At 67.4% G+C, this 115,343-nt stretch carries 90 protein-coding genes, 1 tRNA gene and 3 pseudogenes (2 of these 94 only partly in view); 58 read left to right on the forward strand and 36 right to left on the reverse strand.

Features of this window, described 5'->3' with window-relative positions:
* The 3 genes from HEP74_RS02990 to ribA all read right to left on the reverse strand — a co-directional run.
* On the reverse strand, window positions 1-1,050 hold the 5' portion of the coding sequence (locus HEP74_RS02990) for a PH domain-containing protein (RefSeq protein WP_185815128.1). It extends 465 nt beyond the left edge of the window; only the first 1,050 of its 1,515 coding nucleotides appear in the window; it begins with the start codon at window positions 1,048-1,050; the stop codon falls past the left edge of the window.
* Window positions 1,047-1,595, reverse strand: a complete 549-nt coding sequence (locus tag HEP74_RS02995) for a PH domain-containing protein (RefSeq protein WP_255427864.1) — start codon at window positions 1,593-1,595, stop codon at window positions 1,047-1,049. Before HEP74_RS02995 ends, HEP74_RS02990 begins: the two co-directional genes overlap by 4 nt.
* 179 nt (window positions 1,596-1,774) lie before the next feature.
* Complete coding sequence (gene ribA, locus HEP74_RS03000) at window positions 1,775-2,899, reverse strand: GTP cyclohydrolase II RibA (protein WP_185815130.1); 1,125 nt, start codon at window positions 2,897-2,899, stop codon at window positions 1,775-1,777.
* Window positions 2,900-3,201: 302 nt separating this feature from the next.
* On the opposite strand from ribA, the gene HEP74_RS03005 reads away from it, so the two are divergent.
* Entirely contained in the window at window positions 3,202-3,723 is a 522-nt protein-coding gene (locus tag HEP74_RS03005) for a GNAT family N-acetyltransferase (protein ID WP_185815131.1), read from the forward strand.
* A 19-nt stretch (window positions 3,724-3,742) separates the two neighbouring features.
* Here the strand turns inward: HEP74_RS03005 and HEP74_RS03010 are convergent, their stop codons facing one another.
* Complete coding sequence (locus HEP74_RS03010) at window positions 3,743-4,657, reverse strand: lauroyl acyltransferase (RefSeq protein WP_185815132.1); 915 nt, start codon at window positions 4,655-4,657, stop codon at window positions 3,743-3,745.
* A 194-nt stretch (window positions 4,658-4,851) separates the two neighbouring features.
* On the opposite strand from HEP74_RS03010, the gene dtd reads away from it, so the two are divergent.
* Entirely contained in the window at window positions 4,852-5,292 is a 441-nt protein-coding gene (dtd, locus tag HEP74_RS03015) for a D-aminoacyl-tRNA deacylase (protein WP_185815133.1), read from the forward strand.
* 111 nt (window positions 5,293-5,403) lie between these two features.
* Window positions 5,404-7,263 carry an RNA polymerase sigma factor RpoD gene (rpoD, locus tag HEP74_RS03020; RefSeq protein WP_185815134.1) on the forward strand — a complete coding sequence of 620 codons (1,860 nt, stop codon included), beginning with the start codon at window positions 5,404-5,406 and terminating at the stop codon, window positions 7,261-7,263.
* 255 nt (window positions 7,264-7,518) lie between these two features.
* Here the strand turns inward: rpoD and HEP74_RS03025 are convergent, their stop codons facing one another.
* The 3 genes from HEP74_RS03025 to HEP74_RS03035 form a co-directional block, all read right to left on the reverse strand.
* Window positions 7,519-8,805, reverse strand: coding sequence for an AGE family epimerase/isomerase (locus tag HEP74_RS03025; RefSeq protein WP_185815135.1), 1,287 nt, complete (start codon window positions 8,803-8,805; stop codon window positions 7,519-7,521).
* A gap of 91 nt (window positions 8,806-8,896) precedes the next feature.
* Complete coding sequence (locus HEP74_RS03030) at window positions 8,897-10,201, reverse strand: sugar MFS transporter (protein ID WP_185815136.1); 1,305 nt, start codon at window positions 10,199-10,201, stop codon at window positions 8,897-8,899.
* Window positions 10,198-11,247 carry a LacI family DNA-binding transcriptional regulator gene (locus HEP74_RS03035; protein WP_185815137.1) on the reverse strand — a complete coding sequence of 350 codons (1,050 nt, stop codon included), beginning with the start codon at window positions 11,245-11,247 and terminating at the stop codon, window positions 10,198-10,200. Before HEP74_RS03035 ends, HEP74_RS03030 begins: the two co-directional genes overlap by 4 nt.
* A gap of 134 nt (window positions 11,248-11,381) precedes the next feature.
* Between HEP74_RS03035 and HEP74_RS03040 the strand changes: the two genes are divergently transcribed.
* The gene (locus HEP74_RS03040) at window positions 11,382-13,766 is read left to right on the forward strand and encodes a GH92 family glycosyl hydrolase (protein WP_185815138.1); all 2,385 of its coding nucleotides are present in this window, start codon (window positions 11,382-11,384) and stop codon (window positions 13,764-13,766) included.
* Window positions 13,767-14,103: 337 nt separating this feature from the next.
* Here HEP74_RS03040 and HEP74_RS03045 read toward each other — a convergent pair whose 3' ends face one another.
* Window positions 14,104-14,508 (reverse strand): winged helix-turn-helix transcriptional regulator, encoded by a 405-nt coding sequence (locus HEP74_RS03045; RefSeq protein WP_185815139.1) that lies wholly within the window; start codon window positions 14,506-14,508, stop codon window positions 14,104-14,106.
* Window positions 14,509-14,667: 159 nt separating this feature from the next.
* On the opposite strand from HEP74_RS03045, the gene HEP74_RS03050 reads away from it, so the two are divergent.
* The 12 genes and pseudogenes from HEP74_RS03050 to HEP74_RS03105 form a co-directional block, all read left to right on the forward strand.
* Window positions 14,668-15,546, forward strand: coding sequence for an aromatic alcohol reductase (locus HEP74_RS03050; protein WP_255427865.1), 879 nt, complete (start codon window positions 14,668-14,670; stop codon window positions 15,544-15,546).
* A 705-nt stretch (window positions 15,547-16,251) separates the two neighbouring features.
* The gene (locus HEP74_RS03055; protein ID WP_185815141.1) at window positions 16,252-19,386 is read left to right on the forward strand and encodes an alpha-1,4-glucan--maltose-1-phosphate maltosyltransferase; all 3,135 of its coding nucleotides are present in this window, start codon (window positions 16,252-16,254) and stop codon (window positions 19,384-19,386) included.
* Entirely contained in the window at window positions 19,383-22,742 is a 3,360-nt protein-coding gene (gene treS / locus HEP74_RS03060) for a maltose alpha-D-glucosyltransferase (protein ID WP_185815142.1), read from the forward strand. Before HEP74_RS03055 ends, treS begins: the two co-directional genes overlap by 4 nt.
* A complete protein-coding gene (gene glgB / locus HEP74_RS03065) occupies window positions 22,739-24,925 on the forward strand; it encodes a 1,4-alpha-glucan branching protein GlgB (RefSeq protein ID WP_185815143.1) in 2,187 nt (728 codons plus the stop codon). Before treS ends, glgB begins: the two co-directional genes overlap by 4 nt.
* Window positions 24,926-25,214: 289 nt before the next feature.
* A tRNA-Ile gene (locus tag HEP74_RS03070) sits at window positions 25,215-25,290 on the forward strand.
* A 224-nt stretch (window positions 25,291-25,514) separates the two neighbouring features.
* The gene (locus HEP74_RS03075) at window positions 25,515-28,301 is read left to right on the forward strand and encodes a class I SAM-dependent DNA methyltransferase (RefSeq protein ID WP_185815144.1); all 2,787 of its coding nucleotides are present in this window, start codon (window positions 25,515-25,517) and stop codon (window positions 28,299-28,301) included.
* On the forward strand, window positions 28,298-30,352 hold the full coding sequence (locus HEP74_RS03080; RefSeq protein ID WP_185815145.1) for a DEAD/DEAH box helicase: 2,055 nt from the start codon (window positions 28,298-28,300) through the stop codon (window positions 30,350-30,352). The genes HEP74_RS03075 and HEP74_RS03080 overlap by 4 nt, the downstream gene beginning before the upstream one ends.
* Complete coding sequence (locus HEP74_RS03085; protein WP_185815146.1) at window positions 30,345-31,529, forward strand: GIY-YIG nuclease family protein; 1,185 nt, start codon at window positions 30,345-30,347, stop codon at window positions 31,527-31,529. The genes HEP74_RS03080 and HEP74_RS03085 overlap by 8 nt, the downstream gene beginning before the upstream one ends.
* 237 nt (window positions 31,530-31,766) lie before the next feature.
* Entirely contained in the window at window positions 31,767-32,201 is a 435-nt protein-coding gene (locus HEP74_RS03090; RefSeq protein WP_185815147.1) for a SymE family type I addiction module toxin, read from the forward strand.
* 178 nt (window positions 32,202-32,379) lie between these two features.
* Window positions 32,380-33,651 (forward strand): Fic family protein, encoded by a 1,272-nt coding sequence (locus HEP74_RS03095; protein WP_255427866.1) that lies wholly within the window; start codon window positions 32,380-32,382, stop codon window positions 33,649-33,651.
* Between the two features lie 478 nt (window positions 33,652-34,129).
* The gene (locus HEP74_RS03100) at window positions 34,130-34,423 is read left to right on the forward strand and encodes a transposase (protein WP_185815148.1); all 294 of its coding nucleotides are present in this window, start codon (window positions 34,130-34,132) and stop codon (window positions 34,421-34,423) included.
* Window positions 34,411-35,280 (forward strand): annotated as a pseudogene (locus HEP74_RS03105) (IS3 family transposase); the annotation flags it as partial. The gene HEP74_RS03100 and the pseudogene HEP74_RS03105, both read left to right, overlap by 13 nt.
* Window positions 35,281-35,395: 115 nt before the next feature.
* Here HEP74_RS03105 and HEP74_RS03110 read toward each other — a convergent pair.
* A complete protein-coding gene (locus tag HEP74_RS03110) occupies window positions 35,396-36,052 on the reverse strand; it encodes a serine/threonine protein kinase (RefSeq protein ID WP_185815149.1) in 657 nt (218 codons plus the stop codon).
* Window positions 36,053-36,071: 19 nt separating this feature from the next.
* Window positions 36,072-36,596 (reverse strand): RNA polymerase sigma factor, encoded by a 525-nt coding sequence (locus HEP74_RS03115; RefSeq protein ID WP_255427867.1) that lies wholly within the window; start codon window positions 36,594-36,596, stop codon window positions 36,072-36,074.
* Between the two features lie 120 nt (window positions 36,597-36,716).
* Here HEP74_RS03115 and HEP74_RS03120 point away from each other — a divergent pair.
* Window positions 36,717-37,049, forward strand: a pseudogene (locus tag HEP74_RS03120) (helix-turn-helix transcriptional regulator); the annotation flags it as partial.
* A 14-nt stretch (window positions 37,050-37,063) separates the two neighbouring features.
* Here HEP74_RS03120 and HEP74_RS03125 read toward each other — a convergent pair.
* Entirely contained in the window at window positions 37,064-37,648 is a 585-nt protein-coding gene (locus tag HEP74_RS03125; protein ID WP_185815150.1) for a TetR/AcrR family transcriptional regulator, read from the reverse strand.
* 64 nt (window positions 37,649-37,712) lie between these two features.
* Between HEP74_RS03125 and HEP74_RS03130 the strand changes: the two genes are divergently transcribed.
* From HEP74_RS03130 to map, 4 genes are all read left to right on the forward strand, one after another.
* A complete protein-coding gene (locus HEP74_RS03130) occupies window positions 37,713-38,747 on the forward strand; it encodes an NADP-dependent oxidoreductase (RefSeq protein ID WP_185815151.1) in 1,035 nt (344 codons plus the stop codon).
* Window positions 38,748-39,039: 292 nt separating this feature from the next.
* Window positions 39,040-39,471: a GvpU-like protein gene (locus tag HEP74_RS03135; RefSeq protein WP_185815152.1), complete on the forward strand. Its 432-nt coding sequence runs from the start codon at window positions 39,040-39,042 to the stop codon at window positions 39,469-39,471.
* Between the two features lie 219 nt (window positions 39,472-39,690).
* On the forward strand, window positions 39,691-39,903 hold the full coding sequence (locus tag HEP74_RS03140) for a ParD-like family protein (protein ID WP_179567582.1): 213 nt from the start codon (window positions 39,691-39,693) through the stop codon (window positions 39,901-39,903).
* The gene (gene map / locus HEP74_RS03145; protein WP_185815153.1) at window positions 39,900-40,676 is read left to right on the forward strand and encodes a type I methionyl aminopeptidase; all 777 of its coding nucleotides are present in this window, start codon (window positions 39,900-39,902) and stop codon (window positions 40,674-40,676) included. Before HEP74_RS03140 ends, map begins: the two co-directional genes overlap by 4 nt.
* Window positions 40,677-40,815: 139 nt before the next feature.
* Here map and HEP74_RS03150 read toward each other — a convergent pair whose 3' ends face one another.
* The 5 genes from HEP74_RS03150 to HEP74_RS03170 form a co-directional block, all read right to left on the reverse strand.
* Complete coding sequence (locus HEP74_RS03150; RefSeq protein ID WP_185815154.1) at window positions 40,816-42,384, reverse strand: S41 family peptidase; 1,569 nt, start codon at window positions 42,382-42,384, stop codon at window positions 40,816-40,818.
* A gap of 79 nt (window positions 42,385-42,463) precedes the next feature.
* Window positions 42,464-43,636 (reverse strand): helix-turn-helix domain-containing protein, encoded by a 1,173-nt coding sequence (locus HEP74_RS03155; protein WP_185816470.1) that lies wholly within the window; start codon window positions 43,634-43,636, stop codon window positions 42,464-42,466.
* Between the two features lie 363 nt (window positions 43,637-43,999).
* The gene (locus tag HEP74_RS03160) at window positions 44,000-44,401 is read right to left on the reverse strand and encodes a hypothetical protein (RefSeq protein WP_185815155.1); all 402 of its coding nucleotides are present in this window, start codon (window positions 44,399-44,401) and stop codon (window positions 44,000-44,002) included.
* The gene (locus tag HEP74_RS03165; protein WP_221893157.1) at window positions 44,382-44,801 is read right to left on the reverse strand and encodes a hypothetical protein; all 420 of its coding nucleotides are present in this window, start codon (window positions 44,799-44,801) and stop codon (window positions 44,382-44,384) included. Before HEP74_RS03165 ends, HEP74_RS03160 begins: the two co-directional genes overlap by 20 nt.
* A gap of 115 nt (window positions 44,802-44,916) precedes the next feature.
* The gene (locus tag HEP74_RS03170) at window positions 44,917-47,232 is read right to left on the reverse strand and encodes a TonB-dependent siderophore receptor (protein WP_255427868.1); all 2,316 of its coding nucleotides are present in this window, start codon (window positions 47,230-47,232) and stop codon (window positions 44,917-44,919) included.
* A 398-nt stretch (window positions 47,233-47,630) separates the two neighbouring features.
* Between HEP74_RS03170 and HEP74_RS03180 the strand changes: the two genes are divergently transcribed.
* Window positions 47,631-48,311 (forward strand): Fur family transcriptional regulator, encoded by a 681-nt coding sequence (locus tag HEP74_RS03180; RefSeq protein WP_255427869.1) that lies wholly within the window; start codon window positions 47,631-47,633, stop codon window positions 48,309-48,311.
* A gap of 47 nt (window positions 48,312-48,358) precedes the next feature.
* On the opposite strand, the gene HEP74_RS03185 is transcribed toward HEP74_RS03180, so the two are convergent.
* Entirely contained in the window at window positions 48,359-49,210 is an 852-nt protein-coding gene (locus HEP74_RS03185; RefSeq protein WP_185815157.1) for an AraC family transcriptional regulator, read from the reverse strand.
* Window positions 49,211-49,407: 197 nt separating this feature from the next.
* On the opposite strand from HEP74_RS03185, the pseudogene HEP74_RS03190 reads away from it, so the two are divergent.
* A pseudogene (locus HEP74_RS03190) lies at window positions 49,408-49,564 on the forward strand (type I methionyl aminopeptidase); the annotation flags it as partial.
* Window positions 49,565-49,587: 23 nt separating this feature from the next.
* On the opposite strand, the gene HEP74_RS03195 reads toward HEP74_RS03190, so the two are convergent.
* From HEP74_RS03195 to HEP74_RS03205, 3 genes are read right to left on the reverse strand one after another with little or no spacing between them, the layout of a single operon-like run.
* Window positions 49,588-50,739, reverse strand: coding sequence for an MBL fold metallo-hydrolase (locus HEP74_RS03195; RefSeq protein WP_255427870.1), 1,152 nt, complete (start codon window positions 50,737-50,739; stop codon window positions 49,588-49,590).
* The gene (locus tag HEP74_RS03200) at window positions 50,657-51,349 is read right to left on the reverse strand and encodes a TetR/AcrR family transcriptional regulator (RefSeq protein ID WP_255427871.1); all 693 of its coding nucleotides are present in this window, start codon (window positions 51,347-51,349) and stop codon (window positions 50,657-50,659) included. The genes HEP74_RS03195 and HEP74_RS03200 overlap by 83 nt, the downstream gene beginning before the upstream one ends.
* Window positions 51,312-52,865 (reverse strand): FAD-dependent monooxygenase, encoded by a 1,554-nt coding sequence (locus tag HEP74_RS03205; RefSeq protein ID WP_255427872.1) that lies wholly within the window; start codon window positions 52,863-52,865, stop codon window positions 51,312-51,314. The genes HEP74_RS03200 and HEP74_RS03205 overlap by 38 nt, the downstream gene beginning before the upstream one ends.
* Before the next feature lie 173 nt (window positions 52,866-53,038).
* Between HEP74_RS03205 and HEP74_RS03210 the strand changes: the two genes are divergently transcribed.
* Window positions 53,039-54,160, forward strand: a complete 1,122-nt coding sequence (locus HEP74_RS03210; protein WP_255427873.1) for a Fic family protein — start codon at window positions 53,039-53,041, stop codon at window positions 54,158-54,160.
* Between the two features lie 61 nt (window positions 54,161-54,221).
* Here the strand turns inward: HEP74_RS03210 and HEP74_RS03215 are convergent, their stop codons facing one another.
* Entirely contained in the window at window positions 54,222-54,701 is a 480-nt protein-coding gene (locus HEP74_RS03215) for a VOC family protein (RefSeq protein ID WP_185815158.1), read from the reverse strand.
* Window positions 54,702-54,990: 289 nt separating this feature from the next.
* On the opposite strand from HEP74_RS03215, the gene HEP74_RS03220 reads away from it, so the two are divergent.
* Complete coding sequence (locus HEP74_RS03220; protein WP_185815159.1) at window positions 54,991-55,146, forward strand: hypothetical protein; 156 nt, start codon at window positions 54,991-54,993, stop codon at window positions 55,144-55,146.
* Between the two features lie 334 nt (window positions 55,147-55,480).
* On the opposite strand, the gene HEP74_RS03225 is transcribed toward HEP74_RS03220, so the two are convergent.
* From HEP74_RS03225 to HEP74_RS03250, 6 genes are all read right to left on the reverse strand, one after another.
* Entirely contained in the window at window positions 55,481-58,654 is a 3,174-nt protein-coding gene (locus tag HEP74_RS03225) for a bifunctional cytochrome P450/NADPH--P450 reductase (RefSeq protein WP_185815160.1), read from the reverse strand.
* Window positions 58,651-59,355 (reverse strand): TetR/AcrR family transcriptional regulator, encoded by a 705-nt coding sequence (locus HEP74_RS03230; RefSeq protein WP_185815161.1) that lies wholly within the window; start codon window positions 59,353-59,355, stop codon window positions 58,651-58,653. The genes HEP74_RS03225 and HEP74_RS03230 overlap by 4 nt, the downstream gene beginning before the upstream one ends.
* 304 nt (window positions 59,356-59,659) lie before the next feature.
* Window positions 59,660-60,955, reverse strand: coding sequence for a carbohydrate porin (locus tag HEP74_RS03235; protein WP_185815162.1), 1,296 nt, complete (start codon window positions 60,953-60,955; stop codon window positions 59,660-59,662).
* A 275-nt stretch (window positions 60,956-61,230) separates the two neighbouring features.
* Window positions 61,231-62,160 carry a dihydrodipicolinate synthase family protein gene (locus HEP74_RS03240; protein WP_185815163.1) on the reverse strand — a complete coding sequence of 310 codons (930 nt, stop codon included), beginning with the start codon at window positions 62,158-62,160 and terminating at the stop codon, window positions 61,231-61,233.
* A 114-nt stretch (window positions 62,161-62,274) separates the two neighbouring features.
* On the reverse strand, window positions 62,275-63,672 hold the full coding sequence (locus HEP74_RS03245) for an MFS transporter (RefSeq protein WP_185815164.1): 1,398 nt from the start codon (window positions 63,670-63,672) through the stop codon (window positions 62,275-62,277).
* A gap of 103 nt (window positions 63,673-63,775) precedes the next feature.
* Entirely contained in the window at window positions 63,776-64,630 is an 855-nt protein-coding gene (locus HEP74_RS03250; RefSeq protein ID WP_185815165.1) for an IclR family transcriptional regulator, read from the reverse strand.
* 431 nt (window positions 64,631-65,061) lie between these two features.
* On the opposite strand from HEP74_RS03250, the gene HEP74_RS03255 reads away from it, so the two are divergent.
* Window positions 65,062-65,532 carry a hypothetical protein gene (locus HEP74_RS03255; protein WP_185815166.1) on the forward strand — a complete coding sequence of 157 codons (471 nt, stop codon included), beginning with the start codon at window positions 65,062-65,064 and terminating at the stop codon, window positions 65,530-65,532.
* Between the two features lie 30 nt (window positions 65,533-65,562).
* Here HEP74_RS03255 and HEP74_RS03260 read toward each other — a convergent pair whose 3' ends face one another.
* Window positions 65,563-66,318, reverse strand: coding sequence for a nuclear transport factor 2 family protein (locus HEP74_RS03260; RefSeq protein ID WP_185815167.1), 756 nt, complete (start codon window positions 66,316-66,318; stop codon window positions 65,563-65,565).
* 193 nt (window positions 66,319-66,511) lie between these two features.
* Between HEP74_RS03260 and HEP74_RS03265 the strand changes: the two genes are divergently transcribed.
* The 8 genes from HEP74_RS03265 (at window position 66,512) to HEP74_RS03300 (ending at window position 85,724) form a co-directional block, all read left to right on the forward strand.
* Entirely contained in the window at window positions 66,512-67,909 is a 1,398-nt protein-coding gene (locus HEP74_RS03265; RefSeq protein ID WP_255427942.1) for a sensor histidine kinase, read from the forward strand.
* A 69-nt stretch (window positions 67,910-67,978) separates the two neighbouring features.
* Window positions 67,979-68,695, forward strand: a complete 717-nt coding sequence (locus HEP74_RS03270; RefSeq protein WP_185815169.1) for a response regulator transcription factor — start codon at window positions 67,979-67,981, stop codon at window positions 68,693-68,695.
* 495 nt (window positions 68,696-69,190) lie between these two features.
* The gene (locus HEP74_RS03275; protein WP_185815170.1) at window positions 69,191-76,825 is read left to right on the forward strand and encodes an SdrD B-like domain-containing protein; all 7,635 of its coding nucleotides are present in this window, start codon (window positions 69,191-69,193) and stop codon (window positions 76,823-76,825) included.
* Window positions 76,822-80,196, forward strand: a complete 3,375-nt coding sequence (locus HEP74_RS03280) for an Ig-like domain-containing protein (RefSeq protein WP_185815171.1) — start codon at window positions 76,822-76,824, stop codon at window positions 80,194-80,196. Before HEP74_RS03275 ends, HEP74_RS03280 begins: the two co-directional genes overlap by 4 nt.
* A gap of 10 nt (window positions 80,197-80,206) precedes the next feature.
* Entirely contained in the window at window positions 80,207-81,226 is a 1,020-nt protein-coding gene (locus tag HEP74_RS03285; RefSeq protein WP_185815172.1) for an OmpA family protein, read from the forward strand.
* A gap of 383 nt (window positions 81,227-81,609) precedes the next feature.
* Complete coding sequence (locus tag HEP74_RS03290) at window positions 81,610-82,401, forward strand: C40 family peptidase (RefSeq protein WP_185815173.1); 792 nt, start codon at window positions 81,610-81,612, stop codon at window positions 82,399-82,401.
* Between the two features lie 195 nt (window positions 82,402-82,596).
* Window positions 82,597-84,858 carry a methyl-accepting chemotaxis protein gene (locus HEP74_RS03295; protein WP_185816477.1) on the forward strand — a complete coding sequence of 754 codons (2,262 nt, stop codon included), beginning with the start codon at window positions 82,597-82,599 and terminating at the stop codon, window positions 84,856-84,858.
* Between the two features lie 419 nt (window positions 84,859-85,277).
* Window positions 85,278-85,724 (forward strand): hypothetical protein, encoded by a 447-nt coding sequence (locus HEP74_RS03300; RefSeq protein ID WP_185815174.1) that lies wholly within the window; start codon window positions 85,278-85,280, stop codon window positions 85,722-85,724.
* Window positions 85,725-85,761: 37 nt separating this feature from the next.
* Here HEP74_RS03300 and HEP74_RS03305 read toward each other — a convergent pair whose 3' ends face one another.
* Window positions 85,762-86,487: an SOS response-associated peptidase gene (locus HEP74_RS03305; RefSeq protein ID WP_185815175.1), complete on the reverse strand. Its 726-nt coding sequence runs from the start codon at window positions 86,485-86,487 to the stop codon at window positions 85,762-85,764.
* Between the two features lie 241 nt (window positions 86,488-86,728).
* On the opposite strand from HEP74_RS03305, the gene HEP74_RS03310 reads away from it, so the two are divergent.
* Window positions 86,729-87,370 carry a DUF6766 family protein gene (locus HEP74_RS03310; protein ID WP_185815176.1) on the forward strand — a complete coding sequence of 214 codons (642 nt, stop codon included), beginning with the start codon at window positions 86,729-86,731 and terminating at the stop codon, window positions 87,368-87,370.
* A 291-nt stretch (window positions 87,371-87,661) separates the two neighbouring features.
* On the opposite strand, the gene HEP74_RS03315 is transcribed toward HEP74_RS03310, so the two are convergent.
* The 3 genes from HEP74_RS03315 to HEP74_RS03325 all read right to left on the reverse strand — a co-directional run bounded on the left by HEP74_RS03315 (window position 87,662) and on the right by HEP74_RS03325 (window position 89,758).
* A complete protein-coding gene (locus tag HEP74_RS03315) occupies window positions 87,662-88,564 on the reverse strand; it encodes a manganese catalase family protein (protein WP_185815177.1) in 903 nt (300 codons plus the stop codon).
* 124 nt (window positions 88,565-88,688) lie between these two features.
* A complete protein-coding gene (locus HEP74_RS03320; protein WP_185815178.1) occupies window positions 88,689-89,195 on the reverse strand; it encodes a YciE/YciF ferroxidase family protein in 507 nt (168 codons plus the stop codon).
* Window positions 89,196-89,245: 50 nt separating this feature from the next.
* Window positions 89,246-89,758: a ferritin-like domain-containing protein gene (locus tag HEP74_RS03325; RefSeq protein WP_185815179.1), complete on the reverse strand. Its 513-nt coding sequence runs from the start codon at window positions 89,756-89,758 to the stop codon at window positions 89,246-89,248.
* A 264-nt stretch (window positions 89,759-90,022) separates the two neighbouring features.
* On the opposite strand from HEP74_RS03325, the gene HEP74_RS03330 reads away from it, so the two are divergent.
* Together HEP74_RS03330 and HEP74_RS03335 are read left to right on the forward strand one after the other, a co-directional pair.
* A complete protein-coding gene (locus tag HEP74_RS03330; RefSeq protein ID WP_255427874.1) occupies window positions 90,023-90,778 on the forward strand; it encodes a histidine phosphatase family protein in 756 nt (251 codons plus the stop codon).
* Between the two features lie 29 nt (window positions 90,779-90,807).
* Window positions 90,808-91,656 (forward strand): NAD(P)H-hydrate dehydratase, encoded by an 849-nt coding sequence (locus HEP74_RS03335; protein WP_524540784.1) that lies wholly within the window; start codon window positions 90,808-90,810, stop codon window positions 91,654-91,656.
* A 62-nt stretch (window positions 91,657-91,718) separates the two neighbouring features.
* Here HEP74_RS03335 and HEP74_RS03340 read toward each other — a convergent pair whose 3' ends face one another.
* Window positions 91,719-92,585: an SDR family oxidoreductase gene (locus tag HEP74_RS03340; protein ID WP_185815182.1), complete on the reverse strand. Its 867-nt coding sequence runs from the start codon at window positions 92,583-92,585 to the stop codon at window positions 91,719-91,721.
* 226 nt (window positions 92,586-92,811) lie between these two features.
* Window positions 92,812-93,459 carry an HTH-type transcriptional repressor FabR gene (gene fabR, locus HEP74_RS03345; RefSeq protein ID WP_185815183.1) on the reverse strand — a complete coding sequence of 216 codons (648 nt, stop codon included), beginning with the start codon at window positions 93,457-93,459 and terminating at the stop codon, window positions 92,812-92,814.
* Window positions 93,460-93,553: 94 nt separating this feature from the next.
* Between fabR and HEP74_RS03350 the strand changes: the two genes are divergently transcribed.
* From HEP74_RS03350 to HEP74_RS03370, 5 genes are all read left to right on the forward strand, one after another.
* Complete coding sequence (locus HEP74_RS03350; RefSeq protein WP_185815184.1) at window positions 93,554-94,630, forward strand: ferredoxin reductase; 1,077 nt, start codon at window positions 93,554-93,556, stop codon at window positions 94,628-94,630.
* A 10-nt stretch (window positions 94,631-94,640) separates the two neighbouring features.
* Window positions 94,641-95,771, forward strand: coding sequence for a fatty acid desaturase family protein (locus HEP74_RS03355; RefSeq protein ID WP_185815185.1), 1,131 nt, complete (start codon window positions 94,641-94,643; stop codon window positions 95,769-95,771).
* A 175-nt stretch (window positions 95,772-95,946) separates the two neighbouring features.
* Complete coding sequence (locus HEP74_RS03360) at window positions 95,947-96,276, forward strand: type II toxin-antitoxin system RelE/ParE family toxin (RefSeq protein ID WP_255427876.1); 330 nt, start codon at window positions 95,947-95,949, stop codon at window positions 96,274-96,276.
* Between the two features lie 36 nt (window positions 96,277-96,312).
* Window positions 96,313-96,615, forward strand: coding sequence for a type II toxin-antitoxin system RelB family anti-toxin transcriptional regulator (relB, locus tag HEP74_RS03365; RefSeq protein ID WP_185815186.1), 303 nt, complete (start codon window positions 96,313-96,315; stop codon window positions 96,613-96,615).
* Window positions 96,616-96,840: 225 nt separating this feature from the next.
* A complete protein-coding gene (locus HEP74_RS03370) occupies window positions 96,841-97,296 on the forward strand; it encodes a low affinity iron permease family protein (RefSeq protein ID WP_185815187.1) in 456 nt (151 codons plus the stop codon).
* A 148-nt stretch (window positions 97,297-97,444) separates the two neighbouring features.
* Here HEP74_RS03370 and HEP74_RS03375 read toward each other — a convergent pair whose 3' ends face one another.
* Window positions 97,445-97,681, reverse strand: coding sequence for a hypothetical protein (locus HEP74_RS03375; protein ID WP_185815188.1), 237 nt, complete (start codon window positions 97,679-97,681; stop codon window positions 97,445-97,447).
* 251 nt (window positions 97,682-97,932) lie between these two features.
* Here HEP74_RS03375 and HEP74_RS03380 point away from each other — a divergent pair, with 251 nt between their 5' ends.
* The 7 genes from HEP74_RS03380 (at window position 97,933) to HEP74_RS03410 (ending at window position 106,629) form a co-directional block, all read left to right on the forward strand.
* A complete protein-coding gene (locus tag HEP74_RS03380; RefSeq protein WP_255427877.1) occupies window positions 97,933-98,358 on the forward strand; it encodes a hypothetical protein in 426 nt (141 codons plus the stop codon).
* Between the two features lie 128 nt (window positions 98,359-98,486).
* Window positions 98,487-100,196, forward strand: a complete 1,710-nt coding sequence (gene poxB / locus HEP74_RS03385; protein WP_185816479.1) for a ubiquinone-dependent pyruvate dehydrogenase — start codon at window positions 98,487-98,489, stop codon at window positions 100,194-100,196.
* Between the two features lie 80 nt (window positions 100,197-100,276).
* A complete protein-coding gene (locus HEP74_RS03390; protein WP_185815189.1) occupies window positions 100,277-101,716 on the forward strand; it encodes a sensor histidine kinase in 1,440 nt (479 codons plus the stop codon).
* Window positions 101,701-103,041, forward strand: coding sequence for a sigma-54-dependent transcriptional regulator (locus HEP74_RS03395; protein ID WP_185815190.1), 1,341 nt, complete (start codon window positions 101,701-101,703; stop codon window positions 103,039-103,041). The genes HEP74_RS03390 and HEP74_RS03395 overlap by 16 nt, the downstream gene beginning before the upstream one ends.
* A 597-nt stretch (window positions 103,042-103,638) precedes the next feature.
* Complete coding sequence (locus tag HEP74_RS03400; protein ID WP_185815191.1) at window positions 103,639-104,439, forward strand: hypothetical protein; 801 nt, start codon at window positions 103,639-103,641, stop codon at window positions 104,437-104,439.
* Between the two features lie 95 nt (window positions 104,440-104,534).
* The gene (locus HEP74_RS03405) at window positions 104,535-105,191 is read left to right on the forward strand and encodes a hypothetical protein (RefSeq protein WP_185815192.1); all 657 of its coding nucleotides are present in this window, start codon (window positions 104,535-104,537) and stop codon (window positions 105,189-105,191) included.
* A gap of 169 nt (window positions 105,192-105,360) precedes the next feature.
* The gene (locus tag HEP74_RS03410; RefSeq protein WP_185815193.1) at window positions 105,361-106,629 is read left to right on the forward strand and encodes an MFS transporter; all 1,269 of its coding nucleotides are present in this window, start codon (window positions 105,361-105,363) and stop codon (window positions 106,627-106,629) included.
* A gap of 27 nt (window positions 106,630-106,656) precedes the next feature.
* On the opposite strand, the gene HEP74_RS03415 is transcribed toward HEP74_RS03410, so the two are convergent.
* Window positions 106,657-107,643 carry a siroheme synthase domain-containing protein gene (locus HEP74_RS03415; protein WP_185815194.1) on the reverse strand — a complete coding sequence of 329 codons (987 nt, stop codon included), beginning with the start codon at window positions 107,641-107,643 and terminating at the stop codon, window positions 106,657-106,659.
* 92 nt (window positions 107,644-107,735) lie between these two features.
* Here HEP74_RS03415 and HEP74_RS03420 point away from each other — a divergent pair, with 92 nt between their 5' ends.
* The 9 genes from HEP74_RS03420 to nirB form a co-directional block, all read left to right on the forward strand.
* Complete coding sequence (locus HEP74_RS03420) at window positions 107,736-108,308, forward strand: ANTAR domain-containing response regulator (protein ID WP_185816480.1); 573 nt, start codon at window positions 107,736-107,738, stop codon at window positions 108,306-108,308.
* A gap of 7 nt (window positions 108,309-108,315) precedes the next feature.
* Window positions 108,316-109,431 (forward strand): CmpA/NrtA family ABC transporter substrate-binding protein, encoded by a 1,116-nt coding sequence (locus tag HEP74_RS03425; RefSeq protein WP_185815195.1) that lies wholly within the window; start codon window positions 108,316-108,318, stop codon window positions 109,429-109,431.
* A 215-nt stretch (window positions 109,432-109,646) separates the two neighbouring features.
* Window positions 109,647-109,919 carry a type II toxin-antitoxin system TacA family antitoxin gene (locus HEP74_RS03430; RefSeq protein WP_184412216.1) on the forward strand — a complete coding sequence of 91 codons (273 nt, stop codon included), beginning with the start codon at window positions 109,647-109,649 and terminating at the stop codon, window positions 109,917-109,919.
* Between the two features lie 3 nt (window positions 109,920-109,922).
* Complete coding sequence (locus HEP74_RS03435) at window positions 109,923-110,399, forward strand: GNAT family N-acetyltransferase (protein ID WP_185815196.1); 477 nt, start codon at window positions 109,923-109,925, stop codon at window positions 110,397-110,399.
* Window positions 110,400-110,513: 114 nt separating this feature from the next.
* On the forward strand, window positions 110,514-111,047 hold the full coding sequence (locus HEP74_RS03440) for a hypothetical protein (RefSeq protein ID WP_185815197.1): 534 nt from the start codon (window positions 110,514-110,516) through the stop codon (window positions 111,045-111,047).
* A 261-nt stretch (window positions 111,048-111,308) separates the two neighbouring features.
* Window positions 111,309-112,016, forward strand: a complete 708-nt coding sequence (locus HEP74_RS03445) for a hypothetical protein (RefSeq protein ID WP_185815198.1) — start codon at window positions 111,309-111,311, stop codon at window positions 112,014-112,016.
* Window positions 112,013-112,768 carry a hypothetical protein gene (locus HEP74_RS03450; RefSeq protein WP_185815199.1) on the forward strand — a complete coding sequence of 252 codons (756 nt, stop codon included), beginning with the start codon at window positions 112,013-112,015 and terminating at the stop codon, window positions 112,766-112,768. The genes HEP74_RS03445 and HEP74_RS03450 overlap by 4 nt, the downstream gene beginning before the upstream one ends.
* Before the next feature lie 1,109 nt (window positions 112,769-113,877).
* On the forward strand, window positions 113,878-115,047 hold the full coding sequence (locus HEP74_RS03455) for a nitrate/nitrite transporter (RefSeq protein ID WP_185816481.1): 1,170 nt from the start codon (window positions 113,878-113,880) through the stop codon (window positions 115,045-115,047).
* A gap of 61 nt (window positions 115,048-115,108) precedes the next feature.
* A protein-coding gene (gene nirB / locus HEP74_RS03460) for a nitrite reductase large subunit NirB (protein ID WP_255427943.1) crosses the window boundary here: on the forward strand, window positions 115,109-115,343 show its beginning. Its footprint extends 2,183 nt past the window's final position; 235 of the gene's 2,418 nt are visible here — the first part of the coding sequence; its start codon is at window positions 115,109-115,111; the stop codon falls past the right edge of the window.

Consider the following 115,343-nt stretch of genomic DNA (forward strand, 5'->3'; position numbering starts at 1 on the left):
CAGTAGCCGGTGCAGCAGCGCATCGCAGGCGGCCGGAGTCGCCAGCGGCGCCAGTTCCTTCAGCGCGCGGCCCTCCTCGCCGTGTCCATCCATCACCGCGGTGTCGATGTGCAGGCTGCGCCGCCGCAGCAGGCGTTGCAGCACGCCCTCGTACAGGGTCCAGGCCTGGATCCGGCGCCGCGCCACGCTGCTGCGCAGCCGGGTCAGCAGGCCGCGCTCCACGGTCAGCCGGCGCTCGCTCTCGCTGAGCCGGAAGCCGTGGTACTGCAGCAGCGCCAGCGCCATCGACAGTACGCGCATGACCAACAGCAGCGTCGCCAGCATCAGCGCCACGCTGACCGCGCCGGCCATCCAGCCCAGTTGCAGGTGGCTGGCGTAGCCGAACAACTGCCGCCCGTAATGCTCGATCGCATTGGAGACCATGCGCTCGGGGAACAGGTGATAGGTGGCGCCGAACGCGGTGATCACCACCACCATGCCGCGGTTGGAGATCAGCCCTTGGCGCAGCACTTCCGAGCTGGGCAGCGCCAACAGCACGTCGCTGGCCGGCGCTGCGTCCGCCGCCGCGGACGCGGTTTCGCTGGCGTGCGCGCGATGGCGGATCTGCCGCTCAAGCGCCAGCGCCTGGTCCAGCCGCAGCACCCGCATCTGCGCTTCCGGCTTGGTCCCGCCGGCCGATTCCAGCCGCACTTCGGCCACACCGAACAGCCGATGCAGCAGCGACTGGTGCACGACCACGTTGTGGATGCGCGCGAACGGGATCTCGCGCAGGCTGCGTTCCAGCCAGCCGCTGCGGATGCTCAGGCTGTCGCGGCCGATGCGGTACTGGTAGGTGAGGTAGCGCAGCAGCGACACGGCGATCAGCGCGCTGCCCACCAGCAGCATCATCAGCTGGTCGACATGGTCGTTGCGGCCGTCGCGCCCGCCGAACACCAGCAGCGCCAGCAGCGGCAGCAGGAAATGCCGGAGGTGCTGCAGCAGCACGAACAGCCACGACCACGGATGCAGGCGCCGGACCGCGGTGTCCTCGGCGTCCAGGGCGGCGCTCACAGCGCGTCGTCGTCGTGGTCGAGCTGGTGCGCCAGGCGTTCGCGCAGGCGCTCGGCGTCGGCCTGGTCCAGGCCGGGCACGGCCACCGCGTTGTGCCGGGTGCCGGCGGTGTGCACCACCAGCGTGGCCAGGCGCGCGGCGCGCTCCAGCGGGCCGCGACGCAGGTCCAGATGCTGCACGCGCGACATCGGAACGTGCACCTCGCTCTGCCACAGCCGCCCGCGGCGCAGGTCCAGGCCCTGCGCGTTCAGCCGCCAACGGATCCGGCGATGGCGCACGAAGCCGATGCAGGCGCCGAACAGCGCGCCGAGCGCCGCGGCGCCGGCACCGATGAGCAAGGCCTGGCGGCTGTGCAGCGAGAAACCGAAGATCGCCGCGCCGATCAGCACGCTGAGGCCCAGCATGCAGCCGCCGCCTAGCGCGGCCAGCCAGGCGCCGCGCAGCGGCAGCGGCAGCCAGTCGTCCGCAGGCGCGAACGCCGTGGCGGCCTGAGGGTCGGCGCCAAGCGCGGCAGCAGAGGGGTCCAGGGACGGTGGTGCGGTCACGGCGGGCTCTCGAAACGATGGGCGGGCACTGCGCATGCGCGCCTTGCAGGTCCCGATCGTAACGCGGGCCGCGCCCGGCGTGCTTCGCGCGCGGGCGCGGCGTGGAAACGCTCTCCGCAGCACGCCCTGTCGTTAGGCCTGCGCCGCTGTCGTCGTTGCCGGTGCTGCGCCGTCGCGGCTCAGCGCGCGGCGTGGAGCAGCGCGTCCACATCCAGCGCATGACCGGCACGGGCGGCCTTGGTGCGCAGATAGCCCTCGTTCTCGGCGGTGATCGCGCCGGTGATCGGGATGCGTTCGACCACCTCGATGCCGGCCGCGCGCAGGCGCTCGGCCTTGGAGGGATTGTTGGTCAGCAGGCGCACGCGCTGGATGCCGAGCCCGCGCAGCATCGCCACCGCGCCGCCGTAGCGGCGCTCGTCGGCGCCGAACCCCAGCTGCGCATCGGCGTCGATGGTGTCCAGCCCGTCGTGCTGGTAGCCGTAGGCGCGCATCTTGGTGGCGATGCCGGTGCCGCGGCCTTCCTGGTCCAGGTACAGCAGCACGCCGCCGCCGAGCTCCTTGAGCTTGGCCAGGCCATGCCGCAGCTGGTCGCCGCAGTCGCACTTCAGCGAGCCGAACAGGTCGCCGGTGAGGCAGGAGGAGTGCACCCGCACCGGCACCGGCGCCGACAGGTCGGGCTGGCCGATCACGATCGCGACCTGGTCGCGCTGCGCCACGCCGCCGCGGAACACCACGAATTCGCTGCTGCCGAGATCGCGCAGCGGCACCTGGGTGCGGGTCACCAGTTCGTAGCTGCCGGCGGTGGTGGTCGCGCAACCGTGTTCCAGATCGTCCAGCTGCAGCGACTGGCAGCCCTGGAAGGCGCTGCTGTCCGCGCCCAGGTCCACCGCGATCATCGCCGGCAGCAGCAGGCCCAGGCGCGCGATCTCTACCGCGCCGGCATCCAGCGCATCGCCCGGCAGCCAGTGCGCCGGCAGCGTGCCGTCGCGCAGGTAGGCCAGCGAGGCCAGCGCGTCGTAGGACTGGCCGGCCAGGACGATACGCGCGCCCTGCGGCGCGGCCAGGCCCAGCACCTGGGCGCGGGTCGGGGTCAGGAACAGGTAATGCCGCTGCCCCGCCGCCTGGGCGAAGCTGAGGTAGGACTGCGTGGTGCTGCTGTCCAGCGCCAGCACCGCGCGCGCCTGGCCCTGGCGGCCTTCGATGATCACCGGCCGGCCGGCACGCAGCTCCGAGGCCGCGCGCTCGCTGCGGATCGCGGCGGGATCGCCGAAGGCGTGCACGGAGGTGGGGGCGGGGCTGGTCATGCACGACTCCAAATGGGGATCTCCGGCGCGTCTTCAAGGCTTGCCGGCCGTGGCGCGCCCGGCGCGCGCCGCTTGTGGGCAGGCAGCAGCGGCGGTTCCGGTGCGCCATTGTCGCGTGGTTTGGCCGTGCCGCCAGCATGCGCGGGATGGAACGCACTGTGCGCCGCGCCGGCATGCCTCGCACGCAACCGTCGGCCGGCGCGCGGTCACTCACGAAATCGTGGCCGCGATCGCCGGGCAGGCATGTTCAAGCGCGGTCGATTGATTTCTACTACGCCGGACCCGTTCTCCAGGACCTGCGCATGCACCTCGTCGAATGCACCGAACAGCGCCATGCCGGCGCGATCCTGGAGATATTCAACGAAGCCATCGTCCATTCCACCGCCCTGTACGATTACCGGCCGCGCCCGCCTGAGAGCATGGCCGGCTGGTTCGCGGCCAAGCGCGCCGGCGGCTTCCCGGTGATCGGGGTCGAGGACGCGGACGGCACCTTGCTCGGCTTCGCCAGTTACGGCACGTTCCGCGCCTGGCCGGCGTTCAAGTACAGCGTCGAGCATTCGGTCTACGTGCACCGCGACCATCGCGGCAAGGGCCTGGGGCGGCGCCTGCTGCTGGCGCTGGTCGAGGCGGCGCAGGCGCGCGGCGTGCACGTGCTGGTGGGCGGTATCGACGCCAGCAACAGCGGCAGCATCGCGCTGCACGAGCAAATGGGCTTCGTGCACGCCGGCACCGTGCGCGAGGCCGGTTTCAAGTTCGGGCGCTGGCTGGACCTGGCCTTCTACCAGCGCATCCTCGCCACGCCGGCGGACCCGCACGACGACTAGCCGCGCGGGATGCGCGCCGCTAGTGCGGGTGCCTGGCCGTGGCGTAGGGGTTGGCTTCGGTCGGATCCGGACGCAGCGTGTAGCGCTTGTAGGTCCACTGGTACTGCGCCGGGTCGCGGCGCGCCACGCGCTCCACGCCTTCGTTCAGCGCGGTCGCGGCGCGCAGCGGGTCCGGGTCGGCGATCGCCTCCGGCGCCGGCTGCACCTGCAGCGCGAATTCCAGGTCGTTGCCGACCCGCTCGCACCACGCGAACAGCACGATCGCGCCGGTGCGTTCGGCCAGTCGGTTGACCAGGGTCATGGTCAGCGCCGGCACCCCGAAGAACGGCGCGAACACGCCGTCGCCGGCCTTGGGTTGCTGGTCGGGAAGAATGCCGACCGCGCCGCCGTCCTTGAGCACCTTGAACAGCTGGCGCACCGCCGGACCCTCGGCGCGCACCTGGCGCACGTTGTCGCCGCTGCGCACCAGTTGCAGGAAGGCGTCGCCGACATCGGAGGCCGGCGCGCGGTAGACGATGGCGATGTCGCCGCGCGAAGCCAGCCACTGGTTGAGCAGCTCCCAGTTGCCGAAGTGCGGCGCGGCCACGATCACCCCGCGGCCCGAGGCCAGCGCCGCGTCGTACAGGTCTTGTCCATTGCGTTGGCGCAGCTGGGCCAGGTTCTGCGCCGGCGGCCGGGTCCACAGCACCAGGGTCTCGAACGCCTGCCGCGCGGTGGAACGCAGCACGTCGCGGTGCAGCGCGATGCGCTCGCTCGGCAGCAGTTCCGGGTAGGCCAGTTCCAGGTTGCGGCGGGTGACGCGGCTTTCGCGCGCGTCCTTGCGCAGCCACAGCCAGGCCAGGCCGTCGGCCAGGCGCCGCAGCCACGGCCAGGGCAGGCGCGCCACGGCGGCGGCGCAGCGATACAGAACGGTTGCGAGCGTTGCGGGTTTCATCGCCGCAGTTTATCCGCTGCGCCGGCCGTGCCAGGTCGAATGCATCCCTATGGCCCGATCGGCATCACGAATCGGTCCGCTTGCGGGCCATCGCGACTTTCGCCGAGCGCGGTGACTCGGCCATGATGCCGACGGGATGACAGCGCCCCACCGAAACCGGATGCTTCCGAGTCCCGAGTCCCGAGTCCCCGCCCATGCTCTCCCTGATCCAGCGCGTCAGCCAAGCCGAAGTTCGCGTCGACGATGCGGTGGTCGGTCGCATCGGTCCCGGCCTGCTGGCGCTGGTGGCGGTGGAGCCGGGCGATACCGAAGCCACGTTCCAGCGCATGGCCGAGCGCCTGTTGGGCTACCGCGTGTTCGCCGACGCCAGCGGGCGCATGAACCGCTCGCTGCGCGATACCGAAGGCGGCTTGCTGCTGGTCAGCCAGTTCACCCTGGCCGCCGATACCGGTTCCGGGATGCGGCCCAGCTTCACCACCGCGGCGCCGCCGCTCGAGGCTGAACGCGGCTTCAACCGATTGCTGGAAATTTGCCGGGAGCGGCATCCATCGGGGGTGGAAAGCGGGCGCTTCGGTGCCCATATGATCGTCAGCCTGGTCAACGACGGCCCGGTCACTTTCCTGCTTCGGCCCTAGGCCGGGGCGCTCCTGGCGGAGCGATTCAGCTCCTTGTCCGGCAAGCGGCGGTCCGGGCTGTTATAATGCTAGGTTCACTCATTCATCTACCTGCCGGTGGCGCGAGCACTCATGGCCAACGAACGTCCTGCCCAGCAATCCGACATCAAGCTACTGATCAGCAAGGGCCTGGAACAGGGCTATCTGACCTACGCCGAAGTCAATGACCATCTGCCCGACGACCTGGTCGATCCGGAGCAGATCGAAGACATCATCAGCATGATCAACGGCATGGGCATCGACGTCCATGAAGTCGCCCCCGACGCCGAGACCCTGCTGCTCAACGACGGCAACACCGGTAACCGCGAAGTCGACGACACCGCGGCCGAAGAAGCCGCCGCGGCGCTGACCGCGCTCGACACCGAAGGTGGTCGCACCACCGACCCGGTGCGCATGTACATGCGCGAAATGGGCACGGTCGAACTGCTGACCCGCGAAGGCGAAATCGCCATCGCCAAGCGCATCGAGGAAGGCCTCAGCCAGGTCCAGGCCGCGCTGGGCGCGTTCCCGCTGGCGGTGGAGACCCTGCTCGAAGACTACGAACAGCACAAGGAAGGCAAGAAGCGCCTGGCCGAGATCGTGGTCGGCTTCAACGACCTGATCGAGGAAGAGCCGGCGCCGCCGGCGGTGGTCGCCAGCGACGACGATGCCGCCGATGCCGATGCCGACGACGACGACGAGGAAGTCGAAGCCGCCGAGGAAGAGGCCGGCCCGACCGGTCCGGATCCGGCCGAGGTCGCGCGGCGCATGGAGGTGCTGGCCACCGAATACGCCAAGTTCAAGAAGGCGCACGCCAAGAACGGCGCCGAGCACAAGCTGGTCACCAAGCTGCGCACCGACATCGCCGAGGTGTTCGTCACCTTGAAGCTGCCGCTGCCGCTGACCGACGTGCTGGTGCGCAAGCTGCGCGACACCATGGCCCAGGTCAAGGACCACGAGCGTCGCGTGCTGCACCTGGCCACGCACGTGGCGCGGATGCCGCGCAAGGATTTCATCCGTTCCTGGGAAGGCAACCAGACCAACGTGGCCTGGGTCGACGACGCACTGAAGCGCAAGCAGAAGTGGTCCTCGGCGCTGCGCGACGTCAAGGACCAGATCGTCGCCGAGCAGGAAGCCACCGTGGCGGTGGAGCAGGCGACCTACCTGAGCCTGACCGAGCTGAAGGAAATCAGCCGCGCGATGGCCTATGGCGAAGCCAAGGCGCGCAAGGCCAAGAAGGAAATGGTCGAGGCCAACCTGCGCCTGGTGATCTCGATCGCCAAGAAGTACACCAACCGCGGCCTGCAGTTCCTCGACCTGATCCAGGAAGGCAACATCGGCCTGATGAAGGCGGTGGACAAGTTCGAATACCGTCGCGGCTACAAGTTCTCCACGTATGCGACCTGGTGGATCCGCCAGGCCATCACCCGTTCGATCGCCGATCAGGCGCGCACCATCCGTATCCCGGTGCACATGATCGAGACGATCAACAAGTTGAACCGCATTTCCCGGCAGATGCTCCAGCAGTACGGCCGCGAGGCCACGCCGGAGGAGCTGGCCAAGGAAATGGACATGCCGGAGGACAAGATCCGCAAGGTGATGAAGATCGCCAAGGAGCCGATCTCGATGGAAACCCCGATCGGCGACGACGAGGATTCGCATCTTGGCGACTTCATCGAGGACACCAACGTGGAGTCCCCGATCGAGAACACCACCAACATCAACCTGTCCGAGACCGTGCGCGACGTGCTCGCCGGGCTGACCCCGCGCGAGGCCAAGGTGCTGCGCATGCGCTTCGGCATCGACATGAACACCGACCACACCCTCGAGGAAGTCGGCAAGCAGTTCGATGTCACCCGCGAGCGTATCCGCCAGATAGAGGCCAAGGCGCTGCGCAAGCTGCGTCATCCGAGCCGCTCCGAGCAGCTGCGCAGCTTCCTCGATATCGACTGATCGAGCACGGTTCGCGGTAACGAAAAGGCCCCGCCATGTGCGGGGCTTTTTTGTGGGCGAAGGAGTGGTGCCGCTTGCTTGCGCTATCGAGCCACCCTGCGCGCGCCGACGCCCGCTGTCGCCCCCCTCCGGCGGGCGACCAACCCCTGTAGGAGCGGCTTCAGCCGCGACCAGGTCTCACCGGTAACACTCTGTCGCGGCTGAAGCCGCTCCTACAGGAACACAGGCGCCGGATCGCCGGCGCCCCGCGTATGCCTACGCGAACGCCTTGCTGCTGCGCATCACCGCCAGCACATCGTGGCAGGCGCCCATGGTGTGGTAGTCGGTCTTGCCGGCCGGGCTCTTCTCGTCGCTGTAGCTGCGGTTGTCGCGGCTGAGGATGCGGAACCAGGCGCCGTAGCGGTGGTCGACCAGGTGCTCCCACGAATACGTCCACAGCATGTCGTAGGCGGCGCGGTAGCTGGCATCGCCGCTCGCGGCCAGCAGCCGCGCGGCGGCGGCGATCGCTTCGGCCTGCACCCAGAAATACTTGTCGTCGTCGCAGAAGTAGGTCGGGTGCTGCGCCACGTCGGGCACGCCGACCACCGGCTCGGCCTCGCTGCCGGAGGCGAAGCCGTAGACGATGCCGCCGTGCTGCGCGTCCCAGCCGTGCGCCAGCGCGGTGTCGAACAGGTGGCGGGCGGTCGGCAGCAGCCAGTCCGGCGCGCTGCCTTCGGCGGCGTGCAGATGCCCGTGCAGCAGCACCAGCAGCTTCGACCATTCCACCTGGTGGCCGGGCTGGAAACCCCACGGCCGGAACAGGTGCTTGGGATTGTCGCGGTTGTAGTCCCAGTCCACCTGCCAGTTCGCGTCGTAGTGCTCCCACACCAGGCCGCCGGCCAGCGCGGCTTGCCGGCGGGTGACGTGGTCGGCGAGCAGTAGCGCGCGCTGCAGGTAGCGCGGTTCGGCACTGGCCTCGTAGGCGGCGATCAGCGCCTCGCACAGGTGCATGTTGGCGTTCTGTCCGCGGTAGCTGGAGAACTGCCACTCGGGCGTGGCTTCGTCGCGGTACAGGCCGGCGGCGGCGTCCCAGTAGCGGGTTTCCAGCAGCTGCCAGGTCTCGTCCATCCACGCGTCGGTGTCGAGGCCGGCCTTCTTCGCGGTGGAATAGGCCAGCAGCACGAAGGCGGCGCCGTAGGCGTGCTGGGTGCGGTCCTCGGCGATGCCGTCGCGCAGGGTCCACACGTAGCCGCCGCTGGCGGCGTCGCGATGCACCTCGCGCAGGTAGCGCAGGCCGTGGCGTGCGGCATCCAGGTACTCGGCGGCCAGCGGCGAATCGGCGAACTCGTTCGCCGCCATCGCGTAGTTGAAGACGAAGCGGGTGCTGCTGACCAGGTGGCGGTGGCCGGCGTCGTACACGCTGCCGTCGTCGCGGAAATAGTGGAAGAAGCCGCCGGCCGGATCGATCGCGCGCGGATGGTAGAAGGCCATGGTGTCGGCGATATGCGCGCGCAGCACGGCGGCATCGGCGAAGTCGGGCAGGGGCGTGGCAGGCAGGTTCATGCGGTCGCTAGGAGCCATGTGAGTGGGGGAAGGGGGAGGAACAACCGAGCGCAGGCACGGCGGCAGCACGCCGCCGCGCCCGTCTCGCGCATCAATGCATAGCGCGCGCCACCGGCCTGGCGCCCGGCGCCTCGGCCGGCAGATTGGCCGACAGCCGCGAGCCGCGCAGGCCGTACCAGAGGATGTAGGCGTAGCACAGCAGCGGGATCACGAAGGCATGCTGGATGCCGACCACATCGGCCAGCGCGCCCTGCGCCAGCGGCACCAGCGCGCCGCCGACGATGCCCATGATCAGCAGGCTCGAGGCCTTGCTGGTCAGCGGGCCCAGGCGTTCGATGGCCACGGTGAAGATGGTCGGGAACATGATCGAGTTGAACAGGCCGATCGCGATTACGCTCCACATCGCCACGTGGCCGGTGCTGATCATGGTCACGATCAGCAGCAGCGAGGCGACGCCGGCGAAGGCGGCCAGCAGCTTGCGCGCTGGGATCACCTGCAGCAGCGCGGCGCCGGCGAAGCGGCCGACCATCGCGCCGCCCCAGTAGAACGCCAGGTAGCGGCTGGCGGTGGCTTCGGTCAGACCGCCGGTGGTCGGGCCGGAGATGTAGTTGATCAGGAAGCTGCCGATCGACACTTCCGCGCCGACGTACATGAAGATCGCCACCACGCCCCACAGCAGGTGCGACTGGCGCAGCGCATCGCCGAAGCTGTGATGCGACTCGACGCTGCCGGCGTCGTCCTCTCGCAGCGAGGGGATACGCATCACCAGCACGAACACCGCCAGCAACAACAGGCCGCCGGCCAGCAGCAGGTACGGCACCTGCACCGATTGCGCCTGCGCGCCGCGGTAAGCCGCCTGCTCGAGCGCGCTCATCGCCGCGATCTTGTCGGCCGACAGCACCGCGCCGGCCAGGATCAGCGGGCCGATCAGCAGCGGGAAGATGGTGGTGCCCAACGAATTCAGCGCCTGCGCGAAGTTGAGTCGGCTCGGCGCCTTGCTCGGTTCGCCGATCAGGCTGATGTAGGGATTGGCCGCCACCTGCAGCAGGGTGATGCCGCTGGCCAGCACGAACAGCGCGGTCAGGAACAGCGGATACGACGGCAGCCGCGCGGCCGGATAGAACATCGCCGCGCCGATCGCCGCGATCACCAGGCCGATGACGATGCTGGCCTTGTAGCCCACGCGCGCCACTACCGCGCCGGCCGGCAGCGACATCAGGAAGTACGCGCCGAAGAAGGTGAACTGGATCAGCATCGACTGCGCGTAGTTCATCTGGAACACGGCTTTCAGATGCGGGATCAGCACATCGTTGAGGCTGGTCAGGCCGCCCCAGGTGAAGAAGATCATGCTGACCACCGCGATGGCGGCAGTGTTGGACAGCGGACGACGGCTCATGCAGCGACTCCGGGAACGGACGAGAGGGCGACCCGGCTGCTGGCGCGCAGGCACAGCCGGGACGGGGCGATGGTAAGCGCAGGCAGTGACTGTTGCTGGCGCAGCGCGTCCAGCACCAGCTGCGCGGCCTGCATGCCGCGTTCGCGCGGGGCGACCGCGACGGTGGACAGCGACGGGGTGGCGACGGCGGCTTCGGCGATGTCGTCGAAGCCGATCAAGGCGTAGTCGCGGCCGGCGTGGCGGCCGCGTTCGGCCAGGCCGCTGGCCAGGCCCAGCGCGACCACGTCGTTGTAGCAGACCAGCGCGGTCGGCAGCGGGTCGCGCGCGCACAGCGCGCCGGCCTGGCGCGCGGCTTCCAGCCGGGTCGGCGCGCATTCGATCAGCCACGCCGGGTCGGCGGCGATGCCGGCGGCGGCCAGCGCATCGCGGTAGCCGGCGCGGCGTTCGGCGCAGGAACTGGACTGGCGGTGGCCGCCGAAGAACGCGATCGCGCGGTGGCCCAGCGCCAGCAGGTGTTCGGTGGCCAGGCGCGCGCCGCGGCGGTTGTCCAGCGCCAGCAGCGGCCAGTCGCCGTCCAGCGCGCGGTTGAACAGCAGTACCGGCAGCCGCGTGCCGAGCAATTGGCGCAGCCGCGCCGCGTCGGTGTTCTCGGTCGGCGACAGGATCAGCGCCGCCGGCTGGTGCTCGATCAGCGAGGCCAGCACGCTGTGCTGGCGCTCCGGCGATTCGCCGGTGCTGCCCATCAGCATCACGTAGCCGGCCTCGGCCAGCGCCGCGTCCACGCCGCCGGCAAATTCGGCGAAGAACGGATTGGCCAGGTCGTTGACCACCAGCGCCACCGCGTTGGAGGCGCGCCCGCGCAAGCTGGCCGCGCCGCGGTGGTAGACGTAGCCCTGCCGCGCGATTTCCGCCGCCACCCGCGCGCGCGTGTCCGCATGCACCAGCGGGCTGTTGCGCAGCACCAGCGACACGGTCGCCCGCGACACGCCGCAGGCGGCGGCGATGTCGGACACGGTGACGCGTTTGTCGGCGGGGGACGACGGCACGGCGATTAGACCGGTTCAAAAGGCCGCCCATCCTGCGCCGTCGTGATCGGCTACGCATTTTGCAGTGCAGCAAAATGCACGGCGGCTTTTGTGGTATCCGTTTCTTGGACCGATTCGACCGGGGAAAAGACACCATGCACAGCACCTGGACCAAGCGCGCGGCCGTCGCGCTGCTGCTCGCCGCCGCCTGGCCTGCGGCGCACGCCGCCACCAGTTCCGCCGCCGCCAGCCCTGGCGAGCGCGCCGTCGCCGCGGTGGACCCGTTCATCGGCACCGGCGGCGAAGGCCACACCTACCCCGGCGCCACGGTGCCGTTCGGCATGGTCCAGCTGAGCCCGGACACGCGCATCCAGCCGCGCAAGGACGCCTACGGCTGGGCCGCCGGCTACCGTTACGACGACCGCAGCCTGGTCGGCTTCTCGCACACCCACTTCTCCGGCACCGGCCATTCCGACCTGGGCGACGTGTTGCTGATGCCGATCAGCGGCGCGGTGCGGCTGGAGCGCGGCGATCCGGACAAGCCCGGCAGCGGCTACAGCTCGCGCTTCCGCCACGACGACGAACGTGCCGAACCCGGCTACTACGCGGTGACCCTGGACGACTACAAGGTGCGCGCCGAACTCACCGCCAGCGCGCGCGCCGGCGTGCACCGCTACACCTTCCCCAAGGGCCAGCCGGCGCACGTGCTGCTGGACCTGCGCACCAGCATGTACGACTACCCCGGCAAGATCAGCTGGTCGCGGTTGCGCGTGCGCGCCGACGGCACCGTCACCGGCTTCCGCGAAACCCGCGGCTGGGCGCCGGGGCGGCAGCTGTACTTCGCGCTGCGCTTCTCGCAGCCGCTGCGCGGCCATGCCTTGCACAATACCGAGCAGGACATCCCGTACAAGGGCTTCCCGCCGCCCGGCGACAACGACCCCACCCAACGCGCGCAGATCGAAGGCCGCCAGCTGGTGGCCAGTTTCGATTTCGGTGCGGCCACGCGCGAACCGCTGCTGGTGAAGGTGTCGATCTCGCCGGTCAGCGAGGACAGCGCCATCGCCAACCTCGACGCCGAGGTGCCGGGCTGGGACTTCGACGGCGTGCGCCGCGCGGCGCGCGCGCAGTGGGCGCAGGCGCTGGGTGCGGTCGAAGTGGATGCGCCGGCAACGCAGCGCACCCAGTTCTACACCGCGCTGTACCACAGCCTGCTCGGCCCCACGCTGTTCATGGACAGCGACGGCCGCTATCGCGGGCCGGACAACGCCGTGCACCAGGCGCAGGGCTACACCAACTACTCGACATTCTCGCTGTGGGACACCTACCGCGCGCTGCACCCGCTGCTGACCCTGGTGCAGCCGCCCCAGCGCACCAACGACATCGTCAACTCGCTGCTCGCGCACCGCAAGAACAGTCCGTACGGGGTGCTGCCGGTGTGGTCGTTCCAGGGCCTGGAGACCTGGTGCATGATCGGCTACCACGCCGTGCCGGTGATCGCCGACGCCTACATGAAAGGCATCCGCGGCTACGACACCGACGCCGCGCTCGAGGCGATGGTCGCCAGCGCCGACTACGGCCCCTACGACGGCATCGCGCAATACCGCGAGTTGGGCTACGTGCCGATCGACGAGGAAGGCGAGGCCGCGTCCAAGACCCTGGAATACGCGTTCGACGACTGGACCATCGCACGCATGGCGCAGGCGATGGGCCGCACCGAAGTGGCCAGCGAATTCGGCAAGCGCGCCGGCAACTGGCAGCATGCCTTCGACGCCAAGACCGGGTTCATGCGCGCGCGCAAGCGCGACGGCAGCTTCCGCGAACCGTTCGATCCCAGTGCCAGCGGCTACGGCAGCGACTACACCGAAGGCAACGCCTGGCAGTACTCGTGGTACGTGCCGCAGGACGTGGCCGGCCTGGCCCGCGCGCATGGCGGCGAGGACAAACTGCTGGCGCGGCTGGACCAGGTGTTCGAGGCCAAGGTCGATCCCAAGGTGTTCGAACACATGGAAGACATCACCGGGCTGATCGGCTGGTACGCGCACGGCAACGAGCCCAGCCACCACGTGGCCTACCTCTATGCCTACGCCGGCCAGCCCTGGCGTACCCAGGCACGGCTGCAGCAGATCATGCGCAGCCAGTACGCGGCGCGTCCCGACGGCCTGGCCGGCAACGACGACCTGGGGCAGATGTCGGCGTGGTACGTGTTCACCGCGCTGGGTTTCTACCCGGTAGCGCCGGCCAGCAACCAGTACATCATCGGCCGCCCGTTCCTGCCGCACGCGACCCTGGCGCTGCCCAACGGCAAGCGCTTCAGCATCGTCACCGACGGCCTGGACGATGCGCATCCCTACATCGGCAGCGTCACCCTCAACGGCCGCCCGCTGGACCGCGCCTTCCTGCGCCACGAGGAAATCATGGCCGGCGGCGAATTGCGTTTCACCCTGCAGGCCGAGCCGAACACCGCGTGGGCCGCAGGCGAGGGCGCGGAGCGGGCGTATTCGATGAGCGAAGGCAAGGTGCGTGGGCAGTGGGGCCAGTAGCGCTCCCTGCCAGTGGTCCGTGCCGAGGCAGTCCTGCACCGTGCGGCTGCAGCGCGCCTCCGCGCATCGGTTGGAGCAGAGACCTCATTCGCCTTCGATTGCAGGCCCGAATCCTGCCAGACCCCACCATCAAAACAGGCGCTTGGGCTTTCCGCCCAGGTGCCTTCTGTGCCTTCGGAAAAGCGCCGGAAACATTCAGCGCTTGCGAATTGGCTTCACGGCTGGAATGTCGCGATCATAGACCCCGTGGTGGGCGGCGCCGATGTCCGACCGCGTCCTGCTTGTCGCCAGCGCGCTCGTAGATGGCCGGCGCTGTCAGCGACAGCCGCTGAGACTGTCAAGCACTGCGTTCGGCATCGAAGTTCTGCCGACATTGGCGAAAATCCTCGGCGTGTTCCACCACCCATGTCCACATGGGAATCATCAGGACAAGCAGGTCCTTGCCCAATGGGGTGATGCTGTACTCGACACGGGGAGGCACCTCGTTGAAATCATGCCTGCCGATCAGGCCATCCCTTTCGAGTTGCCGCAGGGTGCGCGTGAGCATGCGCTGCGTGATCCCCTTCATCCTGCGCGCGAGATCCGCATGACGCAGTGTCCCGTAAACGCCGAGCGCATGAATGATCCCGAGGGACCAGCGATTGCCCGCGTGCGCCAGAACCTCGCGGCGTAGACCGTCGTCGTCTGCGCTCATCCCGTCGCAGATCAGTTGGGAATGCTGCAGGAGCTCATCGGAACTCATGAACGGGGCGGTCGGTATCACGGGTGTGCCTTCTTATGTGTGGTCTGTGCGACAGGCAGAATCGCCGCCATCGTACACAGACATGGTGATTCAATGGCTTCTCGCGCCAGCAACACTGCCTCCCGGTCCATCCTGGTTTTGGGAGCGGGAGAACTTGGGATGCCGGTCATCCGCAACCTGGCACGGCTCTCGAAGGAGCATGCCCAGGCGCGCATCAGCGTCATGCTGCGGCCGGCCTCCATCGCATCGGACCTGCCCGAAAAGCGGCGCATGGTGGACGAGATCCGTTCGCTGGGCGTCGAGATAGTCGCCGGTGATCTTGTCGTGGCGAGCGAGGATGCGTTGGCCGCCACCTTCTCCGGATTCGACACCGTCATTGGATGTACCGGTTACGCGGCCGGTCGCGATACCCCGATGAAAGTCGCGCGCGCCGCAGTGAAGTCAGGCATTCCCAGGTACTTCCCGTGGCAGTTCGGTGTCGATTTCGATGCCATCGGCCGTGGAGGTCCCCAGGATCTGTTCGACGCGCAACTGGACGTGCGCGAATATCTGCGGTCGCAGACCGCGATGGAATGGGTCGTCATTTCCACCGGAATGTTCACCAGCTATCTCTTCGAGCCGGAATTCGGGGTGGTCGATCTCTCCGGGCGGAAGGTCAACGCGCTGGGCTCGGCGACCAACGCCGTCACGCTGACCACGCCGGAGGACATTGGCGCAATGACGGCGCGCATCGTCTTCTGCTCGCCCATGATCCGTAACGAGATCGTGTACCTCGCGGGCGATACGATCGGCTATGGCGAACTTCCGGGAATTCTCGAGAAGACGTTCGGCGCACCTTTCGAGCTCGCCGTATGGAGCGTTCCTCAACTCATGCAGGAACTGGCGGAAGACCCGGCGAACATGATCAAGAAGTACCGTGCGGCTTTTGCGCAAGGGAAGGGCGTAGCGTGGGAAATGGAGCGGACCTTCAACTTCAGGATCGGGGCCGAGCTGGAAAATGTCGAGGGCTGGTTGAAAGCCAACGTCCAAGCCCCCTGACCGTGACCCGCGTAGTTCTGTCCAACCTTTCGGGATGGAGCTACGCCGGCATCGTCGACGAGGATCATCTGGTTCTTCTTTAAGCGACATGCCAGGTTCACGCATCGCTGAACCCAGGTTTTCACGGGCGGATGGCGCCTTGCCGATCACGGCGCCCGTTACCGACACGTGCGACCCCAGCACTGCTCAACGCAGCTCACTTCAGCGTGGTCGTCCAGTGCCTGGACGACACGCATCCCTGCATCGGTCGCGTCGTCCTCAACGGACCCGCGTCGGCGGCATGCGCGCCGCTCTGGCGCGACGACAGTAATGTCACGGTGTGCAGCGCGTGGTGAGTGCGTGAACGTGCGATGACGTTAAGACGTTCGCAGCGTTGCGGGTGCGGCTCGCATTCCTGCGCAAACGCCCTGGCAGCGGCGCTATGGCGCCGCTGCCGCGCCGGCCCGGTGCGCGGGCGCAAGGTGCCGATGTATGCGCCTGCTTAATGCCATGAACACATTTCATTGGCATCGGCTGTGGTCTTGTGGCGCCTGTCGCATCGCATCGAGCGGCATTGGCGCCACGGCGCCGAATCCGATTGCGGATGCGGCACATCGTGCAGGCGCATTCCGTCTCCGTCTTGTGCGACGTCTGATTCGTACCGCCGATGGCGATCGCTGCGGTCTGGATCGTGCACTCCTCATTGACGCCGAACGGGATATCCGAATGCATGTCTGCCTGCTCTCCCCCTTGAGCAACCCCGATACGGCCGCGCCGGAGGCGGCCATGGCGGCCGCACAGGCCAACGGTTGCGACCATGTGATCTTGCCCAACCCGTTCGCGCAGGACCCGCAAGGGCGGCTGGCGGACCCGGCCGCCGACGATGCCGACGGCGCCGCGCAGTTGCAGCATTGGCTGGCGCTGGCGCAGAAACACGGCCTGAAGCTGTTGGTCGATCTGCGCATCGACGAGATCGGCGGCAGTAGCCGCCTGCTGCAGGAACATCCGCACTGGTTCCGCGCGCGCACCTCGGCGCTGCCGGATCCGCGCACGCAGCGCGGCGCACCGGAGATCGCCCAGGGCCGCTTCGCCTATGCCGAAGAGGGCGCGGGCCTGGCGCAGTGGTGGAGCGTGCGCCTGCGCGACTGGCTGCGCAGCGGCCTGGCCGGCTTCCGCGTGCTGCAGCCGCAGCGCGTGCCGGCCACGTTGTGGCGCAGCCTGATCGCCGATGTGCAAGCGCAGGTGCCGACGGCGACCTTCCTGGCCTGGACCCCTGGCCTGGGCCTGGAGGCCTTGCGCGGGCTTCATGGCGCCGGCTTCGATGCGGCGTTCTCGTCGCTGGCCTGGTGGGACGGACGCGGCAGCTGGTTCTTCGACGAGGATGTGGCGCTGCGCAGCCTGGCGCGTCGCGTCGTCGCCACCATCGATCCAGATGCGCCGACCGAAGCGCAGCCGCCGTTGCGGCGCGCGCAACGCGCCCGATTGGCGTCCGCGTTCGGCGATGCCTGGGCGATCGCCGAACCCACCGCATTGCCGGCACCGACGGACACCGACGCCGACGAAGCGCCTGCGCTCCCGGCTCAGGCCACGCAGGACCTGCGCCTGCGTCCGCTGCTGCGCGACGGCGCGCTGACCGCCGTCGCCGTGGAACCGCTCGGCGCCGCGCCGTGGCTGGTGCTACTCAACAGCGACCACGATCATCTGCTGCCGGTACCGGGATCGGCCTTGCTGCGCCTGCTCGGCGACAGCGAATCCCTGCTCAGCGACCAGGGCGAACCGATCCAGGGCGACCAGGGCGGCACCCTGGAAGCGGGCGAAGTGCGCGTCTACCGCAGCGTGCCGGCGCGTCCGGTGCTGGCCGCCGCGCGCGCACGCACGCCGGCCGACGTTGCCGCCGCGGCGGCGCGGATCTGCATCGAGACGGTGACGCCCTCGGTGGACGATGGCCGCTTCCCGGTCAAGCGCACCGTCGGCGACCGCATCTGCGTGGAAGCCGATGCGTTCTGCGACGGTCACGACCGCATCGCGGTGGCGCTGCTGTGGCGTGCCGCCGACGCACGCACCTGGTCCACCGCGCCGATGCGCGCGCTGGGCAACGACCGCTGGCGCGGTGAATTTCCGCTGGAGCGGCTGGGCCGCTACGAATTCCGCATCGAAGCCTGGCGCGACATCTTCGCCACCACCCACGCCGACCTGGAAAAGAAGCGCGCCGCCGGGACCTTGCTGCCGGTGGACGTGCAGGAAGCGCTGGCCCAGGTCGAGGCGGCGCGCGCGCGCAGCCGCGGCGCGCTGGCCGCGCGATTGAAGGCGATCGTTGCTCGCATCATGCGCAGCGAGGGCCTCTCGGCAACTGCGGAAATCCTGCTCGAACCCGGCACCGCCGAGGCCATGGCGCGCGCCGACGACAAGCCGTTCCGCACCGAATACCCGATGACCTTCCGCGTCGAGGCCGAGCGCCGCGGTGCGCATTTCTCCAGTTGGTACGAACTGTTCCCGCGTTCGCAGAGCGGCGACCTCGCGCGCCACGGCACCTTCGACGATGTGATCGCGCGCCTGCCGCATATCCGCGCGATGGGCTTCGACGTGCTGTACATGCCGCCGATCCATCCGATCGGCGAGAAGAACCGCAAGGGCCGCAACAACGCGGTCAACGCGCAACCTGGCGAGCCCGGCAGCCCATACGCGATCGGTTCGGCCGACGGTGGGCATACCGAGGTGCATGCAGAACTCGGCGGTCTGGAAGGCTTCCGCCGGCTGCGCGCCGCCGCCGCCGCGCAGGGCCTGGAACTGGCGCTGGATTTCGCGATCCAATGCGCGCCGGACCATCCGTGGCTGCGCGAACATCCGGACTGGTTCACCTGGCGTGCCGACGGCTCGATCCCGTACGCGGAGAATCCGCCGAAGAAATACCAGGACATCGTCAACGTCGATTTCTACGCCAGCGGTGCCGTGCCGGAGCTATGGAACGCGCTGCGCGACGCGGTGCTGTTCTGGGTCAACGAAGGCGTCCACCTGTTCCGCGTCGACAATCCGCACACCAAGCCGTTCCCGTTCTGGGAATGGCTGATCGCGGAAGTGCGCGGCCGCCATCCCCAAGTCGTGTTCCTGTCCGAAGCCTTCACCCGGCCCAAGCCGATGTACCGGCTGGCCAAGGTCGGCTTCTCGCAGTCCTACACCTACTTCACCTGGCGCCAGCACAAGGCCGAACTGCAGGCCTACATCGAAGAACTCAACGCCGGCACGCCGCGTGAGTGCTTCCGTCCGCATTTCTTCGTCAACACGCCGGACATCAACCCGGTGTTCCTGCAACAGAGCGGCCGCGGCGGTCACCTGATCCGCGCCGCGCTGGCAACCACGCTGTCGGGCCTGTGGGGCATGTATCAGGGCTTCGAGCTGTGCGAGGCCACGCCGCTGGCGCCGGGCAAGGAGGAATACCTGGACTCGGAGAAGTACCAGCTGCGCGTGTGGCCCGAGCGCGCGCCCGGCGACATCGTCGACGAGATCACCCGCCTCAACCTGCTGCGCCGCCAGCACCCGGAACTGCAGTCGCACCTGGGCACGCGCTTCTATCTCGCGCACAACGACCAGGTGCTGTACTTCGGCAAGTTCCTCGACGAAGCGCATCTGGCGCGCAGCCGCAGCTTGGTGCTGGTGGCGATCAGCCTCGATCCGTATAGCGCGCAAGAAGCACAGATCGAAGTGCCGCTGTGGGAACTGGGCCTGCCCGACCACGCCAGCGTCGCCGCGCAGGACCTGTGGGACGGTCACACCTTCGCCTGGCACGGCAAGCAGCAAACCATTCGCCTCGATCCGTCGCGGCCGTTTTCCCTATGGCGTATCCGCGCCGGAGCCACTTCATGAATGCTGCAGTTCCCTTGTCCGCCGATAGCGAGCCAAGCCCGCTCGCCCACGATGCACTCTGGTACAAGGACGCGATCATCTACCAGGTGCACGTCAAGTCGTTCTTCGACTCCAACGACGACGGCATCGGCGATTTCCCCGGCCTGATCTCCAAGCTCGACTACATCGCCGATCTCGGCGTGGACACCATCTGGCTGCTGCCGTTCTATCCCAGCCCGCGCCGCGACGACGGCTACGACATCGCCGAATACATGGCGGTGCATCCGGACTACGGCAGCATCGCCGACTTCGAACGGCTGGTGGCGCAGGCGCATGCGCGCGGCATCCGCATCGTCACCGAACTGGTGATCAACCACACCTCCGACCAACATTCCTGGTTCCAGCGTGCGCGCAACGCGCCGGCAGGCTCGCCGGAGCGCGACTTCTACGTGTGGTCCGACAGCGACCAGGACTACGCCGGCACCCGCATCATCTTCTGCGACACCGAGAACTCCAACTGGACCTGGGATCCGGTCGCCGGCCAATACTTCTGGCACCGCTTCTATTCGCACCAGCCGGATCTGAACTTCGACAACCCGGCCGTGCTGGAAGCGGTGCTGGAAGTGATGCGCTTCTGGCTCGACTTGGGCGTGGACGGCTTGCGCCTGGATGCGGTGCCATACCTGATCGAGCGCGACGGCACCTCCAACGAAAACCTGCCCGAGACCCACGCCATCCTGCGCCGCATCCGCGCCACGCTGGACGCCGAATATCCCGACCGCATGCTGCTGGCCGAGGCCAACATGTGGCCGGAAGACACCCAGCAGTATTTCGGCGAGAACGCCGACGAATGCCACATGGCGTTCCACTTCCCGCTGATGCCGCGCATGTACATGGCCATCGCGCGCGAAGACCGTTTCCCGATCACCGACATCATGCGCCAGACCCCGGAAATCCCGGAGAGCTGCCAGTGGGCGATCTTCCTGCGCAATCACGACGAGCTGACCCTGGAAATGGTCACCGACTCGGAGCGCGACTACCTGTGGCAGACCTACGCCGCCGACCGCCGCGCGCGCATCAACTTGGGCATCCGCCGGCGCCTGGCGCCACTGCTCGAACGCGACCGCCGCCGCATCGAACTGATGACCTCGCTACTGCTGACCATGCCCGGCACGCCGGTGCTGTACTACGGCGACGAGATCGGCATGGGCGACAACATCCACCTCGGCGATCGCGACGGCGTGCGCACGCCGATGCAATGGTCGATCGATCGCAACGGCGGCTTCTCGCGCGCCGACCCGGCCGCGCTGGTGCTGCCGCCGATCATGGATCCGCTGTACGGCTTCCAGGCGGTCAACGTCGAGGCGCAGCAGCGCGACCAGCATTCGCTGCTGACCTGGACCCGGCGCATCCTGTCGGTGCGCAAGCGCTACCGCGCGTTCGGCCGCGGCACGCTGCGCTTCCTGTATCCCGGCAACCGCCGCCTGCTCGCCTACCTGCGCTGCCACGAAGACGAGACCGTGCTGTGCGTGGCCAATCTCTCGCACACGCTGCAGGCGGTGGAACTGGACCTGTCCGAATTCGAAGGCCGGGTGCCGGTGGACATCATCGGCGGCGGCAGCTTCCCGCCGATCGGGCGCCTGACCTACCTGCTCACCGTGCCGGCGTTCGGCTTCTACGCGTTCCAACTGGTCGGCAACGCTACCCTGCCGGACTGGCACGTGCCCGCGCCGATGCCGCTGCCCGACTACCAGACCCTGGTGCTGCGCGGCGCAGTCGATGCCGATGCGTTGCTGCCGCACCTGGGCACGCTGGAGCGCGACATCCTGCCGACCTGGCTGTCCACGCGGCGCTGGTTCGCCGCCAAGGACCGCGCCTTGCGCAGCGTGCGCATCGCCCGCCGCACGCCGCTGCCCGGCACCGACGCCTTGACCATGCTGGAGATCGAAGCGGAGCTGGAGCATGGCGAATACGAACGCTACATGCTGCCGCTGGGCATCGTGTGGGACCGCGAGCAACCCAGCGTGCTGGCCGAACAGCTGGCGCTGGCGCGGGTGCGGCACGGCCGCGAAGTGGGCTACCTCACCGATGGCTTCGCGCTGAAATCGCTGACCCGCACCACGCTTGCCGCACTGCGCGAGGGCGCGGTGCTGTCGGTCGATGGCGAGACCCACGCCGGTGCCGATGCCGCGCCCGAACAGATCCGTTTCTGTTCCACGCCGGCGCTGGCCGCGGTCGAGATCGCCGACGATGCCGAGATCCGCTGGCTGTCGGCCGAGCAGAGCAACAGCTCGCTGATCGTCGGCGACAAGGCCGTGTTCAAACTGCTGCGCCGGGTTTCCGCCGGCGCCAATCCCGAGATCGAACTCGGCGAGCGGCTGACCGCGATCGGTTATGCGAATGCCGCGCCACTGTTCGGCCACGTCACCCGCGTCGATGCGCAGGGCGTGGAAACCACCCTGGCGCTGCTGCAGGGCTTCGTGCGTAACCAAGGCGACGCCTGGCGCTGGACCCTGGATCACCTGGCGCGCGGCGCCGAGGAATACGCCGCCGCGCAGGACGATGCCGCGCGCGAGGAGAGCGTGGCCGGCTACGACGCCTTCGCCGCCGTGGTCGGTCGGCGCCTGGCCGAACTGCACGACGTGCTGGCCCAACCCACCGATGCCGCCGCGTTCGCGCCGCAGCCGGTGGATGCCGCGGCCGCACGGCAGGTGGTCGCCGGCGTGGAGCATGAAGTGCAGGCGATGTGGGACACGCTGGTTGCGCATCGCGACAGCAGCGAGGATGGCGCCGAGCGCGCCGCGGTGGAGGCGTTGCTGGCGGAACGTCCGCGTCTGGACGCCTGGTTGCAACAGGCGCCGGCCTTGCTCGATGGTGCGCTGCTGACCCGCGTGCACGGCGATTTCCACCTCGGCCAGATCCTGGTCGCGTTCGACGACGTGGTGCTGATCGACTTCGAAGGCGAGCCGGCCAAGTCGCTGGACGAACGCCGCGCCAAGGCCAGCCCGCTGCACGACGTCGCCGGCTTCCTGCGCTCGCTCGATTACGCCAGCGAAGTCTCCGCACGCGGCGAAGAGGGCACCGCCGCACGCGCCGGGGTCGGCCTGGACACGGCGCTGGACGCCTTCCTGTCCGCATTCCGCAGCCGCGCCAGCGCCACCTTCCTGTCCGCCTACCGCCAGGTGCTCGACGCCAGCCCGCATCCGTGGGTGGCGCCGGCCGCCTTCGAAACCACCACCCTGTTGTTCCTGATCGAGAAGGCCAGCTATGAAATTCGCTACGAGGCCGCCAACCGCCCAGCCTGGATCATGGTGCCGATACAGGGATTGCTGCGCATACTCCACCGCTTTCCCGCGCCAGAGGAGGCGATTCGATGAGTGATGTCGGCCACACCTGGGACGAGGCAACGCTGCGCGCGTTCGCCAACGCCCGCCACGGCGATCCGTTCGCCGTGCTCGGTGCGCACCGCATCGGCGACGCGCGCGTGCTGCGCAGCCACCTGCCCGGGGCCGAAGCGGTCACCGCGGTGCTCGACGACGGCCGCGAAGTGCCGCTGCAGGAAGGCCCCAGCCCCGGCTTCTTCGCCGCCACGCTGCCCGACGACAGCCGCTACCGGCTGCGCATCCGCTGGCCCGGCGGCGAGCAGGAAACCGAGGACGCCTACGCGTTCGGCCCGCAGCTCAGCGATTTCGACCTGCACCTGATCGCCGAAGGCCACCACCTGCAGCTGGCCGACGCGCTCGGCGCCAACGTGGTCGAAGTGGACGGCGTGCGCGGCACCCGTTTCGCGGTATGGGCGCCCAACGCCACCCGCGTGGCGGTGATCGGCGACTTCAACACCTGGGATGCGCGCCGCCACCCGATGCGCCTGCGCCACCAGGCCGGCGTGTGGGAACTGTTCGTGCCCGGCGTGGACGCCGGTGCGCACTACAAATACGCGCTGCGCGGCCCGCGCGGCGAAGACCTGCCGGCCAAGGCCGACCCGGTCGCACGCCGCGCCGAACTGGCGCCCGGCACCGCCTCGATCGTTCCCGATCCCGCCCCGTTCCAGTGGCGCGACGACGCCTGGATGGCCGCGCGTGCGCGCCGCCACAGCCCCAGCGCACCGCTGAGCGTGTACGAGATCCACGCCGGCTCGTGGATGCATGCCGACGACGGCAGCATGCTCGACTGGGACGCCCTGGCCGACCGCCTGATTCCCTACGTCGCCGATATGGGCTTCACCCATATCGAACTGATGCCGGTCACCGAACATCCGTTCGGCGGCTCCTGGGGCTACCAGCCGCTGGGCCTGTTCGCGCCCACCGCGCGCTTCGGCTCGCCCGACGGCTTCGCCCGCTTCGTCGACCGCTGCCACCGCGAGGATATCGGCGTCATCGTCGACTGGGTGCCGGCGCATTTCCCCACCGACGCGCATGGCCTGGCCCATTTCGACGGCACCTCGCTGTACGAACACGCCGACCCGCGCGAAGGCTTCCACCGCGACTGGAACACGCTCATCTACAACCACGGCCGGCGCGAAGTCTCCGGCTTCCTGATCGCCAGCGCCCTGGAATTCCTGCAGCGCTACCACGTCGATGGCCTGCGCGTGGACGCCGTCGCCTCCATGCTCTACCGCGACTACAGCCGCAACGCCGGCGAGTGGGTGCCCAACATCCACGGCGGCCGCGAGAACTACGAAACCATCGCCTTCCTGCGCCGGCTCAACCAGGTTGTGGCCGAACACGCGCCGGGCGCCATCACTATCGCCGAGGAATCCACCGCCTGGCCCGGCGTCACCGCCGACCTGGCGCACGGCGGCCTGGGCTTCAATTACAAATGGAACATGGGCTGGATGCACGACAGCCTGCACTACATCGAACTGGACCCGATCTACCGCCGCTACCACCACGGCGAACTGACCTTCAGCATGGTCTACGCGTATTCCGAGCGCTTCATGCTGCCCATCTCCCACGACGAAGTGGTGCACGGCAAACGCTCTCTGCTCGGGCGCATGCCCGGCGACGACTGGCAGCGCTTCGCCAACCTGCGCGCCTACCTCGGCTACATGTACACCCACCCCGGGCGCAAACTGCTGTTCATGGGCTGCGAAATCGCCCAGCCCACCGAGTGGAACCACGACGCCGCGCTGCCCTGGCACCTGCTCGACGACCCGCGCCACCGCGGCATCCAGCGCCTGGTCCGCGACCTCAACCGCCTGTACGCCGAACACCCCGCGCTGCACGCGCGCGACGACGACCCGGACGGCTTCGCCTGGGTCATCGGCGACGACGCCGGCAACAGCCTGTTCGCCTACCTGCGCACCGCCCAGGGCAGCGACGCCCCGCTGCTGGTGGTGGCCAACCTCACCCCGCTGGTGCACCACGGCTACCGCATCGGCGTGCCCCGCGGCGGCCGCTGGCGCGAACTGCTGAACTCCGATGCCGAGATCTACGGCGGCAGCAACACCGGCAACGGCGGCAGCGTGCGCACCGAGAACATCGGCGCCCATGGGCATCCGGCCTCGCTGGTGCTGACCGTGCCACCGCTGGGGGTGGTGGTGTTGGGGTTGGAGGATTGAGGGGAGGGCGCTTGCGCTTGCCGGCGGGTGGATCGCCAATGACCGCATCGGTTGTCGATGCGGTCGTTGCCACCATGCCAACTGAGCCCTGACGGGCGAGGATCAGGCGCGGCATCGGTCAGGAACGCGCCGCTGCGGCCGATCAGTCGGGGGCGCATCGCCAACCCCGGGAAGACACGGCGCCGCCGCGGACGTTAAACTCACGCCCGCCTCGGCGCCTTCCTCTGCATGCACGCCAGAGGCGCCAAGCCGGCGGCCGACGCATCGCCCGCCCACTCCGGACGCGTCCGGGCCTATAGCTCAACGGTTAGAGCAGAGGACTCATAATCCTTTGGTTCCAGGTTCGAATCCTGGTGGGCCCACCATAAGCATGCGAGGCAATTGCATGCTGTCTGCTCTTGAAATGAGCTGATGTTGGCACAGCAGGGGAAGATGCCAGGATTCAAGCTGGGCGGGACCTGGTGGTTTCGTCGCAGCGAATTGGATCGCTGGATTGCCGTGCAGATAGCGAAAAAACAGGACAAGACATGAGTGCCACGCAGAACAGCAGTAGCAAGGCGGCCTCGCTCAGTAGGCGGGCCGCACGCCCATGAATGCCGTCGAAATCGAACAAGCCATCACTGACCTTGCGGAGCAGCCCTTTGACCCCGCAGAGTTCCCCTACGCCTTCCTTGAAGCTTTTGGCAACAAGGCGACGACCATCAAGCGCCTGCGCGCGGGGGCGTCGAACAAGTCCGACCTCGGTGGTGTTCTCCAAACCAGCAACATCCACATTCTGACCTGCGACGCAGGGCGGGTGACGCAGATGCTGGCCGCTCTCAAGGCCAGCCCGGCGACGACCAAAGCCAAGGCGAAATTCATCCTCGCCACAGACGGCGTGGACTTCGAGGCCGAAGACCTGAACAGCGGTGAGACAGTTGCCTGTGCCTTCAAGGACTTTCCCGACCATTTCGGCTTCTTCCTGCCGCTGGCGGGCATCAGCACTGTCCGCCAGATCAGTGAGAACGCCTTCGACATCCGGGCCACCAGCCGCCTGAACCGTCTGTATGTCGAACTGCTGAAGGACAACCCTGAATGGGGCACGGCGGAGCGTCGCCACGACATGAACAAGCTCATGGCGCGGCTGATCTTCTGCTTCTTCGCCGAGGACACCGACATCTTCGTCGGCGAGGGACGCTTCACCGAAACCGTCGCGCAGATGAGTGCCAGGGACTCGTCGAATACGCACGAGGTTCTCGCCACGCTGTTCCGCGCCATGAACACTAGGCGCGAGGACCGGACTGCCGCCAAGATTCCCCGTTGGGCTGAAGACTTTCCCTACGTCAACGGGCAGTTGTTTTCTGGCGGTGACGAAGTGCCACGATTCAGCAAGATCGTCCGATCCTACCTGTTACACGTCGGCGGGTTGGACTGGACCAAGATCAACCCGGACATCTTCGGCTCGATGATCCAGGCCGTCGCCGAGGACGAGGAGCGCGGCGAGCTGGGGATGCACTACACCAGTGTACCCAATATCCTGAAGGTGCTGAATCCGCTGTTTCTCGACGACCTGCGGGAGAAGCTGAAGGAAGCGGGGGACAACGTCCGCATGTTGCTCAACCTGCGCAAGCGTATCGCTAGGATCAGGGTCTTCGACCCGGCCTGTGGTTCGGGCAATTTCCTGGTCATCGCCTACAAGGAAATGCGCGCCATCGAGGCCGAGATCAACCAGCGGCGCGGTGAGCCGGATCGCGCATCAGAAATCCCAGTCACCAACTTTCGCGGGATCGAGCTACGCGACTTCCCAGCGGAGATCGCCCGCCTCGCATTGGTCATTGCCGAGTACCAGTGCGACGTGCTGTACCGGGGGCAGAAGCTGGCCTTGGCCGAGTTCCTGCCTCTTCGTAACGAGAACTGGATCACCTGCGGTAACGCACTGCGGCTCGACTGGTTGAGCATTTGCCCGCCGACCGGCACCGGCGTGAAGGTGCAGGCCGATGACTTGTTCGGCTCTCCGCTGGATCAGGCGGAGATCGACTTCGAGAATGAGGGTGGCGAGACCTATATCTGTGGCAATCCGCCGTATCTGGGCTCCACCTGGCAGGAAAAAGCGCAAAAGGACGATCTGAATAACATCTTTGACGGACGGGCTAAAAACTGGAAATCGCTGGACTATGTCGCAGGTTGGTTCATTAAGGCGGCCGATTACGGAAAGCACACCCGCTCGTCTGCTGCCTTCGTTGCAACCAATTCGATCTGCCAAGGCCAGCAGGTGGCGATCCTGTGGCCGGAAATCTTTGCCACCGGCAACGAGATCGTCTTTGCCCATACCTCATTCAAATGGGCCAACTTGGCCAGCCACAACGCGGGCGTCACGGTGAACATCGTTGCCATCAGTGCCCGCGCGCCCAAACTACGACGACTTTTTTCCATCCACGATGACGGCTCGACGAGCGAGAGGCAGGTTGAGTTCATCAACGCTTATCTCGTGCCGGGTCAGGATGTCATCGTCGCGCCGATGTCGAGAGCTGCGGACGAGCGCGGTTTGATGGAATGGGGCAACAAGCCAACTGATGGGGGTAACCTGTTTCTTACTGCGGATGATCGCTTGACCTTGCTGCGCCACGCGCCAGAAACGGCCCGCTACATTAAGCGTTTCCTCGGCGCGCAGGAGTTTATTCGCGGTGAACAGCGTTACTGCCTGTGGATTGAGGATAACGAGCGCGCCGATGCCGAAACCATCCCCGAGCTGAAACGCCGCATTGACGCTGTGGCCAAGATGCGCGCCGAGAGCAAGGCAGCGGAGACGAAGCCAGCGGCGGCGTTTCCGCATCGCTTTCGGCAAATTCAGTCCGTGGCCGAACGCTACTCCATCGTCGTGGCTGCGGTAAGTTCCGAGGGGCGCGAGTATCTCCCTGTGGGGCTTTCAGCAGATGACACGATTATTGGCAACAAGTGTTTCTCTCTCTACGACGCCCCGCTGTGGAATATGGCGCTGATCGCCTCTCGACTGCATTGGGTCTGGATTGGCACCGTCTGCGTGCGGTTGGAGATGCGCTTCTCCTACTCCAACGTTCTCGGTTGGAACACCTTCCCGGTGCCCACGCTGACCGAGAAAAACAAAGCCGATCTCACGCGCTGCGCGGAGGACATCCTGCTGGCGCGAGAGCATCACTTTCCCGCGACCATCGCGGACCTGTACGACCCTGAGAGCATGCCCGCTGACCTGCGCGCGGCGCATGATCGCAACGACGAAGTACTGGAGCGCATCTACATCGGTCGGCGCTTCAAGAACGACACCGAGCGGCTGGAAAAGCTGTTTGACCTCTATACCAAGATGACCGCTTCGGCTGCACCGGCCAAGGGCAAGAAGCGCAAAGCGGGAGCCAACGCATGAGCGACAAGATCAAGTCCGTACCGTCCGTTTCCGTCACCTACGCCCGGAATGGCGCATCGACGAAGGCGAACGCTCTTGGGATGCGGCCTATGCAGGAGCGGGCCTACGAGAAGCGGGGCGAGCAGTACCTTCTGATCAAGTCGCCACCCGCATCGGGCAAGAGCCGTGCGCTGATGTTCGTGGCACTCGACAAGCTCAAGAACCAAGGCTTGAAGCAGGCCATCATAGTTGTGCCGGAAAAGTCCATCGGTGCCAGCTTTAACGACGAGCCGCTGTCGAAGTACGGCTTCTGGTCCGACTGGCAGGTCGAACCCAAGTGGAACCTGTGCAACGCGCCAGGCAACGACAACGGCGGCAAGGTCAAGTCGCTGGGCGCATTCCTCGAAGGCGACGACAAGGTGCTGGTCTGCACCCATGCGACATTCCGCTTCGCGGTCGATGCCTACGGCGTGGAGGCGTTCGACGACCGACTGATTGCGGTCGATGAGTTCCACCACGTTTCGGCCAACCCGGATAACAAGCTCGGCTTGCACCTGGGGCAGTTCTTCGCGCGGGGCAAGACGCACATCGTTGCCATGACCGGCTCCTACTTTCGTGGCGACGCCGAGGCCGTGCTCGCACCGCAGGATGAGTCGAAGTTCGATACCGTCACCTACACCTACTACGAGCAGCTCAACGGCTACGAGTACCTCAAGCAACTCGATATCGGCTATTTCTTCTACAGCGGGCCTTACGTCGATGACATCCTTAATGTCCTCGATCCCGCCGAGAAGACCATCATCCACATCCCCAATGTCAATTCGCGTGAAAGCACGAAGGACAAGATGCGCGAGGTGGAGCACATCATCGAGGCGCTGGGTGAATGGCAAGGCATCGATCCTGCGACCGGCTTCCAACGTGTCAAGCGCCCCGATGGCCGCGTGCTGCGGATCGCCGATCTAGTCGATGACGATGCCGCCAAGCGCGACCGCGTGTCCGCCTCACTCAAAGACCCGACGCAGAAGAACAACCGAGACCATGTGGACATCATCATCGCGCTGGGCATGGCGAAGGAAGGCTTCGATTGGATTTGGTGCGAACATGCGCTGACCGTGGGCTATCGCGCCAGCCTGACCGAGATCGTGCAGATCATCGGCCGAGCTACCCGCGACGCGCCCGGCAAGACCCGGGCGAAGTTCACCAACCTGATCGCTGAGCCGGATGCAGCCGAGGAAGCTGTCACCGAGGCTGTCAACGATACGTTGAAGGCCATCGCAGCCAGCCTGCTGATGGAGCAGGTTCTTGCTCCGCGCTTCGAGTTCAAGCCCAAGAACCCCGACAGCGGCCCGACGCCGGAATTTAACTACGGCGAGGGTGGCTACGACGCGGACCGTTGCAATGTCGGTGTCAATGAGCAGACAGGGGCTTACCAGATCGAGATCAAGGGCCTCGCCGAGCCCAAGAGCAAGGAGGCGGCGCGAATCTGCCAGGAAGACTTGAACGAAGTCATCGCGGCCTTCGTGCAGGACAAGCCCACCATTGAGCGCGGCCTGTTCGATGAGGAGCTGGTGCCCGAGGAGCTGACGCAGGTTCGCATGGGCAAGATCATCAAGGACAAGTATCCCGAGCTTGACGCCGAGGATCAGGAGGCCGTGCGTCAGCACGCCATCGCCGCCCTCAACCTCACGCAACAGGCCAAACGGCTTGTCACTGAAGGCGAGAGCGACGGGTCGCCCAACACCGCCCTGATCGACGGCGTGCGCCGCTTCGCGATGGACGTGCGTGAGTTGGACGTCGACCTGATCGATCGCATCAACCCCTTCGGGGAAGCCTACGCCATCCTTGCCAAGACCATGAGCGAGGACAGCTTGAAGCAGGTCGCGGCGGCCATTTCGGCCAAGCGCACCTCAATCACGCCTGACGATGCCAAAGTGATCGCCAAACGCGCGGTTGAGTTCAAACGTGAGCGTGGGCGAGCTCCATCGGTGACGTCGCAGGACGCCTGGGAAAAGCACCTTGCCGACGGCGCGGCCGCTTTCATGCGTTTCAGGGCAGAGGGGCGTTATGAGTAACTCAGATCTTGACGACCTGGCGGCAGAGCTGGCCGAGTTCGCGCTGCCTGAGAAGAAAAGTGGACGCCCAGCCAGCGAGGAACGTGTCATTGCTGGCTTCGAGGAAATCCAACGATTCACCGAGCAGCATGGGCGTGCGCCGAAGCATGGCGAAGACCGCGACATATTCGAGCGCATATATGCCGTGCGCCTCGACCGGCTACGCGCGCTGCCGGATTGCCGCGCCTTGCTTGAGCCACTAGACCATCAGGGTTTGCTTGCTGGGGCACCGACCGTTGTCTCTTCGGCAGATGAAACTATCGATATCGAAGACTTGGCTGCCGAACTGGCGGATGTTGTCGGTGCTGACGACATCGCGGTCTTGCGCCATGTCCGTACCAGCGCCGAAAAACGTGCCGCCGAGGAGGTCGCGGATCGCAAACCCTGCGAGAACTTTGAGACCTTCCGGCCCTTGTTCGAGCGTGTGCAAGCGGAAATCAGAACCGGTATGCGTCAGTCCCAGCCCATCGAAGCGGGCCGGCGTGCAATTGAAGCCGGGGACTTTTTCGTTCTCGATGGCCTTACTCTCTACGTCGCTGAGTTCGGCCAGCCGCTGAAGACAACAGCCAGGGAAGTGGACCGCCGCCTGCGCCTCATCTTCTCCAATGGCACCGAGAGCAATTTGCTGCTGCGCTCGCTCCAGCGTGCGTTTTACAACGATCCGGCTGCGCGGCGGCTGGCCTCGCCCGAGAGCGGGCAACTCTCCTTCGGCGGCGAGCTTGAGGCCGATGATGTTGAAAGCGGCACGATCTACGTCCTGCGCTCCCTCTCCGATCATCCCTATGTCGCGCAGCACCGCGACATTATCCACAAGATGGGTGTAACAGGCGGCAGAGTGGAGACGCGCATCGCCAACGCCGAACGCGATTCTACCTACCTGCTGGCAAAGGTCGAAGTGGTGGCGACCTACAAGCTTGCCGGTATCAACCGCGCCCGAATGGAGAACCTGTTCCACAGGCTGTTCGCGCCCGCACGGTTGAACATCACCATCAACGATCGCTTTGGTCATCCCGTGCAACCCGAGGAATGGTTTCTCGTTCCGCTGTTCGTCATCGATGAGGCTGTCGCGCGCATCAAGGATGGCAGCATCACAGGCTACGTCTACGATCCCAGCGCTGCTAAGCTGGTGAAGGCATAGGACAGTCCAAATGCACAATTTGCCCTGGCCGCTCGTCAGGAGGTAGTCCGCACGATATCGGGGTCAGGTTGACTTAATCCGCACCGGCGCGATTTCCTGCAGATGTCTACAGGCGATCTGTTTTAAGCGTTGACAGCTTCTTTTGGTCGAGCAACTATCTAGTTGTTGCGGAAAATTCCGCAGCCGGGTTTGGTCTCCCGAATTCATTTGGCGACTCCCACTCAAATGGAGGACGTCATGTCCGGTAGTGCTGCCGCTCGTTCAAAGACCAAATCCCCTCGCCGCGCCACCAAGGCGCCACCCTGCTGGCTCAAGCTCGAATCCCTCGACCCCCTAGATGCGATTGCCGCCGAACCGCTGCCTGGTGCGGCGTCTGCACCGCCTGTGTGCCCCGATGCCGACGAGGTCACCGTGCCCAGGCGCTCGATCCCGCGCCGGCCCACGCAATGCACCATCGGCTATCGCTACTACGATGTGGACCGCAATGGCATGCGGGTCGGGCGGCAGGTGCCCAGCCTGCGCTTGCATGGCCTGTGGCTGGAAGGCCTGGGCTTCGCGGTGGGCGGCAAGGTGCGCATCACGATGGCCAATGGCGCCCTGCTGATCACGGCCGTGCCGGTGGAGCCGCCGCCTGTGGCGAACAAGCGACGCAGGTTTAAGGTGGCACCGTAGCCGCTCGGTTTTGGCGGTGGCGTTGCTGGTGTGGCCGGCTGGTGCCGAATCGCTCGAGGGGTGGAGGTGGCGCGGCGCTGGCCGCGTCGTCACTACACGCCGTCCCCTTTGACGGAGTCGCCTCCTCGTACGGCGTACATCGTCGTCCCCTGCGCGCAATGCGGATGCTGTGCGGCGATTGGCCGCCCCAATCACCGCAAAAGGTGCGGTGATTGTGTCTGCGGCGAATCGCTCCAATAATCGCCGCATCATGCGCGGTGAAACGCTCTACCTCTGGCAACGCAAGGACTGGCCGAACTGGCGTTACAGCCTGGCGACGCTGGCCGAGCCTCTTGCGGCCGTCAGCCGGGCCCAGGGCCTGCTGCTGGGACGGCTGGCCGATGTCGGGCTGGCCTTGCGCGACCACGCCAGCCTGGCGGCGCTGACCGAGGACGTGGTCAAGACCAGCGCCATCGAAGGCGAGGTGTTGAGCGTGGCTTCGGTGCGCTCCTCGGTGGCGCGCCGGCTGGGCGTGGAGGTGGCGGCGCTGGCGCCCGTCGATCGGCACGTGGAAGGGGTGGTGGACATGGTGCTGGACGCCAACGCCAATGCCGTGCAGCCCCTCACCGCCGAACGGCTGTTCGGCTGGCACGCCGCGTTGTTTCCCACCGGCTATTCCGGCCTGAGCCGGCGCAAGGTGGCCGCCTGGCGCGACGATGCCAATGGGCCGATGCAGGTGGTGTCCGGTCCGGTGGGGCGCCAGCGCGTCCATTACCAGGCGCCGCCGGCGGCGCGGCTCGATGGCGAGATGGCCGTCTTCCTGCGCTGGCTCAACGACAGCCATGACGCGCCGGCGCTGCTCAAAGCTGGACTCGGCCACCTGTGGTTCGTCACCCTGCACCCGTTCGACGACGGCAATGGCCGCATCGCGCGTGCTGTGGGCGATCTGTTGCTGGTGCGTGCCGATGGCAGCCCGCAACGCTTCTACAGCCTGTCGGCGCAGATCCAGCGCGAACGCAGCGCGTACTACGCGGTGCTGGAGCGCACGCAGAAGGGTGACCTTGATGTCACCGCCTGGCTGCTGTGGTTCCTGCAGACGTTGCAGCGTGCCGTCGAGGACGCGCACCACACGCTGGACCGTGTGCTGGCCAAGACGCGCTTCTGGCAGCGGGCAGCGGCCATCCCGATGAACGCGCGGCAGATCAAGGTGCTCAACCGCCTGCTCGACGGGTTCGAGGGGAAGTTGACCAACAGCAAGTGGGCGGCACTGACAAAGGCGTCGAGCGATACCGCGCTGCGCGACATCAACGACTTGCTGAACCGGGGCGTGCTGCGCAAATCGGAGGCGGGCGGTAGAAGCACAAGCTATGAATTGGCGAATGATCCGACAGATGCGAGGCATGCTGCTGCGGACACCGAATTCGAGCCGCCGCGCGCGACGATCGAAGTACGGCCGGCCGATCTATCGTGATGTAGGTGCTCGACCATTCGGCACACGGGTCAGCGCGGGAGGATCGCGCACGCATCAAGCGAATTACCCGAATATCAGCTATTTGAACTTTATTTGTTTTACAGGTGTTTTGCATTTAGCTGGATAACGGGTACCCCCCAATGCCGACGCGCGGACCTGCCGCACGATTTCTCGCCGCGCGTCGCCGACGCCATCCTGGGCGGACTCGAGCAGCCTGCCGCCGCGCTCGAAGGGATGGCCGCGTAGCTGGCGAGAAACCGCTAGCGGACGGTTGCAGTCGGATGCGGCTTCTGCGCGTAAGTGGGCGGCAAAGTGCGCATCCGGAATCGCCAAATGCGTCATGCGGACGCACCTGGCGCGGGCGCCGGCTTGACTGCCTCCGCCGCCCGCTGCCGTGCAAAAACAGGGGGTCAGATTGAGCCACCCCTGATAACTCGGACACCTGAAAGCGAGGACAATCCTCGCACGGAGGTGTTCGATGCAGAAGCGGCAGCGGTTCACGGCAGAGTTCAAGCGAGAAGCAGTGCGATTGCTCAAGGCGGGGGATCGGCCAGCGGCCGTGATCGCGCGGGAGTTAGGCATCCCGCGCAACCGGCTCTATAAGTGGGCCACGGACCTCGATGCGAAGGGCGCGGGCGCCTTTGGCGGCAGTGGCCGGCCTAAGTCCAACCCGGATGAACTGACCAAGCTGCAGCGCGAGAACGAGCGTCTGCGGCAAGAGAACGAGATCATAAAAAAAGCGGCGGCGTACTTTGCGCGAGAACTATCGTGAAGTACGCCTGGATCCGAGACCAGCAGGGTTACCGTGTGCGTTGGCTCTGCCATGCGCTGGGCGTGTCGCCCAGCGGTTACTACGCGTGGTGCGCTCGCCGTCCGGGGCCGCGCGCACAGGAGAATGCCCGGCTATTGCAGCGGATCGAGCAGTTGCACGCACAAACCCGCGAGGCGTATGGCAGCGAGCGCCTGTGGCGTGCGTTGCGCCAGCAAGGTGAGACCTGCGGCCGGCATCGGGTGCGGCGCCTGCGGCAGGCACATGCGATCCGCACCAAACGGCGGCAACGCTACCTGCGCACGCGCAGCACCTACCAGCGTGTGGCGGTGGCGCCTAACCGGCTGGCATGGCCGTTCGTCAGTCCCGGGCCAGATCGGGTGTGGGTGGCGGACATCACCGTCGTGCCGACCCGGATGGGCTGGTTGTACTTGGCGGCGGTGCTGGACATGCACAGCCGGCAGATCGCGGGCTGGGCGATGGGTGAGCGGGCCGACCAGGCGTTGGCCAGCGCTGCACTGGCCATGGCCCTGCACCGCCGGCGGCCAGCGCAGGGAGCAATCCACCATAGCGACCAGGGCACGCAATACACCAGCGGTGCATATCAGCGGCAGTTGCAGGAAGCCGGGCTGGTCGCGAGCATGAGCCGCAAGGGCATGCCTTACGACAATGCGGTGATGGAGAGCTTCTTCAGTTCGCTCAAGCAGGAACTGACGCACCACGAGCGCTTCGCCAGTCTCGACGAAGCGCGCGGGAAAGTGTTCGAGTACATCGAAGTGTTCTACAACCGGCAGCGGCTGCACAGTGCGCTGGGCTACCGCTCGCCGGCCGAGTTCGAGAAGATGGCGGTTGTTCCCTAATTAACCTGTCCGAGAAATCTGGGGTGGCTCAGATTGCGCTTGCTCGCATCAGTTCCCAATGAGCAAGGTCAAAAACCTATGTAGTGTGAGATGTCCTTTGACCCCCGCTTCTCCCTCATTCGCGCTCGAAGCGTTGTAGTTCGTCCAGTTGCGCCAGCGCCCGGCGCAGGCTGCCGCCGCTTAAGGAGTCGTCGATCTTCCAGCCGAACTCGGCGCGTTGCGGGCGGCGCGCCCAGCGATGGAACCACCAGGTCGCCAGCAGACCGGCGACACCGATGCCGTAACCGCTCCACACCAGCGCGGTGGCCCTGGCCAGCAGATCGACATCGCTCAGGCCAGCCAAGGTCTGCAGGACCGCGATCCACAGGAACCACCACGGCAGACCGGCGACCATGCCGCTGCGGATGTACAGCGTGCGTGCTCGCAGCAATTGTTTCTGGATGCCGAGCACCGGCTGCGAATAGTCGATGTTGCCGATCTGCCCCAGCACCACGCCCGCGGCGACGATCGTCAGTACGCCATACGCCTGCACCAAGACGCCGGCGACGATGGACGAGGCGTGCGCCGGCTGGCTCATCCACAGCAGCGAAGCGAGCAGGATGAAGAGAACGCCGAACAGCATCTGCATGATTTGGCCCCAGAACAGCGGACGCAGGCTGCCGCGCGTCCTGTCCAGTTTGCGCTCGCGCAGTTCGTGAAGTTTCAGCGTGTTGTCCAGTTGCAACCGGCTGTCCAGCGATTGCCAGGCGGATTTAAGGTTATCGAGTTCCATCGTGGTCTCCATGTTGGGTCTATCGAAATTCGTCGCGGATGCGCTGTTTCAGGCGTCCGATCTTGGTAGAAACATTGCTTTCGGTGATGCCGAGGATCTGGGCGATCTCGCGTTGCGGGCGGTCTTCGAGGTAGAGCAGCAACAGCGCGCGATCAAGCGGCGGCTGGCGGGCGATGAAGCCCTGTAGCAGGCGAAGCCGCTGTTCGTTCTCCGGGTCTGCGGCGTTGCCGTCGGCCACGTCGTGCAGGGTTTCGTCCAGCGGCATCGCATCGTGCCGCTGCCGCAGTTCGCGGTTGCGCAGGTGGCTGATCGCCACGTTCAGCGCGATCCGGTACATCCAGGTGCTGACCCTGCGCGCCGGGTCGTACTGCGGCCAGGCATGCCAGAGCTGAGCCGCGATTTCCTGGGCCAGATCGGCACGGTCCTGGGCGCCGCGCGCATAGCTGCCGGCAACCTTGAACACGATGCCGGAGTGGCGCTGCAGCAGCGCGCTGAAGGCATCCTGGGTGTCGTTCGCGGTCATGGTGGTTGCGATGGTATCCATTGGTTCACCGACGCGGTCTTCGCGCCCTCATAACCATGATTCGCGCCAGCGCACGGAATCTCACACCCCGCCAGCAAGAAATTTCAAGGAGGTGCTCGGCCCCGAGTCCCTCGGTGATCGCAGCCCACACGCGCGTGGACGGTGGCAGCCTTGGCCAAGGAAGCCGCGTTGTCGCGCTCGGCGTTCTTCGAGCGCTTCGGTCGCACGGTGGGCGTGGCGCCGATGGAATACCTGCTCGCCTGGCGCATGGCCTTGGCCAAGGACCTGCTGCGCCGCAACGAGTTCGGCATCGCCGCTGTCGCCGAGCTTGTCGGCTACAACTCCGCGAGCACTTTCAGCGTCGCGTTCGCCCGCCACGTCGGGCAGCCGCCGACGCAGTACGCGCGCGCAGGCGGCCGCGGCGCTGCACTCGGCGAGCCGTCGTTCTCTGGGCAAGCCGAGGGCAGGGAGTAGGCATTCGGCGCGGCTTACCGCTTCCGCGCAGGCGTTTTCTTCGCACGCGGTGCGGGCTGCGCAAGGACCGCCCCGGTCACGAGTTCGAAGAGGCGCTCGGAGCGCTTGGCATGCGACGTTTGTTCCCGCAGCCAGGCCAGCGCCGCGATCAGGTCGAACAGTTCGTCGCCGTCCATGTCGGCGCGCGCCTTGCCTTCCGCCTGCGCGCGGGCCAGCAGCGCGGCGCCCGCGGCGCGGAGCCGCACGCAGGACGTGTGCAGCGCTGACGATGCGTCTTCGATGGCGGACATCATCGGGGCGATGACGCCGCGCTGGCGATGGGTGAAGACAATGATCTCCTGCAGCCAGGCCACCAGGGCCTGGTCCGAGTCCTGTGCGCTGCGCAAGGCGTCGGCCTTCGCCGCCAGTTCCTCGAAGCCGCTGCGCAGCAGCGCTTCGAGCAAGGCTTCACGGGTGGGGAAGTGGCGGTACAGGGTGCCCAGGCCAACTTCGGCGCGGCGGGCGATGTCCCGCAGCGAGGCGTCCGCGCCGGTTTCGGCCAGGGCCTCGCGGGCCACGTCCAGCAGGCGTTGGTAGTTCTTTTGAGCGTCGGCGCGCATGCTGTCCTTTACATGTGGAACAGTGCTCCGTATATTCGGAGCACTGTTCCGATCAGGATACGCCATGCACAGCTCCGACGACACACGGCCCATGATGAAAGTGGTCCGCCAGCAGGCGTTCGGCGGCCCTGAGGTGCTCCATTACGAGGACGCGCCTCTGCCCGTGGTGCGGCAGGGTGAGGTACTCATCCGGGTTCACGCCATCGGCTTGAACCCGCCGGACCTGTACCTGCGGGAGGGCTACAGCCGCCTGCCTCCGGAATGGCGCCCGCCGGTGACCTTTCCGCTGATCCTGGGCACGGACGTGTCGGGGGTGATCGAGGCGGTGGCGGAGGATGTGGACGGGCTGTCGCGCGGCGACGCGGTCTACGCGATGGTGCGCTTTCCGGACGGATTGGCCGGCGGCAGCCAGGCGTATGCGCAGTACGTCACCGCGCCCGCCACCGAGGTGGCGCGCAAGCCGGCCGGGATCGACCACGTGCACGCCGCGGGCGTGCCGATGTCGTTGCTGACGGCGTGGCAGTTCCTGATCGCGCAGGGCCACGCCGTGGCCAATCCGCTGCAGCCCATGCCGCATGTGCCGGTGCCGTTGCAGGGCAAGACCGTGGTGGTCAATGGGGCGGCCGGTGGCGTCGGCCATTTCGCGCTGCAGCTGGCCAGGTGGCAGGGTGCGCGCGTGATCGCTGTGGCCTCCGGCAAGCAGGAGGCCTTTGTGCGTGCGCTGGGGGCCGAGAGTTTCGTCGACTACACCAAGGCCGCGCCCGAGGAGGTGCTGCGCGACGTGGACCTGGTGGTGGATGCCGTCGGCGGCCCCGGCGCCGGCAGGTTCCTGCGCACGCTCAAGCGCGGCGGCGCGCTGTTCCCGATCTTCCCGCTCGGCTTCGATGGGCACGCCGAAGCGGCGGCGCGGGGCGTGACGGTGTCCACCACCCAGGTGCGCTCCAGCGGCGCGCAACTCGGCGAACTCGCGGCACTGCTGGACGCGGGCACGGTGCGCGTGGCCATCGACAGCACCTTCGCGCTGTCCCAGGCCCGGCAAGCGCACGCACGCGCCGAGCAAGGGCACATCCAGGGCAAGATCGTGATGACGGTCGACTGAGGCCGCGGGCCGGGGCGTTGCCACCTGGATCGATGCTGGCGATCCCGGCAGGCGGTGCGCGCGCTGGCCGCAGTGGCGACGCCACGCAGGAGCGACGGCGATCGTCTGAATGCGCGGCAAGCGCTGTTGCAGCCTTCCCCGTGCCGGGAGCCGGTGCGCGCGGCACGTTGGCCGGTGCATCGTGGCAGGGATTTCCGCCACGGCACGTGCCGGCGTCTCTGCGCCCGCCGCCGAATCTGTATACCCTCATGCCACCATGGGATCGCCGTGGCGACTCGAAGGGAGAGGACACATGTCACAACACGAAGAACAATCGACCGCGGCGCTGGATACCGATGCGCTGCTCGCCGCGGCGCATCATCCCGACTACCTGCTGCAGGATCTGGTGGCGATCGCGAACCTGGGCGTGCAGATCGGGCTGACGCTGACGGTGGGCGGCAGCACCATCTCCGGCATGCTGATCGGCGGCAAGGAGTTCATGCAGCGGCTGACCGAGTCCATCACCGAGGTGGCGCCCGACGAGTTGGTCGCGCCGCTGCAGGAGCGGTTCCAGCCCTACCGCGACATCTACGAGCAGAGCGAGCTGAAGCCGGCCACCTTCGTCCACCTCGCCGATGCGCGGGTCGTGGGCAGCGGCGGCGAGTTTCCGGTCAACGGCTGTCTGTGGCGTGGACGGATCAGCCAGGTCTCCGGCTTCAGCATCGGCCTGATGTCCAGCGTCTGATGCGCTGCAGCCGCACGGCATGACCCCGCTTCGGCGGGGTTTTTTTTGCCCGGTGTGATGCGCTGCATGGGCCGCGACCTCGCGTGGCGGCGCCGGTTCGGCGGGCTTCCGCGCGATCACGCGTGCCTGGCTGACCTGCACAGGCGCGGCACCGGCGGCGGTTGCGCCACCATATACGAAACGTATACGATCCGTGCATCCTCGCTACCGGGTGTATCCATGGGCATCGTCAACATCGACGACGAGTTGCACGATCAACTGCGCCGCGCCTGCACGGTCACCAGCCGTTCGATCAATGCGCAGGCCACCTTCTGGATCAGGATCGGCATGCTGTGCGAGATGCATCCGGAGCTGTCGTTCCAGGACCTGGTGGCGCGCGAGTTGCGTGCGGCCGGGGTGCAACCGCAGGCGTTGAAATCGGGGCGGGCGTGATCAAGCAGCCGGACGAGCTTGCGCTGATGGCCGAGTCCGGCCGGCTGCTGGCGCAGGTGTTCCATGCGCTGGACCAGTTGCCGCTGCAAGGCCGCAGCACGCTCGAGCTCAACGACTTCGTCGAACGGATGATCGTCGAGGACCTGGGCGCGCGGCCGGCCAGCAAGGGCCAGTACGGGTTCCCGTTCGTGCTCAACGCGTCGATCGACGACGTGGTCTGCCACGGCGTGCCGTCGGCCGACGACGTGCTGCGCAGCGGCCAGATCGTCAACCTGGACATCACGCTGGAGAAGAACGGCTACATCGCCGATTCCAGCACCACCTACCTGGTCGGCGAGGTCGCCTATCCGGCGCGGCGGCTGGTGCAGACGACCTACCAGGCGATGTGGAAGGGCATCGCTGCGGTGCGCCCCGGCGCGCGCCTGGGCGACATCGGCCACGCCATCGCCCGCCATGCGCGCGAGCACGGCTACAGCGTGGTGAAGGAGTATTGCGGGCACGGCATCGGCCGCGAGATGCACGAAGATCCGCAGATCCTGCACTACGGCCATGCCGGCACCGGGCTGGAGTTGCAGGAAGGCATGGTGTTCACCATCGAGCCGATGCTCAATCAGGGCCGCGCGGCGATCCGCGCGCTGCCGGATCAATGGCCGGTGCATACGCGCGACGGCAAGCTGTCGGCGCAGTTCGAGCACACGGTGGCGGTGACGCGCACAGGCGTGCGGGTGCTGACGTTGCGGCCTGGGGAGAAGCCGCTGTGCCGGGTCGAGTGATGCGTCCGCAGCGTGTGCGTGCTGCCAATGTGCGCAAGCAGGCGCCGGCAACACGGGGCTGCGCGTTTGGCGCTGCCGCTGGCGGCGCGAAGCGGCGGCAGCAACGTCGGCCGATGCAACGCGCCGATCCGCAACGCTGCTACAGCGCGTTCGCTGGCGGCAACGAAGGCGGCGCGTCCGGCATGCCAGTCAATGCCTTCAGGACCGCGGCCATTTCCACATCGCGACCCGCGGCGATATCGGCGATGCCGGGTGCGACCGCCACATCCGGCGCGATGCCCGCGTCGGGTTGCGGGTCGGCCGGGTACTGGCCGACCAGCGGCAGGTCCAGTTCGATGCCCGAATGCGGCAGGTGCAGGAAGAAGAACGCGCTGCCATTGATGCCGCGGCGGTTGCCGCCGCTGGTCTGGCCGACCAGCGTCGCCAGGCCGCTGGCCTTGAGTTGGTCGGCGAATTTGAAGGTGGCCGAGCTGTTGTCCGCGCCGATCAGCACGAACACGGTGCCGCGGTAATGCGGTGCCTGCGGTTGCACGACGACGTTCGCGGTCGCAGGCTGCCAGCGGGTCAGTGAATAGTAGTGGTCGTCGTAGGCCTGCGCGGCATCGCCCCAGTCGCGGAACGAGGCGTCCCAGGTGCTCAGGTACGGCGCGAGCGCGTCGGGCACGCGCCGGTAGCGCACCATGTGGCGGATCTGCGGCAACACCAGCGGTTGTTCGGTCAGGTGCGCCAGCAGCGCGTTGCCGACCTCGTCCAGTCCGCCCTCGTTGCCGCGCAGGTCGATCACCAGGGCCGGCACCTGGCGCGCATCCAGATCGGCGAAGGTGGTATCCAGGAAGTCGCGCCAGTTCCAGACGCTGTCGTAGAGCGCCCAGTCGGGCATGCTCAGCACCGCCAACTGCGGGGTCTGCATGTGGACTGTCCATGCCGGCGCATCACTGCTGCGTTCGCGCACGCTGGCCATCGCACTGCGCTGTGCGGGAGCGAAGCCTTGCACGCGCACGTTGCGTGGCGCTCGCTCGCCGGGCAGCTGTACGCGCAGCAGCGGGTTGCGTCCGATCTGCGGGAACAGCAGCGGCAGATAGACGTCGAACGCCTCGGTCCGTTCGCGGCCCTGTATCTGCATCTGCGCGACACGCTTGGCGTCGTTGCCGCCATCGGCGCGTGCCACCTGCATCAGGGCCGACAGGATGCGGCTTGTCGGGATACCGTCGATCGCCAGCACCTGGGTGCCGCGCGGCAGGCGTGCCGGGACGCTGCCGTCGCGGGTGACCACCATGCGCCCGTCCAGCCACACGAACTGGAACGGCAACAGGCCCGCGTGCTCGAACAGGGCGCGCCGGATCGGCTCGGGCTGATTGGCGAAGTTGGGATAGGTATGGCCGCAGCGGATGCCTGCGGTGAACCGGGAAAATGCCAGGTAGGCCTGGCCCAGGGTCGCGCCATTGCGCACTTGCTCGCGCAGCGCATCGAAACGGCGTGCCATCTCCGCTTCGCCGACATAGCGGTAGAGGCCCGGGTGCAGGGCGGTATAGGCCTGGCGCAGCAGCTCGACATCGGCGGCCAGGCCGGCGCCGGGCAGGGGGCTGTCCGCGTGCGGGTCGGCGGGCAGGTCGGCAGGCGCCGTGATGGCGCCATGTGCAAGCGGGGTACACAGCAGCAGCGCCAGGCACAGCGGCCAGGCGCATAGGCGGAGCGGGAGCTGGGGCATGGACGATCCTCGGAAGAGCGCCCAGCCTGCGCGACGCCCGCCGCTGTAGCGACTCAAAAGCGCCTGTGCGCCATGTTTTTCAGGCGATGGGACGTTGCGCCCGGCGGTAGTCGCTGGGCGTGCGGCCGACGTAGGCGCGGAACACGCGGTTGAAGCTGGCCTTGGAGCCGAAGCCCACGCGCAGCGCGATGGCGAGCACATCGTCGTCGCCGGCCAGCAGCGCCTGCGCCTCGGCGATGCGCTGGCGATTGAGGAACTCGCTGAAGCTCTGGCCCAGGCCTTCGTTCAACGCCCGCGACAGGTAGTTGCTGTTGGTGCCCAGGCGTCGCGCCAGTTCGCCCAGGCTCAGTTCCGGCTCGCGCCACCAGCCTTGCGCGGCGACCTGTGCGGCGAAGCGCTGGCCCAGTGCGGCCCAGTCCTTTTCCGTGCCTGCACCGGGTGTTGCGGTTGCGTCCGACTCGACCGGCTCGACGAACTCCACTGGCTCCACGGGCTGCGCCATCTCTGGCACAGCCGCCGTGGCGTCGGCCGCGCTATGTGCCGATGTGCGCTGCGGATAGGCCACGCGCGCATGCCGCCAACCTTCCAGGCCCAGGTAGTACATCAACAGCACCAGGCCCAGGTAGCGCGGGAACTCGTCGAAATAGGACAACGGCCGCAGCAGCCGATCGGTGACGGTGAATCCCAGCCGCAGCAGCACCAGCAGCGAGGCGGCGAGCAGGAAACCGCGCAGCCAGGACAGCCGCAGTTCCTCGCGCGCGCCGCTGTGCTGTTCCAGCCAGCGTTGATAGTCCAGATACTGGCGCCAGGCCAGGCCCAGATAGACGGCCAGCGACACCAGCACCAACGCGTCCTGCGCCGGCTGCACCCAGGGCTGCTGGATCTGTGCGTCCCAGGCCCACTTGCGCGACAGCGGCCAGGTGAACAGCACACTGTAGTAGAGGCCTTGTAGCGCCCCGGGCAGAAGATGGCAGTACCAGTAGCGCGGCAGGCGCGCATGCGCCAGCTGGCGCACGTACAGCCACACCAAGGGGCCGATCGCCAGCTCCCAGAAGAAGGGCGCGTAGGTCAGCTGCGGGTAGGCATCGTAGACGCCGGCGTAGCCGAGCGTGTACGGGGTGACCAGCGCCACCACCACCAACAGCAAGGCCGCCAGGCAGCGGTTGGCGCTGCGGTTGGCCGGGGCGAGCGACAGCAAGACCGCGCCCAGCACGCCGTGAAGGCTGCCGAGCAACAGGATGGTGCTCCACATACCGAACTTGATCGGGGACATGCCGCAGGTTGCCGGGAACGGCGTACAGCATATCGCCAGTGCCACGATCGGGCCGGGTGTGTGCCTGCCGCGCCGGCAGGCGCGCCTGGTCGAGGCGTTTCCGTCTTCGTTTCCTCACCAGGCGGTCCACATGCGCGCGCGATGCGGAGACAGCATGGCTGGAGCGCCTTGTTCGGCGCTTCGCGGCCCGCGTCGGTGAGTTGCAAGATGCCCATTGGATGCCCAGGGCGTGCCGGGCGCCGGTGTCCTGGAAGATGCGCACGGCTTCGGTGGGGGAGATGTGCTCGAGCGCCATGAACGGCGACAGAGTTTCATGGGAGGATCGGACGCCAGCGTGGGCCATCAGTGGGATGGCTTTCCGTCCTTTGGGAGCAGTCCTTTCGCCATCTCTATTGCCTGCTCACGTGAAGCAGCAAGAAGTAGAGGGTAGCCCCAGAACTTGGCAAAAAGGACCGCAAATGCCTTGAAACCAAGACGTTTTGCCGAGTTGGGCTCGACCAGGATCGTTGCCAGAACCAGCCTTCGCAATTCAAGCTTGTGCTTCTTCATCCACAGTGCGATGCGTTTCTTTTCTTCCGGCGAGTGCTCATGGTCTTCAGCAGGTGCGGTATCGGTCAAGATCACGAAGGGCTCCCCGCGTCGCAGATTTTCCTCGAATTCGTCGAAGTCCTTCTCATGATCATGTCCGGGTTCTTGCGTAAGATTCATCCAGACAAAAGGGAAGTCAGAACTGTTCATCGACATGGCCGTTTCCTTTGCTTTTGATGTGACGCCAGGTGGCCGCAATGGCGAACACGCCGGGCAACGTAATGAAGAACACTGCCGAAAAGGCAATGTGCCAACCGTCGCGCAACCCGTCGGAGATTCCCCCGAGGGTATCCAGGACGACAAGCAGGCTGCCGAGGACCAGCGCAACCCACTGAGCCTTGCGGGTTCCGATCAGTGCGAGAAGCACGGTGACGATCCAGGAACCATAGAATGCGGAAAACATCCACAGTACGTCGGGCTCAAACGTAATCGCCGGTGTCGCTCCGTGCGCTCTCACAAAGTCGTTGACGTAAAAGAACAGCTGGAAGGTGACAAAAAGCACGGCGCCAGCGGCTGTCGTCAACCAGAACAAGGCGACCTTGTTTGCGTTGTTCACGGCCAGGTCTTGTGCGGGGCGTGGGGGGAACTGAAGGGGCATGGGAGCTGTCTCGGTAGTCAGTGGCGATATGTCTGAGGATTTCCAACGGCTGAAGCGTTCGCCTGAGCGCAAATCAATACCTGTAGTTCAGCGTCACCATCACGTTGCGTGGTGCGCCATAACCTACGGTGTCGAAATCGCCTTTCTGTAGCGCGTACTTCTTGTCGAAAACGTTGTTGACGTTGACGGCAACGTCGGTCTGCTTCGTGATGGAGTAACGCCCCATCAGTGATGCCAGGGCATAAGACCCCTGTTCCCCGCCCAACGAACTGGTGCCAGTGTTTGGCGCCTGGTAGAAGCGGCTTTGCCATTTGATGCCTCCGCCCAGCGTCAACTTGCTCCACTCTCCGGGCAACTGGTAGGTGCTGAAAAGCTGGGCCGTGGTGCGCGGCAGTTGCGAATTCAAGCGGACGCCATCGCCATCCTGCGCAGTGAAGTGGGCGATCCCTGCGTAGATGTTCCAGCCGCGCGCCAGCTCGCCCTGCAGGTCCAGCTCGATCCCGCGCGACTTCGTCCCGTCCGCGCCCTTGTAGGCTTGGGCACCGCCCGGCGTATAGGTTCCCGCGACCATCTGTGCAGCGTTGTCCAGCTCGGTGTCGAACAAGGCCACCGACGCATTCAGGCGCCCGTCCATGTAAGCGCCTTTGAGGCCGATTTCCTTGGTTTTCCCCTTCGACGGCGTGAGCACGTTGCCGCTGCTGTCGCGATAGTCGGTTTGCGGATTGAAGATGCCCGTGTAGCTCACGTAGGCCGAATAGGTCTTGTCGATGTCGTAGATCAAGCCGGCATACGGGGTGAATTCGCTGTTCTTCTTGTAGTGCAACGACGCGCCACCGGCGACATCGTCGATGTCGTAGTTGCTGAAGCGGCCGCCGACAACGAGTTTCAGTGGCTCGGCCAGCGAGAACCGGGCTGCGCCATAGACACCGCTCTGCTTGATTCGGGTGCGGGTCGGTGTCCGCGCCATGGCATCGAAGTCAGGGCGGGGATAGGCCGGACTCAGGTCAAAGACATTGACCGGCGCAAAGCCTGCATAGAACGGCGCGATATCCTCCTGACCAGCCGTGCGGTGCGAACTCGTCGCACCCACCACCAGGTCGTGCTGGCGGCCCAGCAGTTCGAAGCGGCCGCTCGCCATCACGTCGAAGGTGTTTTGACGGCTGCTACCTTCGGACGCCAGTGCTACCGGATAAGCCCCGTAGGGATAGGAGCCCAGTCCCGTGGCGCGATCGGGGCGGCCGATCAGGCCGAGCAGTTCGGCATCGTATTCCGTGCGGTATTGGTTAGCGACGGCCCGGAAGTTCCAGCCGTTTTCGAAGCGGTGCTCGATTTCGGCAAACGCCGTCTTCAGGGTGTTGTCCCAATAGCTCCAGTCCTGCGCGTAGTTCCTGGAGCGTGAATACTCCGCCTGCGTGCCGTCGCTGAACCATAGCGGCAAGCCTCCCCAGGTGGAGCCCTTCGGCGTGATGTCCTGGTCGTCGTAGCCCAGGCTCACCGTCGTGTCTGGTGTCAGATCTGCCTCGATGATGCCGTAGAACGACTTCCTTTTCGGCTTGTAGCCGTCGATGTACGAGTGCCCGTCCTGGTACGTCCCCACCACGCGCGCGCGGATGCGGCCGTCTTCGGTCAACGGCGTCGAGATGTCGCCCATGCCTCGGTAGGTGTCCCAACTCCCGGCACCAAGCGAGGCGGCTGCCGAGAAGTCGCGGGTCGGTCGTTTGCGCACCAGGTTGATGGCGGCCGAGGGATTGCCGGTGCCCGTCAGCAAGCCGGAGGCGCCGCGCACGACCTCGACACGATCATAGAACGCGGTATCGAGGGAACCGATGCCGCTCCCATTGACGATGTCGCCGACGACGGTGGGGATGCCGTCGTACTGAACGTTGTTGATCAGGAAACCACGCGAATAGAAACTCGTCCGTTCGCTGTCGGACTGGTACGGCGAGACGCCCGTGGTGTTCTCCAGCACGCCCTGCACCGAATTCAATTGCTGGTCGTCCATGCGCTGGCGGGTGATCACCGTCACCGACTGTGGGGTTTCCCGTAGCGAGAGCGGCAGGCGCGTCGCCGCCGCCGTCGCACCCATGGTGTAGGAGCCCGTACCCTCGGTCGCCGCCGGATCCACGCGGCGCGTTACGGTGATGGCCGGCAAGGTCGTCCCCTCCTGAGACGTTTTCCCCTCGACCTCGTTTTGCAGCTGCGCTGGCTCGGCGGCGAATGCGCCCTGCGCGCTAATGAAAACCGCCGCCGCAACTGCCGAGCCAAGCACGGTGCGGGACGCGCTCCTGATGGCGCCCTTGTACTGCCCATCCAGATGAGGATGAGCGGCGCGCGCTGTGCGCGTAGCGATTGGCCAGCTGGGCTTCCCAGCGGCTGTGAAGAAGGACATCAACAATACTCATTTGCATTTGGAAGCCGTATTTAACAATGGAGACCAAGGGGAGTCATGGCGAAACCAGGCCAGATTGTTATTCAGTTAGGCCAAGCGCGGTGACCCTCAACAAGATGGCCGTAATGAAAACATGCTGGCCTGGTTTCGCAATGCAGTATCCAGTCGGCGTAGGTACGCTGCGCCCGATTGAGGTTTCGCCATGCCTCTGCCCAGCGTGCCTGGTTGGCGGACAAGTGCTTTGTTCTTACCGAGGAAACCCGTGATGCCCCCCACTTTGCCTCCATCCGCGCATCACGCTGGGCGCTTCGCGGAACTCCCTGCGCCACGACTATCTGAAGGGCAATCGCACCTGGTCGTTCTCTTTGGGGCCGCTGATCTCGTGAAGCCCCAACACGATGGTCGCGCGTAGCCGTATCGCCCAGGCCAAGGCGCAAACCGCTGGGTCGTTGGCCACCTTCGATGGTGCAGTGCCGAATGCGCTGAAAGAGCGCGGGCAATCCCTGATGGAACCGCACGATGACCCACCTCGGATCATTGACCTGATTACCTCATTCGGTAGCAAGAACCTGCCGTCAGGCAAACACACGATGAAGCACACCGCGGCAGCCAATCCCGAGGCCGGAGCGCCGATGTCGTCTCAGGAACAACGATTGCTGGCGAGCCGACTGCGACCGACGCTCGCGCGTACCAGAGTCTTGAACGCGCTGGAGAAGGCGACACCGAACTGTCTGGATGCCAACCAGATGTATCGTCTCCTCAGCACGCAATCCGACAGTTTCGCGCCGGGATCGATCTACCGAACGCTGAATGATCTATGGACTGCCGGGTTGTTGGTTCGCACGGAAGGCGCACGTGGGCGCGCGTTCTATGCAATCAAACCGGAGGCGCTAAGCGACCAGCACGACACGCTGCGATGCCATTGTGGCGCGCGGCTGGTTTTCATTGAAGACCCGGCGTTGCGTGAACACCTGCAGTCGCTGGCATCCGAGGAGGGCTTCGCTCTCGACGAGGAGTCGGTCTTCACCATCACCACGACATGTGCGAAATGCCGGCAACTCCGCAAGGAAGGACAGTAGACGATGGAGGGCGGTCGGTGGTCCCGGGCCAGGACAGCCTGATCCAATCAGGGTGAGGTTTCATCGGGGAGCATGATGCCGGGCACAGGAGCAAGCTCCGCGCCGCTCATGCGATCCGAGAGGTAGCGTGCCGGAGGCTTGCCTACGGCCTTGCGGAACATGGTGACGAACCCGCTGGCGTTTTCGTAGCCCAACTCCAATGCCACCGTTTGCACGCTTTCACCCTTGGTCAAACGTTGCAGCGCAAGGATCACATGCAACTGCCGGCGCCAGCGCCCGAAGCTCATTCCAATTTCTTGCAGCAGAAGACGGCTCATGCTTCGCTCGCTCATGCCAATGCGAGTAGCCCAATCGGCCTTCGAGGTTTTGTCCGAGGGATCGGTCAGCATCATTTCCGCGAGGCGGCGCAATCGGGTGTCGCGCGGCATGGGCAGATGCAGGTCTTCCACCGGTGCTGCCACCAACTCATCGAGCAAGGCGGCAATCAACCGGTCTTCCCGTCCCCCCAGCGTGTACAACTCAGGAAAACCGGCCACCTTTACCAGCAACTCGCGTAGCAATGGCGATACCGAAATCGTGCAACAGGTTTTCGGAAGATCCGGTGCGGCGTCCGGCTCGACGAACAGGCAATAGCATTCCGTTTCACCCGCCCCCCGCGCCGCGTGCGGCAAGTCTCCCGGTATCCATATGGCGCACTGCGGCGGCACGATCCAGACGCCGTCTTCGATTTCGCAGTTGAGGATGCCGCGCAGGGAGTAGATCAGCTGCGCCTTGCGGTGCTGATGCTTCGCATTTTCCCAGTCCTTGGTTACCGATGTGGCACTCAAGGCCACAACGGGTCGCGAGACGCTGTCGATGTCCTTGGCCGCGGTGAGATCGGTGATTTCAATGCTGGACATGTTGTCTTGTAGAGCCTCGGATGGAGGATGAGGCTTTGACCTGATCGGAAAATATCATGAAATACTTTCTCAATTTCGCCTAGCCATTCCGCAGGTAAGGTGCGATTAGCCGAGCCGGCCATTCGTCCCGCTCGAGGTCTGGCTCCTCCCGACTGGGGAGGGACCAAGGTGCCGATGGTTGACGCGGAGCTGGCAGCCGCGCGGCGATCCGCGTGCTACAGGAGCAGTGGGCCGGTGCATACCCGCGACGGCAAGCTGTCGGCCCAGTTCGAGCACACCATGACGGTGACGCGCACGGGCGTGCGGGTACTGACGTTGCGGCCTGCAGAGAAGCCGCTTTGTCGGATCGATTGACGGGCAACGGCAGGCGCGCAGCGCTACGCCGCCGGATCGTCGAAGTCGAAGACCTGCCCAGGTTCGGCGGCGACGAAGCTGGCCGCGGCGATACCTGCTTGCCGTAGCGCATCCGACAACGCGTCGCGCGGTTCTTCGCGCCCTTCGTCGGTGAGTTGGAAGGTGCCCCAGTGGATGCCCAGGGCGTGCCGGGCGCCGGTGTCCTGGAAGATGCGCACGGCTTCGGTGGGGTCGATGTGCTGCGGCGCCATGAACCAGCGCGGCGCGTAGGCGCCGATGGGGATCAACGCGACATCGGGTGCGCCGTACCTGGCGCCGATCTCGCGAAAGATGGCGCCATCGCCGTAGCCGGTATCGCCCGCGAACCAGACGGAACCCCGCGCCGTTTCGATGAAGAAGCCGCACCACAGCGCCATCCTGCGGTCGCGCACGCCGCGGCTGGACCAGTGGTTGGCGCGGGTGAGGGTCACCGTCGCGGTGTCGCCGATCGGGAGCCGGTCGTGCCAGTCGCCGGTTTCGATCCGTGCATCGGGAACGCTGTTGCGCAGCAGGAGGTCGTTGCCAAGCGGCATCACGAACAGCGGGTGATGCGCGTGATGCAGCTTGCGCAAGGTAGCGATGTCGAAGTGGTCGTAGTGGTTGTGGCTCAGCAGGACCGCATCGATCGGCGGCAAGTCCGCGAAGGTCACGCCTGGCGCGGTGACCCGCTTCGGGCCGGCGATCTGCGAGGGGCTGGCGCGTTGCGACCAGACCGGATCGGTGAGCAGGTTGATACCGGCCACCTGGATCAGCAATGTGGCATGGCCGACCATGGTGACGCGCAGGCCATCGTGCCGCGGCGCAGGAATGGCGGGACTCACCGGCACCTGCGTCGGCCAGCGTACCGTGGCCATGGCAGCTTTCCAGCGCAGTACCTTGCCCAGCGAATTGTCGATGGTCGGTTGGCCGGGATTGAAGAAGCGCACGCCATCGAAGTGGTCGCTGATGGGGCCGTTGTAGTAGGGGTTTTTCATCGGAAGTGGGATCGATGCGATGGTGGGCGATAAGGCAGGTAGAGCGGCGCGGAAGGGATGGGCGAAGTCCGATCCCCGCTTATCCGGCACCGGCTCTCGGCTCGATCCCGTGCAACAGCAACCGTCCGTGCTGCTCGGCCAGTGCGCCGAGGTCCGGCGCATGCGCGCTGTCGCTGCCGAAGACCTGGTGGAACAGCATTGCCATCAGCATCGGCCCCATGATCGACAGCACGTAGAGCTTGGGATCGCCGGCGGGGGCCGCGCCGCGCGCCTGGGCTTTTTCGATGAGGCCGGCGACAGTGGACATCACCCGATCGATGGCCTCGGCGTGCCAGATGCGGGCCAGTTCCGGAAACGCGCGGCTCTCGCCGATCACCATGCGCATGATCGCAGGCAGACGCTTGTCGCCCATGCGTTCGGCGGCACGCGTCAGCAGCAGGGTGGTGAGTTCGGCGAGCCCGCCTTCGAAGCTGGCGGCGGCTTCCTCGATCGGGGCGAGGTTGGTCAATAGCCCGTGGCGCACGACCGCGGCGAACAGGTCCTGCTTGTTGTCGAAATACAGGTACAGCGTGCCTTTCGCCACGCCTGCGCGTTTGGCCACGTCTGCCAGCTTGGTCTCGGCAAAGCCGTTCTCGGCGAACGCGTCGAGCGCGGCGCTCAGGATCTCCGCGGGGCGGTCGTCCTTGCGGCGTTTCCATTTGGGGGTGGTCGGTTGCGTCATGCGGTCTCGATGCTCAGTCCTGGCTGTATCCGTGGGACACACGATACGCATCCAGCGCCGCGGGCGATGCATCGGCCGTGGCGAAGGCGACATAGCCGTTGGGACGCACGAGGTAGGCCGCGTCCTGCGCGAAGCCGGCAGCGTGATGTTCGGGCCGCCATGCAAAGACGCGCAGGGCGATGTCGCGGGCGTCGCACCAGGCCTGCAGTGCGGGCTGCGCATTGCCGTAGACGTGCAGCTGCCAGCCGATCTGCGGCAACGCTGCGTAGTTGTCCGCGTCCGCGGTCTGCACCCACGGCAGGCGATCGCCGCCCGCGACGTCCCCGGCCTTGCCGGTACTCAATGGACTGTCGCGATAGTGCAGCATCGTCTGCGACACGGTGCGGAACATCAGTTCGCTGACGTTGCGCAGCCGATAGGCCAGGCTGGCCAGGGTCGGGGCGACGTAGGTCCTGACGAAACTGGCGACGCTGCCTTCGGCAGTGACCAGGGTGAAGGCGCGATCGGTGGTGTTAACGAGGGTGCGGGCGAAGGCCTGCCGCTCGGTGGCGTAGCTGTCGAGCACGGCGTCGGACGCGCGGCTCTGAAGCACGTCGGCGAGTTTCCAGGACAGGTTGATGGCGTCGAGGACGCCGGTGTTCATGCCCTGGCCGCCGACCGGGCTGTGGACGTGCGCGGCGTCGCCGAGCAGGAACACGCGGCCGCGGCGGAAGGCGTCGGCGACGCGATGGTGTACGCGATAGGTGGAGAACCAGTTGACCCGGTCGATGCGCACGCCGAGATTGCGAATGGCGTCCTGGCTGACGTCGGCGAAGGTCAGGCTTTCGGCCCGGTCGGCGCGCGCGTCGCGCACGGTGCCGATCAGCCGGTAGTGCCCGCGCTTGCTGTAGGCCAGCACGAGGATGAAGTCGCCGTCGCCCAGCGCGACGTGCGCTTCGTCCATCGACTGCAGGCCGCCGAGTTCGACATCGGCGACATAGAAGACCTGCTTGTAGGTGCCGCCTTCGAAGCCGATGCCGAGCTGGTGGCGCGCCGGCGAGCGCGCGCCGTCGCATGCCGCCAGATAGCGGACCTCCGCGGCCTGCTCGCTGCCGTCGGGCAGGCGCAGGCGTGCGGTGATGCGATCGCCGCGGTCCTCGAAGTAAAGCAGTTCGGTCGTGCGCTCGACGGCGACGCCCAGCGTTTGGAGCTGGGCGATCAACAGGCGCTCATGCTGGTCCTGCGGGTACACCAGCACGAACGGGTAGGGCGAGATGCCCGCCGCGGAATCCTGCAGCGCGATCCGCGCGCGGCGCTTGCCGCGTGCCCACAGGTTCATCGCCGGAGTGCGATGGCCGGCGGCGACGACCGCGTCCGCAATGCCCACCTGCCGGTACAGCTCGAGGGTGCGCGCCTGCACCGCCATGGCGCGCGAGGTCTCGCCCGGGCCGGCGCTCTTGTCGATGAGGCGCACGCGCACGCCCTGCCGGGTCAGCCACAACGCCAGAGTGAGCCCGGTGGGACCGGCGCCCGCGATCAGTACTTCGGCCATGGCATGCGTCCTCGATATAAATGACCAGTGGGTCATTTATTGCAGGCCGAGGTCTGGCAGTCAAGCAACAATTACCTGGCGAGCACTGGGTTCCTCCCAAAAGCGACGCAAAAAGGCTGTTTTGCCGGTGCGGCGATTGCGGTTCCTAATCGCCGCAAAAAATGCGGTGATTTGTGCCTGCGGGAAATAGCTTCCATAATCGCCGCATTATGAGCGGCGAAAATTTCTACATCTGGGGACACGCGGAGTGGCCAACTTGGCGCTACAGCCTAGACGTCCTGGCCGAGCCGCTGGCAGCCGTCAGCCGGACACAAGGCCTTCTGCTGGGCCGGCTGGCCGATGTGGGGCTGGCGCTGCGCGACCAGGCCAGTCTGGTCGCGCTGACCGAGGACGTGGTCAAGACCAGCGCCATAGAGGGCGAAGTGCTGAGTGTTGCGTCGGTGCGTTCGTCGGTGGCGCGCCGGCTGGGCGTCGAGGTGGGCGCGCTGGCTCCGGTGGATCGGCATGTGGAAGGCGTGGTCGATATGGTGCTCGACGCCACTGCCAATGCCTTGCAGCCGGTCGCGGCCGAACGCCTGTTCGGCTGGCATGCCGCGCTGTTCCCGACCGGCTACTCCGGCCTTAGCCGGCTCAAGGTGGCGGCGTGGAGGGACGATGCCAACGGGCCGATGCAAGTGGTGTCGGGTCCGCTGGGCCGCCAGCGTATCCACTACGAGGCTCCACCGGCTGCGCGGCTCGACGGCGAGATGGCCCGCTTCCTGCGCTGGCTCAACGACAGCCACGACCACCCGCCCCTGCTCAAGGCCGGACTCGGCCACCTGTGGTTCGTCAGCCTGCATCCGTTCGACGACGGCAATGGCCGTATCGCACGTGCGGTCGGCGACCTGCTGCTGGTGCGCGCCGATGGCAGCCCGCAACGCTTCTACAGCCTGTCGGCGCAGATCCAGCGCGAACGCAGCGCCTACTACGCGGTGTTGGAGCGCACGCAAAAGGGCGAGCTCGACGTGACTGCCTGGTTGCTGTGGTTCCTGCAGGCGTTGCAGCGCGCGGTCGAGGATGCGCATCGCACCCTAGACCATGTACTGGCCAAGGCGCGCTTCTGGCAAGCGGCGGCGACCATCCCGATGAACGAGCGCCAGATCAAGCTGCTCAACCGCCTGCTCGACGGCTTCGAGGGCAAGCTGACCACCGGCAAGTGGGCGGCGCTGGCCAAGTGTTCCAGTGACACCGCGCTACGCGACATCGCGGAGCTTGTGCAGCGTGGCGTGCTGCGCAGGTCCGAGGCTGGCGGGCGCAGCACCAGCTACGAGATTGTGGTGGGAAACGATTGAGTTTGCGAGTCTGCGGAGCGCCATCCGCAGCGCAGGACCGGAGCGCCGAATACCGGCAGCCTCAACCGCGCCGCGCGGCCTCGATCGTGGCGATGTCGATCTTGATCATGCCCATCATCGCCTCGAACGCGCGCTTGGCCACCGCGGGATCGGGATCGGTGATCGCGGCGGTCAGCACGCGCGGGGTGATCTGCCACGACACGCCCCATTTGTCCTTGCACCAGCCGCAGGCGTTTTCCTGGCCGCCGTTGCCGACGATGGCGTTCCACAGGCGGTCGGTCTCCGCCTGGTCGTCGGTCGCCACCTGGAACGAGAACGCCTGGCTGTGCGGGAACGCGGGGCCGGCGTTGAGGCCGAGGCACGGAATGCCGAGCACGCTGAATTCGACCGTCAGCACATCGCCCTGCTTGCCGGCGGGGTAGTCGCCGGGCGCGCGGTGCACGGCCTTGACCGCGCTGTCGGGAAAGGTATCGGCGTAGAACGTGGCGGCCTCCAGCGCGGTGCCGTCGAACCACAGGCAAATGGTGTTCTTGCTGATCATCTGGATGCTCCTGAGTGGGCAGGGATACCGCAGCGGACAGCATCGCCGCCGCGCGCGATGGGGACAGTCGTAGCGCGCATGCGATGCGATGCGACGCGCCACGCGGCCGGCACGTGGCGCATGCCGGATGCTACGTCGCGATTAGGCTACGGATGGCGCCGGAAGGCATGTCGCACGGCAGCATGATGCGTTCGGTCCGGCGCGCGCTCCTTCGCGGCGAGACCGGGCTAGCAAGCCCTTCACCTGCGGTGTGGTGTTTTAGAGGCCGCACAACCACACGGAGCTTTGCATGGACACCACGCTGATGCCATGGGTCGCCGGACTGTTCATCCTGTTCGTCGGATCGGCCTTTTATCTGGTCACCCGGGCCAAGAAGAATCGCAACCGCCCTGCCAAGGATGCAGCCGCGACGAAGAGCGGCGACGATGCGTCGCTGAAGAAGTAGCGTTGCATGGGCAGCGTGCGCTCGGCGCGCTGCCACGAGGGTTCTGTCGCGACGCGGCACTCCGATGTCGCTGCTCCTGCGGCTCTCCAGCCCGCAACCGGGCTAGAGAAACCTACGCTGCCCTTCGCGCCGCGGCTGCGCAGGGATACAGCCTGGCTTGGCGCCGCGTTGGCCGTCGCACAAGGCGATGCCGATGCGAAGGCGTCAGCTGCAAGCGCTGTCCCGAACGAATGCGTCGGCGCATGCCAGCAAGACAGGCCGCCGCCCGCGACGAGCACATTCGCAGGCGGCCGCCTCCGCTGCCATTCGCCAGACGGTACTGATCTCCTCGCTGTCATGAAAAAATGTCCGCCACGTAGCGGCCGTGTTCGCGTTCGATACGGTCGGCCCAGGCGTTGGCCGCTTCGTCGCTGACGCCCATGCTGTCGCGATAGATGCGCACGAAGGTGTCGCGTACCGCCGGCGCCATGTGCTCGCCGTCGCCGCAGACGAACACGGTTGCGCCTTGCTGGAACAGCGCCGACACGCGCTCGCGGTCCTGCCACATGCGGTGCTGGACGTAGGCGACGCCGTCCTGCGGCGCCTGCGAGCAGGCCAGGCGGATATCGACCACGCCCATGTCCTGCCAGCGCTGCAATTCCTCCTGGTACAGGCAGTCGACGTCGGGATGGTCGATGCCGAAGAACAACAAGGCTTCGCCGACGTCGCGGCCGCCCGCCTTCTGGATCGCGCGCTCCTGCAGGAAGCCATGGAACGGCGCGATGCCGCTGCCGGCGCAGACCAGGATGATCGGCGTGGCCGGGTCTTCCGGCGGGTGGAAGCTCGCCTGCGAAGGCCGCACCGCGACCGACACCAGCGCGCCTGCATCCAGGCCGGCCAGATAGGTGGAGGCCACGCCGCGGCGTCGCCCCATTCCCGATAGCGCCGGTGCGTCGAGCACGGCCACGGTCAGCGAACACTGCGCAGGGTCGCGCAGCGGCGAGGAGGAAATGGAATATTGCCGCGCGCGCATGGCCGGAAGCGCGCCGAGGAACGCGCCCAGCCCCAGTTCGCAGGCGGGGTAGCGCTCCAGCAGATCGAGCAGGCTGGTTTTCCTGGCGAGCACCTCGTCGGTATAGGCCGGCTCGGCGGCCAGCGTTTCCAGCGCGGCGCGATCGGGCGGGCAGCGCGTGGCAGCGGCCAGTTGTGCGACCTGCGCGCGCGTGGCCGGTTGCGCCAGCTCCACGTAATCGGTGAGCACCTGCGCCAGCGCGACCGGATAGCCGCTGGGCAGGCCGGATGCGACACCGGGCCGCTGGCCGATGATGACCTGGGTATCGCTGGCCAGCCCGAAGCGCCGCAGCGCGCGCTCGACCTGCGCGGCGGGGTTGCGCGGCAGCACCGCGAGATAGTCGCCGGTGCGGTAGCGCATGCCGTCGGGCAGCGCGATCTCGATGTGGCGCTTGGAGCGCGCGAACGGCGCGGACATGTCGACCAGTTCGCGATTGTCGACGATGCGCCCCTGGTCGAGTTCGGTCAGCCGCAATGCGCCGAGCCGCGCGGAGGGCACGATGTCCACCTCCAGCGCGTGCGCGGTCTGCTCCATCGCCGCCTTTCCCAGGGCCTGGCCCAGATCCGCCCACAGGCCGGCGTACCAGGCATCGAAGCCACCGAAGAAATCGCCGCCGGCATCGGTTTCGCCGCGAGGTTTGAAGCGTGCGGCACCGGCCGCCTCCAGCGCGGCATCGACGCGTTTGGGGATCGCCTGGTAGGTGCGCGCCCATTGCCGGTTGCCGGATCCGAACACGGCGTAGCGCACGCCGGCCAGATCGCCGGCAGCCAGGGTTTCGATCCAGTCCACGAAGCGGCGCGCGTTGTCCGGCGGCTGGCCTTCGTAGGAGGAGGTGACCACCACCACCGCGCCGTCGCGCGGCAGGCGGCCGACATGGTCGTCCAGCGGCGCGACCACCGGCGCATAACCCTGCGCCGCCGCGTCGCCGCCGATGCGCTGCGCGAACGCCTCGCACGAACCGGAATTGCCGCCGTACAGCACCAGCAGCGGCGTCCCGACTGCCGTGCTGGCCGCCGCCGGGATGGTGGCCGGCGCCAGGGTTTTCTGCGGCGCGGACGGCACCGCGCTACGGCGGCGCAGGGCGACGTCATCGCGCCGGCGCGCGCGGATGCGGAAGCCGTCCGGCTTCAGCGTCAGGGTTTCCGCGACCTCGAGCTGGTAGTTCGGATCGACCTGGTCCAGGTCGAAACGTTGCAGGATCATCGTCAGCACCAACTGCGCCTCCTGCATCGCAAAGCCGCGCCCGATGCAGGCGCGCGCGCCGTTGCCGAACGGTTTCCAGGCATTGGGCGGCAGCCGTTCGGCCGCGTCGGGCGCGAAGCGCTCAGGACGGAAGGCTTCCGGCTCCTCCCATACCTTCGGATCCCGATGCAGGGTGGGAATCAGCACGAGCAGGGTGTCCTGCGGCGTCACCGCATAGCGGCCGGCCAGCGTGGTCGCTTCGCGCGCCGCGACCGCGAACGCCGGTGCGGTCGGCCACAGCCGCAGAGTTTCCTGCAGGATCTGCTCGATGTAGCGCAGTTTGGCCAGGTCCTCGACCTGCGGCGGCTGCGTGCCCAGCGCGGCGTCCACCGCCTGGCGCGCGCGCGCCAGCGCCGCCGGATGGCGCAGCAGCAAATACAGCGCGAACGACAGCAGGCCGCTGGTCGTCTCGTGGCCGGCGATCAGGAACGTCACCATCTGGTAGCGGATGTTCTCGTCCGACAGCGCTTCGCCGGTCGCCTGGTCGCGTCCGTACAGCATCAGGTTGAGCAGGTCGTCGCGCGAAGCCGCGTCGGGGTCGGCCCTGCGCTCGGCGATCAAGGTATCGGCGACGCTGCGGATCATCGCCAGATCGGCTTCGTAGCGGCGCCGGCCGGGCGCCAGCAGGCGATTGGCGAGGTCGGGCCGGCGTGCGCGCGATCCGGCCTCGGCCAAGGCGCCCACCATCGCCGCGACGAAGGGGTGCATCTCGTTCTGGTAGAAGCTGTTGAAGCGGTAGTCGAAAGCGCACAACGCGATGGTGTCGAGCGTCAGCCGGGTCATGTTGTCGGCCACGTCGATCACCGCGTCCGGGCCGAATCGCTCCCAGCGCTGCAGCATCTGTTCGGCGATGTCCTCCATGCGCCCGAACATCGAGCGCACGCCGATCGGTCCGAACGCGGGCATCAGCAGCCGGTGCGCCTTGGCCCAGTTGGGTTCGTCGTTGTAGGCGGTGAACAGGCCGTCGCCGCCGAGGTCGCGCAGCGCCTGCAGCGGACGGTGCAGCTTCTTCTCGAAGCGGGTTTCGTCGCAGACCTCGTCCACCAGGTCCTGCCCGCTCAACACGGTCAGCGACAGCGGGCCGCTGTTCAAGCGAAAGATCGGGCCGTGCACCTTGGCCAGCCGCATCAGGCTCTGCACCGGCGCATCGCCATCGAGGTGGTGGAAATTGCCGAGCAGCGGCAGCGAACGCGGTTGCGGGATTGCGTCTGTCATGGGGTGCCTTCCTGGGGAGCGTGCAGTGGCGCGACCGGCGCGCGACCCGTGTCGCGATGCGGTGGATGCAGCAGGGTGGCGAGGACGGTGGCGACCAGTCGCGGCCGCGCCTCGCCGGCAGCGATCTCCGGGGCCAGCCGCGCCAGCAGCTGCGGGAATTCCGGCGGCTGGCTCAGCATGCTGTTCAACAGTACGAAGAACAGCGCCGGGTGCGTGGCCTTCACGATGCCGGCCTCGATGCCGGCAAGGATCAGTGCATGGCCGGCCTCGTAGGAGGGACGCAGCAAGCGTTCTGCGACGACGGTGGCGCGCTCTGGGCTTTCCGACACCACGCGCGCGACGAAGTCGCGGACCGCGGGGTTGGCCTCGTAGAAGGCGGCCATGATCAGGATGGCGTCCGTCAGTCGTTCGTGCAGCGGGCGGTGGTCGTGGAGGGTCAGCTGCGCCATGGCCGCAAGGCGCGGGACGACGTCCTGCGCGAGCTGGTTCACGCAGGCGTTCCATAGTTCGGCCTTGCTGCCGAAATGCACGCGCACCAGGCTCGGGCTCACCCCTGCGGCGGCGGCGATGGTGCGGATATCGGCCCGCTCGAAGCCGTACCGGGCGAAGCTGCCGGTGGCCGCCGCCAGCAGCGCCTGGCGGCCGTCGGCCTGGTCCTTGCTCGGGCGGCCGCGGGGGCGCGCGGGTGGCTTTGCCGCCATGGTCGGTGTTCCTGCATAAATGTTCAGTTGTACATTTAATGGCAGTCGATGGTCTTTGCAACTCGGCCGTTCAGCGGGCAGAGCGTTTGCGCGGCGGCTGGCGCAGGCACCGCATCGCCGTGTGTTCCTGCCCGAGAAACGGACGCTGCACCGTGCCGCGACGTGCCGCGACGTGCGGCGATATACGTTGTCCGTCCGCGCCGCGGCTTTGCCTGATCGGCATGCGGCTCGGGTGGGGCGCGCGGCCGTGCAAGCGCTGCAAACCGCAGCGCTTGCCGCTATCGCGGTGCGCCCTGCATGCGCTTCACTTCGGCGTACCCAGCCCGCCGATGTTGACCATCACCCGCAAGCCGATCACCAGCGCGTTGTCCGGCGCGCGGCGTGCGGCGGTATTGCCGAGGATGTCGGGATTGACGATGTACTGCACGTTCGGGACCAGGGACAGCGGCAACTGCGCGACGCGGTAGCTGTAGTTGAGTTCGAAGATGGTCTCGTTGCGCGAGATGTCCGGCGCCGCGCCGCGCTTGCGCAGCAGGTCGTTCATGTAGCCCTGCTGGTCGGCGCTGAAGCGGTAGTAGTTCGCGACGATGCCGAATCCGTCGCCCGGCCGCGATGCGAACGGGCCGGCGTAGTACAGGCCGGCGGTGACCTGCAGGTCGTATACCTGGCGCGCATCCAAAGGCGCGGCGATGTTGCCGAACGCGACCAGCATGCGCTTGCCGGCCATGCCTTGCGGCCGGTAGAGCGCGCGTTCGCCCATCGCATAGCTGCCCCAGCGGCCGCCGTCGTACATGCGCGCCTGCCCGCCGACCAGACCGCGCAATCCGCCGCTGCGGTTGTAGCGCAGGTCGCTGTAGTCGGCCGAGTTGTACCAGACGCCGGCCACGTAGCGCGGCGCACCTCGGCCGAGCGCGGGGTCGGGCTCGTAGCCGACCTCCATGGTGCCGAGCACGCCGCTGCTGTCGGCGGTGCTCCAGTCCAGGCCGTGGTTGTTCTTGCGTTGCGGATTGAGTTCGAACGCGCCCACCGACACATAGGTCGCGCCGGGTTTGTAGCGCAGCTTCGCGCCCCAGTTGACGTAGGGAAAGCCGACGAAGCCGCCATCGGCCTGGCTCAGCTGGAACGGGCAATCCGATGCGCCGACGAAGCGGCAACCGTAGCGGCTGCGCGCGAATTGCCAGGTGGTGTTCATGCGTCCGGCGACGAGTTGCCAGCGGCCATCGGCGAACGCCTGTTCCCAGGTCAGCTGCGCCAGTTGCGCCTGTTGTTGCGGATACCAGTAGCCCTGCACCTTGACCGTATTGCCGATCTGGCGCTGCGACAGGCTGTCGCCGTAGTACCAGGCGCCGGTGGCGTGCAGCGTGGCGCCGGGAATGCCGAACAAGCGCTGAAGATCCAGGTCGGCGCCGGCGACCACGCCGCCGGCATTGCGATCGCCGCGCGACAGACCGCCGTCGGCATTGCGCGCGTAGTCGTTGGACCAGACGAAACGCGGCGCGATGCCGTGTTCGTCCAGCCATCGCTCGGTGTCGGCGGCCATGGCGGTGGCGGGCAGCGCGGCGGCGGCCAGCAACGAGACAAAAGAAAGAGTTCGGGACATGGGACGCTCCACGGACGAGGCGAGGCACTCGCTGGACGCGCGCAGTAGGTGTGCGGCGTCGCGGCAGTGCGCGAAGGGGAGACACCTTCCGGTCGTGGAGCCGCAGGACAGCGTTGCGTCCGTCGGCGACGGACACGGCATGTGCGCAGAGCTGTGGGGGGACCGGCAAAACACGCGGGGACGAATACGTTGCGCTGTGCCGATGCGCGCGCCATCGGCGTAGCGGATGGGCCGCGCAACCGCGCGGCCCATCGAGCTGGACCGGACCGGTCGGCTCAGGCCACCTTGCCGAGGCCGCCGGCGGCCATCGCGTCGGCGATTTCCTTGTCGGCGCCTTCGGCCAGCGGCAGCAGCGGTGAACGCACGGTGGCGTGATCGAGCAGGCCGCGCGCGGCCAGCGCCCACTTCAGCGCGACCGAGCCTTCCATGTGCGAGCCGCGGTGATAGACGCTCTTGGTCACCGGCAGCAGGCGGTCGTGCAGCGCGCGCGCCTTGGCGTAGTCCTTGGCCTTGCCGGCGGCGATCATCTCGATCAGCGGTTCCGGCGCGATGCAGCCGTAGCCCACCAGCGCACCGTCCACGTCGAACATGGTGTGCAGCAGGTATTCGTCGTGGCAGGTCAGCACCGGCACGTTCGGGCGCTCCTTGCGGAACACCGGGATCTCGGTGTCCCAGCGCTTCATGTTGCGCACGCCGTTCTTCATCGCGATCACGCCCGGCAGCGCGGCGATCTCCAGCAGCGTGTCCAGGTTGTAGGTGGCCTTGGTCACGTCCGGGTACTGGAACAGGATCATCGGCAGGCCGCTGGCCTCGTGGATGGCCTTGTAGCGGTCCTGTGGCGCGCCCTTCTGGTAGCCGAAGCGCAGCCAGCCGTGCGAGGGATAGATCAGGCCCGCCGAGGCGCCGGCGGCGACCGCGCGCTTGGCTTCGTCGGCCGCCACCCGGGTGCCTTCCAGGGTGATGCCGGCGATGATCGGAATGCGCGCGTCGACGGCATCGCGGAACGCCTCGATCACCTTGGCCTGCTCGTCGCGCTCCAGGAAGGTGCCTTCGCCGGCGTGGCCGAGCACGGTCAGGCCCTTGACGCCGTCGATGCCGCCCAGCCACTTGCCGATGCGCTTGATCGCGGGATAGTCGACGGCGCCGTCGCGGGTGAACGGGGTGACGGGTGCGGGAACCAGGCCTTTCAGGTCGATGTTGCTCATGTTGTTTTCCTTTTCTTCGGGTCAACGGGGGATGGAGTCGAACGCGAGGCTCGACGTGGGGTGGTGCGAATCGAAGGCGTGCGGCGGATTGCGCGGCCGCGGCCGGCGCCGGACTCAGGGCGAGAGTTCTTCCAGCGATTTGCCCTTGGTTTCCAGCGCGCACAGCAGCGTCACCGCCGCGCCGGCCAGCAGCACCGCGGCGAAGGCGACGAACACGTAGCGCAGGCCGATGCCGGCGATGACCGCGCCGACCACCAGCGGGCCGCTGGCCGACCCCAGGCGCAGCCAGGCGCTGCCCAGGCCGGTGCCGATGGCGCGGATGCGGGTGGGATAGAGCTCGGCCGAATACAGGTACAGCGAGAAGGTGATGGTCTGCACCGCGGCATAGCCCAGCGCGGCGAACACCAGCACCTGCAGCGCCGAGGTGCCGCCCAGCATCGCCAGTGCCAGCAGCGGGATGCTGCCGACAGCGAAGGCGATGACGTACCAGCGCTTGCGCCCGACCTTGTCGATCGACAGCGCGCACACCACCGCGGCGGCGACGCCGGCCAGCGAGGTGAGGAAGCCGTAGGAGATGCTCTGCTGCAAGGTCAGCCCGAAATGCTGGCGGTACAGCGTCGGCAACCAGGTGATGAGGCCGTTGGCCACCAGGTAGGAGCAGAACCACAGGCACCAGATCACCAGCGTGCGCTTGAGATAGACGCTGCCGAACAGTTCGCGCCAGTCCGAGCGCTGCGCCTTGGGCAGCGCGTTGCGGTCGAACACCGGCGCCGGCAACGGGCCGTGGCGGCGCTCGGCGCTGCGCTCCAGTGCGGACACGATCGCGTCGGCCTTGTCGTAGCGGCCCTTGGACGCCAGCCAGCGGGGCGATTCGAACATGAAGAAGCGCAGCGGGATCATGATCGCGGCGGGCACCAGCCCGACCATGAACATCGCCTTCCAGCCGTAGGCCGGCACCAGGAAGTAGCCGATGCCGCCGGCGGCGACCAGGCCCAGCAGGAACATCACTTCGTACAACAGGAAGAAGCGGCCGCGCTTCTTCGAGCCGATCAGTTCGTTGATGTAGGCGCTGGCCACCGGCACTTCGCCGCCGGTGCCGATGCCCTGGATGAAGCGGAACGCCATCATTGCCGCCGCGCCGCCGGCGAACAGGCAGGCGACGTCCATCGACACGAACAGCAGGATGGTGAACAGCAGCACGTGCAGGCGGCCGACGCGTTCGGCCAGCCAGCCGAAGAACACCGAGCCGAGCAACTGGCCCAGGTAGCCGGCCGACAGGATCATGCCGATCTGCGCCGGCGACAGGTTCCATTCCTTGGCCAGCACCGGCATCGCGTAGGCGATGGCGATCACCGTGTAGCCGTCGAAGAAGGTGGCGGCGCCGACGATGTTGCGCGCCCACCAGACCTGGCGGGTGATGGGCAGGCGTTCGAGCCGGGCGCCGATCTCGGCCTGTGCCTCGGCGGGCGGCAGCGAACGGGCGGTGGCGGCGTTGGCGGTGGTGGTGGGCATGAGCATCGTTGCTGCCTCTCGCAAGACAAGGAGATCCCGGCGCGGGCGCCGGAGCGTCCACGAAGCGGTCGGATTGCAGGGGACCGGGCGGGCGCCCGGACGGTCAGGTGCTGGGTGCGGTCACGGCGACGCTCCCGCTGGCCTGGATCGCGAAGGCGATGTCCTTGGCCGCGAGCAGGGTGGGTTGCAGGGCGGTGTCGAGCAGTTCGTCGTGGCTGGTGCGCACCGACGGCGCGGCGACGCTGATCGCGCCGAGCGGATAGTCGTCGGCATCCAGCACCGGCACCGCCAGCACGCGCAATCCCTCGGTCAGCATCGAATCGAGGATCACGTAGTTGTCGCGGCGGATGCGCTCGAAGGTGCCGAGCATGGCGGCGATCTCCGGTGCGTGCGGCGCGTGCACGTTCACCCCGGTCACCCGCGTCACTTCCGCCGGCGACAGATGCGCGAGCATGGCCAGGCCGATCGCGGTGCGGGTGCTGGGCACGGTGGTGCCGATGCGGATGTCCACGCCCAGGCGGGTAATGCCGGCACGCACCCGTTCGATGTAGAGCACGTCGGGACCCTGCAGCACCGCGAAGCTGGCCGCTTCGTTGACGTCGCTGACCAGTGCGCGCAGCAACGGCCGCACCACGCTGCGCAGGTCGCGGCGGGCGATGGCGTGGAAGCCCAGGTCGAGCACTTTCAGGGTCAGGCGAAAGCGGCGGCTTTCCGGAAGACGGTTTACGTAGCCCAGCTCGACCAGCGTGTTGAGCATGCGGAAGGTGGTTCCCGGATCCAGCTTGGCCAGTGCCGCGATCTGGCTCAGCGACAGTTCCTCGTGCTCGGAGGAAAACGCTTCGAGCACCCGGAACCCCTTCGCCAGCGATTGCACGGTGCTGCGCAGCTTCTTGTCCGCCGCATCGCCGCTGTCCTCGGCGGCGGCGTCCAACGCGCCTGGGGAGATGGTCTTGGTCATCGGCTTTCCTGGTGGCTGTCGTGCGTGGCCAGCTTGCCGAACCGGCGGGCTGATGTCGCTTGACAAGCGAGTTTCGGATTGCGAAAATTATTTCGAAAGTACATGCCAAGGTTCCGCCAGGCGCAGTCGCTGCGTCAAGTTGCGGCGCAGCATGCGTGGAAGCGCGGCATTGCCGCGGGTGCGGGTGGTGGCGCCGGTGCGATCGCGCGGCGCGCGACGATGGTGGTCAAGGCCATTCCGCTGACGATCGGCGCCATGCCCGATCGAGCGGGTTCGCCATGCCGTGTTGGCGCCGATCCTCAACCGATCGCTCCATCCTTTGATCGATGCGTGGACGGACTGCGGAGCGCTGTGTAGACGGAAGCTTCCGCGATCCGCAGCGCAAGCCGTGCTAACAGACAAGCCTGCGCGGCGCCGATAGCGTGGCGTGCATGGCCCGAGCGAACCGTCAGCCGCCGCAACCACCTGCGCAGAAATGGTGGCAGACGCTGTCGTTCAAACGCGCCGCCGCCGAGGTGTCGGCGGTGCTGGTGCTGGTCGGCGGCACTTACGGATGCGTGCAGTACGTGGAGGTCAAGCCGCTGGAGCGGCGGTTGGCCGAAGCGCAGGCCGCCGCGTGCAAGCCGGCGCCCAGTTCGCCCTCGATCGAATTCAGCCTGCTGCCGGGCGACAGCCGCGTCCTTTGGGACGGCGCGCTGACGGTGACCAATGCGACGCGCGGCGAGGATGGCGCGAGGACGCGATTGCGGGCGATGCCGCGCCAGGGTGCATCAGTCGAGCGCGCGGGGCTGTCGCCGGGCGACGGCTTCGATGTGCCGATTGCCGGACAGGGCAGCTATCGGGTCTATCTGAAACGCAGTACGGCCGATTTCATCGAGGTGTCCGTGCTGCGTCGGCGTTGAAGCACAGCCCGCGACGTCGCCGTCGTTGCCTCACTGCGCGCTTGCGGTCTCGACGATGGCGCCGTTCTCGTACACGCTCAGCTGGCGCACGCTTGCGTCCGTTGCCGGCGCGAATACGAAGCGCAGGTCGCGTTCCTCGGCGAAGAAGCGCGTCGGCGATTCGGCGCGCAGGGTGACGACCAACGCGCCGGCTGTGAGCTTCAGGTGGTCGCCTTCCACTTCTACGCGGATGTCGCCGACCTTCTTGCCGACATAGGTGCCGGCGTAGCCGGCCAGGATGTCGGGCGCCAAGGTCAGGTGCGTGGCAGGCGCCACGTACGCCACCGCACCGTGCGCATAGCTGTAGATGCGGCGCATGCGCCAGTGGCCATCGACCGCTTGCCAGAGATTGGTGAACTCGGCCTGGCCGTCCAGGTGCTCGGGCGTGCCGTCGCGCTGTACGTAGAAGCGGTGCGTGCCCGACAGCAGCGCGAAGCCGCCGGCCAGCGGATGGAACTGCAGGCTGTCGGCCACGGCTTCGCGGCGCAGGTGCATCGCCGGGTCGGCGCAGGGGCCGTTGCGCAAGGATTGCAGGACCGCCGGCTTAGTGGCGGTGAGGCCGGTCTTGTCGTGGTAGAACTCCACGTCGTCGGTGAGCAACTCGCCCATCGCACGCATGTCGCAGGCGTTGTAGGCCTGCCAGTAGCGCGCATCGGCGGTGCGCACCGCGGCTGCGTCGTCGTCGGCCGCAGAGGCGGCGCCGCTCAGGCTCAGCAGTACGCACAGGACAAGGTGGCGACAGCGCATAACGGACTCCTGCAGCAGGACCGCGATTGCAGCGCACTTCCGCGCCGGTGGCGCGTGCGGAACGTCATGGGCACGAATGGGGCGAAAGCCTGGCGCGCGCGCCTCGCGTGTTCGCAAGCGCGTGAAGGATGCGTATGGGACGCAATCGTCGCATACTGCTCGCGCAGGGGTGCGCGGGGAGGAGCGGTTGGCGGTGCTGATGCGGGGAGAGGGGATATTCAACCGGCTGTTGCATGGCCCGGCTAGATGGTTGCGTGCCGTGCCGGTCGCCGATCCGGTGGATCTGCGCAATGCGCCGATGTTCCAGGTGGTGCTGCTGCTGTTCGGGACCTTGCCCGTCGCTGCGTGGTTGTATCGCGCGATCGCGGTGCCGGTTGCGTGGCGCCCCGGCGAACTGACCAGCCTGGGGTTGAGCGCGCTGTTCAGCGCGGTCGCGCTGCTGGGCGTGGTGCTGATCCGTTTCGGTCGTTTCCGCTGGGCCGCCTACCAGACGCTGTGCGTGTTCGCGATCTCGGTCGTGGCGAGCTACGCCGCCAGCGGCTTCGGTGGACAACGCTTCGAGCAACCGGTGCTGGTGGTGCCGATGGCGATCGCCGCGCTGGCGGTGGGGCGGCCGGCGTTGTGGATGATGTTCGCCGTCGTCGCGCTGTCGTTCGCGCTCGGAACGAACCTGGACCTGAGCAATGGCGAGCCGCAGGACGTCATCGGCGATGCGCTCATCAGCGGCGTCATCTTCCTGCTGATCGCGGTGGTGCTGGACCGCACGTCGGCCGCGTTGCGGCAGAGCCTGCGCGATGCGCAGGCGCGCGCAGAGCAGCTCGGCACCGCGCACGCCACGCTGCAGCGCGAAGTGGCCGAACGGCAACGGGTCGAAGAGCAACTGGTGAACGCGAAGAAGGTGGAAGCGGTAGCGCGACTCGCCTCCGGCCTCAACCACGATTTCAACCATCTGCTGAGCCTGGTGCTGGGCTACGTGCGCCAGGGGCGCCGCGCCAGCGATGCGCAGGCGATCGGCGCGGCGTTCGATGGCGTCGAGTCGGCGGCCAGGCGCGCCACCGCGGTCAGCGCGAAATTGCTCAGCTTCAGCCGCCAGGACGAGACCCAGGCCGAGGCGCTCGATCTCGGCGAACTGGTGGCGACGCTGCAGCCGCTGTTGAAGCAGGCGCTCAAGCCCGGCATCGCCCTCGATGTCCAGGTGCCGCCCGGGCTGCAGGTGCATTTCGACCGGCATCAGCTGGAGCTGATCCTGCTCAACCTGGTCGCCAATGCCGACGACGCGATGGAGCACGGCGGCACGGTCACCTTGCAGGGCCGGCGCGTGGGCGGCGAAGCCTGGCTGCAGTGCCGCGATACCGGTCCGGGCATTCCCGCCGATCTGCACGACAGGATCTTCGAGCCGTTCTTCACCACCAAGCCGGTCGGCCAAGGCACCGGGCTGGGCCTGGCGATGGCGAACGGGCTGATGCAGCGGCATGGCGCGCGGATCTGGATCGATGCCGAGACCGGCACCGGCGCCGCGTTCGTGCTGAGCTTCCCGCACGAGCATGCGCAGCCGCCTGCGCTGGCTGGCGCGAATGGCGGGGAGGGCTAGCCGCGTGGCCTGCGTTCGCTACCTGGCGTACGCCGCGCGCGTGCCGTCGCCTTTTGCGAGCGGCCGGCGATGACCGCGTCGCAGGGTCTGGTGCTGGACGGTGTACGGATCGCGGTGGTCGAGGACGACGCCGAACTGTGCGCGATCATCGTCGATGAGCTGCGCCACGAGGGCGCGCAGGTGCTCGGCTTCGGCAGCGCCGAACTGCTGTACCGGCATCTGCTCGGCCATGTCTGCGATCTGGTGGTGCTGGATGTCGGGCTGCCGGGCGAGGACGGTTATTCGGTGGCGCGCTACCTGCGGCAGATCGCGCCGCAGGCGGGCATCGTGATGCTCACCGGTCGCGGCGCCAACACCGACATGACCCGCGGCCTGCTGCAGGGCGCGGACATCTACCTGGTCAAGCCGCTGGATGTGGAACTGCTGATCGCCGCACTGGCCAATCTGCGTCGGCGCCTGCAGCCCGCCGCGCCGCCGGAGGCGGTGCCGGCGCAGGAGTGGCGCCTGAGCGACGACGGCTGGACGCTGTCCTCACCAGCGCAGCGCACGCTGGCGCTGACCGAGGCCGAACGCGGCCTGCTGAAGGCGCTGTTCGCGCAACGCGGCGCGCCGGTCGATCGCGACACGCTGATCGCGGCGGTCACCGACGCGCCGTGGGATTTCGATCCGCACCGCCTGGAGGTGCTGGTGCATCGCCTGCGCGCACGGGTGACCGCGGCCACCGCGGCGACGCTGCCGCTGCGTGCGGTGCGCGGGCAGGGCTATCTGCTGGGCGACAACGCCTAGTCTTCGTCGCATCCGCATCCGCATCCGCATCCGCATCGCGCGCGGAGCCGATGCCACCCGATCGGTAGACGGATCGGTAGACAGATCCCCGCGATTCGCCCGCCATGCCGGCTTGCCTGCTTCCGTCACAGGGCGGTCACGGGCCGCATCTCATTGCCATTGCGCTCTGCGTCTCGCTGTGCGCGTGAGGAAGTGAGAGCGAACGCGAACTGCTGCTACTGACTGCCTGCGCGCCTCTGCGCAGAATCCGCGCCACCACACCGGCAGGCCTCGCCTGCGCTTTCGGGGTGGATACCGATCCCGATCGTCAGCGCGCTCCGCACGGCCTAGGCCTGGGGCGCCGGTTCGTGGGTCCGGCTTGGATGCTTGGGGAGAGAGAGGCACATGGATCATTTGATGCGCGGCAGCCGTGCGGCTGCACTGCGGGCGTGGGCGCGTGCCGCCTGCGAATACCACCGGACCACGGCGTCGTCGGGGCGACGCTTGCGGTTGCTGATGGCCGTCCTGCTGTCGGCCGCGCCTGCGCTGGCCGCGGCCGCGGACCTGCAGATCACCAACCTGTCCGACACCGGCTACGATCCGACGCCGGCCGGGGGCAGCGTGGTCTACAGCGTCACCGTCGAGAACAGTGCCGCCGATACGGTCAACAACGCGGTGGTGATCTTCGACCTGCCCGCCGGTGCCCAGGCGGGCTCGCCGTTGCCGTCCTCCTGCAGCGTGGCCGCCGGCAACGCGCAGCGCATCGAATGCCGGGTCGGCACGCTGGTCGGTACCTTCTCTTCCAACGGCGCGCCGGTGACCTTCCAGTTGCCGGTGAGCACGGTCGGCCTGGCCCCGGGCACGATCGAGATCCGCGGCGCGATCGGCGTGGAAACCGGCTTGCCCGCGGCGAGCACGCCGATCGCATCGCTGGCCGATGCCGATCCGTTCTTCGCCGGCGACAGCAACGCGGCCAACAATCGCCGCCTGGAAGCGACCACGCTGGAATCGGCGGGCGACCTGAGCGTGGAGAAGACCGCCACGCCGAATCCGGTCGTCGCCGGCGCCGAGGTCACCTACACCGTCACCGTGCGCAACGCCGGCCCCAGCGCCTCGGCCGGCTTCACCGTGGTCGACACGTTGCCGGCCGCGGTGCAGTACGTGGCCAACAGCTTCAACGGCAGCGGCTGGACCTTCAACAGCGGCAGCATGACCGCCACCCACGCCGGCGCGCTGGCCAACGGCGGCAGCAGTAGCTTCACCTTCCGCGCCCGCGTCACCGCGGCCAGCGGCAACATCGTCAATACCGCACGCGTGCAGGCCGGCTCCACGCCGGATCCGTTGCCCGACAACAACACCGGCAGCGTGACCACCACGGTCACCGCCGGCGCCGACCTGGCGCTGAGCAAGAGCGTCAACCCCTCGCCGGCGATCTCCGGCCAGCCGGTCACCTTTAACATCCAGGTGCGCAATCAGGGCCCGAGCGCCGCGGTCAATCCGCGCTTCGTGGACAACCTGCCCACCGGCTTCCTGGCCAGCGGCGGCACCGTGCCGGCCGGCTGGACCTGCACCAACAGCAACGGCAACGCCACCCGCACCTGCGTGTTGAACGGCAGCCTGGCGGTCGGCGCCGTGGCCGATTTCACCATCGAGAGCACGGTGCCGGCATCCGGCACCAACAGCAGCGGCGACGTCACCAACAGCGCCACCGCCAGTTCCGACACGCCGGACGCGAACAACGCCGACAACACCGGCAGCACCACCTTCACCGTGCTCGCCGACGGTGCCGACCTGTCGCTGCAGAAGACCAAGACCCCGGCGCTGGTGCCGGTATGGAGCGGCGTCGGCAGCGATCTGGACAGCCGCATGACCAGCAGCATCGTCGTGCGCAACATGGGTCCGCGCCCGGCCACCGGCCAGGTGCAGACGGTGGATACGCTGGCGACCGGCGAAGAGCTGTTGCAGCCGGACGGCAGCGTGGCGCAGCCGGGCGTGGCGTTCGCCAGTGGCGCATGGACCTGCAGCGTGGACCAGGCCTACAGCGGCTCCAGCGTGCAGCACGTGACCTGCGACCTCGGCGCCGGTTCGCTGCCGCTGGCAGTGGGCGCGCAGGCGCCGACGCTGCAGCTGCTGACGCGTGCGCGCAGCTCCTCGGCCAACCTGCTCAACAACGCCTGTACCGGCGGCTCCGGCGGCTCGATCGAGCCGCTGACCGGCAACGGCATCGACCGCGACCCGGAAACCGGCAACGACTGCTCGGGTGCGGGCACCCGCACCACCGACGAGCGCGCCGACCTGTCCATCGCCAAGCAGACCAATGGCGCCGGCGCCGCCGACAACGTGCTGGCGGCCAACCAGGACACGCTCAGCTACACCCTGACCGTGGCCAACAACGGCCCGGACAGCACCACCGGCGTGGTGGTCAACGACACCGTGCCCGGCTTCGTCAACGGCCGCACCCAGATCACTGTGACCACCACCCCGGCCGGCTGGAACTGCGCCATCAACGGCGCCTCGGTGGTCTGCCGCTCCGGCACCACCGCGCTGGCCAACGGCGCCACCGCGCAGATCGTCATCCAGGTCAAGCGCGCGCTGTTCGACAGCTTCAACCAGCCTGCCGGCACCTGCGGCGGCACCGCCACCAGCGGCGCGTTCTGCAACACCGCCGGCGTCGGCATCGATGCGGCCGTGGCCGGTTCGGTGGGCGAACTCAACGGCAACAACAACCAGGCCTCGGACTGGATCCGCATCGCGCGCGTGGCCAACGTCGCCACCACCGCCAAGACCATTTCCTCGGGCACGCCCGGCCGCGCCGGCGTCAACACCACCTACGTGATGTCCTACATCAACCGCGGCCCGTCGACGGTGCCCGGGGTGATCCTGCGCGACGTGTTCACCCTGCCGGCCAACGATTCGGGCTTCGTGCTGGTGTCCGCGCAGCGCACCGGCGCCGGCACCCAGGCCTGTACCGCCACCGCTGGCGCCGGGGTGACGGTCACCGTCGACGCCGGCGGCAGCTCCTACGCCAATCCGACCGGCGCGCCGGCGCAGGTCACCGTGCAGTGCCCGGCGCTGCCCTCGCTCACCAACGAGCAGACCGAAACCCTGCAGGTGGTGATCCGGCCCAACGTCAACAGCGGCAACACCGGCCGCCAGTTCGACAACACCGCCGACTTCGTGGTGGACCTCGATGGCGACGGCAACGGCGATGCCACTGCCGGCACCGACGGCGACGGCAACACCTATGACTTCAACACCGACACCAGCGACGACAGCAAGAGCGCGCAGCTGCCGTTCGAGGCCGGCCAGGTCGACCTGATCACCAACAAGGTGGACACCGGCTTCACCGGCGGCGTGGACCCGCTCGGCTTCGACGCGACCAATGCCGCGGCGAACCTGATCACCTACCGCATCACCATCCGCAACAACGGCCCGTCGGTCGCCACCGACGTGCGCCTGGCCGACACTTTCACTCCGCCGTCCGGCCGCACCGTCACCTTCATCGGCGCCTCGGCCACGCCTACCGGCACCTTCGATCCGGCCGCCTGTTCGGTGACCTCCGGCAGCAACCCGACCGTGGGCGCGGTGCAGGTGCTGAACTGCCTGATGCCCGGCATCGGCTTCAGCAACAACGTCGCCGGCGTGGTCGCGTCCGGCCAGACCAGCACGCTGTACCTGCGCTATCGCTACGACACCCCGCCTGGCGCGGCCGGCGATACGGTCAGCAACCTGGCCCAGGCCACGTCCGCCGAGACCGACAGCAACACCGCCAACAACGGCGCCAGCCAGGAAACCACGATCCGTGCGTCCGCCGACGTGGGCGTGAGCAAGCACGTGGTCACCACCGCGCCCGATGCCGATCCGGATGCGGCGCTGCCGGCCAACGCCACCTCGGTGGGCCTGCGCCAGCCGTTCTTCTACGTCATCGACGGCGTCAACAACGGTCCCGGCGCGAGCCTGTCGCGCGACCGCAGCGGCAGCAGCCCGCTCAACGGCACCGGCACCGTGGTCAGCGACACGCTGCCCGCCGGGCTGGTGGTCGTCGGCCAGGTGACCTGGCAGAAGAAGGGCCCGATCCCGGGCGGCGGCGGCGGCGAAGTGCCCAACGGCACCGGCAGCTGCACCCAGGCCTCGGCCACGCTGACCTGCAACCTCGGCGACGTCACCGTCAGCGGCAAGCTGCGCATCGTGGTGCCGGTGCGCTGGGATACCTATCCGGGCGCGTCGGCGATCAACAACACCGCGACCATCACCACCGAGCAGGTCGATCGCGTCCCGCCGAACAACACGTCCACCGTGCCGATCCTGGTCACCCGGGCGTCGCTGGCCGGTACCGTGTTCGAGGACCGCGACCGCGCGGGCGGCAACGGCGGCGTGCGCCAGAACGGCGAACCCGGCATCGCCGGCGTGACCATCGTGCTGAGCGGCACCGACGCCTATGGCAATGCGGTCAACCGCAGCACCACCACCGCGTCCGACGGCAGCTACAGCTTCGACAACCTGTCGGCAGCCGGCGCGGGCGGCTACACGCTGACCCAGACCCAGCCCACCGGCTATCGCAATGGCCCGGTGGACCCGCCGGCCGCCGGTGCCAGCGCGCCGTCGCTGGGCGGCACCTATGCCGCCGGCAGTCCCAACTCCAGCTACACCACCATCCCGGTCGGCGCGACCGACGCGGCGGTGCGCTACGACTTCCCGGAAGTGCGTCGTCCGAGCCTGTCCGGCCGGGTCTACGTGGACCTGAACTTCAACAACGTGCGCGACGGCGGCGATCCGGCGATCGCCGGTGCCACCGTGGAACTGCTCGACGCCACCACCGGCGCCGTGCTGGCCACCACCAGCACCGACGGCAACGGCGCCTATCGCTTCGACGACCTGGATCCGACGCTCACCTACAGCGTGCGCGAGCCGCTGCCGAGCGGCCAGTACAGCAACCGTCCCAGCGCGATCAATCCCGGCCAGATCGGCGGCGCGGCGTGCGCGGCGGCCACCTGCGTGCCCGGCACCGCGGTAGTCGCCCCCGGCGGCCCGGATGCGGCCAGCACCGACCGTATCTCGCAGATCCAACTGGGCGCAGGCCTGGACGGCACCGAGTTCAACTTCGGCGAGAACCCCAGCGGCAGCGCGATCCAGGGACGGGTGTGGCGCGACGACGACAACGACGGCGTGATCGATCCGGCCGAGACCGGGCTGGCCGACGTGGAGCTGGTGCTGACCGGTACCGACCAGAACGGCCAGGCGGTCAACCTGACCACCAAGACCGATGCGACCGGCAACTACAGCTTCATCGGCCTGCTGCCGGGCACCTACACGGTGACCGAGCCGACCCAGCCGACCGGCACCCTCAACGGCAAGACCGTGCCCGGCGACAAGGGCGGCACCGCCACCGGCGTGACCACCACGCCGTCGGCGATCGCCACCATCGTGCTCGGCGCCAACCAGCAGGGCCAGCACTACGACTTCGGCGAAGTGGCGGCGGCCTCGCTGTCCGGCCGCGTGTACTACGACAACGACGACAACGGCGTGGTCGGCAGCGACGAGTCGGGCATCGCCAACGTGCGCGTGGTGCTGACCGGCACCGACGACCTCGGCGCCGCGGTGCAGCTGAGCGTGCAGACCGACGCGCAGGGCCACTACCGCTTCGAGAACCTGCGTCCGGGCACCTACACCGTGACCGAACCCGATCAGCCGGCCGACACCCGCAACGGCATCACCACGGCCGGTACCGTCGGCGGCGCCACGCGCGGCGTGGCGACCCCGCGCGAGACCGTGCCGTCGGCGATTTCCGCGGTGGTTCTGGCTCCGGGCGCGCAGTCGATCGACAACAACTTCGGCGAGATCGCCAACACCCCGGACCTGGTCGTCAGCAAGCTCGCCGACCCGGTCAAGTTCACCGTCAACAACACCGCCAGCTACACGATCAGCGTGCGTAACATCGGCCCGCGTCCGACCGCCGGCGTGTACCAGGTGCAGGACCGCCTGCCGCCGGGCGTGACCCTGGCGGCGCTGCCCACCGGCAACGGCTGGACTTGCACCGGCGCGGTCGGCGGCGATCGCTTCAGTTGCGACGCCAGTGCCACCATCGCGCCCGCACAGACCGCCAGCGACCGCATCAAGGTGCAGGTCGCGGTCGGTGCCGCGGCGGCGACCGGCACTCCGGTCAACAACGCGGTGCTGGTGCAGGGCGGCGGCGAAGACGCCACGCACAGCCCGACGCCGGCCGAACGCGGTGCGTTCGAGGGCGACGTGACCCAGCTGCCGGTGTGCGATCCGGCGATCACCCAGAACGCCTGCCGCGTGCCGACCCAGGTGCAGTTGGCGGCCTCGGTGTCGGGCACGGTGTGGTTCGACGTCGGCAACGACGACACCCTGCTCGACGGCGGCGATCGCCGCCTGCAGAACTGGATCGTCGAACTGGTCGATCCGACCAGCGGCCAGGTGGTCAAGACCGCGCTCAGCGCCGCCGACGGCAGCTACCGCTTCGGCGACGTGATCCCCGGGCAGAAGTGGCACATCCGCTTCCGCGATCCGAGCTCCGGGATCATCTGGGCGTTCCCGGTCAGCGGCGAGACCGCTTCCGGCGCCGCCGCCCCATGCGCGGCCGACGCAGCGATCAGCAACGGCAGCAACAGCTCGTGCCGGGTCAGCGACGGCGGCATCAGCCAGTTGGAAGTGGTGCTCAAGGCCGGCGAGAACCTGCCGCAGCAGAGCCTGCCGGTGGATCCGTCGGGCGTGGTCTACGACGCGGTCACCCGCGACCCGGTGCCCGGTGCGATCGTCACCCTGGCCCCGGTCGGCGTCTGCGCCGGCTACGACCCGGCCACCAGCCTGCTCAACACCGCGGCCGGCGGCTACCGCATCGACGGCAACGCGGTGTCGATGACCGTCGGCAACGACGGCTATTACCAGTTCCTGTTCGGCCCGGCGGCGCCGGCGCGCTGCGAATTCCAGCTGACGGTGACCCCGCCGGGCGGCTACGTCTTCGTCTCCACGCTGATCCCGGCCGAAGGCAGTTCGCTGTCGCCGCCCGGCGCGGTGGGCAGCAACTACCAGGTGCAGCCCAACGCGCTGGCGCCGACCGGTCCGGTCGGCACCGCGACCCAGTACTACCTGCGGCTGTTCGCCGGGTCGGCCACCGCCGGCATCGTGCACAACCACATTCCGCTGGACACCGCGGTGGCCACCGGCCTGGCCATCACCAAGACCGGCGACCGCCAGACCGCCGAAGTGGGCGATACCGTGCAATACACCATCACCATCCGCCAGACCGCCGGCAGCCCGCTGCAGACGGTGAACGTGGTCGATCGCCTGCCGCGCGGCTTCACCTACATCGACGGCACCGCGCGCGCCAACGGCGTGGCCGTGGCCGCGCCGCTGGGCAAGCCGGGTCCGACCCTGGGCTTCGCCACCGGTCCGATCCAGGTCGGCCAGCAGATCGCGCTGACCTACCGGGTGCGTATCGGCGTCGGCGCGCAGCAGGGCGACGGCATCAACCGCGCACAGGCGCACGGCTGCTCGATCGCCGGCGGCTGTATCGATCCGGTCTCGCTGCAACCGCGTTCCGGCTCGTTGCCGTCCAACCAGGCGCAGTACCGCGTGCGCGTCAGCGGCGGCGTGTTCACCGAGGAGGGCTGCGTGCTCGGCAAGGTGTTCGTGGATTGCAACGTCAACCACGTGCAGGACCGCGAAGAGCTCGGCATTCCCGGCGTGCGTTTGTACTTCGAGGACGGCACCTGGGTGATCAGCGATTCGGAAGGCAAGTACAGCTACTGCGGCCTGCCGCCGCAGAGCCACACGCTGAAGGTCGATGCCAGCACGCTGCCGGTCGGCTCGCGCCTGACCACCAGCAGCAACCGCAACCTCGGCGATGCCGACAGCCTGTTCATCGATCTCAAGAACGGCGAGCTGCATCGCGCCGACTTCGTCGAGGGCAGCTGTTCCAACCCGGTGATCGAGCAGGTCAAGGCGCGTCGCACGCAAGGCGAAGTGCGCGCGCCGGAAACCGAAACCGGCCACGCGCCGCTGCGCTTCAGCAGCAAGCCGCTGCGCGCGCCGCAGCAGGGCACCGACAGCCCGGCGCAAGCGCCGATCGTCAAGCCACGCGGCACCCCACCGCCCGATGTCACCGTTCCTGCGGAGGTGCAACCATGAGCCGGCCCGTCACGACGCGCCGCCTGCCGCGGCTGACCCTGCTCGCCTGCGCCCTGGCCGCGTTGCCGGCGCTGGCCCAGCAGACCGTCGGCAGCAGCCGCTTCACGCCGGTGCTGGGCGAGGCCGGCACGCTGTACCCGCGCACGCCGAGCAGCGCCGATGCCGCCGCGCAGACGCTGGCGCCGCGCGGCACGCTCGACGCGCATGCCGCGCAGGGCATGGACCAGGTGCAGGTGGAGGTCGACCGCGATGGCGCGCCGGCCGACGGCCAGACGCCGGTGCACGTGACCGTGCGCCTGCTCGACGACGCCGGCAAGCCGTTGCAGGGCGAAACCTTCGCCACCGTCGAACACACCGGCGGCCGCATCCTGCTGCCGGGCTCGCGCACCGACGAACTGGGGCCGGGCGCGGCCGATGCCGACAAGGTCACCCCGGGCGTGCAGCTGCCGGTGCGCGACGGCGTGGCCGAGTTCGACCTGCTCGCGCCGGACCAGCCGCAGGACGTGGTGCTGCGGGTCACCGCCGGCGGTCACAGCGCCGAAGGCACGATCGGCTTCGTGCCGGAAATGCGCGAGATGATCGCCACCGGCCTGATCGAGGGCGTGGTCAACTTCGGCCGCCGCGACAACAGCGGGCTGATCGCCCCGGTCGACCACGACGACGTGTTCGAACGCGACATCCGCCGCTGGGAAAAGCAGTTCAACAACGGCAAGGCCAACGCCGCCGCGCGCACCGCGTTCTTCGTCAAGGGCCGGATCAAGGGCGAATACCTGCTCACCGCCGCCTACGATTCGGACAAGGAGGTGCGCGGCCGCCTGCTGCGCGACATCCAGCCGGAAGAGTTCTATCCGGTGTACGGCGACTCCTCGCTGCGCGGCTTCGACGCGCGTTCGGCCGAGCGCCTGTACGTGCGCGTGGACAACCGCCGCAGCTATCTGCTGTATGGCGATTTCCAGACCGGCGACACGCTGGCCACCGCGACCGGCATCGGCGCGCGCAGCAGCATGCCGCAGCGCAGCCTCGGCACCTACAACCGCACCGCGACCGGCCTGGGCTGGCACTACGAGAACGCACGCGTGCGCTCCAACGTGTTCGCCATCCAGGACTCGCTGCGCCAGGTGATCGAAGAATTCGCCAGCCAGGGCAGCGGCCCGTACGCACTGCGCAACAACGCGGTGCTGGAAGGCAGCGAGCGGGTGGAAGTGGTCGTGCGCGACCGCAACCAGCCCTCGCGGATCGTCTCGGTGCAGCCGCTGGCGCGGTTGGTGGACTACAGCTTCGAGCCGTTCTCGGGGCGCATCCTGCTCAACCAGTTCCTGGCCACGTTCGACAGCGACCTCAATCCGGTGTCGCTGCGCATCACCTACGAACTCGACCAGGGCACCGAGCGCTTCTGGGTCTATGGCGCCGACGGCCAGCTGCGGCTGACCGATGCGCTGGAAGTCGGCGGCGCGGTGGTGGACGACCGCAACCCGTTCGCCGAATTCCGCATGGGCAGCGTCAACGCCGGCTACCGTTTCGGCCCGAATACCGCGATGGCGGTGGAGTTCGCGCGCACCCAGAGCGAGATCAATACCAACTCGATCAACCAGGTCGCCACCCCGGGCCTGCAGGACCTCAGCGGCCGCGTCGAAGGCGATGCCTGGCGCGTGGAGTTCGGCCACGACGGCGACAAGCTCGACGCCAACCTGTTCGCCGCGCGCACCGATCCGGCGTTCAACAACCCGGCCTCGCCGCTGTTCGGCGGGCGCGGCGAGTACAACGCCAAGGTCGACTATCACCTGACCGAGCGCGTGGACCTGTATGCCGAAGGCCTGCGCAGCGAGGACCGCAATCCGGACGGCGGCAAGCGCGATGCCGGCGGCGCCGGCGTGCGCGTCGGCGCCACCGAAAAGCTCACCCTGGACTTCGGTGTGCGTTCGATCCGCGAGACCGTCGGCGCGTACTCGCCGTGGTCCTCGGGCCTGGGCTACGGCAACACCGGCGGCTTGACCGGCGGCTTCGCCACCGGCTCCGGCGGCGGCGCGCTCGGCTACGGCCAGCAGCCGCTGGATCCGCTGACCGGCCTGCCGGTGATCGGCTCCAGCAGCGCCGTCACCGGCACCGCCAGCGACCTGCCGATCGGCACCCGCCTGGAATCGGACAGCGCCCGCATCGGCGCCGGCTACCGCGTCGGCGCGAAACTGTCGCTGGGTGCCGAGTACGAGCAGAGCGTGTCCGGTGAAGACCGCAACCGCATCGCCGCCGGCGTCGATTACCAGGTGCTGGAGCGCAGCCGCCTGTACGGCCGCTACGAGAAGCAGACCGGCCTGACCAGCGCCTACGGCATCACCACTACCGACCGCGAGGCCGATGCGCTGGTGTTCGGTATCGACAGCAGCTACGTGCGCGACACCCAGGCGTTCTCCGAGTACCGCATGCGCGATGCGATCAGCGGCCGCGACGTGCAGGCCGCCTCCGGCATCCGCAACACCTGGGACGTGCGCGAGGGCGTGCGCCTGAGCAGCTCGGCCGAACACGTCAAGGTGTACGACGGCAACACCGGCGATGCCACCGGCCTGGCGCTGGCGCTGGACTACGGCGTCAACCCGCTGTGGCGCGGCTCGGTGCGGGTGGAATACCGCATCAGCGGCGACGTCGCCCAGACCGCGACCGACGAGGCCTTCGACACCACGCTGGTGCAGTTCATGCTGGCGCGCAAGCTCAGCCGCGACTGGACCCTGCTCGGCCGCAACTACCTGCTGCAGACCGACTACGCCGCGCGCGGCGACGTGTTGCAGAACCGCTTCCAGCTGGGTGTGGCCTACCGCGATACCGACACCAACCGGATCAACGCGCTGGCCCGCTACGAGTACAAGCTGGAGCGCGACGAGAGTGGGCTGACCCTGCTCGACGGGCAGGTGGTGGACGGCAGCAGTCAGGACATCAGCAGCCGTGCGCACATCGTCTCGACCCATGCCGACTGGCATCCGTCGCGGCCGTGGTGGCTGACCGCGCATGTGGCCGGCAAGTGGCAGCAGGACCGTTTCGCCTATGCCGACGGCGGCCGCGTGGACAGCCGCTTCCATGCGGTGCTGGTATCCGGGCGGGTGGTCTACGACATCACCGAGAACTGGGACATCGGCGTGCTCGGCTCCACCTTCCGTGGCCAGAGCGGTTCCAACCAATACGCCTATGGCATGGAAGTGGGCCGGCTGCTGCGCCAGAACCTGTGGCTGTCGGCAGGCTACAACTGGTCCGGCTACACCGCCGACCGCGACCTGTCCGGTTACGAGTACACCCAGCAGGGCGTGTTCCTGCGCCTGCGCTTCAAATTCGACGAAGACCTGTTCCGCCGGGATCCGGTCCGTTACCGCGACCCGGCGCGCTGAGGAATCCATGATGACCACGACCCACTCCCGCTTCGTCCTGTCCCGCACCGTCGCCGCCGCCCTGCTGCTCGGCGCCTGTGCCGCCGGCAACGCGCAAACCCAGTTGCTGCCGCAGCAGCAACGCATCAGCGACGAGGCCATCGCCGCCGACCTGCACGGCTACCAATCCGTGCAGGACCGCATCCAGGCGCTCAACGACGGCGGCCGCCCGGTGCGCGACTACGCCCTGTCCAAGGCGCAATGCTGGCTCGACGTGTCCTTCCACGAATACACCCGCAACGACCGCAGCGCGTTCCCGCAAGGCGCACTCAGCGAGTCGGAGAAACTGGTGCAGCTGATGGAGCAGGGCGCCACGACGATCCCGACCGAGACGCCGTTGGTCAACGACGCCAAGTACCTGCGCGACGACCTGTGGCAGCGCCTGCGCGCGCTGCACGGCACTGCCGGTTTCAGCTGCGCGCAGCAGGCCGCGGCCTGCGGCGAGGTCGAGCTGGTGCACGCCGGCAACGAGTTCAACCAGCAGCAATGGCGCCATTCCAAGCCGTACATCCAGATCGCCGAAGACCTGGTCAACGACGCCGAGGCGCTGGCACGGCAGTGCGGCGGACCGGAGCGGCCGGACACGCCGGCGGCGGCGCCGATCCCGCTGGTGGCCAACGTGCTGTTCGAGTTCGACCGCGACGGCTACAAGGACATCCGCACCCATTCGCTGGAAAGCCTGGATCGCGCGCTGGCGCGCATCGCCGAAGAGAAGCTGACCTTGCAGAAGGTGGAGCTGGTCGGCCATGCCGACCGCATGGACGGCCGCGGCCACGACTACAACCAGGGCCTGTCCGAGCGCCGCGCGCGCACCGTGCGCGAACTGCTGATCGGCCGCGGCGTCGCCGCCGACCGCATCCGCTATGAATACCGTGGCGACAGCCAGCAGGTGCAGCAGTGCGCCGGGGTGACCCCGCGTGCGGCCTTGCTGGAATGCCTGCTGCCGAACCGCCGCGTCGAAGTGCGACTGGTGGTCGGCCGCGGCGACTGACGGCGCGTAGAGTCCCTCTCCCCCCGGGAGAGGGGTTGGGGAGAGGGTACGGCGCGAAGCGTCTCGCGGAGTTTGGGGGCGCGAGGCTTCGCCCGTACCCTCATCCGCCCCTGCGGGGCACCTTCCCCCGAAAAGGGGGCCATGGTCCCGATGGGAGAAGGGAGGAGTCATAGCCCCTCTCCCCTCGGGAGAGGGGTTGGGGTGAGGGTACGGCGCGAAAGCGTCTCGCGGAGTTGGTGCACGAGGCGGCACCCGTACCCTTATCCGCAGGAAGGACGCGCTGCCGGCCGCCCAGCACTCAAGAATTCCCCAGCAGCGCCGCCATCATGGAGAAGCGAAGTCGCTTTCGCCGCCCGGATCGGGCTGTCCATGAGGGAACGCGCATGCTGTCCTTGCCACGCCTGCTGGGTCGTCACCTGGCCAAGTTCCTGTCCAAGCCGCGCCGGCACCGCTCGGAATTGCCGACCAGTCCGCCGCAGCTGCTGCAGGCGACCTTGCGCAAGGGCGACGTGCTGCTGGTCGAGGGCAACAGCCGCTTCTCCACCGCGATCAAGTACCTCAGCCAGTCCACCTGGTCGCACGCCGCGCTGTACATCGGCGATCACCTGGGAACGGCCGCCGACGCGGACGCGCCGACATTCTGCGACGTGGACATCAACGTCGGCGTGCGCCTGATCGGCCTGAGCGAATTCGCCGGGCTACACACGCGCATCTGCCGTCCGGTGGGGCTGGGCGCCGAGGAGATCGACGCGGTGGTCGACTACATGGTCAGCCGCGTCGGCAACAGCTACGACCTGAAGAACATCCTCGACCTGGCGCGCTATCTGATCCGCACCCCGCCACTGCCGTCGTCGGTGAAGCGCCGCTTCCTGGAACTGGGCAGCGGCGAACCGACCAAGGCGATCTGCTCGACGCTGCTGGCGCAGGCCTTTGGCGCGATCCGCTATCCGATCCTGCCGGAGATCGGCAGCGTGCCGATGCCCCACGCGCAGGATGCGGAGATCCTGCACAACCGTCATCACAGTCTGTACCTGCCGCGCGACTTCGACGTCTCGCCCTACTTCAACGTGGTGAAGCCGCGCCTGCAGTCCGGCTTCGATTTCCATCGCCTGGTCTGGCAGGGCGATGCCGGCGAAGACGTGGCGCAGCGTCAGCGCGTCGCATCGGTTGCCTGAAAGGGGATTGCAGCCCGGCGTCGCCTCGGTCCGAAAGGCAGATCTTCACCGTTGCCGCAACGCAAACCGCGTATCCGATCACAACACCTTCAGCTTGCGGTGCGGGCAAGCGTCAAGTTTGAAACGACTGCGGCCGATATCAGCAGACATACATCATCGATATCGCTCAGGATCGCCATGAATCCCGTCCATTTCCTGCGTCGCCGCATCGCCAATCTGCCGATGACGCGCAAGTTCGTCGTGCTGTGCACCCTGCTCGCCATCGGCGTGATCCTGCTCGCGGTCGCCGCCGCGCGGCTGCAATACCTGGACCTGGTGGATGCGCGCAAGCAGACCGTGAAGACCCAGATCGACATGGGCATGAGCGTCATCGAGCACTATGCCGAAAAGGCCAAGCGCGGCGAACTCACCGAGGCGCAGGCCCAGGACGCAGCCAAGTCGGCGCTGGCCGACATGAAGACCAACGGCGGCGTGGACTATTTCTTCATGCTCGACCCGCAGATGCGCATCCTGATGCATCCCAAGCGCAAGGTCGGCACCGACATGAGCGACTACAAGAGCGATGCCGGCGAATACGTATACCGCGACATCCGCACCGCGGTGACCAGCGGCGACGGCTTCAGCTACTACAGCGCGCCCAAGCCGGGCAAGAAAGAGCAGCTGCCGAAGATCAGTTACGCCAAGCTGTACCCGCAATGGAACTGGGTGCTGGTGATGGGCGTGTACGCGGAGGACATCCAGGTCGAGGCGCTGGGCTTCACCAAGATCCTGACCATCATCGGCGCCGCCCTGGTCGGCCTGGTGGTCGGGCTGTGCTGGCTGATCGCCAGCGCTATCGTCACCCCGCTGCGCGCGGCCACGCGCACCGCCGAGGCCATCGCCTCGGGCCGTTTCGACAACACGATCAAGGTGGAGTCGCGCGACGAGACCGGGCAGCTGATGACCAGCATGCAGCAGATGCAGACCCAGCTGCAGCGCTTCAACGGCGAGATGCAGACCCTGGTGCAGTTGCAGCAGGGCGACGACATCAGCCACCGCATGCCGGAGGATTTCCCCGGCGATTACGGCACCCTGGCGCGCGGCATGAACACCGCGCTGTTCGAACACCTGGACGCGATCATCGAGGCGATGGCGATCATGGGCGAGTACGGTCGCGGCGACCTGCGCCGCGACATGCGCCGCCTGCCGGGCCAGCGCGCCGCGCTGCACGAAGCGCTGGATGCGGTGAAGAGCAACCTGTCGGCGATCAACGGCGACATCGCGCGCATGGCCGACGCGGCGGCGCGCGGCGATTTCTCCGCACGCGGCGACGAAGCGCGCTACCAGTTCGCGTTCAAGGAAATGGTGGAAGCGCTGAACCGGCTGATGCGGCAGGCCGAAAGCGGCCTGGCCGACGTGGGCCGGATCATGGGCGCGATCGCCGACGGCGATCTGTCGCAGCGCGTGGACGTGCGCTACGAGGGCGCCTTCGGGCAGCTGGCCGATGCTGCCAACCGCACCGCCGAACAGCTGACCACGATCGTGCAGGGCATCCAGCGTTCGGCCGAGTCGATCAACACCGCGGCCGGCGAGATCGCCAGCGGCAACAGCGACCTGTCGGTGCGCACCGAGCAGCAGGCGGCGAGCCTGGAAGAAACCGCCGCGTCGATGGAAGAGCTGACCTCCACGGTCAAGCAGAACGCCGACAGCGCGCGCCAGGCCAACCAGCTGGTGCTCGGCGCCGGCGAAGTGGCCGAGAGCGGCGGCCGCGTGGTCGAGGACGTGGTCACCACGATGGCGTCGATCAGCGCGGCCTCCGCGCGCATCGCCGACATCATCGGCGTCATCGACGGCATCGCCTTCCAGACCAACATCCTGGCGTTGAACGCCGCGGTGGAAGCCGCGCGCGCCGGCGAGCAGGGCCGCGGCTTCGCCGTGGTCGCCTCGGAAGTGCGCTCGCTGGCGCAGCGTTCGGCGGCGGCGGCCAAGGAGATCAAGACCCTGATCTCCGACTCGGTGCAGGAAGTGGAGCAGGGCTCGACCCTGGTCGCGCGCGCCGGCACCACCATGGCCGAGGTGGTGACCTCGGTGAAGCGGGTCACCGACATCATGGCCGAGATCTCCGCGGCCAGCGCCGAGCAGAGCTCGGGCATCGAGCAGGTCAGCAAGACGGTGATGCAGCTGGACGAGACCACGCAGCAGAATGCGGCGCTGGTGGAGGAAGCCACTGCAGCGGCGAAGAGCATGGAAGACCAGGCCTCGGACCTGACTCGCGCGGTGGCGGTGTTCCGCCTTGCCGGCGCCGCCAGGCCGGTGGCGGCGGTCGCGCCCAGGCCGGTGGTGGCCCAGGCCGCGGTCCGTCCGGTCGCCGCCGCACGCGCGCCGGTCAAGAAAGCGCCGGCAGCGGCCGCACGTCCGCTGGTGCGCAGCAAGCCTGGCGGCGCGTTGGTGGAAAGCTCGGAGTGGGAAGAGTTCTGAGCCAGCGCCACGGCGTCCGTAACGGACGCCATTGCCGATGACGACGCCGATGCCTCAGTGCATCGACGTCTTTGTTTTTGTGCCGGCCGCGGTCGGCGGCAGCGGTGATGTCGTACCACGCCGCGAGCGATGCGATGCGACGCGATTCAGCGCGACCCGATCAAGGCGACGCCACATGTGGGAGCGACTTCAGTTGCGACGCGGTGTTGTCGATGGAGTCTGTCGCGGCTGAAGCCGCTCCTACATGGGTTTTGCGCGAGGCCAGTCCGAGCGTATTGCAGGAACTGCTGCAGCGGTGCTCGTGCGGCCCCACGCGCGTTGTGCGATCCAGCTGCGCTGGCGTGGCGGCTCCGCGGCCGCATCTGCCACACTGCGCCGCACCTGTTCAAGCAAGAATTCGCCTGATACATCTTCGTGCCGTGCTCGCTGCCGTACTCGCCGCGTCGAGTTCCGTCGCCGCTGCGCAGGACACACCCGCATCCGCTGTCGCGCCGCTGCTTACCCAGGCCGTGTTCGCCGGTGGCGACGTGCAGTTGGGCGAACGCGGCGGCCTGTGCGCACTGCTGCGCGGCAAGACCGAACTGCTGGCGCTGGCGATTCCGGCGCCATGCGGATTCAGTCCAGACCGTGACGGCAAGCTGCGCATCGAGCCGTTCGATCGCGGCAGCCGCATCGTGCTGGTCGAGCATATCCGCCCGGATCCGCGACCGCCGCTGCGCGGCAGCGTGGGGCCGGATTGCGTCCGCGAGGCGCAGGCCGTAAGCGCGATCGGCGGCAAGCTGGAAGCCGGCCATGTGGTCGCCTCGGCCGGCTGCGATCGCGGCCCGACCGACCAGAAGATGTTCGTCGCCGGTTTCGACTGGTGACGGTCGCGCGCGTGGCGCGACCGCGCTGGTGCACGTATCACTCGCCTTCGTCGTCTGCTTCCTCGTCCACTTCGGCATCATCGCCAAACCCTGGTGCATCGGCATCCACCGGCTCCAGCAAGGTGTAGTCGTTGCGCTCGCGGCGCTGGTAGGCCGACGACACCGGGTAGGCCAGCAGTGGCGGTTGCGGCGCGCGTGCCAGGAACGCGGTGGGAAACAGCCGCGGCCCGCGCAGCCAGCTGCGCCAGCGGTCGCCGCTCAGAAAGATCGGTCCGTCCGCGGTCAGCGGCGCCGGAATCGCGGCGTTGGCATGGGTCAGCACGCTGAAGCTGAGCAGCGCCGGTTCGCCGCGGTCCCAACGTTCCCACAGCCCCGCCGCCAGCAGCACCTCGCCTTGCGCATGGTGAATGTAATAGGGCTGCGCCGGTTTGCGGCTGCGGTCCCACTTGTAGTACCCGGACAGCGGAATCACGCAGTGCTGGCTCTTCCACGGCGCGGCGAAGATACGGCTGCGCGCGGCGCGTTCCAGCCGCGCGGTGACGGTGGTGTACGGCGTATCCGGTGTCTTCGACCAGCGCGGCACGATGCCCCATTGCAGGCGCTGCACTTGCGCCGTGCCGTCGTGGCACAGGATCGCGGACGCGACGTCGCCCTTGCCCAGGTTGTAGTGGTCCGGGTAAGCCGCAAGGGCCTGGCGTAGCGGCGGCTCCAGCCGCGCGGGCAGGTCGTCCTCGATGCTGAAAGCCTGCACGAAGCGTCTCATCGGTTTCTCGCAGTGCGCACGCCCGCACCTTAGTGCGTGGGGTGGACAAGCCGAAGTGAAGACCCGCGCGCGCCGGCACAGTGCACGGCCGGTAGTGTCGCCGCGACGCTGCGGCATCCGGCGCATCCGATGCGCGCGACGCAACAGCTTCTTCTTCATCCGGCCTTTCCTTGGCCCTGGGCATAGTCGCCGCCGACCAAGGCGACCGCCACTGGGGCGGTGCAGGAGGAGACGTCCACGCATGTTCTTTAAACGCAACGGCTTGTCGCTGGTGTTGTTGGGCCTGACCCTGCTGTTCATCGGCGGCCAGGCGCTCAGCGGCCATCTCGCCTACAACGACGAACTGCGCCAGCAGGGCCTGGCGCCGCTGATGTTCTGGGAGTACCTGCACAGCGGTCATTTCATCGGTGCCTTGTTCGAGAACTGGGAAAGCGAATTCCTGCAGATGGGCATGTATGTGCTGCTCACGGTGAAGCTGCGCCAGTGGGGTTCGGCCGAATCGCGGCCGCTGCCGCCGGACGAGGAGCACGAGACCATCGCGCCGGGTACCACGCCGTGGCCGGTGCGTGCCGGCGGGCTCTGGCTGAAGCTCTACGAGCGCTCGCTGGCGCTGGCGTTCGGCCTGCTGTTCCTGACCAGTTTCGTGCTGCATGCGCTCGGCAGCTGGCGGCACGAACTGGCCGAGCGGGCGATGCAGCGGTTGCCGGCGATTTCGCTGTTCGAGCACGTGACCGGCGCGCAGTTCTGGTTCGAATCGATGCAGAACTGGCAGAGCGAATTCCTCGCGGTGTTTTCCCTGGTGGTGCTGACCATCTGGCTGCGGCAGAAGGATTCGCCGCAATCCAAGCCGGTGCCTGCGCCGCACGCGCAGACCGGCGATTGATCGGACGTCGCTGCCGGGCCTGCTGCGTTCCGAGGCGACGGCGTATTTTTGTGCTGCTGGAGTGCGCCACGCGCGCATGGCCGACTCGAGCGAGCTGGCGTATCGACTCGGAAACAGCTTCGACTCCGATGATGTTGAATATTGTAGGAGCGACTTCAGTCGCGACAGGATGCTATCGACAGTGCCTGTCGCGACTGAAGTCGCTCCTACAAATGCGCACACCGCAGGCGTGGCCTGGCGCGTCCTGGCGAATCTACCGCCGCGAAGAACACATTGCCGCGGACCGCGCGATCACAGCTTGATATCGCCCTTGGTCGAACCCGCGCCCGGGCCGGCGCCCAGGTCGGCGCCGGTGGTCGGATCGCTGTCCTGCTGCGACATGGTGCGTGCCGCCAGCGCCTGCAGCGCGCTTTCCTCGGCCGGACTCAGGCCGACGCTCGGCACGCCGCTGCCGCCGTCCACGGCCGCCTGGCGGTTGCGGTCGGACACCTTCTGCCACTGGCTGCCGCTGTTCCACGGACCGTTGATGTCGCCGTCGCCCTGCGACATGTCGTAGAACGTGTCGGTGAACATCGGCTCGCCCGGCAGCTTGCCCGGCGGGAAGTTCGGCTCGATCGCGTACAGCGCCTTCTCGAACGACTTCTGGTGCGCCACCTCGCGGGTCATCAGGAACTTCAAGGCATCGACGATGCCCGGATCGTCGGTGACGTTGATCAGGCGCTCGTAGACGATCTTGGCGCGCGCCTCGGCGGCGATGTTGGAGCGCAGGTCGGCGGTGGGTTCACCGATGGAGTCGACATAAGCCGCGCTCCACGGCACACCGCTGGAATTCACCAGGGCCGGCCCGCCGCCGTACAGGATCTGCTGGGTCTGGCTGGTGTTGTTGTTCCTGGTCAGGTTGCGCATCTCCTCGGCCTCGACCATGCCTTCGGACAGCACCGCCTTGGGGCCTTGGTTGAGCATGGCGATGATCGACCCGATGATTTCCAGATGGCTCAACTCTTCGGTGGCGATGTCGTACAGCAGGTCCTTGCGGCCGGGATCGACTTCGCCGATGGCCTGGGTGAAATAGCGCATGGCCGCGGCCAGTTCGCCTTGCGGGCCACCGAACTGCTCGAGCATCAGCGAGGCCAGGGCCGGGTCCGGTTGCGCCACGCGCACCGTGTACATCAGCCGTTTGTTGTGCATGAACATCGAATATCTCCTGGAGTGCCGCCCACGGCAAAGCCACGACGACCGACGATCGGGCGTCGTGGCCAGTGGGGGCGTCTGGGTATAAAAAGCCACGGCGCCGACAATCGGCGCCGCGGTCGTGCGGTCAGGCCGCCTTGCGCTTCTGCGCGGCCTCTTGGTTGCCGCCCTGTTCGGCGAGCATGGTCAGCTTCTCGTCGGTGGACTTTTCCTCTTCCAGCGTTTCCAGCAACAGCTTGAGCGCGTCGGTCTTGCCCAACTGCTTGGCCATCGCGGCGAGCGTGCCGTAGGACGCGATCTCGTAGTGCTCCACTTTCTGCGCGCCGCCGATCAGCGCCGCATCGCGCACCGGGCCGGCCTCGATCGATTCGATCACTTCCTTGCCTTCTTCGACCAGCCCTTCCATGGCCGCGCACTTGATGCGCTTCAGGCGCAGCTCGAGTTTTTCCACGATCTGGTCGATACGCTCGATCTGGCCCTGGGTTTCTTCCAGGTGCGCTTCGAAGGCCGCACGCAGGGCCGGATTGGTGGAGGCCCGGGCCAGTTTCGGCAGCGCCTTGGTCAGTTGCTTTTCCGCGCTGTAGATATCGGAAAGTTCGTGCAGGAACAGGTCGTCGATGGTCTTGATAGCCATGTCGATGGATCTCCGTGGTTGGGATGGATGGTGCGGGGAGGAGCGCGGACTCAACGCTTGGCCGTCTGGCCTTCGGTGCGTTCGCGTTCCAGGAAGGCGAGAACCGTCGCCTCCTGGTGTTCGATCAGCCACTCGGCCATGGCGATTTCCTGGTCGAGGATGGCGGCGCAGATGTCGGCGATCTGCGGCTGGTCGGCCTGCTTGGCGGCGATTACCAGCGCGCGGTAGCTGGCGACCTCCAGGTGTTCGAATGCGTAGCTGATGCCGAGGCTCTTGGCCACTTCGTCGCTCATCATCGAATTGCCGGCCGCATGCACCGTCGCCATCACGCTGGCCACCGCACCCTTGATGGCGGGCGTGGAACCGCCGAGCAGTTCGATGCAGCGCTTGACCTGCTCGGACTGGCCCTTGGTTTCGGTGATGTGCTGCTCGATGCGTGCCTTCAGCTGCGGATAGTGCTCCAGGCGTCCGGCAGTGGCGGTCAGCATGGTGTTGGCTTCCTGCTCCATTGCGTAGGCGTCCTGCAGCCACTTCAACAGGCGCTCGGTATTGCTTCGGGTCATGAACGTCGCTCCAAGGTGTCGGTCGATTGCGTGTGCGGGAGTGTTCGTCGTGCCGCGGTGCGGCGTCTCCCCTGTGCGAACCAAGCTAGACCGCCGCGCGTTAGTGACGATTCAAAGCAGGGTGAACGCAGCGCGAGAGCGGCATCCACGCCGCGGTGAGAACACTGAATGCGATGCCCGCGCGGCACTGCCCGCCGGCACGGCGACCGTGCGTTCACGGCCGCCACGCGAGGCTCCGTGTGGACCCCATCGCAGGAGATCCGTGTGCCGAAACTCGATCACGCCGACTGGCCGCAGCGCTTGTGGCTGGTGCGACATGGACAGAGCGCGGGCAATGTCGCCCGCGATATCGCCGAAGCCTCGGGGCAGGAACTGATCGACGTCGCCACCCGCGATGCCGACACGCCGCTGTCGGAGCTGGGCCTTGAGCAGTCGCAGCGACTCGGCCGCTGGTTTGCGGCGTTGCCGGCGGCGGCGCGGCCGAAGGTGCTGCTGACGTCGCCGTTCCTGCGTGCGCAACAGACCTGCGCGGCGATCGGCGAGGAACTGGGCGTGCAGTCGCACGCGCTGGTGCTGGACGAGCGCCTGCGCGAGAAGGAGTTCGGCATTCTGGACCGCTATACCCGGCACGGCATCGCCAGCCGTTTCCCGGAACTGGCCGAGCAGCGCGCTTCGGTCGGCAAGTTCTATTTCCGCCCGCCCGGCGGCGAAAGCTGGTGCGACGTGATCCTGCGCCTGCGCAGCGTGGTCGAGGAACTGCGTCGCGACCACGCCGGCGAGCGCGTGTTGATCGTCGCCCACCAGGTCATCGTCAACTGCATGCGCTACCTGCTCGAGCGCTTCGACGAGGCGGCGATCCTGGAGATCGACCGGCGCGGCGACGTGCCCAACTGCAGCGTCACCGAATACGGTTTCGGCGATGCCAAGGGCGGGCCGCGCTTCGGCCTGGTCCAGGCCAACGCGGTGCCGTTCGAGGTGCCGGTGACCACCGCGGCCGACCAGCCGGGTGGGCCGCGGTGACCCAGGCGCGCGCTACCCCGGTGAGAGCGATCCCGGTGAACGCGACGCTGCTGCGGCGCTGGCCGTTGCCCAGCGCGGCGGGCGTCGCCGACAAGGAGCAGCGCGGGCGCGTGCTGGTGATCGGCGGCAGCTGCGAAATTCCCGGCGCGGCGTTGCTGGCGGCGGAGGCGGCATTGCGCGCAGGCGCCGGCAAGCTGCAGGTGGCCACCGCGCGCCCGGTGGCCACGGCGATGGCGATCGCCTTGCCCGAGGCGCGCGTGGTGGCGTTGCCGGTTAGCGCCGACGGTGAACTGCGCATCGGCGGACAACCGCTGCAGCGCGATGCGGCGCGCGCCGACGCGGTGCTGATCGGCCCCGGCATGCGCGCCCGCCCAGCGCTGCGCAAGCAGATCGCGCGGCTGCTGCAGGACACGCGCTGTGGCGTGGTGCTCGATGCCGGTGCGCTGGTCGATACCCACGGCATGGCCGATCCGGAGCGCGTCGTGCTGACCCCGCACCATGGCGAGATGGCGGCATTGAACGGCGTGCCGATCGAACGCATCGCGGCGGATCCGGCGGCGATCGCGCTGCGTCACGCGCGGCACAGCGGCGCGGTGGTGGTGCTGAAGTCGGCGACCACGGTGATCGCCGCGCCCGACGGCGCGCGCTGGGTGCATCGCGGCGGCAGCCCGTGCCTGGGCACCTCCGGTTCCGGCGACGTGCTGGCCGGCATCATCTGCGGCTTGCAGGCGCGCGGCGCCAGCAGCACGCAGGCGGCGGTGTGGGGCGTGCACCTGCACGCGCGCGCCGGCGCGCTGCTGGCGCGGCAGATCGGCCCGCTGGGGCCGCTGGCGCGCGAGATCGCGGCGCAGATCCCGGGGCTGCTCGCTGCAGGTTGAAGCCGGCGCCGCAGTGGGCGCCGGCTTCTACGACTCTCCAATCCCGAATCCCGAATCCCAGCCTAAAGCGTCGCCGCCCCGCCCGCGATCGTGATCAACGCACCAGACGTATAGCTGGACGTATCGCTGGCGAGCAGCACATAGGTCGATGCCAGCTCCACCGGCTGCCCGGGGCGGCCGAACGCGGTCTGCGATCCGAATTCCTTCACCTCCTCCGCATCCATGCCGGCGGGGATGAACGGCGTCCAGATCGGGCCGGGCAGCACCGCGTTGACCCGGATCTTCTTGTCCGCGAGCAGCCCGGCCAGGCCGATGGTCATGTTCGCCACCGCGCCCTTGGTGGTGGAGTAGGGCAGGATGTTGGGCGTCGGCTTCTTCGAATTGACCGAGGCGGTGTTGATGATCGAACCGCCCTCGGGCATGTGCGGCACGGCCAGGCGCACCAGGTTGAAGGCCGCGTGCACGTTGGTGGCGAAGGTCTTTTCCCACTCGTCCAGGGTGATCTCGTCGAAGCTGTGGAAATAGCGCTGGTAGGCGGCGTTGTTGACCAGCACGTCGAGTCCGCCGAAGGCGCCGGTCACGGTCTCGATCAAGGCCTGCGCCTGCGCGCGATCGCTGATGTCGCAGGGCTGCAGCAGTACGCGTACCCCGGCCGTCTCCAGCAGCTGGCCGATGCGTTCGGCGTCATGTTGTTCGCTGGGCAGGTAGGCGATGGCCACGTCGGCGCCTTCGCGCGCATAGGCGATCGCCACCGCGGCGCCGATGCCGCTGTCGCCGCCGGTGATCAGCGTGCGTTTGCCCTGCAACAGGCCGTGGCCGACGTAGCTGTCCTCGCCATGGTCCGGCTTCGGGTCCATCTTGTCGGTCAGGCCGGGGAACGACTGCTGCTGCGGCTTGAAGGGCGGGTAGGGATAGTTCGGAACGGCCATGGGCATGCCTCGTCGTGGGGATGTCCCTGCGAGGGTGCGCAAACGCGGGTAAAGGTGCGGCCAAGATCCTGTCGGCGGCATGTGAGATGCGGGCGCGATCCGGGACCATGCGTGCATGCACGCGCGGCGGCGGGCAGTTGCGCTGTTTACGGATTACACAGATTCGGCCCTGGATCTATCCGTGCGGCGGCGGCCTGCAGGCGCGCCGGCAACCGGGTCGTGCCGCTCAGCTGGCGGCGATCGTGCGCGAGCCGAGGATGATCATGCGCAGCATCGCGCTGATCTGGCGGATCAGTTCCGGGTCTTTTTCCGGCGGCAGGTCCATCGCGGTGGCGCCCATCGCGAACACCAGCCGGGTGATCGCCTTGGACACCAGCGCCGGCTCGTGCAGCGGCGCGTTGTCGATCGCGGCCAGGCGGATCAGGTCCACGCGCAGTTCTTCCTCGAAGTAGTTCAGCTCGCGGTCCACCGCGTGCTTGAATGCGTCCGAGCCGACCGTGCCCTCGCGCAGCAGCACGTGCAGCAGCTTGTCGTCGGCGCGCAGCTGTTCCATGAAGGTTTCCACCGAACTGAGGATGACGCTGCGGTTGCTGCCGGCCGCGCGCTGCCGCGCCTGGCCGATGATGGTGCGCAGCGAACTGCCGGCCAGGTCGATCAGCGCCACCGCCAGTTCGTCCATGTCGCGGAACTGGCGATAGAAGCTGTTCGGGGCGATGCCGGCTTCGCGGGTCACTTCGCGCAGGCTCAGCGTGGACACGCTGCGGTGCGGCCCGATCAGCTTCAGCGCCGCCGCCAGCAGGTCTTCGCGCGAGATCGCGCTCTTGCGCGCGGGCAGCGCGTCCTCGGGCAGCGGCAGGGGAACGATGGACGTCATGGGCGGACTGGGCGAGACAAGGCCGCGATCATACCCTTCTTCGTGAATATACAACTGTATAGACATCTGTATCTGCGTCTGTATAGTGGTCGCCATGAACGCTGCCCGCCGTCCTGCCTCCACCCGCTCCGCCACCCGCGCCCTGCGCGCCTGGGTGCAGCCGGAGGTGTTCGATTTCTGGTCCACGCGGATCCATCCGCTGTGGACCTGGCAGCGTCCGCGCGCGCGGCTGCTGCAGCGCGAACGCGCCAGCAGCGACGCGGTGACCCTGATCCTCAAGGCCAACCGCCACTGGCGCGGACTGCGCGCCGGCCAGCACGTGCAGCTGGGCGTGGAGATCGACGGGCGCCGCTTGACCCGCAGCTACAGCCCCACGCCGCTGCCGGGCGGGCGCCTGGCGATCACGGTCAAAGCGATCGACGGCGGCCGCGTCAGCCAGTACCTGGCCGATACGGCGCGCATCGGCGAAGTCTTCGAACTGGGCCAGGCGTTCGGCGACATGGTGCTGCCCGCCGCGCCGCAGGGACGCTGGCTGCTGCTGGCCGCCGGCAGCGGCATCACCCCGATGCGCGCGCTGCTGCGGCAACTGGCCGCGGCCGGCATGCCCGCCGATGTGGACCTGATCTATTGGGCGCGGCGCAGCGACCAACTGTGCTTTGTCGACGAACTGCAGGCGCTGGCCGCCGCGCACCCGCGTTTCCGCCTGCAATTGGCGGTCACCGGTGAAGGCGCGGCACCGGCGCCGCGCGTGGACACGCTGCCGCTGGCGCACCTGGCCGGACTGGAACAGGCGCAGGTGCTGGCCTGCGGCCCCGGCGGTTTCGTGCAGGCCGCGCGTACGCGGCTGGAAGGTAGCGTCGCCCGTTTCCAGGCCGAGGCGTTCAGCACGCCGCAGCTGGCCGATGCCGAGCACGGCACGGTCGCGGTGACGCTGGCGCGCAGCGGCCGCGTGCTGCAGCTGCCGCGCGGGCAATCGCTGCTCACCGCGCTGGAAGCCGAAGGCCTGCGCCCGAAGCACGGCTGCCGCATGGGCATCTGCAACAGCTGCGCCTGCGGCAAGCAATCCGGCGCGACCCGCGACCTGCTCACCGGCGCGCATGCCACCGAACCGGGTTCGATGCTGAAGCTGTGCATCAACAGCGCCAGCAGCGACCTGATCCTGGACCTTTGAAGGAATCCCCATGGCTGCTCCCCGCAACCGCGCACTGACCCCGGCCGAACTGCAGGCCTTCGGCGACGAACTCGACGCGCTGCGCGTGCGCACCGTCGCCACCCTGGGCGAGGCCGACGCGCGCTACATCCGCCGCATCGTCGCCGCGGTGCGCTACACCGGCCTGGCCGGGCGCGCGCTGCTGTTCCTGGGCGCGTTCGTGCACAGCGTGCTGTGGCCGGCGTGGATCGCCGGCGTGGCGCTGCTGACCCTGTCCAAGATCCTGGAGAACATGGAGCTGGGCCACAACGTCATGCACGGCCAGTACGACTGGATGGGCGATGCGCAGCTCAACGGCAACACCTACGAGTGGGACATCGTCGCCACCGGCGACAACTGGCGCAAGACGCACAACTTCAAGCACCACACCTACACCAACGTGCGCGGCATGGACGACGACATCGGCTACGGCCTGCTGCGCATCTTCCCCGAGCAGCGCTGGCGTCCGTTCTATCTCGCACAGCCGTTCATCGCGGTGGTGTTCGCGCTGCTGTTCGAATGGGGTGTGGCGATCCAGGACCTGCGCCTGGGCCGCTGGTTCGCCGGCAAGATGAAGCGCGGCGAGCTGCGCCGCACCTTCCTGCCGGTCGGCCGCAAGATGGGCCGGCAGATCCTCAAGGACTACGTGATCTTTCCGGCGCTGGCCGGCCCGTTCTTCCTGACCGTGCTGCTGGGCAACCTCGCCGCCAACGTGCTGCGCAGCATCTGGACCTTCGTGATCATCTTCTGCGGCCACTTCACCGCCGATGCGGAGACGTTCCCGAAGGAGTCGATCAAGGGCGAGTCGCGCGGCCACTGGTACCTGCGCCAGCTGCGCGGTTCTTCCAACCTGGCTGGCGGCAAGCTGTTGAACGTGCTGTCGGGCAACCTGAGCCACCAGATCGAGCACCACTTCTACCCGGACATCCCGGCCAACCGCTACGCGGCGCTGGCGGTGGACGTGAAGGCGATCTGCGCGCGCTACGGCCAGCACTACAACACCGGCTCGCTGCCGCGCCAGTTCGGCCAGGTGATGTGGCGGATCGTGCGCCACGCCTTCCCGAGCCGGCCGCGGCCGGTGCGCCAGGTACGCCAGCACGAGGCGATGCAGCAGACGGGTTGATCGCGCCGGACAACCCGTGATGCCAACGAAGCAGGCCAGTCTGGCCTGCTTTTTTTATGCCGACTCCTTTGGCCTCGCGGCCGTAGTCTTGTGCAGACGGGAGGAAATGGCGGGGTGCAGGCGCTGCCAGGATATGGAAATATGTACCCGTTTCGGGTATGTTTTGGAGGCAAGGATGACCCGCACGTTCAAGCGAAAGGATTTTGCGCGGTGGCAGGCCGGCGAAAAGCTGTCCGACACCGTTCTGTGCAAAGCGGTCCAGGAAATGGAAGCCGGACTGATCGACGTGGATTTGGGCGGCCAGCTCTACAAGAAGCGGGTGGCCCGTCCTGGAGGCGGCAAGAGCGGTGGCTACCGCACGTTGTTGGCCGCTCGCATCGGCAGCCGCTACGTGTTCCTGCATGGGTTCCCCAAGAGCGGCAAGGCGAACATCGCGCAGGAGAGAAGAAAGCGCTGCAATTCGCCGGCAAGGTGTTTCTGGAACTGTCCGGGGAAGCCTTGCTGAAAGCCTTGCAGTCGGGCGTATTAGTGGAGGTGCGGTGTGAGCAAAATCATTGAATCGCTGCGTGGTGATCTGGGCAAGCTTCACGAAGTGGGAGCGATCGGCAAGGTGACGATGCGCGAATTCGACGCGATCTGTCCGCCGCCGGTGCGAGAGTTCGGCGCGGCCGACATCAAGCGTCTACGCGAAGCCCTGAAGTTCAGCCAGCCAGTATTCGCGCATCACCTACATACCACGGTATCGACGGTGCGCAAGTGGGAGCAGGGCGAAACCCGTCCTGCCGGGCCAGCGCTCAAGCTGCTCAACGTGATCGCCGACAAGGGGCTTCAGGCAATCCTGTAACGCGCGCGATGCGTTTCCGGCGCAGTGCTGCAGCGGGGCGGTGCAGGTGGCTAAGCGTTGGCGCACGGCCAAGCGCGGCGGCGGACATGCACACGGACTGGCGCGAGAACCCGCTGGTTTTTGTGCCTGACTTTCCACGCATCGCTCACGCGGCGCAGCCGATCATCCGCGCTGCCCGCGCATCACGCCTGGTGCGCCGGTCCATTCGACTGCGCGAGGTGTGCGATGAAAGCTGCAAACCTGTTCAATGCCGTCGCCAAGAAGGCGTCGTACGCGGCCGGCACGCCGTGGACGTTCTGCATTGCGCTCGGCATCGTGGTGCTGTGGGGCGCCAGCGGTCCGGTGTTCGGCTTCAACGATACCTGGCAGCTGGTGATCAACACCGGCACCACCATCATCACCTTCCTGATGGTGTTCCTGATCCAGCACACCCAGAACGCGGATACCGCGGCGATGCAGATCAAGCTCGACGAACTGATCCGGGTGACCGCCAAGGCCAACGACGAGTTGCTCGATCTCGAGGAAATGGACGAGAAGCGGCTGGAGCAGATCCGCAAGCAGTACGAAGCACTGGCGAGCAAGGCTGGCGAAACGCTGCGCGCGCGCAGTGCGCAGCGCGACGGCCAGGATGCCCAGGACGACGCGCCCGAGATCGGCGGTGGCGACGACGAGCGCCACTGACGCAACCGCCGGTCGCCTTCGGCGCATGACCGGCGACGCAGTGGCCGCGGCCACTGGCAGGTGAGGCACGCGCATTAGGCGCGGCCCGCAGTGCGCGGGCCAGCGCGGAACAGACGGGGCTCCGCTAAAGACGAGGCAGCCCCACGCCTCAGGTGATTGCCGGCCCGGTGCGCAACCCGGCTACGTTCTCGCCGCGCGGCACGTCGGTGGCCGACACCACGTCGCCGTGCGGCGGCGTGAACGCGCCATAGTCTGGTTCGGCGCGGAAGGCACGATCCTGCGAAAACACTGCCGTGCGCTGCTGCTGCGTTGCGTGGCGGCGATAGGCCCTGACGACCGCGACCGCGGTTCCGGCGACCGCCAACTTCCAGAGTAATCCGCTCATGTTCGGCTCCCGTGCGATAGGAACGTGGATCGTCGGCAACCGCCGGTTAGCGTTGCGTGGATGCCAGGCGAGCGCAGCGTGCACCCGATCTACGCTGTCGAAGCAGGCGATGCGCTAGCTGGTCTGTATGCAAGAGGCACCGATCCCGCATGCGCTTGGCCCCGCAGACACCGACGACGCGCCGCTCGCGTCGCCTTCATCGCCCCTTGTAACCGCGCTAACGCACGCCTGCCTAGGCTGCATCGCACGCCGTGTCGCGGCACGGCACGGCATCCGATCATCGAGCGATCATCGAGGAGACTTTCATGCGCAATCACGATTCCCACCGACCTTCCGTTCCGCTGGGCGATCACGACGTCCGCCAGGCGGGTTACCGCGGCGATACCGCGGATGTTGCGCAGGACACGGGCGTGCCTCGCGGACGCGGACGCGACGTGCCGTCGCGGACCACGCCGCGGCAGGATGCGTCGGGTTTGCCGGAGAACGCTGCCGACGATCCGGGCGCCGACCGCAGCGGCCGGACCCAGCCCAACTTCGGCCAGGCCGGCACCTATGCCGCCACCGGCGAACACGCCGGCGGCGCGCACGGCAAGGCCGCGACCGGCGGCTACCACGAGGATGCCAGCGGCGAGGATGGCGGCCGCGACGAGCGCGCCGCAGATCGCGGCACGGACTGAGTGCCGCCGCGGCCGGTCCGGAGCCGGTCTGCAACGGCAATCGGGCATTGCGGCAGCACGCCCGTGTAACGGATCGCGTGCCAGCATCAGCGCTTCCTTTTGCGGAGCCGCTCATGTCCAAGCCGACCATTGCCCGTCTGCTCGCCGAGACCTTGCACAGTGCGGGGGTCGAACGCATCTGGGGCGTCACCGGCGACAGCCTCAACGGGCTGACCGATGCGCTGCGGCAGATGGACAGCATCGAGTGGATGCACGTGCGCCACGAGGAAGTGGCCGCGTTCGCCGCCGGCGCCGAGGCCGCGCTGACCGACAAGCTCGCGGTCTGTGCCGGCAGCTGCGGGCCGGGCAACCTGCACCTGATCAACGGCCTGTTCGACTGCCACCGCAGCCACCAGCCGGTGCTGGCGATCGCCGCGCATATCCCTTCTTCCGAGATCGGCCTGGGCTACTTCCAGGAAACCCATCCGCAGGAACTGTTCCGCGAGTGCAGCCACTACGTCGAACTGGTCACCAATCCGGCGCAGATGCCGGAGGTGCTGCACCGGGCGATGCGCACCGCGATCCTGAAACAGGGCGTGGCGGTGGTGGTGATTCCCGGCGACGTGGCGTTGCAGGAACTACCCAAGGGCACGCCGACCGCCTGGCCGGCGCTGACGCCGCCGCGGATCCTGCCGGCCGACGCCGACGTGGAGCGCCTGGCTGAGCTGCTGCAGGCGAGCGAGGCCACCACGCTGCTGTGCGGCAGCGGCTGCGCCGGCGCGCACGACGAACTGGTGGCGCTGGCCGACCTGCTCGGCGCGCCGATCGTGCACGCGCTGCGCGGCAAGGAACACGTGGAATGGGACAACCCGTTCGACGTCGGCATGACCGGCCTGATCGGTTTCAGTTCCGGCTACCAGGCCATGCTCAACTGCGACGCGCTGCTGATGCTCGGTACCGATTTCCCGTACCGCCAGTTCTATCCGAAGGACGCGGCCATCGTGCAGGTCGATCGCGACCCTGCCGCGCTGGGCCGGCGCACGCCGCTGCAGCTGGGCATCGCCGCCGACGTGCGCGAGACCATCGCCGCATTGCTGCCGAAGCTGCAGCGGCGCGAGCAGCGCGGCTTCCTGGACAAGTCGCTGGCGCACTACCGCAAGGCGCGCGAAGGCCTCGACGAACTGGCGGTGGCGGCCGCGCCCGGCGAGCCGCTGCACCCGCAGTTCGTGACCCGGATGATCGATGCGCTGGCCGACGAGGATGCGATCTTCAGCTGCGATGTCGGCACGCCTACGGTGTGGGCGGCGCGCTACCTCACCATGAACGGCAAGCGCCGCCTGCTCGGTTCGTTCAACCACGGCTCGATGGCCAATGCGATGCCGCAGGCGCTGGGCGCGCAGGCGCAGTTCCCGCGGCGGCAGGTGATCTCGCTGTCCGGCGACGGCGGCTTCACCATGCTGATGGGCGACTTCATTTCCCTGGCGCAGTTGGGCCTGCCGGTGAAGGTGGTGGTCTATAACAACGCCTCGCTCGGCTTCGTGGCGATGGAAATGAAGTCGGCCGGCTATCTGGACACCGGCACCGACCTGAGCAACCCGGACTTCGCGGCGATGAGCAATGCGATGGGCATCCTCGGCCTGCGCGTGGACGAATCGGAGCAACTGGAGCCGGCGCTGCGCCAGGCCTTCGCGCATCCGGGGCCGGTGCTGGTGGATGTGCGCGTGGCCACCCAGGAACTGGTGATTCCGCCGGCGATCAAGCTGGAGCAGGCCAAGGGCATGGGCCTGTACCTGCTGCGCGCGGTGATGAGCGGGCGCGGCGACGAGGTGATCGAACTGGTCAAGACCAACCTGCGCTGAGCGATGAACGGCAACAGCGCGCACCGCCGTTGCGGCGCGGCGCGCTGCTACATTTTCATCTTTCGCGTCCCCGGTGGACCATGCCCCGTTCGCTGTTGCGGCAACTGCTGCTGATCTGGATCGTCATCCTCGCCGCGTGCGTGGGCATGGCGGTGGTGCTGTTCGGCCTGTACCGGCATAGCGAGGGCGTGCGCGTCGGCGAGGCGCAGGCGCGGCTGCAGGGGGAATGCGCGCGCATCGTGCAGCGCTACAACGGCGCCAGCGCCGCCGCGCGCGGCAGCGACGGCGCCGGCCTGGCCGCGGTGGTGCTGCAACTGGTGCTGGCCGACGCCGCGGGCGTGGAGGGCGGAGTGTGGGAGCGGCAGCGCGGCTTCGTCGCCTATGCCTATCCCACCTACGACGGCAGCGACCACAAGACCGATGTGCCGACCGCCGAACGCAGTGCCATCGTCGCCACCGCGCAACGCGGCGTCGCCAACCAGCAGGCGGTGCATTACCGCCGCGATGGTCAGCGCGAGACGCTGTTGATCGCGGCCTGCCCGCTGGATCGCAGCAGCGCGGCGTGGACGATGGCCCGGGTCGCCGCCACCGGCGAGGCCTCGGCCAGTCGCCCGCTGGCAGTGGGCGTGGCGCTGATCCTGGCGCTGGTGGTGGTGTCGGCGGTGGCGCTGGGCTGGGTGGTGCGGCGTTGGAGCCAGCGCTTGCACGGCATCCAGCAGGCCCTGGCGACGCCGGCGGAGGTGCCGACGATTCCGGCGACCGGCGCGCCGGAACTGGATCGCCTCGGCGCGGCGGTCACCGACTATGCGCAACGCAGCGTGCACGCCCTGGCCGAGGCGCGCCGGCTCGGCGAGGAACTGTCGCGTCACGAACGGCTGGCCGCGCTTGGGCGCATGACCGCGACCGTGGCCCACGAGATCCGCAACCCGATCGCGACCTTGCGCCTGGCCCTGGAAAACCAGATCGCCGCCGGCGAAGGCGGTTTCGACGAAGCGCAGGCGCAGCTGATGCTGGCGCAGATCCAGCGCCTGGATGGCGTGGTCGAAAGCCTGCTGGGCATGGTCCAGCCGATCCGCCTGCAGCGCGAGACGGTGGCGTTGCAGCCGTGGTTGCAGGACCTGCTCGATCCGGCCGACTGGGATCCGCTGGCGCCGCCGATCGCCCTGCAACTGGCGCAGGCGCCGAGCGAGTGGACGCTGGATTCGCAGCAGGCGGCGCGGGCCTTGCACAATCTGCTGCGCAACGCGCTGCAGCACGCCATGCCCGGCACCGCGGTGACGCTTACGGTCGCAGCCGACGCCGACCTGCTGCGGCTGACCGTGGCCAATCAAGGCCCTCCGGTGCCCGCGCCGGTGGCCGCGCACCTGTTCGAACCCTTCGCCAGCGGCCGCAGCGACGGCAACGGCCTGGGCCTGGCGCTGGTGCGCGAGATCGCGCGCGCACACGGTGGCGAGGTGCGCTACGTCCACCACGACGGCATCACCTCCTTCATCCTGGAATTGCCATGGCGCGCATCCTGATCGTCGACGACGACACCGCCTTCCTGAGCACGCTGCAGGCCACGCTGCGCTCGTTCGGCCACGAGGTGATCGCCGCCGCCGATGGGCAGGCGGGACTGGCGCGGTTGCGCGCAGGCGGCATCGACCTGGCCTTCGTCGATTTCCGCATGCCCGGCATGGATGGCATCGCGCTGATGCGCGCGCGCCAGGACGATGCGCAGGCCGCCGCAGTGCCGCTGGTGATGCTCACCGCCTACGCCTCCAGCAGCAATACCATCGAGGCGATGAAGCTCGGTGCGTTCGATCACCTGGTCAAGCCGGTGGGCCGCGCCGATATCGTCGCGGTGGTGGAGCGCGCGCTGCAGGCGCATGCCGGCGACGACGGCAGTGCGGCAGTGCCGCAGGCGCCGGCCGAGGAAGCCGGCGCGCTGCTCGGCCACAGTGCGGCGATGCGCACCGTGCACAAGCGCATCGGCTTGGCCGCGGCCTCGGACCTGCCGGTACTGGTCAGCGGCGAGACCGGCACCGGCAAGGAATTGGTGGCGCGCGCGCTGCATCGCGCCAGCGCCCGTGCGGGCGCGGCGTTCGTCGCGGTCAACTGCGCGGCGATCCCGGCCGAGCTGATCGAAAGCGAATTGTTCGGCTACCGCAAGGGCGCATTCTCCGGCGCCACTGCCGATCGCGCTGGGCTGATCCGCGAAGCCGACGGCGGCAGCCTGTTCCTAGACGAGATCGGCGACATGCCGCTGCCGATGCAGGCCAAGCTGCTGCGCTTCCTGCAGGAGGGCGAGGTTTCGCCGCTGGGCGGGCGCGGCGCGCAGAAGGTGGACGTGCGGGTGATCGCCGCCACCCATCGCGAGTTGGCGCAACTGGTCGCCGACGGCCGTTTCCGCAGCGACCTGCGCTACCGGCTCAACGTGGTGCCGATCGAATTGCCGCCGCTGCGCGAGCGCGGCGACGACATCGCGCTGCTGGCCCAGCATTTTCTCAAGGATGGCGCCGGCGCGCCACGCGCGTTGTCGGCGGCGGCGCAGGCGCGGCTGCGTGCCTATCCGTGGCCAGGCAACGTGCGCGAGCTGCGCAATGCGATGCAGCGTTGCCAGGTGCTGGTGCGCACGCCGACGATCGAGGCGCAGGACCTGGACGAAGTGTTGGCCGGCGATGCCGCAGCGGCATCCGCCGAGACGCCGGCGCTGACCCTGCCCGACGCGATCGCGCAACTGGAGAAACAGATGATCCAGGCGGCACTGACGCAAGCGCAGGGCAATCGCGCAGAGGCCGCGCGCCGGCTCGGTATCCACCGCCAACTGCTGTATCGCAAGCTGGACGATTACGGGCTGGGCTAGGGCGTGTCGCACCGGCCAAGTCGCGCCGCGCTTGCGCAAATGCGGGGCAACCAATCGCAATGAAGATACGCCTCCGCACTCGCACGCCGACGCGACGCCAGTGCACCCAAGCACCGCCAGACACAGCGCGGCCCGCCAACGAATGGATGCCCGCCCAGATGAACCACTCGCACCCAGCAACGCTTTTTGTAGGAGCGGCTTCAGCCGCGACGAGCGAAGCGGCGCGCTTTCTGGTGGCGCAACGCGTCGGACTGAAGTCCCTCCCACAGTGCACCCGGTTGCCTCGCCACACCTCCCTGTAGGAGCGGCTTCAGCCGCGACAGGCACTACCCGTACGCCTACCAAGCCAAACGGCCGAGCACACAAGCGCGTCGCCACTGAAGCCGCGATCGGCAAACGAACGACACAGCAACGCCAGGCGCCCCATCGCCGACCCCGCAGCTGTCCGCAAAGCGGACGACAGTGGATGAAGCGCAGACACCCACCATGGCCACTCGCAAGTGCTGTTCCTTTCAAAATCAATGATTTTGGAACTTGGCACGGATACTGCGATGACATCCCTACAGGCGGCTCCCTCGCCGCCCTGGAGAACTTCCGATGATCCGTCGTAGCGCACTCGCTTTTTCGCTGGCCATCGCCACCGCCACTGCCGCCGCGCAGGTGCCGGCTCCCCCCGCACCGCTTGCCGCCGCTGCGGCCGGCATCGCGCCGCCGCCCGCGCCGCCGGCACCTCCTGCGCCGCCCGCGCCGATCGCCGCCGCGCCGGTCAGCGTCGAAGGCACGGTCGACCGCTTCATGCTCAATCCCAACGGCGACGTCGATGGGCTGTGGCTGCGCGACGGCACCCAGGTCGGCTTCCCGCCGCACCTGTCGGCCGAACTGCAGGCCGCGGTGCGCCGCGGCGATGCGGTCACCGTGCAGGGTTATCGCCTGGGCACGCTGCCGCTGCTGCAGGCCAGCGCGATCAGCGCGCGGCGCAGCGGCAAGCAGGTGGTGGACCGCCCGCCGAACCCGCTGGCCGGCCCGCCCGCGCCGCCGACCCCGCCGGCGTTGAATCCGATGCAGGCCGAAGGCCGCATCGAACGCCTGGTCTACGGCCCGGGTGGCGACACCGCCGGGGTGCTGCTCAGCGACGGCACCGTGGTGCGGATGCCGCCGCATGTGGCCGTGCAGTACGGCACGCTGTTGCGTGTCGGCGCGCCGCTGAGCGTCAGCGGTTTCGGCGTGGCCACCGCGGCCGGCCGCTCGCTCGAGGCGACCCAGCTCGGCCGCGACCGCGCCTCGCAGCGCACCCTGTTCGCGCCGCCCGCACCGCCGGTCCCGCCGGCTGCACCGCCGCCGCCGGGCGGTCCCGCTGCGCCTGCCGCACCGCCGGTGCCGCCGCCCGCGCCGCGCTGATCCGCCTGCCCGTGTGACCCCGGCGCCCGCTGCTTGCCGCGGCGGGCGCCGCTACCGGCGCGACGCCGGTTCCCCACTTTCATTGGAGTAACGCTATGCATTGGGTCGATCCCGATTACCTGCCGGAAACCCGCGGCACGCTCGCCCGCTTCCTGCTCAACCCCAAGGCCGAGGTCGATGGCCTGCTGCTCGACGACGGCACCGAGGTGCATACCGCGCCGCACCTGTCGGCGCAGTTGCTGAAAACGCTCAAGCCGGGCATCGCGCTCGGCGTGCGCGGACTCAAGCCCTACGGCGTGGACATGCTGGTCGCGCTGGCGATCGACCCGGACGGCGGCAAGCGCATCGCCGATCGCGGGCCGCATGGGCCGCACGCCGAGCACAAGCCTGGCAAGAAGCCGGAGAAAGCCGCAAAACCCGAGAAGCCCGCAAAGCCCGCCAAGACCCAGCACAGCGGTGTGGTCGCGCGGCTGTTGCACGGTCCGCACGGGCAGGTGCACGGCGCGCTGCTCGAAGACGACAGCACCGTGCGCTTTCCGCCGCACGCCGCCGCGCCCTTGGCCAAGTGGTTGGCGGTGGGCAAGCCGCTGGCGGTGGAAGGCCACGCGCTGGCCTCGCCGTACGGCACGGTGATCCACGCGCAGGCCTTGGGCGCGAAAGCGTCGGCGTTGCAGCCGATCGCGCCCAAGCCGCATCCGCCCAAACCGCACGACGCCGACAAGCCCAAGCCGAAGCCCAAACCCAAGCACTGAACCGGGCAGGGCGGGGCGGTCGCGGTGACGCGGCGGCCCCTGCGTCGCGTATCGTTTCGCGTCCGTCGCGGTGTCCGCGGCGGCGCTTTCAGGACTTCGCCATGTCGCTTATTCGCTGTGCGCCTCGCTACGGTTTCCCGCTTGCTTCCGCCCGCGCGGCGGTGCGGCGATGAGCGCGCGGTCGGCCGCCGCGCCTGGCGCCCGCCCGCGCGGCACGCGTGCGCTGGAAGCGCTGAACTTCACTCTGGCCGACGTGCAGGACGGGCTCGGTCCGTTCCTGAGCGTGTTCCTGCAATCCAAGGGCTGGTCGCTGGCGGCGATCGGCTCGGTGATGAGCATCGGCGGCATCGCCGGCATGCTCGCGACCACGCCGGGCGGCGCGCTGGTCGATGCGACCCGGCGCAAGCGCAGCATCGTGGTGGTCGGCTGCACCTTGATCCTGCTGGCCTCGGCGCTGCTGTGGTGGTCGCCGAGCTTCGCCGGCGTGGTGACCGCGCAGGTGATGACTGCGCTCGCCGCCGCGGCGCTGGGTCCGGCGCTGTCGGGCATCACCCTGGGACTGGTGCGGCAGGCCGGTTTCGATCACCAGATCGCGCGCAACCAGGTCGGCAGCCATGCCGGCAACGTGGTCGCGGCGGCGCTGGCCGGCCTGCTCGGTTGGAAGTTCGGCTTCGGCGCGGTGTTCGCGCTGACCGGCTGTTTCGGGGTGCTGGCGATCGCCTCGGTGCTGCTGATCCCGCGCGATGCGATCGACCATCGCGCCGCGCGCGGCTTGGCCGACGCCGGCGCGCACGGTGCCGCGCATGCCAGCGGCTGGTCGGTGCTGCTGACCTGCAAGCCGCTGCTGGTGCTGGCCTTGGCGTTGGCGCTGTTCCACCTTGGAAATGCGGCGATGCTGCCGCTGTACGGCATGGCCGTGGTCGCCGCGCACCAGGGCGATCCCAGTGCGCTGACCGCGACCACGATCATCGTCGCGCAGGCGACGATGGTGGTGGCGTCGCTGCTGGCGATGCGCCTGATCCGCGTGCGCGGGCATTGGTGGGTGATGCTGCTGACCTTCCTGGCGCTGCCGTTGCGCGGCCTGATCGCGGCCAGCCTGATCCATGCCTGGGGCGTATTCCCGGTGCAGATCCTCGACGGCGTCGGTGCCGGCCTGCAGAGCGTGGTGGTGCCGGCGCTGGTGGCGCGGCTGCTGCAGGGCACCGGCCGGGTCAATGTCGGGCAGGGCGCGGTGATGACGGTGCAGGGCATCGGCGCGGCGCTGAGTCCGGCGCTGGGCGGCTGGATCGCGCAGGACTTCGGCTACCGCACCGCGTTCCTGCTGCTCGGCGGCATCTCGCTGCTGTCGCTGGCGCTGTGGGTGGGTTTTCGCAAGCAGTTGCTGCAGGTGGCCGGGGTGCCGACGGCGGAGGTCGCGGTGGCGCCAGCGCCGGCTTGATTCGCTGCCGCGACCGCGCTGCGCTGATCAGTCCAATGCCACGCCCGCGACCACATCGCAGGCGATGCCGGCAGCGGCCAGTTGTGCGGCCAGCTGCGCATGCGGCGGCTGCCGGAATGCGTCGCCGGGTTTCAGGCTGACCACGCGCTGCCCGGCCTGCACCTGCTCGATCAGCAACGCCAGATGCGCGTCGGGATCGGATGGCAGCGGTTGCCGCGTCGCGTCGCGCCGCGCCAGGCTCAATACCGCTGCCTCCACCGCCGGATCGCACAGCAACAGATCGGCCTGGTTCAACGCGCGCAGCGCTTTGAGCGTCAGCGCGCCGGGATCGCCGTTGCCGGTGCCGACCAGCCATACGCTGCCGCGGCGCGGCACGTCCTGCTCGCTGCGCTGCAGGGCGTCGTGGAACGCCTGCTCGGCGGCCTGCGTCTGCCCGCTCTGCAGCAGCACCTGCACCGGGCCTTCCAGCACCTGCTCGAACCAGCGCCGACGCTGCGCCAGCTGCGGCAGGCGCGCGCGGATCGCCTCGCGGTGGCGCGCGAACAACTGCGCCAGCTGCGCGTAGGAATGGTCCAGTTCGGTTTCCCAGCGCTCGCGCAGGCGCCGCGCCAGCATCGGCGCCGCGCCGCTGGAGGAGATCGCCACCAGCAGCGGGTCGCGGTCGATGATCGCCGGCACCTGGAACGTGGACAGTTCGGCGTCGTCGACCACGTTGACCAGCTTGCGGCGCTGCCCGGCCTGCGCGGCGAGTTCGCGGTTGAAGACGTTGTCGTCGGTGGCCGCGACCACCAGCCAGGCGTCGTCCAGCCATTGCGCATCGAACTGACCATCGACCCGCTGCAGCCGGCCCTGCGCCAGCCACTGCGCCACCGTGGCGTTGAGCGCGTGCGCGTACACCAGCACCTGCGCGCCGGCGTGCAGCAGCGCCTCGATCTTGCGCATCGCCACCTCGCCGCCGCCGACTACCAGCACGCGGCGCCCACCCAGATCGGCGAACAAGGGATACAGCGGCATGCGGACTCCTGCGGGGTGGGGACGGCTCGCGGCGGACGCGTGTTGCATGGCACCATGCGGCTCAGCCAACTTCCGTTAGCCAGGCCCGAATGCTGCGCGTCCTGCTGGTCAACGATACCGAAAAGCCGATCGGGCAGCTGCGCCAGGCGCTGCTCGACGCCGGCTACGAGGTGTTGGACGAAGTGGCGGCGGCGCCGGCGCTGCTCAAGGCGGTGTCCACCCAGCAGCCGGACGTGGTCATCATCGACGTCGATTCGCCCTCGCGCGATACCCTCGAGCAACTGGCGCTGATCCACCGCCAGGCGCCGCGTCCGGTGGTGATGTTCTCCGCCGACGGCGACGACCAACTGATCCGCGCCGCGGTGAGCGCCGGCGTCACCACCTACGTGGTCGACGGCCTTGCGCCGGCGCGGCTGGCGCCGATCGTGCAGGTGGCGCTGGCGCGCTTCGAGCAGGAAGCGGACATGCGCCGGCAACTGGACGAAGTGCAGGGCAAGCTGCGCGACCGCGAACAGATCGACCGCGCCAAGCGCCTGCTGATGGACAAGCGCGGCATGAGCGAGAACGAGGCCTATGCCGCGTTGCGGCAGCAGGCGATGAAGCAGGGACTGAAGCTGGCCGAGGTCGCCCAGCGCATCCTCGCGATGGCCGACTTGCTGGGATGAGGAAGCGATGAGCGCACCACTGCACCCCGAACCGCGCACCCTGCGTCTGGGCTACCTGCCGCTGATCGACTGCGCGCCGCTGATCGCCGCGGTGCGTCTGGGCCTGGACCGTCGCCACGGCCTGCGCCTGGACCTGCAGCGGCAGGCCTCGTGGGCGGCGGTGCGCGACAAGCTGCTGTCCGGCGAACTGGACGCGGCGCATGCGTTGGCCGGCCTGGTCTACGGCGTGGAATGCGGAATCGGCGGGCCGCAGGCGGACATGGCGATCCTGCTCACGCTCAACCAGAACGGCCAGGCGATCACCTTGGCGCCGGCGCTGGCCGACGCGCTGGCGCAAGGCACGCCGCTGCGCAGCGCACTGGCTGCGCTCGGCCGCCCACCGGTGTTCGCGCAGACCTTCCCCACCGGCACCCACGCGATGTGGCTGTACTACTGGCTGGCGGCGCAGGGCGTGGATCCGATCGGCGACATCCAGGCGGTGACCCTGCCGCCGCCGCAGATGCCCGATGCGCTGGCACGCGGCGAACTGGACGGCTACTGCGCCGGCGAACCGTGGGCGGCGCAGGCCGAAGCGATGGGCGTGGGCCGGCGCGCGATCCGCAGCGGCGAACTATGGCCCGGCCATCCGGAGAAAGTGCTGGCCTGCCGCCGCGCCTTCGCCGCATTGCAGCCAGAGTTGGCGACTGCGCTGACCGCCACGCTGCTGGACGCCTGCCGCTGGCTCGACGATGCCGCGCACCGCCGCGAGGCAGTAGCGTGGCTGGCCGATCCGGACGTGATCGGCTTGCCGGCCGAGCGCATCGCAGCGTGCTTGTTGCCGGGCAGCGACGCCGATGACGGTGCAGATCCGCAGGGTCTGCGCTTCCATGGGGGTGGCCTGACGAACATGCCGTGGTTGTCGGATGGACGCTGGTTCCTGCAGCAGTTCCGGCGTTGGGGGTGGTTGCCGGCGAGCGAGGCGGGGGCTGAGAAAGATGCGGCGCACGATGCGCAGATCGTGGCGCGGGTGCACCGGTTGGAGACGTATCGTGCGGCCGCTGCGCAGTTGGGGATTGCGGTGCCGGCGCGTGATGAGCGTGAGGATGGGTTGCCGGATTGGCGGGCTGGACTTGCGCCTGATTAGTGCCTGCGCGGGCCGGAGCGATGCAGTCTCGGCACTCTCAGCATAGGCCCATGAGTGATATTCATTGAAATCAATTAGCTGATGCGATGGAGGGTGGCGCGGAGGCTGAGCCCAGGTTGAGTAATCTCCGCACTGTGTGTACATTGTGCATACAGAGGCGATCGCATGAGAGCGCCTTTATCCGCACGCATGGGTAGTAGTGAGGAGAACTTGCGATGAGCACCGCCGCCAGCAAAGTCATCAACTTTCGGGCGCCTGCCGCCAAACAGGCGCTGATCGACCACGCCGTGGAAGTCAGCGGCATGAACCGCACCGAGTTCATCCTGGACGCCGTGTGCGAGAAGGCGCGCGAGGTGCTGGCCGACCAGACCCGATTCGCCCTGAGCCGGCAGCAGCTGCAGCGCTTCAATGCGCTACTCGATGCGCCCCTGGAGAGTAATGCAGCGATCCGTCGCCTATTGAGTACACCGGCGCCTTGGGAGCACTGAGTTTTGTCGCTCACTGCTCCCGGCCCGCTCACCGATGGGCATCGGCTGGACGACTTCCAGTGCAGTGCGCCGGAACTGACAAGATGGTTGCTGGAACGAGCGCACCAGAATCAGCTATCCGGCGCATCAAGGTGCTTCGTCGTCTGCGACGGACAGCGGCGCGTCGTGGGTTACTACGCACTGGCGGCCGGTGTGGTGGCGCATGAAGATGCGCCTGGCCGCATCCGTCGCAACATGCCAAATCCGGTTCCAGTCATCGTGCTGGGGCGTCTGGCCGTGCACGTCGACTGGGCAGGCCAGGGAATCGGCAAGGGATTGCTCAAGGACGCCGTACAACGAACGCTGCAGGTCTGCGAGCAGGTGGGCGCCCGTGCACTGCTGTGCCATGCCATCGATGAAGCAGCGAAGGCGTTCTATCTCAAGCACGGCTTCATTGCCTCTCCCATCCACGACATGACGGTGATGTTGCCGCTTAGGTGATGCGCGAGACTCTTATGCGGGGGCGCATGGGAAAAGAATCGCGTGGGGACACTCGCTGCAGCCGACGTCGCCTCGCAGCGCGACTGAACGCATACGCATGCCAATGGATGACGAATGGCTAACGCACTCATTGCCCTGTTACTGATTGAGGGAGCTCTGCTGGTGTTGTGGAACCGGGCCTACTGGTCGTGGGGAATACCGTTGTTCAGTCGGCGCATCACGGTACCGACCTCGGCGCTGTTGCACTTTCCTTTCGACCGGATGGAAGGCGAAGTCGCTGCGGAGAAATGGCCCGCACTGGTGTTCCGTCCGCTGTCCAGGCGCACCTGGGCATTCCGCGAAAGCTTCGGTCTCCACTTCGGCTGGCGGTACCCGCCGATCATGCGTGGGCTGATCGTGATCGATCGGCAGCGCAGCGAGATTCGCGTGGTCGGCTTGTGCAGTTGGTCGGCACTGTTCGCTGTCGCGACGCTGGCCCTGGCAGTGGCCGTGAAGCCCGCTGCGATGCTGATCGTCGCAGTGTTGCTGGGTGGGAACTATCTCATGCAGCAGCACAGGTTTATGGCCGTCGATTCGGCTGTGCGCAGGCTGATGATGCGCCGTGAGTTGCAGCAGCGGAGCGTCCTTAGCCATGCCCGGCGCCGTTAGGTTTGGCGCAGAGAGAAGCCGCAACGACTGCTTTTGATCGGAAGCAGGTATCTGCTCCAGGGCGGGAGTGGGCTCGCCTTTCTCTGATGCTGGGGCGTTTGGCTTGGCTTGGTTGATACCAGCAAGCGGCCACTAAAGCGAGATAAATGAAGAAAATCAATCGCATGTGGTTTTGTTGAGCATGTTGTTGTTATGAATGTTGAATCTGCTTGACGAGCGACCAAATACGGCTCATGATTTTCGAAAATACAGAGGTGAGCTATGGCCGAGCAAGAGCAATCGCAGACCAAGGAAAGCCCGTTGAAAGCAACCATGTCGGTTGTGCTGAAAGCGAATGATGTTGTGGTCGCGGAGGTGGATGACCCAGTACTCTGGAATGCGGTATTCGCAGCGATTAGTTCAGGCCGCTCTACGCTTGCCGTCACCGCACAGGCGCAACCCTTGCCCCTCCCTTCGTTGCCGTTGCCGGTAGGCCAATATGTGCAGGACCCGCAGGTTTCAGCGGCAGATGCGGTGGTGGCGACCACTGTGGCTAACACGCCACTGATTGAGCCGGTTCAGAAATTTGCACGAGAACTTGGTGTAGATATCAATGTTTTGATTGGTGCGTGTGATCCCTCGGCAGCAGACCCATTTGTGACGCTGGACTCCCATCATTGGGAGGCCATGCGGCGGGACCTCCCTTCGCGCGGAGCCAAAGCGATGTCACCTATTCAGCTTGCCGCGTCCGTTCTTTGCCTGTGGGCTCGCCACGCAGGTATCGGCTCCGTCACTCAATCTATGGCGCAAAACGTGCTTGCGAACATCGGTTGTAGAGATCCGAACCCCGGTCGAGGACTTGACTCTAGCGACTGGTTACAGCGAAAGCAGGGCGGCGTGGTCGCTATCAATCCCGCGAAGATTTCCAAGGCCATCGTGGTTGTCGCCGGATTTTGTAACAAGGATTGGGCCGCCTGGAGAGCATTATGATCGACTCTCTGACCCCAAAAGATTTTCTGCGACGTGTTGATCAACAGTGTCTGCGGCAGATGGATCGTGCTCTGGCATTGTTATGGTTTGTTGGCCGCGAAGATCAGACTGCTGGCCTTACCGCCAAGGAAATCGCTGAATTAATTCGAGCGGTTGGCCACGCCGAGCAGAACGTTTCTAGGCTCGGGGTGTTGTTGTCGACCGATAAAAGGACCGTGGCTGCCAAGTTAGGTGGCTGGATGCTTAGAGCTGCTGCGCGTCGTGAGCTTGATGCCGTGTACGCAGATCACGTCGGGCCGATTGAGCTTCCTGCTAGCGATAGCTTGGTACCAATGGCGCTTGTCAATGGCACGCGGGGTTATATCTCCAAGGTGGCTGATCAAGTGAACAAAAGTTTTGATGCGAAGTTGTATGACTGCTGTGCCGTTATGTGTCGGCGCCTAATCGAAACTTTAATTATTGAGACGTATGAGAAACATGGGCGTGCGCCGGAGATTCGGGATGGGAGTCAATACGTTGGGCTAAACGAAATGGTTGGTCGCTTGGAAAACGATCCCTCAATGGCTTTGAGTAGACCTGCCATGCAAACTCTCAAAGGTTTCAAAGCTATCGGAGACCTGTCTGCCCACAATCGACATTGGAATGCACGACTTGGAGATATTGATCCGCATAAGATTGGGTTTAGGCAGGTCTTAGAGGAGCTGCTCTACCGTGCAGGGATGCATCCATCAAATCCTGCGGCTGCAGCATAAGGAAGTTTGTGTCCAGCTATAAATATCAAAATTATCTTCAGTTCAACGATAGTGCGGCCTTCGATACATTGCTTAGCCCTGGCACGATCGCTATGAACTCGGGGATTTATAGATGCACTACGTGTGGTGACGAGATTGCTGTGAACAAAAACACCCCCCTGCCCCCACAGAATCATCATCAACATGCACCTGGGTTAGGTCCAATCCGCTGGCAACTCATCGTATTTGCCGTGCAGCGCATATAGGTAGATTCTATCGTCCCACGGCTGTGCCATGAAGATCGCCCGCTGGGGCTGGGCCTGCATTAGAATTAAACCAATAGGCGTTGCGGATCATAAGCCAACTGTGCAAATAAAATAGTTAGGCCAGAAAAAATAAATTGTTGGATTTTTGATGGGATCGCTATTGATGGGTTTTGAGTCAGAAGTGTATGCTTTTGGCTGGAAACAAAGACTTAAATAAAGGTTCGATTGCCTTATTCGAGGGTGCTTGGCCCGATATCTATCTGTGCAGGATAGTTTTGCTTGCGCAATGCTTGCTTATTCTTAAGGCTGGCGGAATTGCTTTCAACGGGGATTGGTAGGCGAAGTACATAGCTGCTTATCCGGTACGCCAGCTACCTGAAGAACACCTCACTTTAGCCTATCCAAAACTCTAGAGCCGCTTGCACTGGCATGAGGAATGGCGACGAGCTGCTGGTGTTGCCGCGGCGCACAATAAAGGTGCATCGCGCACCACTTGTGTTCGTTAGAGCTGGATTTGGCGGCTGCGTGATGAGGTCGTAGGTCGCGAACGGATCCGCCAGTCCATTGAATTTTCAGGCGATTTTCCCGCCGCGCCGAGGTCGCGTGCACTTGGCACACCAATTGCGATAGCTCCAGCGCGGACGCAACGGGGTGTCCGCACCAACTCGATTCGGCAGGTGGGCCAACGGCGGCCCGCCTGCCCAGACAACGGCGTCTTCCGGTGCGAACCGGACGGCGCCGTTTTCGTTTTTCCCTCCCCTCGACTACCGCTTGCTGCGGGTGGTGTGCAGCGCTGCGGCCCAACGTTTCTCGGAGATGGCGCGGATGAATCGATCCTTCTGGCAAGTCGGGCATACGCCCACGTTGTTGTCGGCGTTCCTGTATTTCGACCTGAGCTTCATGGTCTGGTATCTGCTCGGTCCGCTGCAGGTGCAGATCGCCGCGGTGCTGCAGCTGGATACGCAGCAGCGTGCGCTGATGGTGGCGGTGCCGATCCTGTGCGGGGCGGTGCTGCGGCTGTTCCTGGGCATGCTCGCCGATGTGATCGGCGCCAAGCGCGCGGGGATGCTGGCGCAGGTGCTGGTGATCGTTGCGCTGGCGGTGGCGTGGCAGCTGGGCGTGCACAGTTTCGCGCAGGTGCTGCTGCTGGGGCTGATGCTGGGCGTGGCCGGGGCCTCGTTCGCGGTGGCGCTGCCGCTGGCCTCGCGCTGGTATCCGCCGCAGCATCAGGGCACGGCGATGGGCATCGCCGGCGCCGGCAATTCCGGCACGGTGTTCGCGGCGCTGTTCGCGCCGGTGCTGGCCACGGCGTTCGGCTACCAGGCCGTGTTCGGGCTAGCCTGCATCCCGCTGCTGTTGACCTTGCTGGTGTTCGCGGCGTTCGCCAAGGACGCGCCGGTGGAGGTGCCGCGCAAGCATCTGGGCGACTACGCGCGGGTTCTGGTCGGCAACCGCGATTCGTGGTGGTTCATGCTGTTCTACGCGATCACCTTCGGCGGTTTCGCCGGGTTCGCCAGCGCCTTGCCCGGCTACTTCCACGATCAGTTCGACTTCTCGCCGAAGCTGGCCGGCTGGGCCACCGCGGCGTGCGTGCTGGCCGGCTCGGTGATGCGTCCGCTGGGCGGTGCGCTGGCCGATCGCATCGGCGGCACGCGCACGCTGCTGTCGATCTATCTGCTGGTGGCGTTGCTGATGGCCGCCGCGGCGGTCGGGGTGGGTGGCCCGGCGGCGACGGTGGCGCTGTTCGTGCTGACCCTGCTGTGCCTGGGCACAGGCAACGGCGCGGTGTTCCAGCTGGTGCCGCAGCGTTTCGGCCGCGACATCGGGCTGATGACCGGGTTGATCGGCATGGCCGGCGGCATCGGCGGCTTCCTGCTCGCCGCGGGGCTGGGCATCGTCAAGCAGCACACCGGCAGCTATGCGCTGGGGCTGTGGCTGTTCGCCGGCTGCGCGCTGCTGGCCTGGGGCCTGCTGTCCAACGTCAAGCAGCACTGGCGCAGCCAATGGGCCGCGGCCGGTGCTGCGCGCGTCTGATCCTCTCCACCGAAGCGAGACGCGAATGAACAAGCCAAGACTGGTGGTGGTGGGCAACGGCATGGCCGGCATCCGCACCGTGGAAGAACTGCTCAAGCTGATGCCGGGGATGTATGACATCACCGTGTTCGGCGCCGAGCCGCATCCGAACTACAACCGCATCCTGCTGTCGCCGGTGCTGGCCGGCGAACAACGGTTCGACGAGATCGTGCTCAATCCGCTGGCCTGGTATGCGGAGCACGGCATCCGCCTGCACGTGGGCAAGGAAGTCACCCGCATCGACCGGATCAAGCGCA

The organism is Xanthomonas sp. SS, assembly GCF_014236835.1.
Lineage (GTDB): Bacteria > Pseudomonadota > Gammaproteobacteria > Xanthomonadales > Xanthomonadaceae > Xanthomonas_A.

Coding starts and splice junctions, on each gene's coding strand:
- HEP74_RS03130 (WP_185815151.1), top strand. CDS start 37,713: ATGCACAGCTCCGACGACACACGGCCCATGATGAAAGTGGTCCGCCAG.
- HEP74_RS03350 (WP_185815184.1), top strand. CDS start 93,554: ATGAACGCTGCCCGCCGTCCTGCCTCCACCCGCTCCGCCACCCGCGCC.
- HEP74_RS03280 (WP_185815171.1), top strand. CDS start 76,822: ATGAGCCGGCCCGTCACGACGCGCCGCCTGCCGCGGCTGACCCTGCTC.
- fabR (WP_185815183.1), bottom strand. CDS start 93,459: ATGACGTCCATCGTTCCCCTGCCGCTGCCCGAGGACGCGCTGCCCGCG.
- HEP74_RS03305 (WP_185815175.1), bottom strand. CDS start 86,487: ATGAGACGCTTCGTGCAGGCTTTCAGCATCGAGGACGACCTGCCCGCG.
- HEP74_RS03310 (WP_185815176.1), top strand. CDS start 86,729: ATGTTCTTTAAACGCAACGGCTTGTCGCTGGTGTTGTTGGGCCTGACC.
- HEP74_RS03030 (WP_185815136.1), bottom strand. CDS start 10,201: ATGAGCCGTCGTCCGCTGTCCAACACTGCCGCCATCGCGGTGGTCAGC.
- HEP74_RS03325 (WP_185815179.1), bottom strand. CDS start 89,758: ATGACCCGAAGCAATACCGAGCGCCTGTTGAAGTGGCTGCAGGACGCC.
- HEP74_RS03400 (WP_185815191.1), top strand. CDS start 103,639: ATGATCCGTCGTAGCGCACTCGCTTTTTCGCTGGCCATCGCCACCGCC.
- HEP74_RS03240 (WP_185815163.1), bottom strand. CDS start 62,160: ATGAGCAACATCGACCTGAAAGGCCTGGTTCCCGCACCCGTCACCCCG.
- dtd (WP_185815133.1), top strand. CDS start 4,852: ATGCTCTCCCTGATCCAGCGCGTCAGCCAAGCCGAAGTTCGCGTCGAC.
- HEP74_RS03355 (WP_185815185.1), top strand. CDS start 94,641: ATGGCTGCTCCCCGCAACCGCGCACTGACCCCGGCCGAACTGCAGGCC.
- HEP74_RS03440 (WP_185815197.1), top strand. CDS start 110,514: ATGGCTAACGCACTCATTGCCCTGTTACTGATTGAGGGAGCTCTGCTG.
- HEP74_RS03005 (WP_185815131.1), top strand. CDS start 3,202: ATGCACCTCGTCGAATGCACCGAACAGCGCCATGCCGGCGCGATCCTG.
- HEP74_RS03275 (WP_185815170.1), top strand. CDS start 69,191: ATGGCCGTCCTGCTGTCGGCCGCGCCTGCGCTGGCCGCGGCCGCGGAC.
- HEP74_RS03100 (WP_185815148.1), top strand. CDS start 34,130: ATGCAGAAGCGGCAGCGGTTCACGGCAGAGTTCAAGCGAGAAGCAGTG.
- HEP74_RS03250 (WP_185815165.1), bottom strand. CDS start 64,630: ATGACCAAGACCATCTCCCCAGGCGCGTTGGACGCCGCCGCCGAGGAC.
- ribA (WP_185815130.1), bottom strand. CDS start 2,899: ATGACCAGCCCCGCCCCCACCTCCGTGCACGCCTTCGGCGATCCCGCC.
- treS (WP_185815142.1), top strand. CDS start 19,383: ATGAATGCTGCAGTTCCCTTGTCCGCCGATAGCGAGCCAAGCCCGCTC.
- HEP74_RS03225 (WP_185815160.1), bottom strand. CDS start 58,654: ATGACAGACGCAATCCCGCAACCGCGTTCGCTGCCGCTGCTCGGCAAT.
- HEP74_RS03055 (WP_185815141.1), top strand. CDS start 16,252: ATGCATGTCTGCCTGCTCTCCCCCTTGAGCAACCCCGATACGGCCGCG.
- HEP74_RS03315 (WP_185815177.1), bottom strand. CDS start 88,564: ATGTTCATGCACAACAAACGGCTGATGTACACGGTGCGCGTGGCGCAA.
- HEP74_RS03185 (WP_185815157.1), bottom strand. CDS start 49,210: ATGTCCAGCATTGAAATCACCGATCTCACCGCGGCCAAGGACATCGAC.
- HEP74_RS03430 (WP_184412216.1), top strand. CDS start 109,647: ATGAGCACCGCCGCCAGCAAAGTCATCAACTTTCGGGCGCCTGCCGCC.
- HEP74_RS03110 (WP_185815149.1), bottom strand. CDS start 36,052: ATGGAACTCGATAACCTTAAATCCGCCTGGCAATCGCTGGACAGCCGG.
- HEP74_RS03235 (WP_185815162.1), bottom strand. CDS start 60,955: ATGTCCCGAACTCTTTCTTTTGTCTCGTTGCTGGCCGCCGCCGCGCTG.
- HEP74_RS03290 (WP_185815173.1), top strand. CDS start 81,610: ATGCTGTCCTTGCCACGCCTGCTGGGTCGTCACCTGGCCAAGTTCCTG.
- HEP74_RS03450 (WP_185815199.1), top strand. CDS start 112,013: ATGATCGACTCTCTGACCCCAAAAGATTTTCTGCGACGTGTTGATCAA.
- HEP74_RS03410 (WP_185815193.1), top strand. CDS start 105,361: ATGAGCGCGCGGTCGGCCGCCGCGCCTGGCGCCCGCCCGCGCGGCACG.
- HEP74_RS03045 (WP_185815139.1), bottom strand. CDS start 14,508: ATGAGTTCCGATGAGCTCCTGCAGCATTCCCAACTGATCTGCGACGGG.
- HEP74_RS03415 (WP_185815194.1), bottom strand. CDS start 107,643: ATGCCGCTGTATCCCTTGTTCGCCGATCTGGGTGGGCGCCGCGTGCTG.
- HEP74_RS03135 (WP_185815152.1), top strand. CDS start 39,040: ATGTCACAACACGAAGAACAATCGACCGCGGCGCTGGATACCGATGCG.
- HEP74_RS03180 (WP_255427869.1), top strand. CDS start 47,631: ATGGTCGCGCGTAGCCGTATCGCCCAGGCCAAGGCGCAAACCGCTGGG.
- HEP74_RS03140 (WP_179567582.1), top strand. CDS start 39,691: ATGGGCATCGTCAACATCGACGACGAGTTGCACGATCAACTGCGCCGC.
- HEP74_RS03445 (WP_185815198.1), top strand. CDS start 111,309: ATGGCCGAGCAAGAGCAATCGCAGACCAAGGAAAGCCCGTTGAAAGCA.
- HEP74_RS03255 (WP_185815166.1), top strand. CDS start 65,062: ATGGCCCGAGCGAACCGTCAGCCGCCGCAACCACCTGCGCAGAAATGG.
- HEP74_RS03155 (WP_185816470.1), bottom strand. CDS start 43,636: ATGTGGAGCACCATCCTGTTGCTCGGCAGCCTTCACGGCGTGCTGGGC.
- HEP74_RS03080 (WP_185815145.1), top strand. CDS start 28,298: ATGAGCGACAAGATCAAGTCCGTACCGTCCGTTTCCGTCACCTACGCC.
- HEP74_RS03025 (WP_185815135.1), bottom strand. CDS start 8,805: ATGAACCTGCCTGCCACGCCCCTGCCCGACTTCGCCGATGCCGCCGTG.
- glgB (WP_185815143.1), top strand. CDS start 22,739: ATGAGTGATGTCGGCCACACCTGGGACGAGGCAACGCTGCGCGCGTTC.
- HEP74_RS03320 (WP_185815178.1), bottom strand. CDS start 89,195: ATGGCTATCAAGACCATCGACGACCTGTTCCTGCACGAACTTTCCGAT.
- HEP74_RS03160 (WP_185815155.1), bottom strand. CDS start 44,401: ATGTCGATGAACAGTTCTGACTTCCCTTTTGTCTGGATGAATCTTACG.
- HEP74_RS03205 (WP_255427872.1), bottom strand. CDS start 52,865: ATGACCCACTGGTCATTTATATCGAGGACGCATGCCATGGCCGAAGTA.
- HEP74_RS03270 (WP_185815169.1), top strand. CDS start 67,979: ATGACCGCGTCGCAGGGTCTGGTGCTGGACGGTGTACGGATCGCGGTG.
- HEP74_RS03375 (WP_185815188.1), bottom strand. CDS start 97,681: ATGAGCGGATTACTCTGGAAGTTGGCGGTCGCCGGAACCGCGGTCGCG.
- HEP74_RS03340 (WP_185815182.1), bottom strand. CDS start 92,585: ATGGCCGTTCCGAACTATCCCTACCCGCCCTTCAAGCCGCAGCAGCAG.
- HEP74_RS03395 (WP_185815190.1), top strand. CDS start 101,701: ATGGCGCGCATCCTGATCGTCGACGACGACACCGCCTTCCTGAGCACG.
- rpoD (WP_185815134.1), top strand. CDS start 5,404: ATGGCCAACGAACGTCCTGCCCAGCAATCCGACATCAAGCTACTGATC.
- HEP74_RS03040 (WP_185815138.1), top strand. CDS start 11,382: ATGCACAGCACCTGGACCAAGCGCGCGGCCGTCGCGCTGCTGCTCGCC.
- HEP74_RS03215 (WP_185815158.1), bottom strand. CDS start 54,701: ATGATCAGCAAGAACACCATTTGCCTGTGGTTCGACGGCACCGCGCTG.
- HEP74_RS03425 (WP_185815195.1), top strand. CDS start 108,316: ATGAGCGCACCACTGCACCCCGAACCGCGCACCCTGCGTCTGGGCTAC.
- HEP74_RS03370 (WP_185815187.1), top strand. CDS start 96,841: ATGAAAGCTGCAAACCTGTTCAATGCCGTCGCCAAGAAGGCGTCGTAC.
- HEP74_RS03360 (WP_255427876.1), top strand. CDS start 95,947: ATGACCCGCACGTTCAAGCGAAAGGATTTTGCGCGGTGGCAGGCCGGC.
- HEP74_RS03285 (WP_185815172.1), top strand. CDS start 80,207: ATGACCACGACCCACTCCCGCTTCGTCCTGTCCCGCACCGTCGCCGCC.
- HEP74_RS03085 (WP_185815146.1), top strand. CDS start 30,345: ATGAGTAACTCAGATCTTGACGACCTGGCGGCAGAGCTGGCCGAGTTC.
- HEP74_RS03200 (WP_255427871.1), bottom strand. CDS start 51,349: ATGCGTATCGTGTGTCCCACGGATACAGCCAGGACTGAGCATCGAGAC.
- HEP74_RS03210 (WP_255427873.1), top strand. CDS start 53,039: ATGAGCGGCGAAAATTTCTACATCTGGGGACACGCGGAGTGGCCAACT.
- HEP74_RS03230 (WP_185815161.1), bottom strand. CDS start 59,355: ATGGCGGCAAAGCCACCCGCGCGCCCCCGCGGCCGCCCGAGCAAGGAC.
- HEP74_RS03220 (WP_185815159.1), top strand. CDS start 54,991: ATGGACACCACGCTGATGCCATGGGTCGCCGGACTGTTCATCCTGTTC.
- HEP74_RS03125 (WP_185815150.1), bottom strand. CDS start 37,648: ATGCGCGCCGACGCTCAAAAGAACTACCAACGCCTGCTGGACGTGGCC.
- HEP74_RS03090 (WP_185815147.1), top strand. CDS start 31,767: ATGTCCGGTAGTGCTGCCGCTCGTTCAAAGACCAAATCCCCTCGCCGC.
- HEP74_RS03260 (WP_185815167.1), bottom strand. CDS start 66,318: ATGCGCTGTCGCCACCTTGTCCTGTGCGTACTGCTGAGCCTGAGCGGC.
- HEP74_RS03245 (WP_185815164.1), bottom strand. CDS start 63,672: ATGCCCACCACCACCGCCAACGCCGCCACCGCCCGTTCGCTGCCGCCC.
- HEP74_RS03150 (WP_185815154.1), bottom strand. CDS start 42,384: ATGCCCCAGCTCCCGCTCCGCCTATGCGCCTGGCCGCTGTGCCTGGCG.
- HEP74_RS03075 (WP_185815144.1), top strand. CDS start 25,515: ATGAATGCCGTCGAAATCGAACAAGCCATCACTGACCTTGCGGAGCAG.
- HEP74_RS03050 (WP_255427865.1), top strand. CDS start 14,668: ATGCCGGTCATCCGCAACCTGGCACGGCTCTCGAAGGAGCATGCCCAG.
- HEP74_RS03405 (WP_185815192.1), top strand. CDS start 104,535: ATGCATTGGGTCGATCCCGATTACCTGCCGGAAACCCGCGGCACGCTC.
- HEP74_RS03195 (WP_255427870.1), bottom strand. CDS start 50,739: ATGCGCCGGACCTCGGCGCACTGGCCGAGCAGCACGGACGGTTGCTGT.
- HEP74_RS03115 (WP_255427867.1), bottom strand. CDS start 36,596: ATGGATACCATCGCAACCACCATGACCGCGAACGACACCCAGGATGCC.
- HEP74_RS03010 (WP_185815132.1), bottom strand. CDS start 4,657: ATGAAACCCGCAACGCTCGCAACCGTTCTGTATCGCTGCGCCGCCGCC.
- HEP74_RS03170 (WP_255427868.1), bottom strand. CDS start 47,232: ATGTCCTTCTTCACAGCCGCTGGGAAGCCCAGCTGGCCAATCGCTACG.
- HEP74_RS03390 (WP_185815189.1), top strand. CDS start 100,277: ATGCCCCGTTCGCTGTTGCGGCAACTGCTGCTGATCTGGATCGTCATC.